Source organism: Microbacterium gallinarum, from assembly GCF_014837165.1.
In the GTDB taxonomy this organism is placed as follows: Bacteria; Actinomycetota; Actinomycetes; order Actinomycetales; family Microbacteriaceae; genus Microbacterium; species Microbacterium gallinarum.
Genome location: NZ_JACSPM010000001.1, coordinates 1 through 91517, shown reverse-complemented (window position 1 = coordinate 91517; position 91517 = coordinate 1). Strand labels below are relative to the sequence as shown.

The window sequence follows — 91517 nt, the reverse complement described above, 5'->3', positions numbered from 1 at the left end:
GGTTGTCGGCGCGGGTGCGGGTGTGGTCGCGGGTGGGGTCGCCGGGGCGTTGGTGAGGTAGGAGCGTTGCACCCAGCCGGTCTTGCCGCCGTGGGTGACCTTGGCCCAGGAGCCGGAGGTGGCTTGGATGCTGCCGACGTTGGCGCCCTGCGGGATGACGCCGAGCGAGGTGCCGCTGGCGGACGCGGTGGCCTTGAACGCGAGGGCCGCGGTGGCCGTGTAGGTCGTGACGGGTACCGCGGCCGGGAGCGGTGCCGGCTTCGTCGGCGACACGAGCGTGGCGGAGACCCAGCCGGACTGACCGCCGACCGTGACGGGGATGAACCCCGTTGCGATGCGACCGGGGACGTGCACGACAGTTGTCGCTCTGGGGAGCAGACGGAGAGCGGAATAGCTCGTCGATGGGCCGGTGCGGAGGTTGACGTCGCCGGTGGTGTAGTACGTGCAGGTCGCCGGAGCGGCCTTGGCGGTCACCGTCGTGGCGGACGCGAAGACGTCGACGCCACGCGCCTTCAGGAAAGTGGCGGCGTTCTCCGCTGTGGCGCTCGTCAGCCCGGCGCGCCACAGTTCGAGGTGCAGGTGGTTTCCCGACGACACACCGCTGCTGCCGACCTCACTGATGCGCTGGCCGGCGGTCACGGTCTGGCCGACCTTGACATGTGTCGTCGCCGACCAGATGTGCATGTAGATCGAGGTGTAGGTGGTGCCCGAAATCGTGTGGCGAATCGAGATGTGGCCCACCCGGGAAGACGTTCCGTTCACCGTCGCCGTGACCACGCCAGGCGCGATGGCGTAGATCGGCGCACCGCCCTTCGCGGCCAGATCCACGCCGTAGTGGAAGGTCGAGGCTCCCTGCACAGGGATGCAGCGTGAGCCGTAGTACGACGAGACGGTGTAGGTCTTCGCGGCGAGCGGAAGGCGGAAGGACTCTGTGGCCGCAGGTGTGGGTGTCGCAGCCCCCTGGGCTGCCATCGAGGCGCCCGCCCGGGTCTCGGAAGCGGCCATCGCAGCGGTCGGTGCGAGCCCGCCGAGGATCACCGCCGCGGCTGTGGCCGCTGCCAGAAGGAAAGGACGGGGCGAACGCATGGTGGGCTCTTCAGGTCGACGTACGGGGACAGATTCGCGGTTCGGGTTCCGTGCTGTGAATATTGTCACTTCTCGGTGTGTCTGTCCACTCACGTGGCACATGAGGCGTATGTGACCAACGGGAAGAGCGCCTCACTCGAGCGCAACTAGGATTGAGGCGACATGACCTCCCCTGCCCGTCCCCGCCGCCGCATGACCGGTATCGGCCGCGTCCTCGTCATCGTGTACGCGATCATGGCGCTCGCCGCCACAGGACGATCGTTCGTCCAGATCGTCCAGAGCTTCGACGAGGCTCCACTCGCGTACACGCTCTCCGCGATCTCGGCAGTCGTCTACATCGTCGCGACGCTGGCGCTCGTGTTCGCCGGATCGCGCGGCTGGTACCTCGTCGCGTGGATCGCGATCGTCTTCGAGCTCGCCGGCGTCCTCATCGTCGGCGCCCTGTCCTTCCTCCTTCCCGACCTCTTCGCCCACCCCACCGTGTGGTCGTGGTTCGGGCTCGGATACCTGTTCGTACCGCTCGTGCTGCCGTTCTTCGGGCTGTGGTGGCTCATCACCCATCGCCCGGTGGCGACCGGCGTCGCACCCGAGCCGGCGACGGTCGGAGCATGATCGTCTTCCACGACCCGGCCGAGGTTCCCGTGGGGTTCGGCCCGTCGGTCGTCGCGATCGGCAAGTTCGACGGCGTCCACACCGGGCACCGTGCCGTGATCGATCGAGCCCGCGTCGACGCGGCCACCGGCGGCGCGCGGGTCGTGGCCGTGACATTCGACCGCAATCCGCTCGCGCTCCTGCGACCGGAGATCTGCCCCGACAACCTGATCGGCGTGCACCAGAAGCTGCAGCTGCTGGCCGAGACGGGAATCGACGCGACGCTGCTGCTGCGGTTCGACCGGGAGCTCGCCGACCTTCCTGCGCGGGAGTTCGTCGAGCACGTCCTCGTCGGTGCGCTGGGCGTGCGCACCGTCCTCGTCGGCCGCGACTTCCGGTTCGGACGCGGCGGAGCGGGCAACCCCGAGCTCCTCGCCGACCTCGGTCGCGAGTTCGGCTTCACGGTCGACGTGGTCGACGACGTCCGCGCGATCGACGCCGGCCGCCGCGTGTCGTCGACCTGGATCCGCGAGCTCCTCGCCGAAGGCGACGTCGAGACCGCCGCCAAGCTGCTCGGGCGCGTGCCGTCGGTGTGGGGCGAGGTCGTCCACGGACTCAAGCGGGGCCGCGAGCTCGGCTTCCCGACGGCCAACCTCTCCTCGGAGTGCGAGGGATTCGTTCCGGCCGACGGCGTCTATGCGGGCTGGCTGATCGACGAGGGCTCACCCGATGGCCTGCGCCGCGGCATCCGCTACCCGGCCGCCATCAGCATCGGGACCAACCCCACCTTCGACGACGTGCCGGTGCGGCAGGTCGAGGCCTACGTGCTCGACGAGACCGATCTCGATCTGTATGGGCACCGCGTCGAGATCCAGTTCGCGAGCCGCATCCGCGGAATGGTCGCGTTCGACGGCATCGACGCACTCGTCCGCCAGATGACCGACGACGTCGCACAGGTGCGCTCGGCGCTCAGCTGAGCGGCGGCCATAGACCTCGCCGCGCGCGCGGGCCTACGATCGAGGCGTGCCAGGCCTCGACATCCTTGCCGCTGCAGATGCCGCCGCGAACCCCGTGAACCTCTGGGGTGCGCTGGGGTGCGCGGTGGCCTATTCCGCCTCCCTGCTCGCCACGCTCGACGCGTTCGCCGATCTCATCCTCGCGAGGGGCGACGCCCCCGCCGGACGCCTCACACCCGGGGTAGGCTTGAAGTTCGCGTCCAAGCTGGCGGCCGCGGCGATCGCCGTCATCGCGGCAGGGATCGTCCTGGCCCTCGACGACAACTGGTTCGCTTTCACGAGCCTGACCATCGCGTTCGCGGTGGTCGTCGGAATCGGGGTGATCGTCCTGCTGAGGCACTCGAGGATGATTGCGGATGAGCGGACAGCGACGCGCGCGAGCGGGTGAGGCAGCCTCGCCCTCGCCCACGCCACACGACAGAGGGAGCACCATGAGCCGGACCGACCTGCAGACATTGCCCGAGCGGGCTGTCGCGCTGCTCGGCGGAGAGCCAGACGACACGACGCTGCGGCGCTACCTCCACGGCCTGCCCGGCGTCGACGCCGTCGGCCTCGAACAGCGCGCGGCGGGGCTCGGCACCCGCTCCATCAAGACCACGTCCAAGGCGTGGGCGCTCGACAAGATCATCGAGCTCATCGACCTCACGACGCTCGAAGGCGCCGACACTCCCGGCAAGGTGCGCTCGCTGGTCGCGAAGGCACTGAATCCGGATGCCTCCGACCCGACCTGCCCGCGCGTCGCAGCGGTGTGCGTCTACGGCGACATGGTGCCCCACGCGGTCGAAGCGCTCGGCGCTGCCCACGGCGACCCCGACGAGGGCGGCGTGAGCGTGGCGGCGGTCGCGACCGCGTTCCCGAGCGGCCGGTCGTCGCTCGAGATCAAGCTCGCCGACACGGCCGATGCGGTCGCCGCGGGTGCCGATGAGATCGACATGGTCATCGACCGCGGTGCTTTCCTCGCCGGGCGCTATGGCCTGGTGTTCGACCAGATCGCACGCGTGAAGGAAGCCTGCCGTCGGGAGGACGGCACCTACGCCTCGCTGAAGGTCATCCTCGAGACCGGCGAGCTCAACACCTACGACAACGTCAAGCGCGCGTCGTGGCTGTCGATCCTCGCCGGCGGCGACTTCATCAAGACGTCCACCGGAAAGGTGCAGCCCGCGGCCACCCTGCCGGTGACCCTTCTCATGCTCGAGGTCGTGCGCGACTGGCACCGCGCGACCGGCGAGAAGGTCGGTGTGAAGCCGGCCGGCGGCATCCGCACCTCGAAGGACGCCATCAAGTACCTCGTGACCGTTGCCGAGACCGTGGGCGAAGAGTGGCTGCAGCCGCACCTCTTCCGCTACGGCGCCTCCAGCCTGCTCAACGACGTGCTGCTGCAGCGTCAGAAGCTCGCGAGCGGGCACTACTCCGGCACTGACTACGTGACGATCGACTGACGCTCCCACGAGCTCGGCAACCAGGAGAATCATGAGTTTCCTCGAATACGCACCCGCCCCCGAGTCGCGGGCGATCCTCAATCTGCGCGACGAGTACGGGCTGTTCATCGATGGCGAGTTCCGGCCCGGCGGCGGCGAGTCGTTCGCCTCGATCTCGCCCGCCGACGAGAAGCACATCGCCACGATCGCCACGGCGACCGAGGCCGATGTCGAGGCCGCCGTCGCGGCCGCGCGCCGCGCCTACGACAAGACGTGGTCCAAGCTGAGCGGCCGTGACCGCGGCAAGTACCTCTTCCGCATCGCCCGCCTCGTGCAGGAGCGCGCGAGGGAGCTCGCCGTGGCCGAGAGCCTCGACAACGGCAAGCCCATCAAGGAGAGCCGCGACGTCGATGTTCCGCTCGTCGCCGCCTGGTTCTTCTACTACGCCGGCTGGGCCGACAAGCTCGACTACGCGGGTCTCGGTGCGAACCCGCGCTCGCTCGGCGTGGCCGGTCAGGTCATCCCGTGGAACTTCCCGCTGCTCATGCTCGCGTGGAAGATCGCCCCGGCGCTCGCCGCCGGCAACACGGTCGTGATCAAGCCCGCCGAGACCACGCCGCTGTCGGCGCTCATCTTCGCCGAGATCCTGCAGCAGGCCGACCTACCGCCGGGTGTCGTGAACATCGTGACCGGTGCGGGCGCGACCGGCGCAGCGCTGGTTCGGCATCCCGATGTCAACAAGGTCGCCTTCACCGGCTCGACCCCCGTCGGGCGCGAGATCGCGAAGGCCGTGGCCGGCACCGACAAGAAGCTCACGCTCGAACTGGGTGGCAAGGCAGCGAACATCGTGTTCGAAGACGCCCCCATCGATCAGGCGATCGAGGGCATCGTCAACGGCATCTTCTTCAACCAGGGGCACGTGTGCTGCGCGGGCAGCCGCCTGCTGGTGCAGGAGTCGGTGCACGACGAGGTCGTCGATCGGCTGAAGCAGCGTCTGTCGACGCTGCGCCTGGGCGACCCGCTCGACAAGAACACCGACATCGGTGCGATCAACTCGCGTGAGCAGCTCGATCGCATCCGCGAGCTCAGCCGCATCGGCGAGGAGGAGGGCGCAGTTCGCTGGAGCGCCGACTGCGTGATCCCCGAGAACGGGTTCTGGTTCGCACCGACGATCTTCACCAACGTGCAGGCGAGCCACCGCATCGCCCGCGACGAGATCTTCGGCCCGGTGCTCTCGGTGCTGACGTTCCGCACACCGGCCGAGGCCATCGAGAAGGCGAACAACACTCCCTACGGCCTTTCGGCGGGCATCTGGACCGACAAGGGCTCGCGGATCCTCGCTGTCGCCGACCGCCTGCGCGCCGGTGTCATCTGGGCGAACACGTTCAACCGCTTCGACCCGTCCTCGCCGTTCGGCGGCTACAAGGAGTCGGGTTACGGCCGAGAGGGCGGCAGGCACGGCCTGCTGGCTTACCTGAAGGGAGCGGCGGCGTGAGCAAGCGACTGACCGTGCCGAAGACGTACAAGCTCTACATCGGCGGAGCCTTCCCGCGCAGCGAGTCCGGGCGCACGTACGAGGTCGTCTCGACCAAGGGCGACTTCCTCGCGAACGCGGCGCTCGCGTCGCGCAAGGACGCCCGCGATGCCGTCACCGCCGCCCGCGGGGCCGTGAAGGGCTGGTCGGGAGCGACCGCCTACAACCGCGGCCAGGTGCTGTACCGCGTGGCCGAGATCCTCGAGGGCCGCAAGGCGCAGTTCGTCGACGAGATCGTGCAGCAGACCGGCGTCTCATCGTCTGCCGCCACCGCCGAGGTGGACGAGGCGATCGATCGCTGGGTCTGGTACGCCGGCTGGTGCGACAAGTTCGGCCAGGTCGCCGGCAACGGCAACCCGGTCGCCGGCCCGTACTTCAACATCTCGGTGCCCGAGCCCACCGGCGTCGTCGCGGTCGTCGCGCCGCAGGACACCGCGCTCGTCGGACTCGTGTCGGCCATCGCCCCCGCGCTCGTATCGGGCAACTCCGTCGTCGTCATCGCGTCGCAGCGTTTCCCGCTGTCGGCGATCAGCCTCGCCGAGGTCCTCGCGACGAGCGATGTGCCCGGAGGAGTCGTCAACGTCCTCACCGGCTCGCCCGCCGAGATCGCGCCGTGGCTCGCGTCGCATCCCGACGTGCACGGCCTCGACCTGGTCGGCGCGGGCGACCTCGACTGGATCGACCTGCAGATCGCGGCTGCCGAGACGCTCACGCGGGTGCTCCCGCCCGAGCAGGGGAAGGATGCCGCGTCCCCGAGCCTCGAGCGCATCGCCGCGTTCACCGAGACGAAGACGGTCTGGCACACCAAGAGCCTGATCTGACCTCGCGTCGCCGGGCGCTTCCCGAACGGTGAGCGCCCGATGCGCGGTGTGCGCGAAGCCCCCCCGCCGCCCCGCGCGTGCGGGTTTCGGCAGAGCGAACGCCCCGCCGCGCGCCCGCCAGCTCAGGCCAGGTCGAGCTCGTCCCAGTGGCCGGGCTCGGCCAGCTCGCCGTAGGCGACCTCGAGCCCGTCCGGCGACACCAACGCCACGCACGCCAGGAGCGAGAGCGTCGGATAGCCCAGCGGCCGGTTGTCGCGGATGATCGCGCGATCATCCGTCGGCTCGAGCTCGGCCGAACGCCGCAGCACATCGAGCCAGGCATCCCACCACCGGTCTCCGTCGCCGACGGGCGCGGCCTGGAAGTCGCCGAGCCAGCGGGCGATGCGCGGGGTCGCGGGGTCGTCGACGTCGTCGTGGGCGATCATGTGCGTGCCGGGTGCGAGGTCGGTCGTGCGAAGGACCTCGCCGTCCCAGGTCAGCACGCGCGAGCCATCCGCTCGCACCTCGACGAGGTTGAAGCCGTGGGTCGGCGGCCGGCCCTCGGGTGAGCGACCGAGCACCGAATCCAGCACGATGCCGCCACGCGAGATGAGCTCCGATTCCGGCCGTGTCGCGACATCCGCTCGGTTCAGCAGCACCGACAGCCGGCGCGTCTCGGGATCCGCCGCCAGCCATGCACCGCCGGCGCGCGCATCGCGCACACCCACGACGCCCTCATTCTCGGGCCACCAGGGTCCGAGGGCGTTCCAGGGGCGCTCGGGATCCTCGTCGCGGATCGCCAGCACGCGCGTCGGCTCGTCGGCCGACTCGGGAACGCGGATGACCACGGTGCACATCGAGCGGGCTTCTCCTGTCTGCAGGGATCGAGGTCGTGCCAAGATCGGATGGTGTTCGTCGTCGTCGGAGTCACGGGCGGGATCGCCGCCTACAAGACGGTGCACCTCGTGCGCCTCCTCGTGAAGGAGGGCCATGAGGTGCACGTCGTGCCGACCGACGATGCCGTGCGCTTCGTCGGACTGCCGACGTGGGAGGCGATCAGCCGTCACCCCGTGACGACCTCCGTCCACGATGACGTCGCGCGCGTCCGCCACGTCGCGCTCGGCCAGTCGGCCGATCTCGTGATCGTGGCGCCTGCCACAGCGAACACCCTGGCGAAGATGGCCACCGGCCTGGCGGACGACCTCCTCGGAACGACCCTACTCGCGACCACGGCACCGGTCGTCGTGGCACCGGCGATGCACACCGAGATGTGGCGGCACCCCGCGACGGTCGCGAACATCGCCACGCTGCGGTCCCGGGGTGTGATCATGGTCGGACCCGCCGACGGCGAGCTCACCGGCGGCGACAGCGGGCCGGGGCGCATGTCGGAGCCCGAGCAGATCTTCGAGGAGGCGCTCGCCTCCGTCGCGATCCCCACGGGCGATCTCACCGGCGTGCGTGCGGTCGTCACCGCGGGGGGCACGCGCGAGCCCATCGATCCGGTGCGCTTCATCGGCAATCGCTCGAGCGGGAAGCAGGGGGTCGCCGTCGCGCTCTCGGCCGCCGTCCGCGGGGCTGACGTCGTGCTCATCGCCGCCCATGTCGACGACGGCGTGCTGGCCGAGGCATCCGCTCATCCCCGTCTGACGGTGCTGCGCGCCGGAACCGCGATCGAACTCCGGGATGCGGTGACGGATGCCGCACCCGACGCCGACGTGATCGTCATGGCCGCGGCGGTCGCCGACTACCGCGTGGCGGAGGTGTCCGACGCGAAGCTGGCGAAGGAAGCCGCTGCGGGGCCGGGGATCACGCTGCACCTGATCGAGAACGACGACATCCTGGCGGGTCTCGTGCGCGCGCGCCGCGACGGCCAGACGGTGGTCGGCTTCGCTGCCGAGACGCCGGGCGACGGCGAGACTCTGCTCGATCGCGGGCGCCGCAAGGCGGCACGCAAGGGCGCCGATCTGCTCGCTGTGAACCACGTCGGCTGGTCGAGGGGATTCGAGTCCGACGACAACGAAGTGGTGCTGCTCGACGCGGGCGGCGAGGTCGTCGCCGATGCACGCGGCTCGAAGCGCGAGGTCGCCGACGCCCTCTGGGACGCGGTGCGGAAAACTCGCGCGAAAACTAAGTAACGAAAAGGTAACGGCGCATGTAGAGTGGTCCGCACCCACGTCGACGGAGACGTGGTGAAAGACCCGGAGGACATGCCCGATGCCCTACTCCGCGGCTTCCGATCGCCCACGCGACCGGATCCACGCCCTGCTCGTCGTGTGCGTGCTCGCTGTCGTGAGCCTCATCATTGCCTTCCTCGGCGCGAGCCCCGCCAGAGTCAGCGCGACCGAACTGCTCGGCGATCCGCGCACGCCGGGCGATGCCGCCTTCATCGCCAGCCACCGCGGCGGCGGCGCGACGGCGCCCGAGAACACGTTGGCGGCCGTCTCCGGCGCGCTCGCGGGCGGCTTCGATTACGTCGAGGTCGACGTCGCGCTCACCGCGGACGGGCATCCCGTGCTGATGCACGACGCCAAAGTCGACCGCACGACGAACGGCAGCGGACGCCTCGACTCCCTCACCCTCGCCGAGGTGCGCGCGCTCGACGCGGGGTCGTGGTTCGACCCGAGCTTCGCCGGCACGCGCGTGCCGACGCTGGTCGAGTTCCTCGACCTCCTCGCGCAGTCCGGGGGTCGCGCCATCATCGAACTGAAGGGGGAGTGGGATGCCGCGGCCGCCGACCGCGCACTGGCCGAGGTCACGTCGCGCGACCTCGCCTCGCGCGTCGCGATCGCGAGCTTCGACGCCCGCAGCCTGGCGCTGTCGGCCGCGGCGTCCGACGTCGTGCCGCTGCTGCTCATCCTCAAGCACCTCCCGAAGGATGTCGTGACCGCGACCCAGCAGGCCGGTGCCCGGGGAATCATCGTCGACCGCAAGGCGGTGCTCGCCCGGCCCGAGGTCGTCGATGCGCTGCACGCCGAGGGCACCCGGGTGGTCGTGTACACGCTGAACAAGGACGCCCAGTGGGACGCCGTCACGGCGCTCGGCGTCGACGGCATCGTGACCGACGACCCGCACACGCTGTCGGAGTGGCAGAGCGCGTCGGCGGAGGAGCGCTGAGGCCGGACCGTCGTGCGCCGGGAGCGGTTGCGGTGGTGCGCTCGCGGCGTGCGCGGGCACGCTGACGTGTCGTCACGGCGTAGGGTCGAAGGGGCACCACACAGGATCCGGGGGGATGTCATGTCGCAGGACCGTCGCCGAGACGCGAGCCGCACGCTGGTCGGAGCCGTCGCGCTGATCGCGATCGCGGCATCGCTCGCAGCCTGCCGGCCCGAGCCCGAGCCGTCGGCCACGCCGACCCGATCGACGACGCCGACCACGACAGCGACGGCGACCCCGACGGTCACGCCCACGCCGACTCCCACCGCTGCCGCGTTCGTCGTTCCCGCCACGTGCGAGGAGATCTACTCGGCGGGCATGCTCGCGACCCTCGAGGACGAGAACCCGCCGCTGAACGACCCCGGCGTCACGATGCTCTCGACCCAGGACGTCGACCTGCTCGAGGTCATCGACAGCGGGCTCCCCACGCTGCGCTGCTCGTGGGGCCAGCCGAGCGAGTTCGGACTCGCCACCAACGTGACCGCCGTCGACGCCGACCAGACGGCGTTCGTCGACGAGCAGCTCCGCTCCGGCGGGTTCGACTGCACGACGCTCGGCGACGGCACGATCTGCTCGATGGAGCAGAAGGGTGTCACTCTCGATGACGAGGAGTACAGCAGCGGCGAGACGCACTACATCGGCGGTGGTGGCTGGGTGTCGACGGCCTGGATCAACTTCAACCCCGATGGATACACGGAAGACATCGTCGACACACTCTGGGGCTGAGACCCCCGATTCCGCTAGACTGGACCGCAGGGAATCCGCTGGGGACGCCACAGCTCGCTGAAGCGAGTGCCCGTGGCCGCCGGCGAGAACCACCCGTCCCGCGTTCGCGACGGCGCTTGCGCCGCCCGCGGGAGCATCGCAGAAACTTCGGTCTCGCACCGATCATCGCCGGTCTCCCCGGCACTCACGCTCAGGAGGAGCATGCCGCCCACGGCACCCGCCCAGACGTCTCAGCGACGCCGGAAGTCGTCTTCCTCGCGTCGCGACGACGAGGCGCCCATCATCCCGATCCTCGCCCGCAAGGTGCGCGAGGTCGAGGCCAAGGCCCAGCGAGGCAAGCTCGGGCCTACCAATCGCGTCAAGTTCCAGGTCATCGCGTTCCTGGTGCGCGAGGAGCGCGCCCGCGTGAAGTCGGACACCTCAGTGACCGACGCCGCCCGCGCCGAGCTGCTCAAGCGGCTCGACGGTGTGGCGACGATCCTCGCCAAGACCGCCGCGCGTGACACGTCGCTCATCCAGCTGCTGGAGGTCGACCAGGCCACGTCGCCCGTCGCGCGCCGCATGCGTCGTGACTGGCTGCTCGAGTCGGGGGCCGAGCTGCCGCCCGACGAGCTCATCATCACCGACGTCGCCCCGGTCGCCGTGACGGTGGTGCCCGCCGCGCTCGCCGAGCGCCAGGTCATCCCGCCGCAGGTCGAGGCACGCCGCGAGGCGAACCCGTTCCTCGCGCCCGACCTCACCGCCCGTCCGCCGAAGGAGACCCCGCGCCGCCGTCTGGACGGCTGGGAGCTCATGGGCCCGCTCTACAAGGCCTTCGAGACCGGCGCCGGCGGCGGAAGCGCGACGATGGACCTTCCGCCCGTCCCCGAGTTCGACCGCCTCTCACCGAAGAACCTCGAGGTCATGCCGCACCAGTCGAGGTTCCTCGAGGCCGTGCGCCACGGACACCGCAGCTTCCTGCTGGCCGACGAGCCGGGCCTGGGAAAGACGGCGGAGTCGGTGCTCGCAGCATCCGTCGCCGATGCCTACCCGCTGCTCGCCGTCGTCCCCAACGTCGTCAAGATGAACTGGGCACGCGAGGTCGAGCGCTGGACCCCGCAGCGTCGCGCGACCGTGATCCACGGCGACGGCGAGAACATCGACGCATTCGCCGACGTGTTCATCGTCAACTACGAGATCCTCGACCGTCACCTGTCGTGGCTCGGCGACCTCGGGCTCAAGGGCATGGTCGTCGACGAGGCGCACTTCATCAAGAACCTCACGTCGCAGCGCTCGCAGAATGTGCTCGCCCTCGCTTCGCGCATCCGCGAGCAGGTGCGCAACCCGCTGCTGCTGGCGCTCACGGGAACGCCGCTGATCAACGACGTCGAGGACTTCGATGCGATCTGGCGCTTCCTCGGCTGGACGACGGGTGAGAAGCCCGGTCCGGTGCTGATGGAAAAGCTCGACGAGACCGGGCTGACCCCGGCCGACAAGGCGTTCTACCCCGAGGCCCGCGACGCCGTGATCTCGATGGGAATCGTGCGGCGGAAGAAGAAGGATGTCGCGGCAGACCTGCCCGACAAGCTCATCGCCGACCTCCCCGTCGAACTCGACGACGAATACGGCCGGTCGATCCGGCAGGCCGAGCGTGAGCTCGGCGAGCGGCTCGCCGCCCGCTACCGCCGCATCATCGAGGCGCGCGGCGACCGCGGCCTCGCCCCGGGCGAGGTCGACGGCGACATCGTGCGCCTCGTCGCGCAGAACGAGCTCGAGGAGTCCAAGGCCGCCGGCACGGGTTCCGAGAACGTGTTCACGATGGTGCGCAAGATCGGTCAGGCCAAGGCGCTCCTCGCGGCCGACTACGCCGTGCAGCTGCAGCGCTCGGTGGGCAAGGTCGTCTTCTTCGCGAAGCACATCGATGTGATGGACGCCGCCGAGGCGCACTTCGCCGCAGCCGGTCTCAAGACCGTGTCACTGCGCGGCGACCAGACCACGACCGCCCGTCAGCAGGCGATCGACGCCTTCAATGGCGACCCCGACGTCGGCATCGCCGTCTGCTCGCTCACCGCGGCGGGCGTCGGCGTCAACATGCAGGCGTCGTCGAACGTGGTGCTCGCCGAGCTGTCATGGACGGCCGCCGAGCAGACCCAGGCGATCGATCGCGTGCACCGCATCGGTCAGGACGAGCCCGTGACCGCGTGGCGGATCATCGCCGCGCACACGATCGACACGAAGATCGCCGAGCTCATCGACTCGAAGCAGGGCCTCGCCGCCCGCGCGCTCGACGGCGAGGCCGTCGACCCGCAGTCGAGCGACTCCGTGCAGCTGTCGGCGCTCATGCACCTGACGCGTCAGGCGCTCGGCGCGGACTGAGGTTCGCGGTCGGACTCGGCGCCCCTCTCGCATGCGCGAGGGGGGGCGCCTTTCGTGTGGCGGCCCGTCGCGCTTCGCGTGGGGCGGGCGCTGTGCCTCGCGCCCGATACGGTGACGGCATGATCCTCGATGTCGACACCCTGCTCGCGGGGCCGCGGGGGCGCCGAGTGTGCCTGGAGTACGCGCGAGGGCGCGCCGACCGTGCGCGGGGCGCTGAGCCGGCGCCCGAGAGACTGCAGGATCCCTCGGATGCTGCGACGGCCCTGTGGTGGGCAGCCCTCCGGCTCGACCCGGCGTTCGGTACGAGCACGGTGCTCACCCTCGGCACCTACGAACCGGGCCCCGACGAGGGTCCGACCGTGACGGCGGCGGAGGCAGCCTCGGCCGTCGATGCGCTGGAGCTCGGCGCGCCGACGGCCGCTGACCTGCGGAACGCGCTCGCGATCTCCGTCGATGTCGCGCGGTACTGGCAGGAGCCCGACGGCGACGACATCCTGGCCGCGACAGACGAGATGGTCCGAGCGCTGCGCCGCGTCGCCGAGGTCATCGTGGCTTCGCCGCACGCCGGCTGGTGGGCGACGCCCGTTGCTCGCGATGATCAGTGGACCGTGGGGTGGGAGGGCACGCGGCCCGATCCACCCGAGCGGGTAGCCGCGATGCTCGACGAGTGGCGCGAGGATGCCCGGGTGGAGGAGCAGCGCGCAGCGATCGAGCGGCCCGCCGACCCGACGGCCAACTGGGGCGGAACGTGGTGGTCGATCCCTCCCGCCCCGCTCGTGTCGTCGACGCGCAGGCTCGGCGCGGACGGCCCGGCCGGACTGTGGTTCGTCGAGGACACCCTGGGCTGGCAGACGGCCGCCGCGACGCCGCTAGACGTGCACGCCGGACGCGTGATCGAAATCGACGGGCCCGACGCCTGGATCGACCTGTGCCGGCGGCATCCGCTCGTCGTCACAGCGTCGAGACGACACGAGTGGTACCGCACCACCGGCCGGGTCGGCGACTGGGTGCAGCCGGACTGGTCGAAGGTCGTGAAGGAGGCCGAGGGGGTGCACCTCTCCGTCGCCGGGTATCTCTCCTCCGCCGGGCTCGCGCTCGACGTCGGCGACGGGCGGGCGAGCATGATCGCGGGCTGGAACCCCGACGCGACGTACTGGTTCGCAGGTGTCAGCCCGCGGCCGGCTGAACAGCAGCAGTGGCGAACGGTCGATGACGGGTGGGAACGCGTGAGCGACTGACCGCTCGTGTGGCAGGCCGAGGCATCCGGCACTAATGTCGGGGGAGGCAGCGTCGCCGACCCTCTTCTCCCGACAGCGAGGAACACAGCTATGAAGATCGGCATCCTGACCAGCGGCGGTGACTGCCCCGGACTCAACGCGGTCATCCGCGGCGTCGTGCTCAAGGGGACGACGACGTACGACCTCGAGTTCGTCGGGATCCGCGACGGCTGGCGCGGGGTCGTCGACGGCGACTTCTTCCCGCTGACGCGTCACGAGGTCAAGGGCCTCTCGAAGGTCGGCGGCACGATCCTCGGCACCTCGCGCACGAATCCGTACGAAGGGCCGCGCGGGGGCGCCGAGAACATCGCGAAGACGATGTACGGCCACCGCCTCGACGGCATCATCGCGATCGGCGGCGAGGGCACCCTCGCGGCGGCGAACCGCCTCGCGAACGACGGCATCAACGTGCTCGGCGTCCCCAAGACGATCGACAACGACCTGCGCGCGACCGACTACTCCTTCGGATTCGACACCGCGGTGAACATCGCCACCGACGCGATGGACCGCCTGCGCACCACCGGAGACTCGCACCAGCGCTGCATGGTCGCCGAGGTCATGGGCCGCCACGTCGGCTGGATCGCTCTGCACGCCGGCATGGCGGCCGGCGCCCACGCGATCTGCATCCCCGAGGTGCCGATGTCGATCGACGAGATCGCGGCCCTCGTCTCGCGCGCGCACGACCGCGGCCGTGCGCCGCTGATCGTCGTGTCGGAGGGCTTCACCCTCAAGGGCATGGACGAGGCGTACAGCGACAAGGGCCTCGACGCCTTCAACCGTCCGCGCCTCGGCGGCATCAGCGAGATCATCGCGCCCGAGATCGAGCGCATCACCGGCATCGAGACGCGTTCGACCGTGCTGGGCCACATCCAGCGAGGCGGCTCGCCCTCGGGCTTCGACCGGGTGCTCGCGACCCGCCTCGGCCTCCACGCCGCCGACGCGGTCGTCGACGGCGCCTGGGGCCAGATGGTCGCGATGCGCGGCACCGACATCGTGCGCGTGCCGTTCGCCGAGGCCCTCGGCGAGCTCAACACCGTTCCGCTGTACCGCTACGAAGAGGCCGCCGCGCTCTTCGGCTGAGCCCGGCGTGCGTGGGTTCCGCGGATCGCCGCCCCGCGGCGTCCGCTCTCCCGTCCTTCGTTCTTCGCCGAAACAGGGGATCCGTGGCGAGACCGGGGGTCATGCCCCTCGGCTCGCCGGGAATCCCTTGGTTCGGTGCGCGAACGCGCGCGGGTTCGACGCGAGCGAGGCGAGCAGGAGGGACTGGCGGGGCGAGATGGGCGTCAAACCAGCCGCGCGCAGTTTCCGGTCCAGTGGCTCGACCTGCACGACGTCGGCCCAGTCCCAGCGCACGAAGCCGCCCTCGTGGCGTCGGAGGCGGTCCTCGCGGCGCTTCTCGCGTACGAAATGGTCCTTCATCGCCATCGAGTCGCTCGCGTTGTACTTGCCGTAGCCGTCCGATTCGCCGACGATCCGCAGGCGCCGCCAGTAGAAGTCGGAGCGGTCCGTCTCCCCTTCGTAGGTGAAGACCTGCTGCAGTTCTGGTTTCTCGAATCCGAGCCACTCGATGGCGGCGCGGCTGACGGATTCCCCTGGTGATTCCGCCTGCGCGCTCGCACGTGCTTCCACCCAATCGAGTTGGCGCACTCCTCGTCGATTCGCCTGTGCGCGGCCGCGGACACTCAACTCGAAGGATGGTCCTCCGGCGGGGAGCAGGCGCAGCGCGGCATCCGCCACAGCGAGGGCGAACGCCGGAGGGAGGACGCGACAGAGGTCGAGAGTGGTGTCGGCCAGCCCGGTCGTCATGAGCGCACCGGCATGGAGCGCGCGTTCATCCGTCCAGCCGTGGACGATGACGTCGCCCTCCCGCCACGATCTGCCGTCCGGGCTCAGGAGGTGGATGTTCCGTGCCTCGCCTAGCAACGGCAATCCCAGTTCGGATGCCGCCGACTCGAGGCAGAACACCGGCGCCGACCAGGTGCGTGCGACGGCGTGGACGCGCAGACGATATCGCTCCCAAGGCATCAGCGCCGCCCACTCGCTGCGACGGACGTACACACCGGCTCTGACGCGTTGCAACGCGCCGTCGCGGTCGAGACGTGCGATGTCGCCGGGTCGTTCGCGCGTCAGATAAAGGGCGGGGAGTGCAGCCGACACACCACGAGCATGTGCGCGGCAGTTTCGCGCTCAAGGGGCTTCCCACCTATGCGTGCACACCGCCCAGCGCCGACCTCCTGGGGAGGAGGCACGCGGCTTCAGACGTCGAAGCAGGGGATCCGCGGCGAGACAGAGGGTGACGTCCCCTGTCTCGACGAAAAGCCCCGGTCTCGACGGATGCCGGGGTTACCGCGCGTCAGGCGTCGGCTACGCCGAGCGTGTCGAGCAGCCAGGCCAGCTCGAACGCCCGCTCGCGCCACGAGTTGTAGCGCCCCGAGACGCCGCCGTGGCCGGCGACCATCTCGCACTTGAGGAGCGCATCGGCGCCGACCTCGCGCAGGCGCGCGACCCACTTCGCAGGCTCCACGTAGAGCACGCGCGTGTCGTTGAGCGAGGTCACGGCGAGGATCCTCGGGTACGAGGCATCCGTCCGCACGTTCTCGTAGGGCGAGTACGACTTCATGTACGCGTACACGTCGGGGTTGTGCAGCGGGTCGCCCCACTCGTCCCACTCGATCACCGTCAGCGGCAGCGACGGGTCGAGCACCGTGGTGAGGGCGTCGACGAACGGTACGACGGCGAGGATCCCGGCGAACAGCTCGGGCGCGAGGTTCGCGACGGCGCCCATCAGCAGGCCGCCGGCCGATCCGCCCTCGGCGACCAGCTGCGTCGGCGTCGTGTAGCCGTTGTCGATCAGGTGTCGGGCGCAGTCGACGAAGTCCGTGAAGGTGTTGCGCTTGCTGAGGAGCTTGCCGTCCTCGTACCACTGGCGGCCCATCTCGCCGCCGCCGCGCACGTGCGCCACGGCGAACAGCACGCCCCGGTCGAGCTCGGACAGCCGCGCGATCGACAGGCCGGGCTCGATCGAGTGCTCGTACGAGCCGTAGCCGTAGAGGTGCACGGGGCGGGGCGCGGCGCCGGCGTCGCCGAACGAGCGCTTCCAGACGAGCGATATCGGGATCTGCGTACCGTCCTGGGCGGTCGCCCACACACGCGCCTGCGCGTAGTCGTCGGGGTCGTACCCGCCGAGCACCGGCTGGCGCTTGCGCTGCAGCCGCTCGCCCGTGGCGACGTCGTAGTCGAAGACGGTGCCGGGTGTGACGAACGAGCCGTAGCCGAGGCGCAGCAGCGGCGGTGCCCACTCGGGGTTGCCACCGGTGCCGACGGAGTACAGCGGCTCGTCGAACTCGATCTCGCTCACCGCGCCGCTCGCGTAGTCGAGCATGCCGAGTCGGGGGAGCCCGCCGCGGCGATAGCCGACCACGCCCCAGTCGCGGAACGTCGAGACGCCCAGCAGGCGATGGCCGGGCTGGTGGGGGATCACGACGGAGCGATCGCCGGTCGGATCGGATGCCGCGACCCGCACCAGCTCGAAGTCCAGTGCCCCCTCGTTGTGGAGGATGAACAGCATGTCCTCGCCGTCGATCACGGCATGAGCGGACTCGTACTCGACGCCCTCCGCGCGTGGCCACACGACGCGGGGCTCGCCGCGCAGGTCGTCGGCGTCGAGCAGCCACTCCTCGGACGTGATGGACGAGCCGATCTCGATCACGAGGTAGCGGTCGCTGCGCGTGAAGCCCGCGCCGACCCAGTACCGCTCGTCGGGCTCGTGGTAGAGCTTCTCGTCGCTGTCGACCGGGGTGCCGAGCTCGTGCAGCCACACCGTGTCGGGGCGCCACGCATCGTCGACCGTCGTGTACACGATGAAGCGGCCGTCGGGGGAGAACGTCGCCCCGGCGAAGGTGCCCTCGATCACGTCGGGCAGCTGCGCGCCCGTCGTGAGGTCGCGCACGCGCAGCGTGTAGCGCTCGTCACCGGCGACGTCGACGCCGTAGAGCATCAGGCGGCCGTCGGTCGAGACCTCGAAGCTTCCGAGGGAGAAGAACTCGTGACCCTCGGCCTCGAGGTTGCTGTCGAGCAGCACCTGCTCGCCCGGCACGTCGACGTCGGGGGAGAGCTCCGGCGGCGTCCAGTCGTCGGGCGAGGCGAGCGGAGCGCGGCACTGGATGCCGTACTGCTCGCCCTCGACGGTGCGGCCGTAGTACCACCAGTCCCCGCGCCGCGTCGGCACGGACAGGTCGGTCTCGAGGGTGCGGCCCTTGATCTCCTCGAAGATCCGCTCGCGCAATCCGGCCAGGTGCGCGGTGCGCGAGTCGGTGTAGGCGTTCTCGGCCTCGAGGTGCGCGATGACCGCCGCGTCCTCCTTGGCCCGGAACCATTCGTAGCGGTCTTCGACGTCGTCGCCGTGGTGGGTGCGCACGATCGGGCGCGAGTCGGCGATGGGGGCGGATGCTGCGGCAGGGGTGTCGTGGACGGTCACGGCATCCACGCTAAACCCCGCCGGCCTGCGCTGTACCTGTGAGAGGCCCTGTCAAGTTGACCGGAGGCGAGGGCGGTGTAAGGATTCTCCTGGCCGGTTGCCGGTACCTGAACTCACGGTGAACTGTTCGTTCGTCACGCCGATCCCGTCGGCACTCTTCTCCACACCCCCTCTTCGGAAAGCGAACGGTGGAAACCGCAACCCTCATCATCGTCGTGCTGACGATCGCGTTGGCGCTGTTCTTCGACTTCACGAACGGATTCCACGACACCGCGAATGCGATGGCGACCCCGATCGCCACGGGAGCACTCAAGCCGAAGGTCGCCGTGCTGCTCGCCGCAGTGCTCAACCTCGTGGGCGCGTTCCTGTCGACGGAGGTGGCGAAGACGATCTCGGGCGGGATCATCCACGAGGAGGACATATCGTCGTCGATCCTGCCGGCGGTGATCTTCGCGGGCCTGATAGGCGCGATCACGTGGAACATGATCACGTGGCTGCTCGGTCTGCCGTCCAGCTCGTCCCACGCCCTCTTCGGCGGCCTCATCGGCGCGACGATCGTGGGCGTCGGGGCGACGGCCGTGAACTTCAGCGTGGTGGTGTCGAAGGTCGTGCTGCCGGCCGTCATCGCTCCGCTCACAGCCGGGATCATCGCCTTCACGGCGACGAAGCTCGCCTACGCAATCACGCGCCGCTACGACAGCAAGCCCGACGGTCGCGACGGCTTCCGGGTGGGCCAGATCTTCACGTCGTCGCTGGTGGCGCTCGCGCACGGCACGAACGACGCGCAGAAGACGATGGGCGTCATCACGCTCCTCCTCATCACGGTCGGCTGGCAGACCAGCGACGAGCCCGAGCTGTGGGTCATCGTCGCCTGCGCCGTGACGATCGCGCTCGGCACCTACATGGGTGGCTGGCGCATCATCCGCACCCTCGGCAAGGGACTGACCGACGTCAAGCCCGCACAGGGCTTCTCGGCGGAGAGCTCCACCGCCGCCACGATCCTCGCGTCGAGCGCCCTCGGCTTCGCGCTGTCGACCACGCAGGTCGCCTCGGGCTCCGTCATCGGGTCGGGCCTCGGACGCCGCGGCTCGAAGGTGCGGTGGCGCACCGCCGGCCGCATCATGATCGGCTGGATCCTCACGCTCCCCGCTGCCGGCGCCGTCGGCGCGCTCGCCGCGCTCCTGGTCGTCTGGTTCGGGATGTGGGGCATCGCGATCGACGCCGTGCTCGCCGTCGCGATCATCTTCGGCCTGTTCATGCGCTCCCGCCGCGACGAGGTCAACGCGGGCAACGCGATGAGCGAGGTCGCCGACTCCGGCAAGGCCGTCAAGGTCAAGCGCAACCCCCCGCCCACGCGGCGCCAGCGCGCGATCGCGCGCGAGGAGGCGCGCCTGCGGGCCGCGCAGGCCGCCGAAGCCAAGAAGGCCGCCAAGGCCGCGAAGGCCGCTGAGCGATCTTCCCGCGGGCCGAGGAACGGAGCCGGGGCATGATCGTCATCAACTGGATCGCCTTCGTCCAGGTGTTCATCGCGGCATCCGTCGCGGCCACGATCGTCGTCAGCGCGTACGCCGTCGGCCTCCGCCTGCTCGTGCGTGCCGGTCGCGCCCCGGTGGTCGCACCGGCGGAGTTCACCGACGCGATCACCGTGATCACCGAGAAGGAGGCGCGTCGCGCAGAGAAGGCCGCCGCCAAGGCCGCGAAGAAGAGCCCTCTCACCGACGGCCAGAAGCGCGTCGCGCTCGTCGGCGCGTACCTCTCCTTCGGCGTCGCGGGCGCCGTCGTGCTCGGCGGCCTGCTGCTGATCGTCTTCAACCACTGAGGCCACGTCGACCGGGTCACGTCGAGGGCGCGGCCTAGGCTGAGTGGCATGCCAGCCGCCTCCGTCCCGTTCGGTCAGTACCCTCCCGCGCGGCGGACCCTGCTGCACATCAGCGACACGCACCTGCTCGCCGGCAATCGGGCGCTCGGCGGGCGCTTCGACACCGGGGCGAATCTCACGCGCACACTCGAGGCGGCCGAGGCCACCGGCATCCGCCCCGATGCCATCGTCTTCACGGGTGACCTGACCGACCTGGGCGAGCCCGAGGCCTACGCGGCCCTGCGCGAGGCCGTCGAACCCGTGGCGGCGCGCCTGGGCGCCCCCGTCGTGTGGGTGGCGGGAAACCACGACGAGCGCCCCGCGCTGCGGCGCACGCTGCTCGACCTCGAGCCCACCGAGGAGCCGGTCACCGGCGTCTGGGACCTCGGCGGACTGCGCCTCGTCGCCCTCGACTCCACCGTGCCCGGCTGGCATCACGGCGACCTCGACACGGCGCAGCTCGCCTGGCTGCGCGAGGTGCTGTCCACGCCGGCGCCGCTCGGCACGATCCTCGCCCTGCACCATCCGCCGCTGCCGTCGCATGTTCCGCTGTTCGACATCCTCGAGCTTCGCGATCAGGGACGGCTCGCCGAGGTCATCGCCGGCACCGACGTCCGCGCGATCCTCGCGGGGCACCTCCACTACTCGACGAGCGGCACTTTCGCCGGCATACCCGTGAGCGTTGCCGCGGCGACCTGCTACACGATGAACCTGGCCCGCCCGGCCGTCGATGTGAACGGCATGGACGCCGGTCAGTCGTTCCACCTCGTCCACGTCTACGACGACACGATCACGCACGCCGTCGTGCCCGTCGTCGATGCGCCCACGGGCGACTACTTCTCGGCGGAGTGGGTCGAGCGGATGTCGCAGCTCACGCCCGAAGAGCGGCTCGAGGCCTTCTCGCGCAAGCCCCGCTGAGCTCGCCACGCGATAGACGCGGTGTACACCAGTCGGCGACCGATATACCCCGGGTACACACGCGCCTCACGCCTGGCGAGCGTAGGGTGAAGGCATCCCTCACACACCGCCGTGACCGACCCACAAGGATTCACATCACCATGGCTCTGGACGCAATGACGCGCACTCGCACCGAGACCGACTCCCTGGGATCCCTCGAGATCCCCGCCGACGCCTACTGGGGCATCCACACCGCCCGTGCGCTCGAGAACTTCCCGATCTCGAAGCGGCCGATCTCGGTCTACCGTGACCTCGTCAAGGCGCTCGCGATGGTCAAGCAGGCCTCGGCCCGCGCGAACCGCGACATCGGCGTGCTGTCGCCGGAGAAGGCCGACCTGATCGACCGCGCCGCGCAGCTCGTGATCGACGGCCAGTACCACGACCAGTTCGTCGTCGGCGTGATCCAGGGCGGCGCGGGCACGTCGACCAACATGAACGCGAACGAGGTCATCACCAACATCGCGCTCGAGCTCGCCGGCCGGGAGAAGGGCGACTACGCCTTCCTGTCGCCGATCGACGACACCAACCGCAGCCAGTCCACGAACGACGTCTACCCGACGGCGATCAAGGTCGGCCTCGGGCTCGACCTGCAGACGCTGCTGGAAGAGCTCGACCTGCTGCGCCGTGCCTTCCTCGCCAAGGCCGTCGAGTTCCACGACGTGCTCAAGGTCGGCCGCACGCAGCTGCAGGATGCCGTGCCGATGACCCTGGGCCAGGAGTTCCACGGGTTCGCCACGACGCTCGGCGAGGACTACAGCCGCCTCAAGGAGAACGCCTACCTCCTCTACGAGATCAACATGGGCGCCACGGCGATCGGCACGGGCATCACGACGCACCCCGACTACGGCAACGCCGTGCTCGGCCACCTACGCGAGATCAGCGGGCTCGACCTCGATCTCGCCACCGACCTCGTCGAGTCCACGAGCGACACCGGCGCCTTCATGTCGTTCTCGTCGTCGCTCAAGCGCAACGCAATCAAGCTCTCGAAGATCTGCAACGACCTGCGTCTGCTGTCGTCGGGCCCGCAGGCGGGTCTGGGCGAGATCAACCTGCCGGCACGGCAGGCGGGCTCGAGCATCATGCCCGGGAAGGTCAACCCGGTCATCCCCGAGGTCGTCAACCAGATCGCTTTCGCGGTGGCCGGCGCCGACCTCACGGTGACGATGGCCGTCGAGGGCGGTCAGCTGCAGCTCAACGCGTTCGAGCCGGTCATCGCGCACTCGATCTTCCAGTCGATCACGTGGATGCGCCGCGGCATGCACACGCTGCGGGTGAACTGCGTGGACGGGATCACGGTCAACCACGAGCGTCTCGGCGCGATGGTCGGCGCGTCCGTCGGCGTCATCACCGCGCTCACGCCGTTCATCGGCTATGCGGCGGCCGCGGCGCTCGCGAAGACCGCCCTCCTCACGGGGCGCAACGTCGCCGACCTCGTCGTCGAGGCCGGGCTGATGTCGCGCGAAGAGGTGACGAAGCAGCTGTCGCCCGCGCGCCTGTCGGGACTCGAGACGATCACCGCGGCGATCCCCGTCGTGGACAAGCGCCCCGAGGTCGTCGTCGACGACCCGCAGATCTGATTGCCGGAGCGGGTCACCGACCGGTACCGTCATCCCGAGTCCCCACGAGAGGAATGACATGACCGATCCGCAGAGCCCCGCACCGGGCGACGGCAGCGTCCCGCCCCCGCCCCCGGGCTACTCGACCAATCCTCCGCCCGCCCCCGCCTACGGGCAGCCGCCGTCCTACGGACAGCCGCCGCAGGAGGCGTACGGGCAGCCGCAGTACGCACCGGCGCCGCAGGCGCCCTACGGAGCCCCCGCTTCCGCCACGATCCCGGGCCGCACGATGGGCATCGTCGCGTTCATCCTGTCGTTCTTCGTGCAGCTGATCGCGCTGATCCTGGGCATCGTCGCGCTCGTCCAGAGCCGCAAGGCCGGCCACAAGAACGGCTGGGCACTTGCCGCGATCATCATCAGCGCGGTGCTGATGGTGGTCGGCGTGATCCTGTTCTTCGCGATCTTCATCCCGTTGATCACGTTCGGCACCGAGGCGTTCCAAGCGTGCCAGGCAGTCGGCTTCGAGGGCACCGTGACCGTTCGCGGCCTCCCCGTCGAGTGCTCGGACATCAACCGCTAGACCTGTTCTACGACGGTGCCCCCTCCCGCGCACGGGAGGGGGCACCGTCGGTTGCGGCATGCGCGTCGGTTGCGGGATGCGGGTCAGTCGAGGATGCGGCAGTGCGTGGTGAGCGCGCCGATTCCGTCGATGCCGACCGTGACGGTTGAACGGTCGCGGAGGAACACCTGCGGGTCGCGCGAGTAGCCCGCGCCGCCGGGCGAGCCCGTCGAGATCAGCGTCCCGGGCAGCAGGGTCACCGACTTCGACAGATGCGCGATGAGTGTCGCGACGGTCCGCACCATCTGCCCCGTGGAGGCGTCCTGCATCGTATGGCCATCGAGCACGGTCCAGATGTGGAGGTCCTGCGGGTCGGGGATCTCATCGGCCGTCACGACGAACGGGCCGGTGGGCGTGAAGCCGTCGAACGACTTGCAGCGCGACCATTGCGCCTCGGAGTACTGGATGTCGCGCGCGGTGATGTCGTTGACGACGGTGTAGCCCCACACGTGGTCGAGGGCCTCATCGGCCGAGACGTCCTTCGCCGGCGTACCGATGATGACGCCGAGCTCGGCCTCGTAGTCGATGGATTCGCTGAGCGACCGGGGCCAGGTGGTGGTGCCGTCGTGACCGGTCAGGGAGTTGGGCCACAGCACGAAGACGGTCGGGTTCGAGTCGGTCTTGAGCCCCAGCTCGCTCGAGTGGGCGGCGTAGTTGAGGCCGATCGCGAGGATGACCGGGGGAGTGAGCAGCGCCGAAGCGTACCGCTGCCCGGCGAGAGGAACGCGGGTGGCGCCGGGAGCCGCGTCCCGCACGCGCGCGAGGAGGTCGCCGCCGCCGGCGATCAGCTCTTCCAGATAGCGCGGCGCGCCGTCGAAGAGGTCCTCGACGAGCACGGCGTCTTCGCCGTCCACGAGTACGAGCCGGGGGTCGTCCGACCCAGGCGGGAGCACATGGGCGAAACGCATCCCTCCAACCTACCCCGCCGGGCGGCGCCGCTCCCCGGCCCGAGCGCACCCTAGGCTGTGCGCATGACGCACGACCACGGCCATGCGCCCGAGCGACCCGGCCTGACGCCGCCGGACTTCCCGTCCGCCCTCGCCCAGCCGCGGCACGCGGCGCCGGCGCTGATCCCCGCGGCGACGAGCTCGCCCGCCGCGCTGCCGGTGTCGCCGCGGCGAGGCCGCACGGCGCCGATCTGGATCGGCGGCCTGCTCGTGGTCCTGCTCGTGGCGCTGATCGCCTACTTCCTCAATGCGCTCGGGCCTGCGGCATCCCTCATCGGAATGATCCTCGCCCTCGTCCCCCTCGCCGGCGTGCTCCTCGCGGTGCGGATCGTCGACCGGTGGGAGCCCGAGCCGGCCGGCCTCGTCGTCTTCGCCGTCGCCTGGGGCGCGATCGCGGCGGTGGCCATCGCCCTCGGCGTGGACCTGGTGCTTTCGATGGTGTTCGGTCCCGCCTCGACGCCTGCGGCCGATGCGCTGTCGGCCATCGTGCAGGCGCCGATCGTCGAGGAGTTCGGCAAGGGTCTCGGCGTCTACATCATCTTCGTGACCGCCCGGCGGGCGTTCGACGGGCCCGTCGACGGAATCGTCTACGGCGCGCTCATCGGCGCGGGGTTCGCCTTCACCGAGAACATCCAGTACTTCGCCGTGAGCTTCCTCGAGGGCGGGGCCGCCGACACGACCGTGACGTTCTTCATGCGCGGCATCCTCTCGCCGTTCGCGCACGTGATGTTCACGAGCGTCACGGGCTTCGCGCTCGGCCTGGCCGCCCGCCGCGGCGCGAGCGCCGGACGCGCGATCGGGCCGTGGATCGTCGGCATGATCGGCGCCACGGTGCTGCACGCGCTGTGGAACGGATCGGCGGTGCTGGGCGACTTCTGGGCGCTCTACGTGACCCTGCAGGTGCCGCTGTTCGTCGGCTTCATCCTCGGGATCATCGCCCTCCGCCGCGAGGAGTCGCGGCTCACCCGGCGTCGGCTGGGCGAGTACGCCGAGGCCGGCTGGTTCACCGCGCAGGAGGCCGACATGCTCGCGACCGGAGCCGGTCGCAGGGCCGGCCTCGCCTGGGCGGGGACGCTGCGCGGCGACCGCACCCGCCTCATGAAGGAGTTCATCGCCGACGCGACCGCGCTCGCCGCGGCCCGCCAGCGCGCCATCAGCGGCCGCGATCCTCACGCCGCGGAAGACGAGCGGATGCTGCTGCACAGGGCGACGTCGGCGCGCGCCGCCCTGTTCGCGCCGTAGAACCGGCGTGTCCGGGAGCGGGGTCTTGACATGTTCGCGGGGCCCCCTGCATCCTGGGGGCAGATCAACTCAGCGCTCGGTCGTTACGCAGGCATCGCCGCGACACCGAGCGCTGAGTCTTGTGCGGGCGCCTCCGGCTCCTCCCACGCCGCGCGCTCGCGTTGACCCGGCGGACCCGCTCGGGTTGGATGGACACATGACTGACGACCGCACCAAGCCCGAGTTCGACGCCCCCGAAGGCCCCGCCCCCACCGAGCTCGTCATCCGCGACCTCATCGTGGGCGATGGAGCCGAGGCCAAGCCCGGCGACACCGTCACCGTCCACTACGCCGGTGTCGAGTACGAGTCCGGCGAGGAGTTCGACTCGTCGTGGAACCGCGGCGAGAGCATCCAGTTCCCGCTCCGCGGACTCATCCAGGGCTGGCAGGACGGCATCCCCGGCATGAAGGAGGGCGGTCGCCGCGAGCTCGTGATCCCGCCGCACCTCGCCTACGGCCCTGCGGGCGGCCACTTCCTCGGTGGGAAGACGCTCGTCTTCATCATCGATCTCATCTCGGTCGGCTGAGTCGCTCGACGACAGCCGAAGAGGGGCGGATGCTGCGGCATCCGCCCCTCGTGTTTCCACGCGCCCGCCCCGGTCCCTGAAGAAATCTGTATTCATTGGAATAGATCGACATGACGGTGGCGTTGGACCTCGTATGCCCGTCGCAGACCGCGACCCATCGACACGAAGGATCACCATGACCGACACCGCCACCACGCTCGACGTCCCCGGCTACAAGACCGGCACCTGGGTGCTCGACCCTTCGCACAGCGAGGTCACCTTCAGCGTGCGCCACATGATGATCTCGAAGGTGCGCGGCACGTTCGGCATGAAGAGCGCCACGCTCATCGCCCCTGAGAACCCCCTCGACGCCAAGGTCGAGGCCAGCGTCGACGTGACCTCGGTCGACACCAAGGACGAGGGACGCGACAACCACCTCCGCTCGGCCGACTTCTTCGACGTCGAGAACCACCCGACCATGGAGTTCCGCTCGACCGGCGCCCGCGTCGAGAACGGCGACTTTCTCGTCGACGGCGACCTGACCATCCGCGGCATCACCAAGCCCGTCACGTTCGACTTCGAGTTCGGCGGCTTCGGCACCGACCCGTGGGGCAACTACAAGGCCGGCGCCACCGCCAAGACCGTCGTCAACCGGGAGGAGTTCGGCCTGACCTGGAACGCCGCGCTCGAGACCGGCGGCGTGCTCGTAGGCAAGGACATCACGATCACGCTCGACCTGCAGGGCGCACTCCAGCAGGACTGAACTCGTCGTCCGGCCACCCGGGGCCGGAGCGTTCAGCGTGAGATCGAAGGGGCGGGGGCTGCGGCCGTCGCCCCTTCGGCGTGTCCGCGTCGCCCGACACGCAGCCGATCCTGGGCGAGCAGGATGCCGAGGAACACGACGAGCGCGCCGAGCGGTTCGTTCCACGAGATGGTCTCGCCGAGGATCAGGATGCCGAGGATCACGCCGACCACGGGAGTGATATACGTCACGGTCGACGCCCGCGTCGGACCCCACGCGCGGACGGTGTTCTGGTTCCAGACGTAGGCGATGCCCGTGCCCAGGCATCCGAGCAGCACGAGACTGACGATGATCGGCAGATCGAGCTGGACGGGCGTGAGGACGAGGAACGGTGTGAGCAGGGTCATCACGACGCCTGCCATGGCGATGTAGCCGAATGTGAAGGCCAGCGCCGACATCCCCGTGTTCGAGACGAACCGGCGCATGTAGGCGAAGCTGAAGCCGTAGCTCGCCGTCGCGCCGAGGATCGCGAGCTCCGCCACCAGGCTTCCGTCGAGCGAGATTCCCTGCCACGGCGCGATGATGACGATCACGCCCAGGATGCCGACGCCGATGCCGAGCACCTGCAGCAGCTTGAGCTTCTCGACGCGGAAGACGAGCCACGCCATGATCGCCGTCATGATCGGGGTCGTCGCGTTGAAGATGCTCGCGACGCCCGAGCTCACGTGCTGCTGCGCCCACGAGAAGAGCAGGAACGGCACGACGCAGAACGTCAGCCCTAGGACGGTCAGATGACCCCACACGCGCAGGCTGCGCGAGAGCGCCTCACGCCGCAGCAGCACGAGCGCGCCCAGCGTGAGCGCACCGAGGAGGATGCGCGTCCAGGCGACCTGCGCGGGTGAGATGCCCGTGAGCGCCACCTTCATGAACAGGAAGCTCGCGCCCCACACGATGCCCGCGAGCACGAATTGGACGGTGATCCAGCGCGCCGAGGGCGGGCCGCTCTCGCGCGCCATGGGCATCGTCCGTGTCGTGGTCACGGCTTCACGGTACGCTCGCGCGTCGACGTCGAACCCGCTGTACCGGTGCGACGTCCGAAATCCGCCGGTGTGCGGCCGTTCGGCTACGGCACCGGGTTCTCGGCGTCGTAGGCCCGGAACCGCGGGCTGAGCCGCACCAGGCTCGCGACCAGACCGACGATGACGAAGCCTCCGAGGAGTGGCGGGAACCACAGCGCCGTGAGCGTGGCGAGAGTGCCGGCGTACAGGGCCCCCAGGCGCGGTCCTCCCGCGACGACGACGATGAAGACGCCCTGCAGACGCCCGCGGATGGCGTCGGGCACGGCCGCCTGCACCATCGTGTTGCGGAAGATCGAGCTGACGTTGTCGGAGGCGCCCGACACGGCGAGCACGAGGCACGCCAGCACGATGAGCACGAGGTTGGGTGTCTGTGCGTCGACGCCGGCGGGGGCGAACCAGCCCAGCGCTGCCGCGCCGAGCACGAGGCCAAGGGCGACGATGGACGCGCCGTACACCAGGATCGCCCGCTCGATGCCGAGCCCCTGATGCCGCACCGCGCCGACGCGGCCCGAGAACAGGCTCGAGCCGAACGCACCGACGGCGACGGACGCCGTGAGCACGCCGGTCGTGATCGGACCACCGCCCAGCAGCACGGCGCCGATGGCGGGGAAGAGCGCCAGCGGCTGCCCGAACGTCATCGCGATGATGTCGAGGATGAACTGCAGGCGGATGTTCGACGCCCGCCGAAGGAACCGCCAGCCGTCACGCAGCGACTCGATGCCCGGGCGCACCGTCTCGCCTTCCGGGCGCAGCTTCGGGAGCGTCCAGAGTCCGAGGAACAGCGACAGCATGAGCACCACGTCGAGGGTGTACGTCCAGGCGTATCCGGTCAGTGCCACGAGGACGCCCGCCAGCGCGGGGCCGGCCATGACCATGATCCCGACCGTGATGCCGCCGAGAGCCGACGCCGCGGGCAGGAGCCGCCGGGGGAGGAGGCGCGGCACGATCGCCTGGCGCGTCGCCATGACGATCGAGTTGGCCGAGGAATTGACGACGCTCAGGGCGTAGAGCCACCAGACCGTCTCGAGCTGCGCCCACGTGAGCCCTGCCAGCAGCGCGGTGGAGCCGAACGTGATGGTCGCCGCGATCAGCGCGACCGCGCGGCGGTCGAACGCGTCGGCGAGCATGCCGCCGTAGATGCCCGCGACGACCATGGGCACCAGTCCGGCGACGGCGATCATCGCCACCGCGAAGGTCGATCCGGTGAGGTGGTACATCTGCAGCATGATCGCCACGATCGTGAGCTGGCCGCCGAGGCCCGCGAGCGTGGAGCCGATCCACATCCGCGTGAACGCCGGGCTCTCGCGGAACGGGCTCAGATCGATGAAGTGGCTGCGGCGCTCCGTGTCGCTCACTCGTCGACCTCGACGCGCTTGATGCGCGCGGTGTGGCCGCGGAGGATCGTCACGCCGCTGCGCGGCACACCGAAGTGCTCGGCGAGCGCCCGCACGACACCGTCGTTGGCGGCGCCGTCCACGGCGCGCTCGCGCACGTAGACGATGAGAGCGTCGTCGGATGCCTCGACCAGCGGTCCGCGTCGGCTGCCGGGTTTGACGCGGACGGTGTACTGCATCCTTCGAGGCTAACCCGGCGGACGGAGTGCGCGTCCGTCCCCGTACCGTCCTGGTCTTTGCGGCTGGTAGACTCGTGAGGTTGCCGTTTGATCGGCCGCGGATAAAGAGAGCTCACGCATCAGGCGTCGGGCACCGCGCAACGACGAGAAAGGGGATCACTTTATGGCACTGGAAGCAGACGTCAAGAAGGCGATCATCGAAGAGTACGCGACGCACCCCGGTGACACCGGATCCCCCGAGGTGCAGGTCGCGATGCTGACGCAGCGCATCAAGGACCTCACCGAGCACCTCAAGGAGCACAAGCACGACCACCACTCGCGTCGTGGGCTGTTCCTGCTCGTCGGTCAGCGCCGCCGTCTCCTGGGTTACCTCCAGGACATCGACATCAACCGTTACCGCTCGCTCATCGAGCGCCTCGGTCTGCGTCGATAAGGCAGAGCGAACCAGCGTTCAATCGCGCAAAACATTCTTGGAAGGCCTCCCCACGGTGTGGGGAGGCCTTCGTCATTCCCGGAGGGTGCTCTCCTCACCTGTCACGATGCGCTCGACGGGGTGGCACATCGTGACAGGTGAGCGGATGCTGTCACGCTGAGGCGGCGCGGGCTGCCAGAAGATCGGCGTGGTGGATCTCGGCCACGTCGGGGTGCGCGCGCAGCCGCGACTTGAGCGCGTTCTCGCCGTAGAGCGCGTGGATGGGGTTCGCCGGATCCTGGGTGACTCCGCGCGCCTCCGCCGCGAGCTCGGGCGGCAGGTCGATCAGCGGCAGGCGCTTGTCGAGGGCCGGGTTGAAGAAGAACGGCACCGAGATGCGGTCGTCCGGGTAGGCCGGCGAGATCACCCGGTGGTTCGTCGCGACGAGGTAGCCCTGCGTCGCGTACTCGAGCAGCTCGCCGATGTTGACGACGAACGCACCCGGCACCGGCGGCGCGTCGACCCACTTGCCATCGCGCTGCACCTGCAGGCCGCCCTTGCCCGGTTCGACCCACAGCAGCGTGAGCACACCGGAGTCCTTGTGAGCGCCGACACCCTGCTGGGGAGTCGGGTCCTCCTTGCCGGGGTAGCGCACGATCTTGATCAGCGTCGAAGGTTCGCCGAAGTGCTCGTCGAAGTAGCTCTCGGGCGCGCCCAGTGACAGTGCCCAGGCACGGAGCAGCTTGCGGGCGACACCGGACAGGTGGTCGTGCCACTCCGACGCGACCTCGCGCAGTTCGGGCTGAGCCTCGGGCCAGAGGTTCGGCCCGACGAGACGGAAGAAGTCGGCCGCGCTCGGGTTGGCGACCGTCTCGCGCTCGGGGCCGATGTCGATCTGCTCGCGCCAGTCGACCTTGCCCTGCGTGCGCTCGCCGCCGATGCGCGTGTATCCGCGGAAGTGCGGGCTCTTGACGTTCTCGATGGCGAGCTTGTCGGCTTCGGGGAGTGCGAAGAAATCGCGCGCCGCCTGGTGCAGGCGTCCCTCGAGCTCCGGCGTGATTCCCGTGCCCGTGAGATAGAAGAACCCGACCTCGTGCGTCGCCGCCCGCAGGTCGTCGCGGAATCGGGCGGCCGCCTCGGGGCCCTCGTCGAGCTGGGACAGATCGAGGATCGGCAGGGTGAGGTCGCTCATGTGCCGAGAGTAAGCGGATGCCGCGGCATCCGCTTCTTTGTTGCAGTCGATGACCACGCCCTCCCTCGACGACCGGACCTCACGCCGTCGAGCGGCGCGTGTGGCGATGCCTGTGTCGGCGCACGCCGGCGGCAGCGCGTCAGGCGCGCGCGGCCAGCACGAACGGCAGCACCGGCCCGGCACCCGCCTGGTGCAGCAGGCGACCGGCGACAGTGAGCGACCAGCGGCTGTCGACGAGATCGTCGACGAGGAGGATCGGGGCGCCCTCGAGGCCGGCGACCGCAGACCTCAGCGCCGGACCGACGACGAAGCTCTCCGCGACACCGGCGAGACGGTAGGCGCTGTTCCCGCCGTTGCCGCCCGGACCCGACCCGGTGAGTTCCAGCGAGCCGAGCAGCGGCAGCCTGCCCACCTCGGCGATCGTGCGGGCGAGCGACCCCACCAGGCGCGGGTGCGTGCGCGACGGCATCGCGACGACTGCGGCCGGCCGGGCCGCCCAGTCCCACTCCGCGAGAACGCGCACGCAGGCGGCCGCCATCGCCGGTGAGACCTCGGTGTCGGGAGCGCCGGGGGCGAAGAGCGCGCGCAGCGGCCCACCCCAGCCGAGGTCGGTCAGGCGCGCGAGCGCCCGGCCCGGCTCGAGACGCTCGTCACGGGCGATGTTGCCGCGCAGCTCGAGCCCGAGCCTGGCCATGCCGCTCGGCCACTGCGCGCGCGGCTCGACCAGCACGCCCACGCGGTCCATGGCGGCGCCGGCGGTGGCCGTGGTGGCCGGGTCGACATCGATCGGGTACCAGGGCGACGTGCAGTTGTCGCAACGTCCGCACGGCGCGGCGGCGGGGTCGTCGAGGGAGCGCTGGAGGAACTCCATGCGGCACTCCGACGTCGTCTCGTACTCGATCATGGACTGCTGCTCGCGCGTGCGCGCGTCGGCGATCCGTCCGTAGCGCTCCGCGTCGTAGGTCCACGAGGCGCCGGACGACACCCAGCCGCCCTGCACGCGATCGACCGCCCCGTCCACGTCGAGCACCTTGAGCAGCAGCTCGAGCCGGCTGCGGCGGATGTCGACGCGCGCCTCGAGCGCGACCGTCGAGAGCGGGCCACCCTCGTGGGCGAGCTCGTCGAGCACGGCGGCCGCTTTCACTTCATCGGGCATCGAGGCGGTCGCGAAGTACTGCCAGATCGCGGCATCCTCGGGCCCGGGGAGGAGCAGCACGTCGGCTCGTTCCGTGGCGCGGCCGGCGCGGCCGACCTGCTGGTAGTACGCCACGGGCGTCGACGGCGCACCGACGTGGATGACGAAGCCGAGGTCGGGCTTGTCGAAGCCCATGCCGAGGGCGCTCGTGGCGACCAGCGCCTTGAGGCGGTTCTCCTTCAGCAGACGCTCCGACTCTTCGCGTTCCGCGGGATCGGTCTGGCCCGTGTATGCGCGCACCTCGTGGCCGGCCTCGCGCAGCAGTCGGGCGGTGTCTTCGGCGGCCGACACCGTGAGCGTGTAGATGATGCCGCTGCCGGGCAGGTCGCCGAGGTGGCTGAGCAGCCAGGCGAGGCGGGCCGCGGCATCCGGCAGTCTCAGCACACCCAGCCGCAGCGACGCGCGCGCCAGCGGACCGCGGATCGTGAGCACGCCCGCGCCCCCGGCGCCGAGCTGCTCCTCGACGTCGTGCACGACGCGCTCGTTGGCCGTGGCGGTGGTGGCCAGCACGGGCACGTCGCCGGGCATGCCGGCGATGAGGTCACGGAGCCGACGGTAGTCGGGACGGAAGTCGTGGCCCCAGTCCGAGATGCAGTGCGCCTCGTCGACGACGAGCAGCCCGACGCGCGCGATGAGGGCCGGGAGCTGCTCGTCCCGGAAGCGCGGATTGTTGAGGCGCTCGGGGCTGACCAGCAGCACGTCGAGCTCGTCGGCGTGCAGCCGCGACAGCACGTCGTCCCACTCCAGCGGGTTGGCGGAGTTGATGCTCGCGGCGCGCACCCCCGCGCGCTCGGCCGCGGAGACCTGGTCGCGCATGAGGGCGAGCAGCGGCGAGACGAGGATCGTGGGGCCGGCGCCTCGGCGGCGCAGCAGCAGCGTCGCGACGAAGTACACCGCCGACTTCCCCCACCCGGTGCGCTGCACGACGAGCGCGCGCGAACGACCGCGCACGAGCGCGTCGATCGCCTCGAACTGGCCGTCGTGGAAGGTTGCGTCGTCGCGATCGACGAGCCGGCGGAGGGCCGCCAGAGCCTCGGTGTGCAGGTCGTCGGTCGTGTCGTCGCTCACTCCGCGACCGTACCCGGCGGGACCGACGTCGCGCGCATCGGCGGCCTCCGCCTGCGGACGCGCGTCACCCGTTCTGCCGGGGATCGGGACGCGGGCGCACGGGCTTCGGCTCCTCCCGCGGGCGGCGAGATCCGGTCGGGTCGCTGCGGCGCCCCTCGAGTCCGGCGAGGGCGCGATCGGCGAACAGCCACGCGGGCCGTGGCTCGACGAGCGGCCGGAACACGCGCCGCACGGGCCGGGTCGCCAGGCCGAGTGCGATGAGCACCGAGGCGACGATGACGATCGGCAGCCACAGCCACGTCGGCTCGAGGTCGCGCAGCACGCCTGACTCGCGGAACGGGTAGAGCACGAACGAATGCAGGAGGTAGACGTACATCGTGTACTGCCCGAAGTGCGTCCACCAGTGGGTCCCGCGCGGGAGCAGCGCGAAGAACGCGGCGCTGAGCACGATCGCGACCGCCATGAGCGCGAGCCGCACGCCGCCCGCCCACCACTCGGTGCCGCCGAGCGCCGCGTAGTTGTCGTCGTAGAAGAGCCACTCGCGCAGGTTCATCGCCCGCCAGCCGTCGACGAAGAACCAGGCCGACCACCCCGCCATCGCGAACACCGCCACCGCCGCGACCGTTACGCCCCAGCGGCGTCGCGCGAGCAGCCCGAAGCGCTCCACGACGTCGTGCTCGCGGAGCCACCAGCCGAGGGTGAAGAACGGCAGAAGGCCGAGCGTGCGCGAGAGCGAGAACGTCGAGTCGATGTTCGGCAGATAGCCGGCGCCGATCGAGATCGCCACGGTCCACAGCAGCGGCCACCGCAGCAGCGCGAGGTACGGCAGCACGAGGCGGAAGATGCCGAGGGCCAGGAGGAACCACAGCGTCCACGACGGCTGGGTGAGGTTCGGGTTGGCGCTGCCTTCGACGATCCACTTCGTGAGCGTCCACAGACCCTCGAAGATGAAGTAGGGCAGGAGGATGTCGGTGACGACGCGCGCCATCTGGCGGCGGTTGGGCGGATCCGACTTCGAGAAGTAGCCCGAGATGATCGCGAAGGCCGGCATGTGGAACGCGTAGATCAGCAGATACAGGCCGAGTGCGATGTCGGAGTCGTAGGTCAGCCGCTGCACGGCGTGACCGAGCACGACCAGCACGATGCAGGCGAAGCGGGCGTTGTCCCAGAAGGGCGTCCGCCGCTTGGCGCGCACGATGGCGGTGCTCCCGGTCAGCGGGGGAGCGGTGGAGGCCGCGTCGGAGGCGTTCGCGTGATCGGTCATGGCGCGTTGCCACCCTATCCTGGGGGTCTCGCCCTGCGCCGGTGCGCGGCCGGGAGAGCGAGCGATGACGCCGAGGAGCGTGGAATGCCCGATTCCCCTGTCCTGTCCATCTCGAGCGGACGCCTGCGCGGCGTGCGGCAGAACGGCATCGATCGGTTCCTCGGCATCCCGTACGCGGCGCCTCCGGCCGGACGGCTCCGCTTCCGCGAACCGGCTCCTCCCGCCGCGTGGGAGGGGGAACGGGATGCCTCGGCCTTCGGCCCCACAGCGCCGCAGACGGTCTATCCGCCGGCGCTCGCCCCCTACCTCCCGTCCGTCGAGATCCCGGGTGCCGACGCGCTGACCGTCAACGTGTGGACGCCGTCCGATCACGCCGAGCGCGAACCGCTGCCGGTCGTCGTCTACGTCCACGGCGGCGCGCTGACCCGCGGATCGGCGGCGCTGCCGATCTACGACGGCGCGTCGTTCGCGCGCCACGGCATCGTGTACGTGTCCGTGCAGTACCGGCTCGGACAGGAGGGCTTCGCGGTGCTCGACGGCGTGCCGCAGAACCTCGGCGTGCTCGACCAGCAGGCCGCGCTGCGCTGGGTGCGCCGGGAGATCGCCGTGTTCGGCGGCGACCCCGGCCGCGTGACGGCGATGGGCCAGTCCGCCGGCGCGAACACCCTCACCGCACTGCTCGCCCTGCCGCGCGCGGCGGAGCTGTTCGATCAGGCCGTCCTGCAGAGCGGCCCGCTGTCGGCTCAGCCGCCCAAGAGAGCCGGCCGCATGTCGCGTGCGATCGCGAAGCGCCTCGGCGTACCAGCCACACGCGAAGGATTCGCCGGTGTCGCGCCGGACGACCTCGCCGCCGCCCAGACCGCCGTCTCGGCGGGCGCGTCGCCGCTCGGCCGTGGTCCGTCGGTCGCGCTCGCGATCGGTGGTGCGGCCGTGCCGTCGGATCCGCTCGCCGCACTGCGGAGCGGCGCGGGACGCGGAATCCCGGTCCTGATCGGCTCGACCAGTGAGGAGTACCGCCTGTGGTTCGTCCCCGGTGGAACCGTCGACCGGATCACCACGGCCACCCTCACGCTCGCCCGGCTCGCCGCTCGCGTGCCGAAGAGGATCATCGACGCGCACCGCCGTCGTCGTCCCGGCGCCACTCCCGGCGAGCTGCTGGGCGAGGTCATGACCGACATGCTGCTGCGTGGACCGACCACGCGCTTCGCCGACGGCCGGATCGAGGGCGCCGCTCCCACGTGGGTGTACGAGTTCCGCTGGCAGAGCCCCGTCGACGGACTCGGCGCCGCCCACGCGATGGAGCTCGGGTTCGTGTTCGACCGGCTCGACACCCCCGACGCCATCGCCCTCGGCGGAACCGACGGACCGCGCGCGCTCGCCGACGCCATGCACGGCGCGTGGGTGTCGTTCATCCGCGACGGCGACCCCGGCTGGGAGCGCTGGTCGGCGCGCAGGCCGGTGCAGGCGTTCGACGCCGATGGCGGGCACATCGACTACGCGCCGCGTCAGGACGAGCTCGCGGGCCTCCCGGAGCGGTAGTCTGCCGCGCGATGACCACGACCGACGAGGCACGCGCCCAGGACCGCGACATCCCCGACATCGACTGGCGGGTGTTCCCCGACGGCACGGAGCGCGACACCTTCGCCGCGCCCAGCGGCGGGCTCGCGCGTGTGCGCCTCGGCTCCGCCGAAGCGCCGCGCGTGCTGCTCGTCTCGGGCGTCGCGGGGTCGAAGGAGGATTTCGTCCGGCTCTTCCCGCTCTTCGCGGCCGCCGGGTACCGCGTCGAGTCCTACGATCTCGCCGGACATTATCAGTCGGCCGGCGCGGGTCCGCAGAACCTCGATCCGCCCCGCGACCACTACGACTACCGGCTGTTCCTCGACGACCTCATCGCCGTGCTCGAGGACGGACCCGGCCCGGTGCATGTGCTCGGCTACAGCTTCGCGGGCCTGCTCGCCGAGCTCGCGCTCGCCGAGCGCCCCGAGCTGTTCGCCAGTCTCACGCTCATGGCGGCGCCGCCCGCTACCGGGCAGGTCTTCCGCGGTGTGAAGCACATCGGACCCATCTCCGACATGCCGCCCCACCGCGCCGCCGGGCTCATCCTGTGGGGCATCCGCTACAACCTCAATCGCACGCCGCCGCTGCGCATCCAGTTCGTGCGGGAGCGGATGACCGTGACCGGCCGGCCGGTGATCGACGACGTCGTCGCGCTCATGATGACGATGCCCGACATCGCCGACGACGTGGCCCGCGTCGGCATCCCGAAGCTGATCGCGGTGGGCGAGCAGGACCTCTGGCCGACCGAGCAGCACGCCGCCTACGCCGACCGCATCGGAGCGCGGATGACGGTGTACCCGACCGGTCACGCGCCGTGCGAGACCGCCCCGCATCAGCTCGTGCGCGACATGATCGCGTTGTTCACGGGCTCCTGAGCAGCGACCGGCCGAGCCGCGGCATCCGCTCGGGAATAACCTGGAGGCGCACACGTTGCACGAGATACATTCATTTGCATAGAACCGTCCGGCGCCGGAGATCCCGGCAGGGCGCAGAAGCGGAGAGATCGTGAGCGAGAGCACCACGTGGCCGGGGATGCAGTTCGGCATCTTCACGGTGAGCGACATCACCGAGGACCCGACGAACGGGACCACCCCGAGCGAGGCGGAGAAGATCCGCAACACCATCACCGTGGCCAAGCACGCGGAGGAGGTCGGTCTCGACGTCTTCGCGCTGGGTGAGCACCACAACCCGCCGTTCTGGTCCTCGTCGCCCACGACGACGCTCGCGTACATCGCCGCGCAGACCGAGCGCCTGGTGCTCTCGACCGCGACCACCCTCATCACCACGAACGACCCGGTGAAGATCGCCGAGGACTTCGCGATGCTGCAGCACGTCTCGGGCGGACGTGTCGACCTCATGCTCGGCCGCGGCAACACCGGCCCGGTCTACCCGTGGTTCGGCAAGGACATCCGCCAGGGACTGCCGCTCGCGATCGAGAACTACAACCTGCTCCACCGCCTGTGGCGCGAGGACGTCGTGGACTGGGAGGGCCAGTTCCGCACGCCGCTGCAGGGCTTCACCTCGACGCCCCGTCCGCTGGACGGCGTCGCGCCGTTCGTGTGGCACGGCTCGATCCGCACCCCTGAGATCGCCGAGCAGGCCGCCTACTACGGCGACGGCTTCTTCGCGAACAACATCTTCTGGCCCAAGGAGCACTACCAGCGCCTCATCGCGCTGTACCGCCAGCGCTACGCCCACTACGGGCACGGCACGCCGGAGCAGGCGATCGTCGGCCTGGGCGGCCAGGTGTACATGTCGGCGAAGTCGCAGGACGCCGTGTCGCAGTTCCGCCCGTACTTCGACAACGCACCGGTGTACGGCCACGGGCCGTCGCTGGAGGACTTCAGCGAGATGACCCCGCTGACCGTCGGCTCGCCGCAGCAGGTCATCGACCGCTACGCGGCGATGCGCGACTACTACGGCGATTACCAGCGCCAGCTGTTCCTCATCGACCACGCGGGACTGCCGCTCAAGGCGGTGCTCGAGCAGCTCGACATCCTCGGCGGCGAGGTCGTGCCGGTGCTCCGCAAGGAGCTCGCGCAGAATCGCCCGGCGCAGGTTCCGGATGCCCCGACCCACGCCGGTCTGGTCATGGCGGCCTACGGCGACGCGGCGCCGCGCCAGGCGGTGCCCGGCGCGAACCGCGGCGACAACCTGGTCGGCGACAGCCCCTACCAGGACACCCCGGCGCCCGCGGGCGCCGCGTTCGGCCTCGGCCGGAAGGAGGCGTGACATGACCTCAGGTGCTGGAGCAGCCGCGTCGCGCGCAGCCCGCCGCGTCGCCGTCGTCTCGGCCGGCCTGTCCAACCCCTCGTCGACCCGGCTGCTGGCCGATCGCCTGGCGTCCGCGACCGTGAAGGAGCTCGCCGCGCGCGACATCGCGGCGGAGGTCGACGTGTTCGAGCTGCGCGACTACGCGCACGACATCACCAACAACCTGCTCACCGGCTTCGCGCCGCCGGCCCTCGAGTCGATGGTGAACGCGGTCGTCTCCGCTGATGCGGTCATCGCCGTGACGCCGATCTTCTCGACGAGCTACTCGGGCCTGTTCAAGTCGTTCATCGACGTGCTCGACCCCGACGCGCTCACGGGCAAGCCGGTGCTCATCGGCGCGAACGCCGGAACCGCCCGGCACTCGCTCGCGATCGACTACGCCATCCGGCCGCTGTTCACCTACCTCCACGCCGAGCCGGTCTCGACGGGCGTGTTCGCCGCGTCGAGCGACTGGGGCGCCGCAGGCGACCAGGTCGCGCCGCTGGGCGAGCGGGTCGATCGTGGCGCGCGCGAGCTGGCAGACGCCATCGCGCGCCGCGAGCCGGCCAGGAACGAGGACCCGTTCGACCCCGCGAACTACCTCGGCGAGGGCCGATCCTTCGGGCATCTCCTCGGCGGCCTGGCCGGGGAGTAGCCTCAGCCGAGCACGACGTCGTCGGCTGTGCGGAGGGGGCGCCACGCGCTCTCTCCGCGCACCGCGACCGGCTGCAGCACGTCCGCGTCGACGAGCGGCCCGAAGTCGACGTCGGTCAGGGCCTCGATGTCGGCGATCGGCACCTGGAAGGTGCGGAAGCCGCCGAGTCTCGACACGGCGAGGGCTCCCTGCGACGTGTCGATCAGGTCGGACTGGTCGAGCACGAAACCCGCAGCCTCGAGGCGGAGCAGTCGGGGGTCGGCGTCACCCGACGCCGCCCAGGCCGCGACCTTGAAGAACCGACGGGGGATCTGCACTCCGCGGTACTCGGGATCCTCGGGCGCCAGCACCGGCGCAGTGAACACGCTGACCCGGTGATCGGCGGTGTCGGCGTAGGCCAGAACGTGGTCTTCGAGCCCGAGCCACAGCTCTTTCGACTGATTGAACGCACCCGCCTGAGGGGCGGCGTTCGTGTACACGAAGGTCGCCTCGGTGGCTGCGCGGGCCTCGGCGGCCGTGCCCCACCCCGGGTCGCGCCGACGCACGAGGTGGCCGCGGTCGAGGTCGTTGTCGGCGTACACCGACGGCCCCGCCTGCTCCGCGGCGGGGACTCGCGCGTCGAGGTGCCACTCTCCGGTGCGCGCGACATCGCGCAGCGTCGCGCCGTCGATGTTGACGCCGGTGACCGCGGCGAGGCGGCGCTGCGGCGCGAGCAGCACGGTGAATCTCGGGTAGGTCAGCGCCCGCACGGCTGTGTCGCCGACAGGGCGGGGGAGCGGGAGCGGGATGCCGAGGAAGTCGTCGTCGTAGCCGGTCGGGGTCGCGTTCGCCACGGGTCCATCCTGACGTGCGCCGCCGACATCGGGGGCTACCCCCCGCTCCACGCGTACTCCGATTCGGGCCGCCCCGGTGTCCCGTAGCGCGGCGAGCGCGCCACGCGTCCCACCGCTGCGAGGTGCTCGAGGTAGCGTCGCGCCGACACGCGGGAGATCCCGAGCCGCTGCGCCGCCTCTCCCGCCGACACCGGTCCGTTCTCCCGTACGTCCTGGGTCACACGCTCGAGCGTCGCCGACGAGAGGCCCTTGGGAAGCGCGACCGAGGTCGCAGGGCGCAGGGCGCCGAGCAGGGCATCGATCTCGCTCTGGGTCGCGGTGCCGGCGGCCTGCTCCGCACGACGGCGGAACTCGCGGTACTGCTCCATGCGCTCCCGGAACGTCGCGAAGGTGAATGGCTTCACCAGGTACTGGGCGACCCCCAGCCCGACCATCGTGCGCACGACCTCGGCGTCGCGCACGCCGGTGATCGCCACGACGTCGACCCGTGCGCCGCGCGCGCGGACCCGGCGCAGCACGTCGACCCCGGTGCCGTCCGGCATCGTGATGTCGAGCAGCACGAGGTCGAAGTCGTCACCGCGGTCGACGAGCGCGGTGATCGCGGCGCGCGCGCCTGTGCACTCTCCGGTCACCCCGAAGCCGTCGAGCCGCTCGATGTAGGACCGATGCAGCTCGAGCGTCAGCGCGTCATCGTCGACGAGGAGAACGCGGATCACGGCGACCCCGCCGGAAGCGTGACGGTGAATGCGGTCGGGTCGGCGGAGATCCGGACCGTCCCACCCGCGCCGTCGACGATGGAGCGCACCAGGGCCAACCCCACGCCGCGCCCCTCCGTCCCCGCCGGCTTGGTCGAGAACCCGTGCTCGAACACGCGCTCGGCGAGCTCGTCCCGCACCCCCTCTCCGCTGTCGGACACGGCGATCCGCAGACGGCCGTCGTCCGCCGCCGTGAACTCCACGCGGACCCAGCGGGGTGGGTCACCGGCCGCCGCGGCGTCGAGGGCGTTGTCGATGAGGTTGCCCACGACCGACACGGCGTCGACGGGCGACAGCGGGCTGCGCGGCGCCTCAGGATCGATGTCGGCGCTCCACTCGACGCCGCGCTCGCGTGCCTGTGCGGACTTGCCGAGGAGCAGCGCGCCCACCGTCGGATCGCCGAGCCGGCCCGCGGCGACCTGGTCCACGAGCACCTGGCTCTGTCGCGAGGTCTCGGTGAGCAGGTCGATCGCCTCCTGCGTGCGCCCGAGCTCGAGCAGGGACACGGCCGTGTGCATGCGGTTCCCGTGCTCGTGGGTCTGCGCTCGAAGCGCCTCGCCGAGCGTCCGCATCGACTCGTACGAGGCGACGGCGTCGCGGATGGTGCCCGCGGGGAGGTCGCCGGCCACGCGGCGTGTGGTCTGGCGGGCGAGGACCGCGCCCAGCAGGCCGGCCGCGAGCACCGCGAGGGTGATCGACACGACGAACGGCAGGCGGGGCACGATGTCCGACGCGATACTGCCGATCGTCACACCCACCGCGACCCAGCCCACCACGTCGCCGTCACGCAGGATGGGCGCGATCGTGCGCACCGACGGGCCGAGCGTGCCGGTGTACTCCTCGGTCGCCGTCACGGCGGATCCGGGGATGGTGCCGATGTACGCGCGTCCGATCTCGGCCGGATCCCGGTGCGTCACGCGCACGCCGTCCGACGTCATGATCGTCACGAAGTCGACGTGCGCGTGCTCCATGACATCGACGGCGACCGGTTGAAGACGAGCGGATGCCTCGGCCCCGGTCACGTCCGACATGACCTGCGGCATCACGGCGAGAGACTCTGCCACGGCGCGCGTGACCTCCTCCGCCTCGGTGCGGGCGGCGCGCTGGGCGTCGAGGATCAGCACCACGGCGAGCACCGCCACCAGCGCCGCCACCGACACCACGACCACGAGGAAGACGCGCGAAGCGGCGCTGCCCTGCGGGGTCGCCTCGCCCAAGAGTCCTCCTCATGCGGATGGCGCGGCATCCGCTGCGACCAATACGACCACAACTCGTCGCAACCCGCGACGCGCCGCACCCTGGTGTCACCGGCAGGACCGATGCCCGCCGGATCTGGACAACGACGTTTCACCAGGAGGCGATGATGGCTCTTTCCACACGGACAACTTCGTTCACACTGCCCGGCTTCAACTGGAGGCGCGGCAAGCGGTCGTGGGACAAGCACACGTGGCTCTATGTCTCCGTGATCATCGCGGTCGTGCTGGGCGCGATCGTGGGCCTCGTCTGGCCCGAGGTCGGCGTGGCGCTGAAGCCCCTGGGCGAGGCGTTCGTCGGACTGATCAAGATGATGATCGCCCCGATCATCTTCTGCACGATCGTGGTCGGGGTCGGGTCGATCGCGAAGGCGGCCACAGTCGGCAAGATCGGCGGGCTGGCGCTGCTGTACTTCATGGTCATGTCGACCTTCGCGCTCGCGATCGGGCTCGTGGTCGGCAACCTCCTGCACCCCGGCGAGGGCCTGAACATGGCCGATTCGACCTACGAGGCGGTCGCCGAAGCCAAGACGACGCAGGAGTTCATCCTCGGCATCATCCCCACCACGTTCTTCTCGGCGTTCATCGGCGAGAGCGTTCTGCAGGTGCTCTTCATCGCGCTCCTCGTCGGCTTCGCGCTGCAGCAGATGGGCGCGAAGGGCGAGCCGATCATGAACGCCGTCAAGCACCTGCAGGCGCTCGTCTTCCGCATCCTGGGCATGATCCTGTGGCTCGCGCCGATCGGCGCGTTCGGCGCGATCGCCGCGGTCGTCGGCAACACCGGCGTCGCCGCGATCTGGGCGCTGGGCACCCTCATGATCGCGTTCTACATCACCTGCGTCGTCTTCATCGTCGGCGTGCTGGGCACCCTGCTCTACGCAGTCACGCGAGTGAACATCTTCAGCCTGGTGAAGTACCTGGCCCGCGAGTACCTGCTGATCGTCGGCACGTCGTCCTCGGAGTCGGCGCTGCCCCGCCTCATCGCGAAGATGGAGCACCTCGGCGTCTCCAAGCCGGTCGTGGGCATCACCGTTCCCACCGGCTACTCGTTCAACCTGGACGGAACGGCGATCTACCTGACCATGGCATCGCTGTTCATCGCGAGCGGCATGGGCGCTCCGATGTCGATCGGCGAGCAGATCGGGCTGCTGGTCTTCATGATCATCGCGTCGAAGGGTGCGGCCGGAGTGACCGGAGCGGGTCTGGCGACGCTCGCGGGCGGACTGCAGGCGTACCGTCCCGATCTGGTCAACGGCGTCGGCGTCATCGTGGGCATCGACCGCTTCATGTCGGAGGGCCGCGCGCTCACCAACTTCACCGGCAACGCCGTCGCCACGGTCCTCATCGGCACGTGGACGAAGGAGTTCGACGCGTCGCGCGCCCGCCGAGTGCTCGCCGGCGAGCTGCCCTTCGACGAGACCACGCTCTCGGGCGACGACCACGACGGCATGTCCGAGGATGCGGGCGCGGTCGGCCTGCAAGGCCTGGAGGAGGCCGCCGTCGCCGAGGCGGGGGCGAAGGAGGAGCGGTCTCGGCAGCGCGAGCTGCTCAGCCGCTGAGTTGACCCGCCGGGGCCCGTCTGCGCGCGTGCGCAGGCGGGCTCACGGCCGTCCGGGCGGCCTAGCGCTGACCGGGGACTCGGAGTGCGGAGTCCGTCGCAGGGATCTCGCGGCGCGAGAGCACCGCTGCGGTGAAGAAGCAGATCGCCCCGATCGCCGTGCCGAGGTTCGTCCACCGCTCGCTGACGAGGTCGCCGGTGGAAGGCACCACGTACGCCGCCACTGCCGACACGCCGAACGCGATGGAGCCGAGCATGTTGAGGCCCGTGCCGTGCCACGTTCGCGCATCGCGGTCCCACAGCCGCTCGCGCTCCCGCGTGGCCGCCACCCCGAGCGCGCTCGAGATCAGGAACGCCGCCGAGCCCCATGCATCGGGCCGCCACCCCACCCCGACGGCGTCGGGTCGGGCGATCGCCGCCAGCAGAGCGCCCAGCGTGGAGACGTTGAACAGCAGGGTGCCGGCGAACTGGATCGCCGCGGCCCACCAGTCGGCTCGGTCGGCGCGATTCGTGTCGCCCCGCGGTGGGCGGCGACCGCTCAGCACCAGCTGGATGAGCGCGGCGAGCGTGAAGAAGATCGATCCGACGAAGAAGGTGACGTTGGTCCAGACGGTCCCCGCCCAGTCCGCGTAGAACGGCAGCGAGCCGGCAAGGAAGCACAGCGAGCCGATCGCGAAGCCCCAGGCCTCACGCCGCAGGCGCGTGACCCGGTCGGGGCCGCCGCTCACGCCCCGGGATCGAGCTCGCCCGACTCGATCGCTGATTCGCGCTCCTCGAGGTCGAGTTCGTCCATCTGGTCCTCGACGGACTCCATCGGATCGAGCGTGGCCGGCGGCAGCTCGAACTCCGTGTCGTCGTCGAGCGGCACGTCGCGCTCGTCGTCGGGGATGCGCTCCCGGAAATCACTCATGCCGACCTCCCGGTCACCCGCTCTTGCGGCGGAACTCCCGCTTCGTCACGGCGCCATGGGTGCCGTGAACGGCGGAATCGCCGTCGAGGTGCTGCTCGCCCTCTCGATGCTGCGAGTTCTTCTTGTCGAGTGCTTCCTTGAACTTGCGCTTCATCTCATCGGATGCCGCGCCCGCCGGCTTCTCGTCGGTGCTCATGACCCCACCCTAGGCACCGGGGCCGGTCCGGCGCCAGGCATTTCCGCCGGAACGGGCAGCCACTGGTAGGATCGGGAAGGTTGCCCTCGCGGCATCCGCTCAATTCAACATGAGCTCACGGAGCAGGCCGGCAGCTAGCTGGTCCCCTGTGGTGGTCTCCTCGTCGCTTCGCGCCGGGTGGATTTCTACTGGTGGCCAGTGCTGGCGACATCCGCGGCGATCGCCGCGCGCCGAGATCTGCCTGTTCCTGCTCCTTCGATTGATCCTCGCCCGGCACACGGCCGGACGAGGCTAAACAAAGAAGGAGAGACCTCTTGGAAGGTCCTGAAATCACCGCCGCCGAAGCCGTCCTCGACAACGGCCGCTTCGGCACCCGCACCGTCCGGTTCGAGACCGGACGCCTCGCGCAGCAGGCACAGGGTGCCGTCGCCGCGTACCTCGACGAGGAGACGATGCTCCTCTCGGCCACCAGCGCCGGCAAGCACCCGCGCGAAGGCTTCGACTTCTTCCCGCTGACCGTCGACGTCGAAGAGCGCTCGTACGCCGCGGGCAAGATCCCCGGCTCGTTCTTCCGCCGTGAGGGCCGCCCCTCCACCGAGGCGATCCTCGTCTGCCGTCTCATCGACCGCCCGCTGCGTCCCTCGTTCGTCGACGGCCTCCGCAACGAGGTGCAGATCGTCGTGACGGTGCTCTCGATCGCACCCGGCGAGTACTACGACGCGCTCGCGATCAACGCCGCGTCGGCGTCGACGCAGATCTCGGGCCTGCCGTTCTCGGGCCCGATCGCCGGTGTGCGCCTCGCGCTCGTCCCCGGCCACGGTGAGCACGCCGACCAGTGGGTCGCGTTCCCGAACCAGGCCCAGGTCGAGGAGGCCGTCTTCGACCTCATGGTCGCCGGTCGCGTCCTGCCCGACGGCGACGTCGCGATCATGATGGTCGAGGCCGAGGCCACCGAGAACAGCTGGAACCTCATCAAGGGTGGCGCCGTCAAGCCGAACGAGGAGATCGTGGCGCAGGGCCTCGAGGCCGCCAAGCCGTTCCTCAAGCAGCTCGTCGAGGCCCAGGCCCAGATGGCTGCGAGCTCGTCGCGCGAGCCCGGCGTGTACCCCGTCTTCCCGCCCTACACCGATGAGACGTTCGAATTCGTGAACTCGCGCGCCTACGGTGAGCTCGTCGGCGTCTACCAGATCGCCGACAAGCAGGAGCGCCAGAGCGCCGACGACGCGATCAAGGACCGTGTCAAGGCGGAGCTCACCGCGGCGATCGACGCCGGCGAGCTGCCGGCATCGGCCGCAGCCGAGTTCGGCGGTGCATACAAGTCCGTCACCAAGAAGATCGTGCGCGGTCGCATCCTCTCCGAGGGCGTCCGCATCGACGGGCGCGGCCTGGCCGACATCCGTCCGCTCGACGCAGAGGTGCAGGTCATCCCGCGCGTGCACGGCTCGGCGATCTTCCAGCGCGGTGAGACCCAGATCCTGGGTGTCACGACGCTGAACATGCTCAAGATGGAGCAGCAGATCGACTCGCTGTCGCCCACGACGAGCAAGCGCTACATGCACCACTACAACTTCCCGCCGTACTCGACCGGTGAGACCGGCCGGGTCGGCAGCCCCAAGCGTCGTGAGATCGGGCACGGCTTCCTCGCCGAGCGCGCCCTCATGCCGGTGCTGCCCAGCCGCGAGGAGTTCCCGTACGCCATCCGCCAGGTCTCGGAGGCGCTGAGCTCGAACGGCTCGACGTCGATGGGCTCGGTCTGCGCCTCGACGCTGTCGCTGCTGAACGCCGGTGTGCCGCTGCGCGCTCCGGTCGCCGGCATCGCGATGGGGCTCGTGTCCGACGAGGTCGACGGTCAGACCCGCTATGCGGCACTGACCGACATCCTCGGCGCCGAGGACGCCCTCGGTGACATGGACTTCAAGGTCGCCGGCACGAGCGAGTTCGTCACGGCGATCCAGCTCGACACGAAGCTCGACGGCATCCCGTCGTCGGTCCTCGCCGCCGCGCTCACCCAGGCCAAGGAGGCTCGCCTCACGATCCTCAACGTCCTCAACGCCGCGATCGACGGGCCGGACGAGATGGCTCCGACCGCCCCGCGCGTGATCAGCGTGCAGATCCCGGTCGACAAGATCGGCGAGCTCATCGGCCCGAAGGGCAAGACGATCAACGCGATCCAGGATGAGACCGGCGCTCAGATCTCCATCGAGGAGGACGGCACCGTCTACATCGGCGCGACCGACGGCCCGTCGGCCGAGGCCGCCCGTGCCCAGGTCAATGCGATCGCCAACCCCACCAACCCGGAGGTCGGCGAGCAGTTCCTCGGCACCGTCGTGAAGATCGCGACGTTCGGCGCGTTCATCTCGCTCCTGCCCGGCAAGGACGGCCTGCTGCACGTCAGCGAGGTCCGCAAGCTCGCCGGCGGAAAGCGCGTCGAGAACGTCGAAGACGTGCTCGGTGTCGGACAGAAGCTGCTCGTCCGGATCACCAAGATCGACGACCGCGGCAAGCTCTCCCTCGAGCCCGTTCTCGAGGAGGCCGCCGACCAGGAGGGTCGCGACGCTGCGAGCGAGGGCCCCGAGGCTCCCGCCGAAGGCTGAGCCAGACAGCATTGTCCGGATGCCCGTCCCTTCCCGAGCGGAGGGGGCGGGCATCCCTCGTCTGCGCGCGGGATGCGCGAGTGTGTCCGCCGAATGGGGGACAGGCGGGGGTGGAGCTCTCGGGACGTGACCAAAGCGTTATGTAATGTTTACCCGCGACACACCGCAACGGTCAGGGGATTGTCCGGACTGCCCTACCCTCTTAGGTAACGCGCCGGGGGGTGCGGGACAGGCGATCACGAAGTCTCCATCGGGAGTCGACGTGAGGGGGTGTCACATGGCTTTCTTCGGCGTTGACTCGAAGCTCTCGTCATCGAGCCCCGAGACACTCTCCACCATCGTGCCCGGCGTGCACCCGTCCGCACCGATCCCGGTTCAGGGGCCGCCCGTCGGCCGCAACGTGCGCACTCCGCTCGGCGAGAGCGGCATCGACATCTTCCCGCTGATCCTCGGCGGCGCGGAGTTCGGCTGGAACGTCGACCTCGAGTCCAGCCACGACATCCTCGACACCTACGTCGAACTCGGCGGCAACGCGGTGCACACGTCCGACAGCTTCGCCGCCGGGCGCAGCGAGCACATCATCGGTCAGTGGCTGCACTCCCGCGGGCTCCGCGACGACGTCGCCCTCATGGTGCGCATCGGCGGCCATGCCGACAACCCCGGGCTCGGTCCGGTGAACCTGGTGCGCGCGGTCGAGGCATCCCTCACCCGTCTGCGGACGGATCGCATCGACGTGCTGTACCTCGACGCCACGAGCGACTCGACCACCGCCCTCGAAGACACGCTGGCCACGGCCGAGTGGCTGGTCGACAGCGGCAAGGTCCGTGCGCTGGGCGCCATCGGCTACACCGCAGCCCAGCTCGTCGAAGCGCGCATCTACTCGTCCGCGGGGTTCCCGCGCATCACCGTGCTCGACGTGCCGTTCAACGTGCTCCGGCGGCACGAGTTCGACGCCGACCTGCGGCTCGTCGCCGGAGCGCAGGGCATGGCGGTCACGCCGTCGCACGCGCTCGAGCACGGCTTCCTCGCCGGTCGTCAGCGCACGCGCCTGCGCGGCACGCTGTCCGTGCGCGGCGCCCAGCTCGCGGCGAACCTCAACCGCCGCGGCAGCCGCACACTGCGCGCGCTCGACGCGGTCGGAACGGAGCTCGGCGTGCCCGACGCTGCCGTCGCGGTGGCGTGGCTGCTCGCGCAGAAGCTCGTGACGGCGCCGATCATCAACGCGTTCGCCTCGGCACAGGTCGAGGAGCTCGTGCAGGGCGTCGGCGTCCGCCTGAGCCGCGCCCAGCTGTCCGACATCGCCCGGGCGTCCGAGTAGGTCGCTCCGTCACGGCGCGACCGGGGGCTGTCTGGTCCGTGTCGTAGGGTGGAGGAGGTGTCCCGTCGGGGCACGCGACCCCCGACGGAGTGAGCTGCGTGACGCACTACATCTACCTCGTGCGACATGGTGAGCACCAGGATGCCGAGCACGGCCTGGTCGACGGGCGCCTGTCGCCGCGGGGCCGGCGGCAGGCCGCTCTGCTGGCCGATCGGCTGTCCGGCGTGCCGTTCGATGCGGTGTGGCATTCGCCGCTCGAGCGTGCGAGCCAGACCGCGCAGGCCGTCAAGGAGCGCATGCCGTCGCTCGAGCCCGAGCCATCGGCACTGCTGTTCGACTGCGTGCCGACGGGCATGACCGAGGAGACGCCGACGGCGTTCGAGCCGTTCTTCGGTTCCGTCACCGAGGCCGAGATCGAAGCCGGCCGCGCGCAGATGGCCGACGCCGTGAGCGAGTACCTCGTGCGCAAGCGCGGCGAGGTGCACGAGCTGCTCATCACGCACAACTTCGTCATCGCGTGGTTCGTCCGCGAGGTGCTGCAGGCGCCCGACTGGCGCTGGATGACTCTGAACCAGGCCCACTGCGGCCTGACGGTGATCGCCCAGAAGCAGGGCCGCCCCTGGACTCTGCTCTCGCACAACGACATGGCGCACCTCCCGGTCGAGCTGCGCACGGGCCTGCCCGAGGTCTACCCGGTCTGATCCTCGGAGGTCGCCGGAGCTGCGAGCACCTTGCTGTACCAGCGGCTCGCGTTCGGGTTGTCGTTGTAGGGCTCGATCGTGGTGAAGCCGGTGCGGGCGTAGAGTGCGCCGGCGGCTTCCAGCGAGTGGTGCGTGTCTAGCACCAGTTCACGCGCGCCGAGCTCGCGGGCCCGTGACTCGAGGCCGTCCATGAGCAGGCGTCCCCAGCCGCGGCCGCGGGTCTCGGGCCGGAGGTAGAGGTGCTTGACCTCGTACCGGGTGCCGTGCGGCCCGTCGGGGATGAGGCGGATTCCGCCGCAGCCGACCGGCCGGCGCTCGTCGTCGTCGAGGATCACGAAGACGCCGGCCGGCCGCACGAACGCCTCGGGCTGCGGGAAGGTCGTGGTGTACACCACGGCCTGTTCGGCGAAGCCGGCTGTGCGGGCACGGAAGTACTCGGCGAGGAGCTCGTGGGCGTCAGGGGCGTCGACAGGGGATTCGCGAAGGGTCACCACCCTTCCAGCGTAGGCGTCCGGGGTGGGCCGGCACGCCCGCCGGCGGGGCTCCGGCGGGACGTCACACGGCCGGGGGCGGCATCCCTCCCGCCTAGGATGAAACGCATGACGACGCGCGTGGCCATCGTGGGCGGCACCGGCAAGCTCGGCGGGATCATCCGCGACGTGGTCGAGCAGGAAGACGGCTTCGACCTTCACGCGACCCTGTCGTCGCGCTCGCAGCTCGACGAGCTCGACGGCGCCGATCTCGTCGTCGACGCCTCCACTCCGGCGGTGTCGATCGACGTCGTCCGCGCCGCCGTCGAGCGCGGCATCAACGTGCTCGTGGGCACGTCAGGCTGGTCGGCCGAGCGCATCGCCCTCGTTCGCCCGCTCGTGGACGCCACCGATGTCGGCGTCGTGTTCATCCCGAACTTCTCGCTCGGCTCGGTCATCGGCTCGGCGATCGTCGCCGCGGCCGCGCCGTTCTTCCCCTCGATCGAGATCGTCGAGGCGCACCGCGAGACGAAGATCGACTCGCCCAGCGGCACGGCCGTGCGCACGGCCGAGCTCATCGCCGCCGCGCGCGTCGAGGTCGGCCCTGTCGAGTCGCCTCACGTCGATCAGCGCGCCCGCGGTCAGCAGGTCGCGAGCGTGCCGATCCATTCGCTGCGTCGTCCCGGCGTCATCGCTCGGCAGGAGACGATCCTCGCCGGCGCGGGGGAGTCGCTCACGATCGTCCACGACACCATCGAGCCGGCCAGCGCGTACGGGCCCGGCATCCGCCTCGCCCTCGCCGCCGCCCGCGACGCGAAGGGCGTCACGGTCGGCCTCGACAGCTTCCTCGACCTCCGTCTGCGCACCCCGGGTGCATCGACGACGGCAGGCCGTCCGCTCGACGAGGGCGGCGTGCCCGGCCAGGTCGCCCGGACGACGGGCGCATGAGCGCACGCATCGGCGTCGCCGTCATGGCGGTGCTCCTCGCCCTGTACATCGTGCTCGTGGGTCAGCGGGCGTGGCTGCTGCTCACGAGCGGTGACACGGTCGCTGTGATCATGGGCGCGGCGCTCATCGTGCTGCCGCTGCTCGCGGTGTGGGGCGTGGGGCGTGAGCTGTGGTTCGGCGTGCGCGCCGAGCAGCTCGGCCGGCGGCTGTCGTCCGAAGACGCCCTTCCCACCGAGGAGGTGGCGGTGCGCCCCAGCGGGCGCGCGATCCGGGAAGAGGCCGACGCCGTGTTCCCGGTGTACCGCGCCGCTGCCGAGCAGAACCCGGACGACTGGCGCGCCTGGTACCGTCTCGGCCTCGCGTACGACGCCTCCGGCGACCGCCGCCGCGCGCGCGAAGCCGTGCGCCGCGCCATCCGGCTCGAACGGGCCGAGCACCGCTCCTGAGGTTCAGTCCGCCGCAGGCACGGCGGAGGCGATCGCGTCTTCGACCGTGGGGTGGCGGAACGAGAATCCGGATGCCTCGAGCACAGCGGGCGCGACATCCAGGTCGGACGTCAGCACGGCCTCGGTGGCGTCGGTTCCGAGCACCATCCGCACGGCCCACACCGGCGCTCGGAGCAGGAACGGGCGGTTCATCCGCACCGCCAGCGCGAAGCCCAGGTCGTTCGCGGTGGCGCGCGTGGGACCCACGAGGTTGACGGGGCCGTCGAGGCCGGAGTCGATGACGTGGCGGATGGCGCGCACTTCGTCCTCGAGCGAGATCCATGGCCAGACCTGCGTGCCCCGGCCGATCGGACCGCCCACGCCGAGCTTGGTCAGCAGCATGAGCGGCTTGAGCACGCCGTCGGCATGGACGATCGGAGCCGTGCGCAGCAGGGCGACCCGCGTCTGATCGCCCGCCGAACGCGCAGCGGCCTCCCATTCGCCGCAGAGGTCCGCGAGGAACGTCTCACCGCGCGGTGACGTCTCGTCGAGACGGCGACGCGGCGCCGAGCCGTAGTAGCCCACGGCCGACGCGGACACGAAAGCCGGGGCATCCGCTCCCAGTTCGCGCAGCGCGCGGGCCATCGCCTGGGTCGGCGTCACGCGCGACCAGAGCAGCGTGTTCTTGTAACGGGCCGTCCACGGGAATCGGCCGATCGTCGCCCCGTTGAGCCCGACGACCGCCTCGGCGCCGTCGAGGACCGCGGGATCGAGCGCGGAGGAGCCGGTGAGCCACTCCACCTCGTCGGACGCCTCGGCGGGCCGGCGCACGAGGCGCGTGACCTCGACGCCGTCGGCGCGCAGGCTGTCCACCAGGGCCGACCCGATGAGTCCCGTCGACCCGTGCACCACGACCCGGCGTGGGCCGGGCCGCGGTGAAGCGGCATCAGGCAAGCGTGGCCTCGATGGTGATCTCGACGCCCGCGAGGGCTTGCGAGACCGGGCATCCCGCCTTCGCCGCCTGCGCCAGGCGCTCGAACTCCTCGGGGTCGAGGCCGGGCACGACGGCGTTCACGTTGAGGTGGCTGCCGGTGATACCGGTGCCGGGCTTGAAGGTCACCGACGCGGTCGTGTCGATCGACTCGGGCGGCGTGCCGTTCTCGGCCAGCGCGAGCGAGAAGGCCATGCTGAAGCACGACGAGTGGGCGGCGGCGATGAGCTCTTCGGGCGTCGTCGTGGAGGTCGAGCCCTCGCTGCGCGCCTTCCAGTTGACGTCGAAGGTGCCGAGCCCGGACGAGACGAACGTCACCTCGCCGGCTCCGTCGAACAGACCGCCCTTCCAGGCGGTGGTTGCTTCGCTCGTGACCGTCATGGGGGCCTCCCTCTCACGGCGCCCGCGGACCGAGCGCCTCGCGGTCAGCCTAACCGCGCGCGACGCAGCGGCGCGACGGTGCGCGACGCGTGTCAGGCGGACGCCGGGCCTGCGCGGCCGATCAGACCGAGCCGCTGCAGCAGGAGGTACATCATGCAGCCGAGGCACACGCCGAAGACCGCGTTGAGGAAGGCGGCCACGAATGCGAACGCCGCGGCGACCGGCAGGGCCAGCGGCACGCCGAAGAGGTGGAGGACGAGGCCCAGGCCGACGACGACCAGGCCGACGCCCTGCGCGAACCGCGGCGGACGCGGGTCTTCGAGCTCGGTCGGCGGCGCGAGGCGCGGCGCGACGACGGAGCGGTAGAGCACGCCCCACGGTGCGGTGCGCGGAGAGACGACGCCCCACAGGAACAGCAGCGCGATGACGAGCAGCAGCAGGAAGCCCGGGTCGAGGATGCGGGCGTCGACCGTCGTCGTCGAAACGACCCAGCCGAGCGGGATGAAGCTCTCCTGGGCCAGCGGCTGATAGGCGAACCATCCGAACGCCGCCGATCCGTACGCCGCAGACAGCCCCGTGAGGCTGAGGAACAGCGCGATCAGCAGCAGGACCGAGGTGATCCCGGCCGCGAAGCGGGGACCCCGGGGGTCGATGCCGCGCCGGGCCGAGGCATCCGCCCCGTCAGACATGCGCGTCCTCCGCCGTGAGCCGGTTCAGTTCGAGCTCGAGCACGTCACGGCTCGGCGTACCGCCGAAGCGGGTCCGGATCACTCCGCCGCGGTCGAGCACGAGCGTGGTGGGCGTCTGGAGGACGTGGAAGTGCTTGGCGATGTCGGGCCGATGCGTCAGGTCGACGTCGAGGTGGCGGACGCCCTCGTGCGCGTCGGCGATGCTCGACAGCGTGCGGTGCACGCCGGGGCAGCGGGCGCAGAGCTCGGTGCTGAACTGCAGCAGCGTCGCCACCTCGCCGAGGCCGTCGGCGCCGAGCCGCTGTGGCTCGACGACCTCGTGGAGGATGTGACGCTGCGGACGCGACTGGCGCCAGCGCAGATAGACGCCGATGGCCACCGTCAGCGCGAGGAGCGCGGCGATGATGACGAAGGCGGTCACGAGGTTCACAACTGATCAGGGTATTCCCGTTCACCTGAATGGAGACCGGATGCCGCGATTATGACGCTCCCGGCGTAACAGAGGCCGGTGGGGGAGGGCGCGGGTATCGTGGCAGCCGTGACGACGGCGATCCCCACCCCCTACGAGGACCTCCTGCGCGATGTGCTCGAGCACGGCACCCACAAGGACGACCGCACCGGAACGGGGACGACCAGCGCGTTCGGGCGCCAGATCCGCTTCGACCTGTCGCAGGGCTTCCCCCTGATCACGACCAAGCGGGTGCACTTCAAGTCCATCGCCTACGAGCTGCTGTGGTTCCTTCGCGGCGAGTCCAACGTGCGATGGCTGCAGGACAACGGCGTGACCATCTGGGACGAGTGGGCCGACGCCGACGGCGAGCTCGGTCCTGTGTACGGCGTGCAGTGGCGCTCGTGGCCCACGCCCGACGGCGCGCACATCGACCAGATCTCCCAGGTGATCGAGCAGATCCGCTCGACCCCCGACTCCCGTCGGCTGCTGGTGTCGGCGTGGAATCCCGCCGACATCCCCGACATGGCCCTCGCGCCCTGCCACGCGATGTTCCAGTTCTATGTCGCCGACGGTCGCCTGTCGTGCCAGCTGTACCAGCGGAGTGCCGACCTCTTCCTCGGCGTGCCGTTCAACATCGCCTCGTACGCCCTGCTCACGCTCATGGTCGCGCAGCAGACCGGTCTCGAGCCGGGCGACTTCGTCTGGACCGGCGGCGACTGCCACATCTACGACAACCATGTCGAGCAGGTGCGCGAGCAGCTCACGCGCGAGCCGTACCCTTACCCGACCTTCCGCTTCGCTCGGAAGCCCGAGACGATCTTCGACTACACGTACGACGACTTCGTCGTCGAGGACTACCAGCACCACCCGGCGATCCGCGGGGCGGTCGCGGTATGACGCCACGCATCGGCCTCGTCTGGGCCGAAGCGCACGGCGGGGTGATCGGGGCCGACGGCGGCATGCCGTGGCACGTGCCCGAAGACCTCGCGCACTTCAAGGCGGTGACGTCGGGCGGACCGGTCGTGATGGGCCGCCGCACGTGGGAGTCGCTCCCCGAGCGGTTCCGGCCGCTCCCGGGCCGACGCAACATCGTCGTCACCCGCAACGGGGCGTGGAGTGCCGAGGGCGCGGAGCGGGCGGGATCGCTCGACGCTGCGATGACCGCCGCGACGGCAGACGCACCCGACTGGATCTGGATCATCGGCGGTGGCGAGCTCTTCCGCGAGAGCATCGCGATGGCCGACCGGCTCGAGGTCACCGAGCTCGACGCCGAGGTCGACGGCGACACTCTCGCCCCCGGCCGAGCCGGGTGGGCGGTCGAGTCGATCGACCCCGTCGAGGGCTGGCACACGTCGAGCAGCGGCATCCGCTATCGATTCCTCGGTCTCACGCGCGCGTCCTAGGCTGTCGCGCATGGCGAAGACGGCGATGATCACGGGCGCGAGCTCGGGCCTCGGCGCGGAGTACGCGCGGCAGCTCTCGGCGATGGGCGCCGACCTCGTGATGGTCGCGCGCGACCGCGAGGCGCTCGACGACCTGGCGGCCGCCCTGCGCACGCGTCACGGCGTCGGCGTCGAGGTGCTCGCGGCCGACCTGCTCGAGCCGCGGCAGCGCGAGAAGGTGGAGCGGCGCCTCACCGACCCCGGCCGGCCGATCGAGATGCTCGTCAACAACGCGGGCTTCGGGCTTCCGCTGGCGTTCGAGCGCAACGACATCGAAGACGAGGTGCGTCACCTGGACCTCCACGTCGAGGTGCCCATGCGGCTGAGCCACGCCGCCCTCGGACCCATGCTGGCGCGCGGGCACGGCCGCATCCTCAACGTCGCGTCCGTGGCGGGATTCACGCCCCGCTCGACCTACGGAGCCTGCAAAGGCTGGCTCATCAGCTTCAGCCGCTGGGCCAATGCGGCGTACGCCGGCCGCGGCGTGACGATGACCGCCGTCTGCCCCGGCTTCACGCACACCAACTTCCACGAGCGGGCTGGACTCCCGCCGGGGAAGGAGGGCGTTCCCGACTGGATGTGGCTGGACGCGCGCACGGTCGTCGCCGCATCGCTGCGCGATGCCGCGCGGGGCAAGGCGGTCTCGGTGCCGTCGGCGAAGTACAAGCTGCTCGTGACGGCGAGCCGCCTCGCACCTGCCCGGCTCGTCGCTCGGGCGGCTGCCACAGGGCGCTGACGACACGGCGCAGCAGGCGGCATCCCGATAGCCTGGGTGCATGACGCACACGGGCAACCCATTCGGACAGGTTCTCGTCGCGCTCGTCACCCCGATGACGGCGGACGGCGAAGTCGATTGGCCCGCTGTCGAGAAGCACATCGACGACGTCATCACCGCTGGAGCCGACGGCATCGTCGTCACGGGCACCACCGGTGAGACCTCGACCCTCACCGACGCCGAGAAGATCCGTCTGGTGGAGGTCGGGAAGGACGTCGCAGCCGGCCGCGCCAAGATCATCACGGGCGGCGGCTCCAATGAGACAGCGCACGCCATCGAGCTCTACAAGGCCAGCGAGAAGGCCGGCGCCGACGGCATCATGATCGTCACGCCGTACTACAACAAGCCGACGCAGGCGGGCATCCTCACCCACTTCCGGCTCGTCGCCGATGCCACCGACCTCCCCGTCATCCTCTACGACATCCCCGGCCGCACCGGCGTGCCCATCAAGTACGAGACGATCCTGCGCCTGGCCAAGCATCCGAACATCCTCGCGATCAAAGACGCCAAGGGCGACTTCAGCGAGGTCAGCCGCGTTCTGAACCAGACCGACCTGCTGTACTTCTCGGGCGACGACGCCAACGTGCTGCCGCACCTCTCGATCGGGGCGACCGGGCTCATCGGCGTCACTGCCAACATCGCCCCCGCGCCGTACCGCGCGATCGTCGACGCCGTCAACGCCGGCGATCTCACCGCCGCCACCGCCGAGCACAAGCGGCTCGAGCCGCTCGTGCGCGCGGTGATGACCCACGTGCCGGGCACCGTCTCGGCGAAGTACATCCTGCACGGCCTCGGCCGCATCGGCAGCCCGCGCGTGCGGCTGCCCCTTGTCGGTCCCGAGGAGTGGGAAGCCGCGAAGATCGAGGACGAGCTGGCGCTCGTCGTCGGTGTGCCCGGCGCCGACTTCTCCAACTTCCGGCCCGACCGCAACGCCGCCGCCGGCGGCGCGCTGCCGAAGGTGTCGGGCACCACGAGATGACCACGCGCGCCGACCAGCCCCCATCGGGGCGACGGCGACACAAGCGAAGGGACGCCCCGGCGTCCCGAGGAGGCTGACCATGCCCACTACCCCATTCGACCCGCCCGCACTCGAGCAGGGCACCCTCCGGATCACCCCACTCGGCGGTCTCGGCGAGGTCGGCCGCAACATGACCGTGTTCGAGTACGGCGGCAAGCTGCTCGTCGTCGACTGCGGTGTGCTGTTCCCCGAGGAGCACCAGCCCGGCGTCGACCTGATCCTGCCCGACTTCGAGCCGATCAAGAGCCGCCTCGACGACATCGTCGGAGTGGTGCTCACCCACGGTCACGAAGACCACATCGGCGCCGTGCCGTACCTCCTCAAGCTGAAGTCCGACATCCCCATCGTCGGCTCGGGCCTGACGCTCGCCCTCACGGAGGCGAAGCTCAAGGAGCACCGGATCAAGCCGTACAGCCTCACCGTGGCGGAGGGGCAGCGCGAGAACCTGGGACCATTCGAGCTCGAGTTCATCGCGGTCAACCACTCGATCCCCGATGCGCTGGCCGTCGCCATCCGCACTCCCGCGGGTCTCGTGCTCGCGACCGGCGACTTCAAGATGGACCAGCTGCCGCTCGACGGCCGCCTCACTGACCTCCGCGCGTTCGCTCGCCTCGGCGAGGAGGGCGTCGATCTGTTCCTCGTCGACTCGACCAACGCCGATGTGCCGGGCTTCACCCCGCTCGAGCGCTCCATCGGTCCGGTGCTCGACCAGGTCATCGGCAATTCGCCGCGCCGCGTCATCGTCGCGAGCTTCTCGAGCCACGTCCACCGCGTGCAGCAGGTGCTGGATGCCGCGGCCGCCCACGGCCGGCGGGTCGCGCTCCTCGGCCGCAGCATGCTGCGCAACATGACGATCGCGGAAGACCTGGGCTACCTCAACGTGCCCGAGAACGTGCTCATCGACTACAAGAAGGCGCGCGACCTGCCCGACGACCGCATCGTCTACATGTCGACGGGCTCGCAGGGCGAGCCGATGGCCGTCCTCAGCCGCATGGCCAACCTCGACCACGCGATCGAGCCGGGCCCCGGCGACACCGTGATCCTCGCCTCGAGCCTCATCCCCGGCAACGAGAACGCCGTCTACCGTGTGATCGACGGGCTGACGAAGCTGGGCGCGAACGTCGTGCACAAGGGCAACGCGAAGGTGCACGTGTCGGGCCATGCCGCCGCCGGCGAGCTGCTGTACTGCTACAACATCCTCAAGCCGAGGAACGTGCTCCCGATCCACGGCGAGTACCGCCACCTCATGGCCAACGCGCGGCTCGCCCAGGACACCGGCATCGACCCCGAGCGCACGATCCTGGGCGAGAACGGCACCGTGATCGACCTCAAGGACGGCGACGCGTCGGTCGTCGGCCAGCTCGACCTGGGCTTCGTCTACGTCGACGGGTCGACGGTGGGCGAGATCACCGACGCCGACCTCAAGGATCGCCGCATCCTCGGCGAGGAGGGCTTCATCTCGGTCATCGTCGTCGTCGACGCGTCGACCGGCAAGATCATCTCGGGGCCGGAGATCCACGCACGCGGCTTCGCCGAGGACGACGCCGTGTTCGACGCGGTCAAGCCGAAGATCGCCGCGGCGCTCTCCGAGGCGGCCAAGTCGGGGGTGCGCGACTCGCACGCGCTCTCGCAGGTCGTCCGCCGCACGATCGGCCGCTGGGTGAACCAGTCGCTGCGTCGCCGGCCGATGATCGTGCCGCTCGTCATCGAGGCGTGAGGGGCGAGCGGATGCCGCGTCCCGTGCCGCAGGGACGGGACGAGGCATCCGCACACCATCGCTAAACTCGCGTCATGCCACCCGCAGCCTTCCGCGTTCGCGAAGCCACGCAGGCGGACGGCACGTTTCTGGGTGACATGGTCGTCGAGGCGGCGAATTGGCGGCCTGGCGCGGCGCGGCCGAAGCATCAGCTGATCACCGACTCCGATCACAGCCGGTACGTCACGGGGTGGAAGCAGCCGGGCGATGCCGGTTTCGTCGCGGTCGACGCGAACGAAGAGCCCATCGGCGCCGCCTGGTACCGGATGCTGCCGCGCACGGATCCCGGATTCGGATACGTCGGCACCGGCGTGCCGGAACTCATCATCGGAGTGCGACCGATCTGGCGCGCCCACGGCGTCGGCCGAGCCCTCCTGCAGAGGCTGTGCGACCACGCGCGGACGCAGGGCTTCGCCCGGATCAGCCTGAGCGTGGAGCGCGGCAACTTCGCGACGACGCTGTACCGCAGCGAGGGCTTCGCGGTCACCTCAGCCGGCCACGGCCGCGACACGATGGTCAAGCGCCTGCGCTGATCGACCGGCCCGCTCCGCCGCGTGGTTCCGCGGAAAAGTCCGCGAGTCCGCTTACCGTGGGGGGATGGCCAGGAGCACCACCCCGACCAAGAACGGCCGCACGCCTGCGCGCGGATCGTCCTCGTCGCGCGCCAAGAAGCCCGAACCGGCGCCGAAGCGGTACGTCGGCGACGCCGAGGCGCCCCCCGTCATCGTGCGCGCGTGGCTGGGGCTCGCTCACGCCACGGGTGCGCTGTTCCGGGCGTTCGGCCCCGAGACCCTCGAGAAGGACCAGCGCCGGGACGGCTTCCCGTTCCTGCTGGTGCTTCTCGCCATCGCCGGCGCGGTCAACGAGTGGTTCTTCATCGGCAGCGACGTCGCGGCGACGATCAGCGCCTACTCCGTCGGCGGGCTCATCGGCCGTGAGGCGTTCATCCTGCCGGTGCTGCTGCTGTTCCTCGCGGGGTGGATGTTCCGGCACCCCTCGTCGGTTCACGACAACGGCCGCATCGGGATCGGCTTCGGCCTGCTGATCGTCACGATCGCGGGCTTCTGCCACGTCGCCGGCGGGCGCCCCCAGCCGAAGCAGGGACTGCCGGCGCTCAGCGAGGCCGGCGGACTGTTCGGCTGGATGGTGGGGGAGCCCCTCGCATTCGTCCTCACCGATGTCGGCGCCTATGTCGCCCTGTCGCTGCTGGCCGTGCTCAGCGTCCTGATCATCACCAAGACACCGCCGAACCGCATCGGGCGCCGGCTCGGCGAGCTCTACGCGTGGATGTTCGACGCCGAGCCGCGCAGCCGTGAGAGCGCAGCGGATGCCGCGGCATCCGTCTCCGACGACGACACCGATCCCGCCCTGCCCTGGTGGCGGCGCAACAAGACCGGACGCGAGCAGGATCCCGAAGACACCCTCGGCTCGGACGACCTCACGGCGCTCCTGACGCCAGGGGCCGTGCAGGGCGGCTTCGACCAGGTGCTCGAGCCGCCGGCTCCGCCGGTTCCCGAAGTATCGGCCGAGGCGCTCACCGAGGTCATCGACCCGTCCGTCATCGCCGCGGCGTCGAAGGGGTCGAGCACCTCGCTGCGCGACGACAGCGTCGATCCGCTCGAAGACGGCGTGCTGCCCGGACTGACGGGGATCGGCTCGGATGCCTCGCCCGCGGCGCCCACTGCGCCCTATCGCCTGCCGTCGGTCAACGCGCTCGCCCAGGGGACGCCCCATGTGGCGCGGTCGCAGGCCAACGACGACACCGTCAAGGCGATCACGAGCGTGCTCGACCAGTTCTCCGTCGACGCGCGCGTCACGGGCTTCTCGCGCGGGCCCACCGTCACGCAGTACGAGATCGCGCTCGGCCCCGGCGTCAAGGTCGAGCGCATCACGGCGCTCACCAACAACATCGCGTACGCGGTCGCCTCGAACGAGGTGCGCATACTCGCCCCCATCCCCGGCAAGAGTGCGATCGGCGTCGAGATCCCCAACGCCGACCGCGAGATCGTCACCCTCGGCGACGTGCTCCGCTCCCAGAACGCGCAGCAGTCGACGCACCCCATGACGATCGGCGTCGGGAAGGACGTCGGCGGCGGCTACGTCGTGGCGAACCTCGCCAAGATGCCGCACCTCCTGGTCGCCGGCTCCACCGGCTCGGGAAAGTCGAGCTTCGTGAACTCCATGATCACGAGCCTGCTGATGCGCGCGAAGCCCGCCGACGTGCGCATGGTCCTCATCGACCCCAAGCGCGTGGAGCTCACCTCGTACGCCGGCGTGCCGCACCTCATCACGCCCATCATCACGAACCCGAAGAAGGCGGCTGAGGCGCTGCAGTGGGTCGTGAAGGAGATGGACATGCGGTACGACGACCTCGCGTCGTTCGGCTTCCGTCACATCGACGACTTCAACAAGGCGGTTGTGGCGGGCGAGATCACGCTTCCCGCGGGCAGCGAGCGGGTGCTCAAGCCCTACCCGTACCTGCTGGTCGTGGTCGATGAGCTCGCCGACCTCATGATGGTCGCTCCCCGCGACGTCGAGGACTCGATCGTGCGCATCACGCAGCTGGCCCGTGCCAGCGGCATCCATCTCGTGCTGGCCACGCAGCGACCGTCGGTCGACGTCGTGACCGGCCTCATCAAGGCCAACGTCCCCTCGCGTCTCGCGTTCGCGGTGACGAGCGTCACCGACTCCCGCGTCATCCTCGACCAGCCGGGCGCCGACCGCCTGATCGGGCAGGGCGACGGTCTGTTCCTGCCGATGGGGGCGTCGAAGGCCCTGCGCGTCCAGGGAGCGTGGGTCAGCGAGCAGGAGATCGAGAAGGTCGTCAAGCACGTCACGGCTCAGGCGCGCCCTGAGTACCGCAACGACGTGCAGGTCGCGGCCGAGAAGAAGGAGATCGACGCGGACATCGGCGACGACCTCGAACTCCTGCTGGCGGCGGCCGAGCAGATCGTGTCGACGCAGTTCGGCTCGACGTCGATGCTGCAGCGCAAGCTCCGCGTCGGGTTCGCCAAGGCAGGACGCCTCATGGACCTGCTCGAATCGCGCGAGATCGTCGGCCCGTCCGAGGGCTCGAAAGCCCGCGACGTGCTCGTCACGCCCGACCAGCTGCCCGCCGTCCTCGCCCGCCTGCGCGGCGACGACGTGCCCGAGACGGCCACTCCGCAGGCCGACCCCTACGGCGCCGACGCGGTGGACGCCCAGTTCGACGGCTACCCGGTCGTCGAGAGCGGGGGCGATGAGGATGCGTGGGGCCTGACCGGCCGCGAGTGAGCGGCACCAACCAGCGCACGGGCCCCGCCGTCCGGCGGCGATAGGCTCGGCGCATGACGATCCCGAGGCAGCTTCCCAACACGATCACGATCGTGCGCATCTTGTGCGCGCCGGTGTTCCTGTGGATGCTGCTGGCCGACGGCGGGACGGACGGCCCGCTGCGCTGGTGGGCTGCGGTGCTCTTCATCGTCGCGATCGCCACTGACGGGATCGACGGGTATCTCGCGCGCAAGCACCACATCGTCACCGACCTGGGCAAGCTCCTCGATCCGATCGCCGACAAGGTCCTCACCGGGTTCGCGTTCATCGGGCTGTCGATCCTCGCTGAGCTGCCGTGGTGGATCACGATCATCGTGCTCATCCGCGAGGTCGGCATCACGGTGCACCGACTCATCGTCGCGAGCGATCACGTCGTCGCGGCGGCGTGGATGGGCAAGCTGAAGACGCTCGCGCAGGGGATCGCCCTGTCGCTCGCGCTGCTGCCGCTGTGGACGGTCGTCGGAGAGTGGATCTTCTGGGTCAACGGCATCACCATGACCATCGCCGTGCTGCTGACGATCGCCAGCGGGATCGACTACGTGATCACCGAGGCCCGCGGCGCACGCAAGGCCAAGGGATCGGCGTGACGCTCGCCTCCGATGTGCTCGACGCACTCGGTCGCCGGGGCTGGACGATCGGCACGGCGGAGTCCCTCACCGGCGGGCTGGTCGTCGCCTCCCTCGTCGACGTGCCCGGTGCTTCCCTGTACGTGCGCGGTGGCGTGGTGGCGTACTCCACCGATGTGAAGGCGAGTGCGCTCGGCGTAGATGAGGCGCTTCTCGCCGGCACCGGACCGGTCGATGCGACCGTTGCGCAGCAGCTCGCCGCCGGCGCGCGGCGGGTGCTCGGCGCCGACGTGGGAGTGGCGACGACGGGCGTCGCGGGGCCCGATCCACAGGGTGACCACCCTGTGGGCACGGTGTTCGTCGCCGTCGAGACGCCGGAGGGGAGCGCAGTCTCGGGGTTCCGTCTGGAAGGATCGCGGGCCGACATCCGGACCGAGTCGGTCCGCCGGGCGCTCGAACTCGTGCTCGCGGAGCTGCGCGCAACCGGTCGGTGACGTCGGAAATACACCGGGTTTCTTCTCGGTTACATTCGGTGATTCCCACCCATTCCCCAGTTCGCGGGATTAGATTGGCATCATCCGGTGCGGTACTGTTATCCACCCCGGACAGCGGAATCAGAAGTGAGGAGGGGGCCCACAATGATCCTGGTACGTCAAGAAATCGGCGAAGTGCTTCGTGATTTCCGCCAGCAGAAGGGTCGCACCCTCCGTCAGGTCGCGAGCCGCGCGAGTGTCGCCCTCGGCTATCTGAGCGAGGTGGAGCGCGGCCAGAAGGAAGCCTCCAGCGAGATCCTCGCGTCCGTGGCCGAGGCGCTGGATGTTCCCATCTCGACCATCATGCGCGAGGTCGGTGACCGCATCTCCGTGCTCGAGGGCCTGCAGACCTTCCCCGACGTCGTGCCCGACGACCTGGTCGCCGCGGTCGACGCCGAGCTGTCGCTTCGCTGAGCGCTGCGGGTTCTCCGACGCATGAGGCGCAGTGAGTTCGAACGCGCCGTGCGCGACGAGTTCGGCAGTCGCGGAAGCGCGTTGATCGCGGACCTGGTGCTCTCCCGCGTCGGCTCCCGCACGGCCGCGGAGGCTCTCGCCGCCGGCGTGCCGCCACGCGAGGTCTGGCTCGCCCTGTGCGAGGAGACAGACGTGCCGGCCGACCGCCGCTATGGCGTCGGACGCCTCGAGCCCAAGCGCCGCTGACCTCCTCGGGCACCCCGCTTCGCGGCGTGTCATCGCCCTTCGATACGCCGTGCTTCGCTCGGCTACTCAGGAACCGGCAGGTGCCGCGTCGCGGCGTGTCATCGAAGAAGTGTTCGATACCGGCGTAGGCTCCTGCACAGCAGGTGTCGAAGGATGTCTGTCCACGTCGGCGGATGAGCGAAGACGGATGTCGGAGCCCAGCCCTAGCGTGAACAGCGTCGAACGACACCTCACGCCTTGTCGCAGCATCCGTCCCACCGGGGCCGGAACGCGACAGCCTACAGGCGACGGAACGCGAGCAGAAAGAGCACGTCATGCCCTCAGCAGTTGACCGCGAGAAGGCCCTCGAGTCGGCCCTCGCCCAGATCGACCGGCAGTTCGGAAAGGGCTCGGTCATGCGGCTGGGCAGCGACGAGCGCGCACCCGTCGAGGTCGTCCCCACCGGGTCGATCGCCCTCGACGTCGCCCTCGGCATCGGCGGGCTTCCCCGCGGCCGCATCATCGAGATCTACGGCCCGGAGTCGTCGGGTAAGACGACGCTCACGCTTCACGCCATCGCGAACGTGCAGCGTGCCGGCGGCATCGCCGCCTTCATCGACGCCGAGCACGCGCTCGACCCCGACTACGCGCAGAAGCTGGGCGTCGACATCGACTCGCTGCTCGTGTCGCAGCCCGACACGGGTGAGCAGGCGCTCGAGATCGCCGACATGCTCGTGCGCTCGGGTGCGATCGACCTCGTCGTGATCGACTCCGTCGCGGCACTGGTGCCGAAGGCCGAGATCGAGGGTGAGATGGGCGACTCCCACGTCGGTCTGCAGGCGCGCCTCATGTCGCAGGCGCTTCGCAAGCTCACCGGTGGCCTCAACCAGACCAACACCACCATGATCTTCATCAACCAGCTGCGTGAGAAGATCGGCGTCTTCTTCGGCTCGCCCGAGACCACCGCCGGTGGAAAGGCGCTGAAGTTCTACGCTTCGGTACGCCTCGACATCCGCCGCATCGAGACCCTGAAAGACGGCACCGACGCGGTCGGAAACCGCACGCGCGTCAAGGTCGTCAAGAACAAGATGGCCCCGCCGTTCAAGCAGGCCGAGTTCGACATCCTCTACGGCGTCGGCATCTCGCGGGAAGGCAGCCTCATCGACTTCGGTGTCGAGCACGGCATCGTGAAGAAGTCTGGCGCCTGGTACACCTACGACGGCGAGCAGCTCGGCCAGGGCAAGGAGAACGCCCGCAACTTCCTGATCAAGAACGCCGACACCGCGGCCGAGATCGAGTCGAAGATCAAGGCGAAGCTCGGCATCGGTCAGCCGAAGGCCGTCGAGGCGCCGGCCGACGATCTGGCCGCGCGCCGCCCGGCCTGACATGCGTCACGATGACGGGGGCGAGCGCGACACGCTCGCCCCCGTGATCCCTCTCTTCGGCGGACCGGTTCCGACCGCCCCGCGGCCGACCCGAACCCGACCGGCGTCCGGTGACGTGGACGTCGCGTCCGGTGACGTGGACCGCGCGCTATCGGACGCCGGCGCGCACGGAGAGGGCGACGTCGCGGCCGAGCTCGACGACGTGGTCAGCGTCGATTCGTCGAGCGACGACTCGCTCACCGACGTCGCGGCGGGTGGCGTCGCGGAGGCATGGCACCCGACGTGGGCCGACGACCGCCCGCAGCTCGGTCCGTCCGTCGACAGCGAGCATGCCGAGAACCTCGAGCTCGCCGAGAAGGTGCTGCTCAAGAAGCTGCGCACCCGGTCGCTGTCGGTCTCGGAGGCTCGAGGCGTTCTTCGCGAGTACTCGCTCGACGCCGCAGAAGTCGACCATCTCATCGCGCAGATGGACGAGTACGGCTATCTCGACGACGCAGCGCTCGCCGACCAGCTCATCCATGCGGGCGCCGACCGCAAGTGTCAGGGTCGTCAGGCGATCGCGCAGACGCTCGCCAAGCGAGGCATCCCGCGCGAGGTGGCAGACGTGGCTCTGGCGGAGCTGCCTGACGACGATCTCGAGCGGGCACTCGAGTTCGCGCGCAGCAAGGCTCGCTCGCTCCAGAGCCTCGACCGCGACACGGCACTCCGTCGGCTCACAGGTCAGCTGGCGCGGAGAGGGTACGGCTCTCTCGCGATGACCGCCGCGCGCATCGCCCTCGACGAGGGGTCTCGTGGCTCGGGCGGCGGAGTGCGGTTCGTCTGATCGCCCGGTCCGCCCGGGGGAGCGGCGCCACAGAACCTGGGAACACTCTTCGCGCGCTGCGGGCGGCAGCCGGGCGCGGCTTAGGCTGGCCGCGATGACCACCGACCCTGCCCTCCCGCTCTCGCGGCGGCTCATCCCCGTGCTGGTGGGCCTGACGGCCGCGGTGGTGCTCGCCGGCTGCGCGTCCTCGCCGACCACCACCTATCGCGGCGCCGACGGCGATGTGGTCACGGTCGACTGGCGCGACTATCCCGCCGACGCCTACACCGATGCGGATGATGTCCTGGCGCTGCCCTCGGTGGAGGAGATCGACGATCACTGGCCCGAGGTGCGCGAAGCCGTGGCGGAGGGGATCGAGGCGGCGCTCGGCCGGACAGGGGATTTCGACTGGCACTCCACCGGCCCGGAGGGCTGGTACCCCTACGGCGGGAACGGCTACGGCGGCACGTCGATGCTGCAGGTGTACAACTCCGCGAACTGGGAAGCCGAAGCGGAACTGCCGCCGGAGGTGTGGCAGGGCATCCTCGACGCCGCCGAGCGAGAGCTTGCCGAGTGGGGCATCCGCCGCTCCGACGTCCCCGCCGTCGACGACGACCCGGTCGAAACCTCGCACTGGATGCGGTCGATCGACTTCTTCGCGAACGGCGAGTTCATGACCGTCACCGTGCAGGACGCGCGCCGAGACGACCAAGCCCTCGCCGAGGCTGAGCAGAACGGCTGGCTCGTCAGCGGAATCTCGCTGTTCTATGGCATACAGACGATCGCGGCCGCGGATCGCGCGGAGTTCGAACGCCTGGCTGACCCGTTTCGCGGACTCGCGCGCCCTGAGGCGAGCCACTCCGACTGAACTCGACTCACACGAGCGGCTCGTAGAATGGCACGCATCATGACCATGCCGTCCCCACTCCCGACACTCATCGCGCCCTCCGACGCGGCGCGCGACGCCGACGGCAAGGCCCGCACCTACGAGGTGCGCACCTTCGGCTGCCAGATGAACGTGCACGACTCGGAGCGGCTGTCCGGCTCGCTCGAGAGCGCTGGCTACGTGCGCGCCGAGGTCGGCGAGGAAGCCGACGTCGTCGTCATCAACACCTGCGCGGTGCGTGACAACGCGGCCGGCAAGCTCTACGGGACGCTCGGCCATCTGAAGTCGCGCAAAGACAAGCGTGAGGGCATGCAGATCGCCGTGGGCGGCTGCCTCGCCCAGATGGACAAGGACACCGTCCAGGAGAAGGCGCCCTGGGTGGATGTCGTCTTCGGCACGCACAACATGGGGTCGCTCCCGAGCCTGCTCGAGCGCGCCCGTCACAACGGCGAGGCCGAGCTCGAGATCCTCGAGTCGCTCGAGGTCTTCCCCTCGACGCTGCCCACCAAGCGCGACAGCGTGTACAGCGGCTGGGTGTCGATCTCGGTCGGGTGCAACAACACCTGCACGTTCTGCATCGTCCCGAGCCTGCGCGGCAAAGAGAAGGACCGCCGACCGGGCGACATCCTGAACGAGATCCGGCTCCTCGTCGAGGACGGCGCGATGGAGGTCACCCTCCTCGGCCAGAACGTCAACTCCTACGGAGTGGAGTTCGGCGACCGGCAGGCGTTCGGCAAGCTGCTCCGCGCGGCCGGCGAGATCCCCGGACTCGAGCGCATCCGCTTCACCAGTCCGCACCCGGCGGCATTCACGGACGACGTCATCGAGGCGATGGTCGAGACGCCCGCCGTCATGCCGCAGCTGCACATGCCGCTCCAGTCGGGCAGCGACCGCATCCTCAAGGCGATGCGCCGCTCGTACCGCAGCGCGAAGTTCCTCGGCATCCTCGACCGCGTGCGCGCGCGCATCCCGAACGCGGCCATCTCGACCGACATCATCGTCGGCTTCCCGGGCGAGACCGACGAGGACTTCGAAGACACGATGCGGGTCGTCGAGCAGGCGCGGTTCGCAAGTGCCTTCACCTTCCAGTACTCGATCCGCGAGGGCACCCCGGCGGCCACGATGCCCGACCAGGTGCCGAAGGCCGTCGTGCAGGAGCGCTACGAGCGCCTCGTCGCGCTTCAGGAGCGCATCTCGCTCGAGGAGAACCAGAAGCAGGTCGGGCGCGAGCTGCAGGTGCTCGTCTCGACCGGCGAGGGCAAGAAGGATGCCGCGACCCACCGCCTCACCGGCCGCGCCGAAGACAACCGGCTCGTGCACTTCGAGGTGCCCGAGGGCTCCGACCTCCCGCGTCCGGGTGACGTCGTGTCGGTGACCGTGACGCACGGCGCGCCGTTCCACCTGCTGGCCGACAGCCCCGACGGGGCGCCGCTGCGCATCCGCCGCACGCGGTCCGGTGACGCGTGGGATCGCACGCAGGCCGAGTCGTGCGGTGTTCCGGCTCCCGCCGGCGAGGCCGGTGCGCCGCGCGCCGTCTCGCTGGGGCTCCCGACGCTGCGCATCGGGGTGTGACCGCCGCCGCGCACCCGCGCCCGCCGCGCCTGTGGGCGGTCGTCGGCGCGACCGGAACCGGCAAGACTGCCCTGTCGCTCGACCTCGCCGAGGCGATCGTCGCGCGCGGCGGTCGAGCCGAGATCGTCAATGCCGACGCGATGCAGCTGTACCGCGGCATGGACATCGGCACCGCCAAGCTGCCGGAATCGGAGCGGCGCGGCATCCCTCATCACCTCTTCGACGTCCTCGACCCGACCGAGGACGCCGCGGTCGCCTGGTATCAGACGACCGCACGCGCCGTGATCGACGAGATCCACGGCCGCGGCGCCGACGCCATCCTCGTCGGAGGCTCGGGCCTGTACGTCTCGAGCGTGCTGTTCGACTTCCGGTTCCCGCCGCGGGATCGCGCCGTGCGGGAGCGTCTGGAAGCGGAGCTCGAGGCGTCGGGGCCGGGCGCGCTGTTCGCCCGCCTGCGCGAGCTCGACCCCGCCACGGCGGAGCGCGTCGACCCCCGCAACGGCCGCAGGGTCGTCCGCGCGCTGGAGGTGCTCGAGATGGGGGAGCGCACCCACGGCGCCGCGCTGCCCGACGAGCCCGTGCTCTGGCGCGAGGACACCGCGATCGTCGGCGTCGCCGTTCCGCGCGACGAACTCGTCGCGCGCCTCGACGCGCGGGTGGAGGGGATGTGGCGCAATGGCCTCCTCGCCGAGGTCGAGTCGCTGCGCGATGCCGGGCTCGAGCGCGGCGTCACGGCACGGCGGGCCATCGGCTACGCGCAAGCCCTGGCCCAGCTGCACGGCGAGATGACCGAGGCCGAGGCGATCGCCGAGACGCAGGCGCTCACGCGCCGCTACGCGCGCCGGCAGGTGTCGTGGTTCAAGCGCTACGGCGGCGTCTTGTGGACGACTCCGGGAGCGGATGCCGCCGACCTGGCAGACTCGACGGCATGACTGTCGCGATCCGGGCCTTCCAACTTCCCGACACCGAAGCAGTCGTCTCGCTGTGGCAGGCGACGAAACTCACCCGGCCGTGGAACAACCCGTACCAGGACATCAGCCGCAAGCTGAAGGTCCAGCCCGAGCTGTTCCTCGTCGCGGTCGACGGCGCCGACATGGTCGGCACGGTGATGGCCGGCTACGACGGTCATCGCGGCTGGCTCTACTACCTCGCGAGCGATCCGGCCCGCCGCGGGCAGGGCATCGCGCGTTCGCTCGTGGAACGGGCGGAGGCGCTGCTGCTCGACATGGGATGCCCGAAAGTGCAGCTCATGGTGCGGCCCGACAACGACATTGCGCAGGGGTTCTACGAGGCGCTCGGCTTCGAGACGTTCGAGACCTGGGCGACGGGCAAGCGCCTCATCGCCGACTGACCCAGGGCTGCGCCCATAGACTGGGACGATGCCGCAGACGATCGCGTTCACCAAAGGTCACGGCACCGGCAACGACTTCGTGATCGTCCCCGACCGCGACGGTGACCTCGATCTCTCCGACGACCAGGTCGCCGTCCTGTGCGATCGACGGTTCGGCATCGGCGGTGACGGGATCCTGCGCGTCGTGCGCGCTGCCGCCATCGATGAGGGCGCCGAGGCCGCGGCATCCGGTGTCGAGTGGTTCATGGACTACCGCAACGCCGACGGCTCCCGCGCCGAGATGTGCGGCAACGGCATCCGCGTGTTCGCCCGCTATCTGGCCGAGGTCGGCTGGGCGACGCTGGACGAGGGTCCGCTTCGGATCGCCACACGCGCCGGCGTGAAGACGCTCACCCGCAGCGAGCTCGGCTTCGAGGTCGACCTCGGACCGTGGCGCATCGAACAGGACGATGTGCTCGTCCGCGCGCGGGGCATCGGGGCTCCCCGTCCGGGCCTCGGCATCGACGTCGGCAACCCCCACATCGTGGTGGCCCTGCCCGACCATCGCGAACTCGAAGCCCTCGACCTCGGAGTGCTGCCGCAGCTGCACCCCGAGCCGCCGCACGGCGCGAACGTCGAGTTCGTCGTGCCGAGCGACCCGCTCGTGCGCGATGGCGTCGGCTCCATCCGCATGCGCGTCTTCGAGCGCGGCGTGGGCGAGACGCTCAGCTGCGGCACCGGCGTGGCGGCCGCGGCGCTGGCGGTGCGGCACTGGGCAGGACCCGCGGCTCCCGACCACTGGAGCGTCGAGGTGCCCGGGGGCACGCTCGGGGTGCGCGTGCCCGAGATCGACGGCGAGCGGCACGTGCTGCTCTCCGGACCGGCGACGCTCGTGTACTCGGGCGAGGTCACCCTCGCCTGAAGCGGTTCAGGGCAGGTCGATCGGCTCGCTCGGTGGCGAGCCGTGGCGGCGCACCTTGATCACGCGGAAGCCGCGGCCGGTCGCCGCGCGCTGCACGCTGTAGCCCCGCTCGAAGGTCGCGGCGAGCCAGCGCTGCAGCGAGTCCGACCCCAGGTTGCGCTGCACGACGAGCCACGCGTCGGCGCGCTCGTCGAGCCGCGGGATCCAGCGTTCGAGCAGGCCGTGCAGCTCGTGCTTGCCGACGCGGATCGGGGGGTTCGAGCGGATCGTGCGGAAGACGACGTCGTCGGGAACATCATCGGGCAGGACGGCGTTGATGTTCGAGAGGCCCAGCGCCTCGGCGTTGCGCCGTACCAGGTCCAGGGCGCGTTCGTTCACATCGACCGCCCAGACGGTCGCGTGGGGCGACTCCAGGGCGAGGCTCAACGCGATCGGACCCCAACCGGCCCCGAGATCGAGCAGGTTCCCGCCGGGTGGCGGCGGGGGAGTGTTCGAGAGCAGCACGCCGGTGCCCGAATCCACGTGATCGGGGCTGAACACCCCGCCCGCCGTCGTCACCTCGACCTCCCGGCCGGCGAGCACGACGCGGACGCGACGGAGATTCTCGGGACTGGCGGGCGTAGCACTGAAGTAGTGGTCGCTGCCCATGGCTGACGAGCCTAGCGGAGGACCAGACTAGAATTCACGGATGCCTCGAACTGGCCGATGAGCGCTGGAAACGGCATCCCGGAAGGAACACATGACGGATACGACAACACCTCGCAGCACGGACGAGACGCCGGTGGACCCGGTGGATCGCGTGCTCGCGCGCGCTGAAGCGCGCTCGGGGGTGCGTGTGTTCGGCGCCGCGCAGGCGCTCCAGGACGAAGCCACGGTCGCCAGCGCCGACACCGACGGCGAGCAGTGGGACCGCGAGGAGCGCGCCGCGCTGCGACGTGTGCCCGGACTGTCCACCGAGCTCGAAGACGTCACCGAGGTCGAGTACCGGCAGTTGCGACTCGAGAACGTCGTGCTGGTCGGCGTGCACGCGCAGGGTGAGCAGGAGGACGCCGAGAACTCGCTGCGCGAGCTCGCGGCGCTCGCCGAGACCGCCGGCGCCGTGGTGCTCGACGGCGTGCTGCAGCGGCGTCCGCACCCCGATCCCGCGACCTATGTGGGCCGGGGCAAGGCGCAGGAGCTGCGTGACATCGTCGCCGCCGTGGGTGCCGACACGGTCATCGCCGACACCGAACTCGCGCCGAGCCAGAGGCGCGCGCTGGAAGACGTGGTGAAGGTCAAGGTCATCGATCGCACCACGGTCATCCTCGACATCTTCAGCCAGCATGCCAAGAGCCGCGAGGGCAAGGCGCAGGTCGAGCTCGCGCAGCTCGAGTACCTGCTGCCGCGTCTGCGCGGTTGGGGTGACTCGATGAGCCGCCAGGCGGGCGGCCAGGTCGGCGCCGGCGGCGCGGGCATGGGCTCGCGCGGTCCCGGTGAGACGAAGATCGAGCTCGACCGCCGTCGCATCCGCACCAAGATGGCGCAGCTGCGCCGCCAGATCCGCGAGTTCGCGCCCGCCCGCGACGCCAAGCGGGCCGAGCGCAAGCGCCACACCATCCCCTCCGTCGCGATCGCCGGCTACACCAACGCCGGCAAGTCGAGCCTGCTCAATCGGCTCACGAGCGCCGGCGTGCTGGTCGAGAATGCGCTGTTCGCGACGCTCGATGCCACGGTCCGCCGCTCCGAGACGACCGACGGTCGCGTCTACACGCTCACCGACACGGTCGGGTTCGTGCGCAACCTGCCGCACCAGCTCGTCGAGGCGTTCCGCTCGACGCTCGAGGAGGTCGGCGAGGCCGACGTCATCGTGCACGTCGTCGACGGCTCGCACCCCGACCCGGCCGCTCAGCTGGCGACGGTGCGCGATGTCATCGGCGATGTGGGCGGACGCGACATCCCGGAACTCGTCGTCTTCAACAAGGCCGACCTGATCGACGACGACGAGCGCCTGCTGCTGCGCGGCCTCGAGCCGAAGGCGCTCTTCGCGTCCTCGCGCACCGGCGAGGGGATCGACGAGCTGCGCGCGGCGATCGAGGCGGCGCTGCCGCTTCCCGCCGTCGAGATCGACGTGCTCGTGCCGTACGACCGGGGCGACCTGGTGTCGGCCATCCACGAGCAGGGCATGATCCTCGACCAGCAGCATGAAGAGGGCGGCACCGCGGTGCGCGCCCGGGTCGGCGAGCACCTCGCCGCACGGCTCGCGCCGTTCGTGCGCTGACGCGTCCCGTCGCGCCGCCTCGCTCCTCGCTCGACGACCGGGGCGCGGCGACGCGGGACGCGCTCAGTCGAGCTCGAGCGGGGGCAGGCCGTCGGGGGCGAACCCGAACACCCGGCCGAGGAACGCCACCTCGGCCTGCAGCTGACGCACGACCGTCTCGGCGCGGCGGAAGCCGTGCCCCTCGCCCTCGAACGCGAGGTATGCGTGCGGCACGCCGTTCTGACGGAGGGCGTCGCGCACGGCTTCGGACTGCGAGGGGGGCACGACGCGGTCGTCGAGCCCCTGTTCGATCAGCAGGGGCGTGCGCAGCCGGTCGAGCCGTGACAGCGGCGAGCGGGCGACGTACAGCGCCTCGGCCTCGGGCAACGGCCCGACCATGCTGTCGAGGTAGCGCGCCTCGAAGTCGTGGGTGTCTTCGGCCAGCCGTCGCAGATCGGCGACGCCGTAGCGGCTGATCCCCGCGGCGAAGGCGTCCGACAGGGTCAGTGCGCACAGCACCGTCCAGCCCCCGGCGGATCCGCCCGCGATCGCGAGACGATCCGCGTCGGCGGCGCCCTCGGCGGCGAGGCCCCGGGCGGCGGCGATCACGTCGTCGACGTCGACGACGCCCCACTGTCCGAGCAGGCGCTCGCGGTACGGGCGCCCGTAGCCGCTCGAACCGCCGTAGTTGACGTCGAGCACGCCGATCCCGCGGCTCGTGAAGTACGCGATCTTGGTGGATGCCGCGCCCCCCACGTGCGATGTCGGCCCGCCGTGCACGAACACCACATAAGGGGGGCGCTCGTCGGCGCGTGCAGTGACGTCGGGATTCGTCGGCGGGTAGTCGAAGGCGTGGACCGGCCCGCGCGGGCCGTCGACCGTGACGACACGGGGGCGCGGCATCCATTCCTCGCCCCACGCCGTGCGGCCGCCGACGAGCAGGCGGGCGGCGCCGGGGTCGTCGACGTCGAGGTCCCACAGGCCGGTGCCCGCCGCTCCCGCGCCGCTCAGGAGGATCCGGCTGCCTCGGACGTCTTCGATCGACATGCCGGCGACGGCGTCGACGGGAAGGGGGTGCACCTCGCCGTCGGTCCCGATCAGGACCAGCTCATCCGAGCCGTTCGTGCGCACCGCGACGATGCGGCCGTCGTCGAGGACGGCGAACCACCTCTGGCCGAGCACCCACAGCGGACCGCCCGTATCGGCGTCTGCGGGGGCGACGTCCTCGCAGTGCAGGTCAGCGGTCAGCCGCAGCCGCGTCAGGTTCCAGCGGCCGGTCGGATCGTCGCTGAACACGATGTCGTCGTCACTCACCCAGATGGGCTGGAGCGGCGCGGTGGCGCCCGAGGTGACGGTCGTCCACTCGGCGACGAGACCGCCTTCGAGGCGTCCGACGCGCAGCTCCGCGCGGTCCCATGGCATGTCGGGATGGTTCCACGCCACCCAGGCGAGACGCGTGCCGTCGGGTGACAGGGCGGGATGCGCGAGGAAGTCGCTGTCCTCGACGAGCGAGCGGAGTCGCGCAGCATCCTCCACTGCGCTTCCGTCGACGGGGATCTCGACGATGTCACGGTGCGGAGCCGCCTCGTCGCGATGCGTCTCGCGCACGGCGAGCAGGCGTCCGCCCTCCCAGGTGAGGCCGCCGAAGCGCATGTCGCCGGCCAGGGGCGTGAGAGCTCTCGGGCGCTCGCCGGGGGTGGCCCTCCACACGCGCTGGTCCGCCTTCTCGACGAAGACGAGGGCGTCGCCGACGACGGTGGTCCAGGCGCCGCCGCCGTACTCGTGCACGCGCGAACGTGCGCTCCACGGCGCGTCGATCACATCGGAGACCTCGCCGGATGGCGCCAGTCTGCGCACGGCGGTGCGGCCTGCCTCCTCGGGCACGGATTCGCCCCACCACACCTCGTCGCCCACGAACCGCGCACCCTCGATGCGGGGCGATGCGGCCGACACCGCCTCGGCCGACAGCGGGGAGGGCCAGGATCCGTAGGGCAGTTCCGTCGTCACGAGTCCACGCTACGGCGAAACAGAAGGTCACAGGGAGGGGGTTGCGTGCGGCGCTCGGCTAGCTTGGACCCCATCGTCGCCCGGTCGTCCGAATCGGACGGTCCCCGAGAGAGATCGAGGGGCCGGGCAGGGAGCGACAGCCGAGCCCGGCACCCGCCCGCGATGACACCGCGCCGCCGGACACCCCGAGCGTGCGCGCGTCCGCGGCCGCCCGCCCATCCCGTCCGTCCCGATCCGAGAAGCACGATATGTCGATCGACCTCAGCACACCTCCGGTGCCGTTCTCGTTCGAGGTCTACCCGCCCAGGTCCGAGGCGGGCATCCTCGCCCTCCACGAGACCATCCGGCAGCTGGCGGCCGCGTGCCCGCGATTCATCTCCGTCACCTACGGCGCGGGCGGATCCACCGGCGGGCGCTCCCTCGACCTGCTGCGGTTCATCCTCGCCGAGACCGCGGCGTCCCCGCTCGCCCACCTCACCTGCGTCGGCAACACGTACGCGGGCGCCAATGCGCTGATCCGGGAGTTCCTGGATGCCGGGGTCACGAGCTTCCTGGCGCTGCGCGGCGACCCGCCCGCCGGCGTCCGCGAGGATGAGACGTTCCTCGGCGATCTCGAGAGCTCGGCGCAGCTCGTCCAGCTCATCGACCGCGTGCAGGCGGAGCGCGCGCCGTACACCGAGCGCGAGATCCCGGGCGTCCCCGGCGCCGTGCAGGTCGAGCCGCGCACCAAGGTGGACATCGCCGTCGCGGCCTTCCCCAACGGGCACCCCCGGTCGCGGCATCCGCGCGAGCACATCGACGCGCTGCTCGCCAAGCAGGCGGCCGGTGCGACGCTCGCGATCACGCAGCTCTTCTTCCACGCCGACGACTACCTCGCGTTCGTCCAGCGTTCGCGCGACGCCGGCGTGACGATCCCGATTCTGCCGGGCATCATGCCGATCACCTCGCCGTCGCGGCTGCGCCGCGTGCTCGAGCTCAGCGACGAGGAGCTGCCCGCCGAGCTCGCCATCGCGCTCGAGGTCGAGCCCACCGCCGAGGGCCAGCGCGCGCTCGGGATCGAGTACGCCGCCGGACTCGCCCGCGACGTCGTCGCCGGGGGCGCTCCCGGCGTTCACCTGTACGCCTTCAACAGCCACGAAACGGTGCTCGCGGTGCTGCGCGACGCCGGGATCCTCACCCACCCCCTCGAAAAGGAAGTCGCACGATGACCGACACCACCCCCGCCTTCCCCCGCGGCACGATCCTCGGCTACCCCCGGATCGGTCGCCGTCGCGAGCTCAAGCGCGCCGTCGAGGCCCACTGGGCCGGCACGACCGATGCAGCCGCGCTCGAGCAGACCGCCGCCGACCTGCGTCGCGCGACGCGCGAGCGCCTCGCCGAGCTCGGCCTCGGCCGCGACGACTCGTCGATCCCCGAGTCGTTCTCGTACTACGACCAGGTCCTCGACGCCGCTGTCGCCGTCGGTGCGCTGCCGGAGCGGTTCGCCGACCTACGCGAGGCCGACGGCACGATCGGCCTCGGCGCGTACTTCACCGCCGCGCGCGGCGCCGGTGAGAACGCCCCTCTCGAGATGACGAAGTGGTTCGACACCAACTACCACTACCTCGTTCCCGAGATCGGACCCGAGACGGCGTTCGCCCTGTCGAGCGAGCGGTTCTCAAGCCAGGTCGCCGAGGCGAAGTCGGATGGCTTCACCGTTCGCCCGGTCGTCGTCGGGCCGGTCACCCTGCTCGCGCTGGCGAAGGCGACGGATGCCGCGCCCGAGGGCTTCTACCCGCTCAGCCGTCTCGACGACCTCCTGCCCGTGTACGCCGAACTCCTGGGCGCGCTGCGCGCCGCGGGAGCCGAGTGGGTGCAGCTCGACGAGCCCGCCCTCGTCAGCGAGAGCCTGCCGGCGTCGCCGGCGGCGCTCGCCGATGCGGCTGCACGCGCGTACGCCGTGCTCGGCGGCGCGTCGGACCGCCCTTCGATCCTCGTGACGGCCGGCTACGCCCAGCTCTCACCCGAGGCGTGGACGGCGCTCGCCGCTGCGCCCGTCGAGGCGCTCGCGATCGATCTGACGCGCGGCTCGGCGCCGGCCGCAGCCCACGGTCTGGCGGGCAAGACGCTCGTCGGCGGGGTGATCGACGGCCGCAACATCTGGCGCGGGGACCTCGCCGCCGCGTGGACGAAGCTCACGGCCCTCGAGGCGCTCGGCGCGGCTCAGGTGTCGGCCGGCACGTCGACGTCGCTGCAGCACGTCCCGCACGACGTCGAGGACGAGACGGCGCTCGACCCGCGTCTGGTGTCGTGGCTGGCCTTCGCCGACCAGAAGACCGGACAGGTCGTGACCCTCGCACGGGGTCTCGCCGAGGGCGCCGACTCGATCGCGGACGAGGTGGCCGCGGCATCCGCTGCCCTCGCCGACCGGCGGAGCGCGCCCGGCGTGCGCGACGGCGCCGTGCGCCAGCGCGCCGCCGCACTGACCCCGGCGGACTTCGACCGCGGCGACTACGAGGCACGGGTCGCCGCCCAGGAGGCCGCGCTCGACCTTCCCGTGCTGCCGACGACCACGATCGGCTCGTTCCCGCAGACCGGCGACATCCGCCGCGCACGTGCGCGCCACGGCAAGGGCGAGATCACCACGGAGGAGTACGAGCAGTTCCTCCGCGACGAGATCGCCCGCGTCGTGACGCTGCAGGAGGACCTCGGGCTCGACGTGCTGGTGCACGGCGAGGCCGAGCGCAACGACATGGTGCAGTACTTCGCCGAGAACCTCGACGGGTTCGACGTCACGCAGCACGGCTGGGTTCAGTCGTACGGTTCGCGTGCGACGCGTCCCTCGATCCTGTGGGGTGACGTGTCACGGCCGGCGCCGATCACGGTGGCGTGGTCGACGTTCGCGCAGTCGCTCACCGCCAAGCCGATGAAGGGCATGCTGACGGGCCCGGTGACGATCCTGGCGTGGTCGTTCGTGCGCGACGACCAGCCGCTCGCCGACACCGCCAACCAGGTGGCCCTGGCACTGCGTGACGAGATCGCCGACCTCGAGGCCGCCGGCATCGGCGTGATCCAGGTCGACGAGCCGGCGCTGCGCGAGCTCCTGCCGCTGAAGAAAGCCGATCAGCCGGCGTACCTCGAGTGGTCGGTCGGGTCGTTCCGGCTGTCGACGGCGGGCGCGGCCGAGGCGACCCAGGTGCACACCCACCTCTGCTACTCGGAGTTCGACGTCGTCATCGACGCGATCGCAGCGCTCGACGCCGACGTGACGTCGATCGAGGCCGCGCGCAGTCGCGGCGAGGTGATCGGCGACATCGCCGAGTCGGGCTTCACGCACGGCGTGGGTCCGGGCGTCTACGACATCCACTCGCCGCGCGTCCCGTCGGCCGGTGAGGTCGCCGAGCTGCTCGACCGCGCCGCGACCGAGCTGCCGCTGCGGCAGGTGTGGGTGAACCCGGACTGCGGTCTCAAGACCCGCGGCTACGACGAGACCGTCGAGTCGCTGCGCAACATCATCGAGGCGACGCGCACGATCCGCGCGAAGGTGGGTGCCGCGGTCTAGTTCTTCACGTCTTGCGAGAGCGGATCGGATGCCGCGGCCACGTCGGCCGCGGCATCCGTGGTCACCGGCTCGGGCTCGATGATGTCGCTCTCGACCACGATGTCGCCCTCGACGGGGTGCTCCTCCTCGCGGCGCTGCAGCAGCTCGAGGAGCCACGCGACGGCGAAGGCCACCACGATCACCAGCACGACGTCGCCGAACGACAGCGGTCGCAGGGCGAAGAGCCACAGCACCGCGAGGACGGCGATGATCGTGCGCACGAGCACACGCGAGCGTGCGAGCCAGGCGCCGAAGCCGCGGGTGTCGAGGCCGCGGGCGGCGAGCTGGCGGCGGGCGGACGAGTTGACGGAGCGGACCGCGCTGCGGGTGCCCTGCGCGGCGGCGGAGCGGCCCATCGCCCAGCCCAGCAGCGCGACGAACACGCCGAGCACGCTCAGCACGATCGCCGTCTGCGTCATCGCGCCGACGACCTGCTCGTAGATCACGCCGAGGCCGGCGGGGGAGAGGCCGAGATCGGAGGCCACCGTACCCATCACGGTATCCCCGACGGAGAGGCCGATCGCGAGCGCGCCGGCGCCGATCGCGATGGCGAGGCCCGTGCCGAGCACGGCGAGGCTGCGCCGACGGGCCACGGCGATGCCGAGCCCGAACAGGACGAGAGTGAGGACCGGGAGCCACCAGCCGAGTGACGTCGCGAGGGCGTATCCGGTGCGGACGGCGGCGAGGTTGTCGCCCTTGCCCACGATGACGACCCTGTCGATCTCGGGGATGAGCTGTGCGGCGCTCACGCCCCGGTCGACCAGACGCTGCTTGACGGCGTCGACGACGGCGCCGAGCTGGATGCCGACGCCCTCATCGGTGCGCACCACCAGGCCCCCGCCGTCCGACGTCGCCGCCGTGGTGAGGGCGCGATGGGCGGCGCGCGTCGCGGTGGCCCACACGTCGGAGAACGCATCGGATTCCACGACGCGGGTGACCGCCTCGTTGACCAGGTTCTCGAGCCCGCTCGCCGCCGGGGCCTCCAGCAGGCCGAGCGCCTGGGCGGCCCGGGGCGGGAGCCCGAGGTCGGCGATGCCGTCGAACACGTTGGCCGTCAGAGTCTGGAAGTCGACCTGGTCGTTGATCGCCTCCATCGCCTCGTCGATGACCATCGCCTGCACGGCGCGGTCGTCGACGAGCGGAGCAAGGGTCGCGACGAACGCGTCTTCCTCGACGAGCTGGACGCGGGCCCACGCCGTGACGATCGACACCGGCACGAGGATGGCGGCGATGACGATGCACAGCGCGGAGACCCACGCCCGCCATCGTCCGCCGGACGGGGCAGGCGTTGCGGCGGCGGTCTCGGCCGCGAGCCGTGCGTTCTCCCGTTCGAGCTCGCGGATGCGTGCTTCGAGCGTTTGCGCGTCAGCGGTGTCGATGTCGCTCATGCCGCCATTGTGGCGGACGGTGGCCCATCGCGCCGGAGTTTCACCCGCCGGGGGTGATCAGACGGCGCGGAGGACCGCGACGACCTTTCCGAGCACGACGGCCTCGTCGCCGAGGATCGGCTCGAACGCCGAGTTGCGGGGAAGGAGCCACGTGTGCCCGTCGCGCTGGCGGAACGTCTTCACCGTCGCCTCGCCGTCCAGCATCGCGGCGACGATCTCGCCGTTGTCGGCCGTGGCCTGCGAGCGCACGACCACCCAGTCGCCGTCGCAGATGGCGGCGTCGATCATCGACTCGCCCGACACCTTCAGCATGAACAGGTCGCCCTTGCCCACCAACTGGCGGGGGAGCGGGAAGATCTCCTCGACCTGCTGCTCGGCGGTGATGGGGACGCCGGCGGCGATCCGGCCGACGAGGGGCACGAGGGCGGCGTCGCCCACCGAGGGGGCTGCGTCGTCGGGGTTCTCGGTGGAGGCGCCCGGCAGGTCGATCAGCACCTCCATCGCGCGGGTCTTGCCCGCGTCGCGCCTCAGGTAGCCGCTCAGCTCGAGCTGGTTGAGCTGGTGCGTCACGCTCGAGAGCGACTTCAGCCCGACGGCGTCGCCGATCTCGCGCATGCTCGGCGGATAGCCGTGGCGCGCGATCGAGCGCTGAATGACCTCGAGGATCGCGAGCTGCTTGTCGCTGAGGCTCTTGCGCCGTCGCGTCTGCGGCCTCTCGCGCCCGGTGGCGTCGCTCATGTCCGGCTCCTGTCTCGCCGCCTCGGAGAGGGCTCCGGGAGTGCAGCGGTCTTCGAATGTCGGAGGCCCGTGGTGGGGTTCTCGTATCGAAACCGTATCCGGCTCCGACGCTCGAAGGGAACACCGCGACCGCGTGTCGCGTTCGAGAGATCGAACCCGGATCGGCCCCTTGACATCGTAGAACATCGAAGATAACTTCGGTACAGAGATTCGCATCCTCTGCTCCCGGCCGAGCGGCGGGTGCGAATCTCTCCCCAGCAGGAGGAGCAGAACATGAGCACCATCGGCATCACGTCGCCCGCTTTCGCGGGTTCCGCCTTCGCCCGGCCCGCACGTTCGACGCGCCTGCGCCTCACGCTCCGCGGTCGTCGTGTGCTCGCGACGCTCGCTGCGATCCCCGCCGTCGTCGCGATCAGCCTTGCGATGGTCTCGGGCGGCACGGCGCTCGCCAGCCGCGACGCGGGTACCGCTCCGGAGTCGTTCTCCACCGTCACCGTCTCGTTCGGCGACACGCTGTGGTCCATCGCCGAGACCGTGGCCCCACAGGCAGACCCGCGCGACGTCATCGATGCCATCGTCCGCCTCAACGCGCTCGAGGGCGTGTCGCTCGAAGCCGGGCAGAGCCTGGCGATCCCGGCCGAGTACGACTCGAGCCGCTGACGTCGATTCGGTGCCGCTGCTCGTCACAGGGCGCGGCGCGGACCCCGGCATCCGGAGCCGTCTCCCGCCGACACACGCGGCAGGTGAGCGGTACCGCCCCCGTACCATGTGAGGGGTGAGTCCACGTCTCGAAGACCTTCCCCTACGCGACGACCTCCGCGGAATGACGCCTTACGGCGCTCCGCAGGCGCCGCTGCCCATCGCGCTGAACGTCAACGAGAACACGCATCCCGTCCCGCAGGACGTGGCCGACGACATCATGGACTCGATCGCACTCGCGCTGCGGGACGTCAATCGCTATCCCGACCGCGAGTTCACGGCACTGCGCGAGGGGTTCGCCGACTATCTCGGCCACGGTCTGACGCGCGAGCAGATCTGGGCCGCGAACGGCTCCAATGAGGTGCTGCAGCACGTCCTGCAGGCCTTCGCCGGACCGGGCCGCACCGCGTTCGGGTTCGCGCCGACGTACTCGATGTACCCGCTGCTCACTCGTGCGACCGGCGCGTCCTGGCTCGCCGGAACCCGTGCTTCCGACTACAGCGTCGACGCCTCGGACGCGGCGGCTCAGGTGGCGGATGCCGCTCCCGACGTCGTCTTCCTGTGCGCGCCGAACAACCCGACCGGCACGCCGCTCGGCCTCGACGTGATCGAGGCGGTCTACGACGCGACCGACGGCGTGGTCGTCGTCGACGAGGCGTACTTCGAGTTCGCGCCGCGTGACGAGCGGTCCGCCCTCACGCTCCTTCCCAACCGGGAGCGGCTCGTCGTCTCGCGCACGATGAGCAAGGCCTTCGCCTTCGCCGGCGCGCGGGTCGGGTACCTCGCCGCCGACCCGACCCTCATCGACGCCCTGCGCCTGGTGCGACTGCCGTATCACCTGAGCGCGCTGACGCAGGCCGCGGCATCCGCTGCTCTTCGGCACGCCCCCACGATGCTGCGGATGGTCGACGAGATCGTCGCGCAGCGCGACCGCATCAGCGCCACCGTCGAAGCGCTCGGCTACACGCCGCACGAGACGTGGACGAACTTCGTGCTGTTCGGAGGGGTGGCCGACCCCGCGACGACGTGGCAGGCGCTCTACGACCGCGGAGTGCTGATCCGCGACGTCGGGATCCCGAACCACCTGCGCGTCACCGCGGGAACCGAAGAGGAGACCACCGCGTTCCTCGACGCACTGGCCTCGGTAGGATCGACATCATGAGCGCCGCTCCGCGTACCGCGTCCCTGCGACGCTCCACCAGCGAATCGACCGTCGAGCTCGAGCTCGACCTCGATGGCACCGGCCGCAGCCGGATCGACACGACGGTCCCGTTCTTCGATCACCTGCTGACGGCGTTCGCGAAGCACTCGCTGACCGACCTCACCGTCCGCGCATCGGGCGACACCGAGATCGACGCGCACCACACGGTCGAAGACATCTCGATCGTGCTCGGGCAGGCGATCCGCGAGGCCCTCGGCGACAAGTCGGGCATCTCGCGCTACGGCGACGCGCTGGTGCCGCTCGACGAGGCCCTCGCGCAGGCGGTGGTCGACATCAGCGGCCGCCCGTACCTGGTGCACGAAGGTGAGCCTGCTGGTTTCGAGCACCACCTCATCGGCGGCCACTTCACGGGGTCGCTCGTGCGTCACACCTTCGAGGCGATCTCGTTCCAGGCTGCCCTCACGGTGCACGTGCGCGTGATCTCGGGCCGCGACCCGCACCACATCGCCGAAGCGGAGTACAAGGCGTTCGCCCGCGCGTTCCGCCAGGCCAAGGCCCTCGACCCTCTGGTCGAGGGCATCCCCAGCACCAAGGGCGCTCTGTGAGCTCGCAGCCCCTCGTCGCGGTCCTCGACTACGGATCGGGCAACGTGCACTCGGCCGTCAAGGCGCTGGCTGCCGCCGGTGCCGACGCGCGCCTGACGTCCGACCGCGCCCTCGTCCTCGAAGCCGACGGGCTCGTGGTTCCCGGCGTCGGCGCCTTCCGTGCGGTCATGGAGTCGCTCAAGGCGAGCCGCGGCGACGAACTGATCGGCCGCCGGTTGTCGGGCGGGCGCCCGGTGCTCGGCATCTGCGTCGGCATGCAGGTGCTGTTCGAGCACGGTGTCGAGCGCGGCGTCGACACCGAGGGCATGGGCGAGTGGCCGGGGGCCGTCACCGAGCTCGATGCGCCGGTGCTGCCGCACATGGGGTGGAACACCGTCGACGCGGGGGAGGGGTCGCGCCTCTTCCGCGGCATCGAGGACGAGCGGTTCTACTTCGTCCACTCGTACGGAGCGCAGAAGTGGCTGCTCGACGTGCAGCCGCCCTTCCCCGAGCCCACGCTCACGTGGTGCACCTACGGCCAGCCGTTCCTCGCGGCGGTCGAGAACGGCCCGCTGTCGGCGACCCAGTTCCACCCCGAGAAGTCGGGGGATGCCGGCATCCGGCTGCTCGCGAATTGGATCGACGGCCTCGGCGGGGCTACCCTCTGAAACCGTGCCGTCTGCGGGAGCGAACTCCTTCCGAGACCTTCCCGCACGAGGAGCCATGAACGATTTCGCCTCAATGCCCGAACTGATCCTGCTGCCCGCGGTCGACGTCGCCGGTGGCAAGGCCGTGCGCCTGACCCAGGGGGAGGCGGGCACCGAGACGAGCTACGGCGACCCCGTCGACGCGGCCCTCGACTTCGCGCGCCAGGGCGCGCAGTGGATCCACCTCGTCGATCTCGACGCCGCCTTCGGACGCGGCAGCAACGCCGGCGTCATGCGCAAGGTCATCAAGCAGGTCAAGGGCGTGCAGGTCGAGCTCTCGGGCGGCATCCGCGATGACCGCACCCTCGAGGCCGCCCTCGAGAGCGGCGCGGCGCGCATCAACCTCGGCACCGCGGCGCTGGAGAACCCCGAATGGGCCGCCGACGTGATCGGCCGATACGGCGATGTCATCGCCGTCGGTCTCGACGTGCGCGGCACGACGCTCGCGGCGCGCGGCTGGACGCGCGACGGCGGCGACCTGTGGACCGTGCTCGACCGCCTCGAGGCGGCCGGGTGCAGCCGCTACGTCGTGACGGACGTCACCAAGGACGGCACGCTGCAGGGCCCCAACGTCGACCTCCTCCGTGAGATGACCACACGCACCCCGAAGCCGATCGTCGCCTCGGGCGGCGTTTCGAGCCTCGACGACATCGCGGCGCTGCGCGAGCTCGTGCCGCTAGGCGTCGAAGGCGCCATCGTCGGCAAGGCCCTCTATGCCGGCGCGTTCACGCTGGCAGAGGCGCTGGATGTCGCCGGACACTGACCCGCACGGTCACGCGCACCCGCACGCGGGTGACGCCGCGCATGCCGACTCCGCCGGCGTGCCGTGGGAGGGGCGGAGCTTTCACTCGAATCCCCACTCCGGCGACGACGGCTCGGCCGATCCGGCGCTCCTCGGCGCGCTGCTCGCCTTCCGGGACGGCACGGGCAGTCAGGCTGAGGTCGTCGACGCCTACCGCTCTGCCCGCCTGCTGATCCCGCTGCTCGCCGAGAAGGGCGACGAGGGCATCGGCGCCCATGGTCTCGCCGTCGACAAGACCCAGGAGCTGTCGATCGTCACGGTCGCGGCTCCCGACGGCCGCCGGGTGCTGCCGGTGTTCACGTCGGTGCAGGCGATGGGACGGTGGGATGCCTCGGCCCGGCCGGTGCCCGCCGACGGTCCGCGGACTGCGGCCGCGGCATCCGCCGACGACACCGACCTCATCGTGATCGACCCCGGCTCGCCCACGGAGTTCGTGATCCGGCGCCCCGCGGTCTGGGCGATCGCGCAGGGACACGCCTGGGAGCCGAGCTTCGCCTCGCCGGAGGTCTTCTCGGGGCTGCAGCAGAGCATCGGCGGCGAGCTGGCCGTGATCGACCTCGCCATCGAGCCCGGCGACCCCGACGCGCGCCTGCGGGGCCCGGAACTGGTGGTTCGCCTGCAGCTCATCCACGGCCTCGACCAGGCCGAGCTCGACGCCGTGCTGTCGCGCCTCGCGTCGCGCTGGGCGGCCGACGACCGCATCGCGGTGCTGGTCGATTCGCTCACGGTCAAGCTCGTCCGTGCCTGAGGGTCGGGACCGGTGCAGTGACTCCGCCTGCACTTGCGGGTCGCGCCGGGGCGGCGGAGGATCGGCTCCGGAGGTGCCCATGGACGGGACGGCGGATGAGTACCGCGAGGCGCTCGACGCCGCGCACCGGCACGCGCTCGCGTGGCTCGAGTCGACGGCGGAGCGGCCCATCCGCCCCGATCTCGATGCCGAGGGGATGCTCGGGCGTCTGCGTCGCGAGCTTCCCGAGGAGGGAGCGGATGCCGCGGCAGTAGTCGACGAACTCGCCGAGGCGGCCGAGCCGGGCCTCATGGCCATGGGCTCGCCGCGGTTCTACGGGTTCGTGATCGGCGGTGCCTATCCCGCGGCGCTGGCCGCGGACTGGCTCGTCTCGGCGTGGGACCAGAACACCGGCTCGCGCCAGCCGACGCCGGCGACCGCCGCGGTCGAGGAAGTCGCCGCGGCCTGGCTGCTCGATCTCCTCGGACTGCCCGGCGACAGCGGCGTCGGCTTCGCCACCGGCGCCACGAGCGCAAACCTCTCCTGCCTCGTCACCGGTCGTGACGCGGTGCTGCGCGCCCGAGGCTTCGACCCGGTGTCGGACGTGCGCAAGGCGCCGCGCGTTCGCTTCCTCGCCGGCGCCGCCGTGCATACGTCGGTCGTGCTCGGCGGACGACTGTCGGGCATGGGCGCGCCCCGGACCGTCGGAGCCGACGCCGAGGGGCGCATCGACGTCGACGGGCTGCGCCGCTCCCTCGCCGAGGACGACGCGCCGACCGTCGTGGCCCTCCAGGCCGGCGACGTGCACTCAGGCGCGTTCGACGACTTCACATCGGCGATCGCCGTCGCGCGTGAGGCGGGCGCCTGGGTGCACGTCGACGGCGCGTTCGGACTGTGGGCGGCGGCGAGCCCGCGCTTCGCCGCGCTCACCGCCGGTCTCTCCGACGCCGACTCGTGGGCGACCGACGCGCACAAGACCTTGAACGTGCCGTACGACTGCGGGGTGGCGATCGTGCGCGATGAGGCGGCGATGACGGCATCCCTCGGCGCTCACGCGTCCTACCTGCCCGCCGTGGCCAGCGTCTCCGACCCCTACGACCGCGTTGCCGAGCTCTCGCGCCGCGCGCGGGGCGTGCCGGTGTGGGCGGTGCTGCGCTCGCTCGGACGGCGAGGGGTCGTCGCGCTCGTGGACGGGCTGGCGGATGCTGCGTCCGGCCTTGCGGAGGGATTCCGGGGGATCGACGGGCTCGACGTGCTGAATGACGTCGTCTTCACGCAGGTGTGCCTCGCCGCACGCGACGACGCGTCGACCGCCGCGCTGGGGGAGTGGCTGCGCGCCGAAGGGACCGTGTGGGCGTCATCCTCGTCCTGGCACGGCCGCACCGTGGTGCGTTTCGCGGTGAGCAACCGCGGCACCGACGCAGAGGCGGTGCACCGCACCGTCGAGACGGTGGCGCGCGGGGCCGCCGCGCTCGGGATCAGCCGCTGAGGAGCGCGCGCACCGTCAGTTGACCGGGCCGGTCCACTTCTCGCCGGGCCCCTTGCCGATCGGGTCGGGGATGGTCGATGCCTCGCGGAACGCGAGCTGAAGCGAGCGCAGACCGTCACGCAGGGAGCGGGCGTGCATGTCGCTGATCTCGGGCGCACCGGCCGTGATGAGCCCGGCGAGGGCGTTGATGAGCTTGCGCGCCTCGTCGAGGTCGGTCTGCGTCGAGGGATCGTCGGCGAGTCCGACCTTCACGGCCGCGGCGCTCATGAGGTGCACGGCGGCGGTGGTGATGACCTCGACCGCGGGGACGTCGGCGATGTCGCGGGTGGCGGCTGAGGCGGCTCGCTCCTGCTCCTCCCAGCGGGCGTGGCGGTCGTCGTCGGAGGGCGGAATCGTGGTCACGCGTTTCTCTCTGCTAAACTCGTGCGGGCTCCGGTGCGTTCTGCACCGGATTGAAAGAGGATCACATCCCACCCGCGCTTGCCGTTCAAGGCTACCGGGTCACGCACTCCGCCCCGACCGTTCTGCGGCCGGGGTAGCCGCTCGAGGCGGGAACAGGGTGCAGAAGGCCGGCGTTCGAGCGTCGTGCCGGGTGGAATGAGTGACTCTTCCACCCGCGGCGCACCCTGTGTCGTGGTGGCCATCACCCGCACGAAGGAGCTCCGCATCAGCGATCCCCGCACCAACGACCGCATCCGCGTGCCCGAGGTTCGCCTCGTCGGCCCGAACGGAGAGCAGGTCGGCGTCGTCCGCATCGAGGTGGCGCTGCGCCTGGCTCAGGAAGCCGACCTCGATCTCGTCGAGGTGGCCCCGAACTCGAAGCCCCCCGTGGTCAAGATCATGGACTACGGCAAGTTCAAGTACGAGGCTGCGCAGAAGGCCAAGGAAGCGCGTCGCAATCAGGCCAACACCGTCCTCAAAGAGGTCCGGTTCCGTTTGAAGATCGAGGCCCACGACTACACGACCAAGCTCAAGCGCGCCGAGGGCTTCCTCCAGGCGGGTGACAAGGTCAAGGCCATGATCCTGTTCCGCGGCCGCGAGCAGTCGCGTCCCGAGCAGGGTGTGCGTCTCCTCCGCAAGTTCGCAGAGGATGTGGCCGAGTTCGGCACGGTCGAGTCGAATCCCACGATCGACGGCCGCAACATGGTGATGGTCGTCGCGCCCCACAAGAACAAGTCCGAGGTCAAGACGGAGCAGAACGCCCAGCGCGCTGCGAACAAGGAAGCCGCGCGGTCCGCCCGCGGCGGCGCCGCCGTCGACGAGGGCGAGACCGAAGCTCCGTCCGAGCCCGCTTCCGCCGAGTAGGACCCCACAGACTCCCGCACCGCGGGACACCGACTCCCGCTTCGCGGGATGGAAACGAAGGAAGAAGAGATGCCGAAGCAGAAGACCCACTCGGGTGCCAAGAAGCGCTTCAAGCTCACCGGTAAGGGAAAGCTGATGAAGCAGCAGGCGAACATGCGCCACAACCTCGAGGGCAAGTCGTCGCGCCGCACGCGTCGCCTCAACCAGGAGCAGGTCCTGGCCCCGGGTGACGCCAAGGTCGCCAAGAAGCTCCTCGGCCTCTGAGCGCCGACGCACGATAGGAAACAGTAGAAATGGCTAGAGTCAAGCGGGCAGTAAACGCCCACAAGAAGCGTCGCGTCATCCTCGAGCGCGCGTCCGGTTACCGCGGACAGCGTTCGCGCCTGTACCGCAAGGCGAAGGAGCAGGTCACCCACTCGCTCGTCTACGCGTACCGCGACCGTCGCAAGCGCAAGGGCGACTTCCGCCGCCTGTGGATCCAGCGCATCAACGCTGCGAGCCGCCAGAACGGCATCACGTACAACCGCTTCATGCAGGGCCTCGGCCTTGCCGGCGTGCAGGTCGACCGCCGCATGCTCGCCGAGCTCGCGGTCAACGAGCCCGCCGTGTTCGCCTCGCTCGTCGAGACGGCCAAGAAGGCGCTCCCCGAGAACGTCAACGCTCCGAAGAGCGCCTGACACCTCGCACGTTTCACGAAAGGGGCGTCCTCCTCCGGGAGGGCGCCCCTTTCGCGTCCGTGGGGGTGGGAGAGCGAGCGAGCGGATGCCGCGACCTAGACTGAAACCGTGCTCGAGAACCCTCGCTCTCCGCGCGTCCGCGCCGTCGCGAAGCTGACGAAGCGCAGCGCGCGCCAGGAGACCGGACTCTTCCTGCTGGAAGGCCCCCAGGCGGCCCGCGAAGCGCTGGCGTACCGGCCCGACACGCTGGTCGAGATCTTCGCGACCCCGACGGCCATGGAGCGTCACACCGACGTCCGCGACGCGGCGCGCGACGCCGGCCTCGAGGTCGTCTTCACGACGGAAGACGTGCTCGACGCGATGGCCGACACCGTCACGCCGCAGGGCATCGTGGCAGTCGCCCGCCAGTCGCCCACGTCGGTCCGCGAGGTCTTCGCGGCCTCGCCTCGCCTGGTCGCGATCTGCGAGGAGGTGCGCGACCCCGGCAACCTCGGCACGATCATCCGGGCAGCGGACGCCGCGGGCGCCGACGCCGTCGTGCTCACCGGCCGCACGGTCGACCCGTACAACCCCAAGGTCGTGCGCGCGACGACCGGCTCGCTGTTCCACCTGCCGGTCGCCGTGGGCGTCGATCTGGCGTCGGCGGTCGAGAAGGCGCATGCCGCAGGCGTGCGCGTCATCGCGGCCGACGTCGGCGGCGGCGACTTCCTGGCTTCGCGCGAGCTGCTCGCCGAGCCGACGGCGTGGCTGTTCGGAAACGAGGCTCGGGGTCTCGACGAGACGGCGCTGGCGCTCGCCGACATGTCGCTGCGTCTGCCGATCTATGGCGCAGCCGAATCGCTGAATCTGGCCACGGCAGCCAGCGTGTGCCTGTACGAGACGGCGTTCGCGCAGCGCGCGGCGGGCTGACGGCCGTTTGTTCTCGCGCTGTTACAAGACGGTAAAGACGCGGCGCGCTGGTGGCAGCGGGGAGTCCCCGGTCCTAGGGTTGCAGCTATGACGATGCCGGAAGACAGCGCGCCGAAGACGTCGAACATCAACGTCCGTCGCGGCGATCCCCTCGTGCAGATCACCGACGTGCAGAAGCACTACGGCGAGTTCCAAGCGCTGAAGGACATCGATCTCACGGTCAACCGTGGCGAGGTGGTCGTGGTCATCGGTCCGTCGGGATCGGGCAAGTCGACTCTTTGCCGCACGATCAACCGCCTCGAGACGATCACGAGCGGGACCATCATGATCGACGGCAAGGAGCTGCCGAAGGAGGGCAAGGACCTCGCGGCGCTCCGTGCCGACGTGGGCATGGTGTTCCAGTCCTTCAACCTCTTCGCGCATCTGTCGATCCTCGACAATGTCACGCTCGGCCCGATCAAGGTCAAGGGCATGAAGAAGGCCGAGGCCGAGAAGCTGGGCACGCAGCTGCTCGACCGCGTCGGCGTCGGCCACCAGGCCGCCAAGCTGCCGGCCCAGCTCTCCGGTGGCCAGCAGCAGCGCGTCGCCATCGCGCGGGCGCTCGCGATGCAGCCCAAGGTCATGCTGTTCGACGAGCCGACGAGCGCGCTCGACCCCGAGATGATCAACGAGGTCCTCGACGTCATGGTCGGCCTCGCACAGGACGGGATGACGATGATCGTCGTCACGCACGAGATGGGCTTCGCCCGCAAGGCGGCCGACCGCGTCGTGTTCATGGCCGACGGGCAGATCGTCGAGGAAGCCACGCCCGAGGAGTTCTTCACCCATCCGAAGAGCGACCGCGCGAAGGACTTCCTCTCGAAGCTCCTGACCCACTGATCCGGGTCAGGTCACGGCACCCAGGGAGGGAACCGAAGCACCACCAGCGCACGATCACTCCGCACGGACCCGAAACGTCGGACATACGGAACCAGTTCGCACACACACAGCAACCAGGAGGAACCATGCGTAAGTCACGGATCATCACCGGCATCGGCATTTCTGCCATCGCCATCCTCGCCCTCACCGCGTGCAACAGCGGCACGCCCGGCGCGGACCCCTCGGAACCCGGCGACGGCGGCGACGGAGAGACGACCGCGCTCTGGGAGGTCGCCTCGGACGTCTCGCTCGAGGGCAGCCCGACCTTCGACGCCATGACCGAGCGCGGCGGCGTCGTCGTCGGCGTGAAGAACGACCAGCCCGGACTCGGCTACGAGGACGCCACGACCGGTGAGCGCACCGGCTTCGACGTCGACATCGCACGCTGGGTCGCGGCATCCCTCGGCTTCGACGAGGACCAGATCGAGTACGTCACCATCCCGTCGGCCAACCGCGAGCAGGCGCTCGTGAACGGCGACGTCGACTACTACGTCGGCACCTACTCGATCACCGACACCCGCAAGGAGCTGATCGACTTCGCCGGCCCGTACTTCATCACGGGCCAGGGCCTGCTCGTCGCAGCCGACAACGAGGACATCAACGGCCCCGACGACCTCGAGGGCAAGATCGTCTGCTCGGTGACCGGTTCGACGCCGCTGCAGCGGATCCGCGACGAGTACAACCCCGGCGACACCGTCGAGTACGACACGTACTCGCAGTGCGTCGAGCAGCTCAAGGCGGGCTCCGTCGACGCGATCACGACCGACGAGGCGATCCTCGCCGGCTACGTGGCGCAGGACCCCGACAACCTGAAGATCGCCGGTGAGCCCTTCAGCGAGGAGCGCTACGGCATCGGCGTCGCCAAGGGCGACACCGCCATGGTCGAGCACATCAACACCCTGCTGACCGACGGCGGCGACGTGTGGACCGCGCTCTTCGAGGAGCACCTCGCACCGGCCGGCATCACGGGCGAGCAGCCCGAGGTCGACGCGGCCATGTGACACACGGTGGTGGGGGGGGGGGGGGGGGGGG

The 91517-nt window shown here is 70.4% G+C and carries 92 protein-coding genes; 65 read left to right on the top strand and 27 right to left on the bottom strand.

From position 1 onward, the window contains the following. Positions 1–1086: peptidoglycan DD-metalloendopeptidase family protein (locus tag H9622_RS00460; RefSeq protein ID WP_191763195.1), on the bottom strand; the 1086-nt coding region annotated here is incomplete at its 3' end. Positions 1087–1248: 162 nt separating this feature from the next. Here H9622_RS00460 and H9622_RS00455 point away from each other — a divergent pair. From H9622_RS00455 to H9622_RS00430, 6 genes are read left to right on the top strand one after another with little or no spacing between them, the layout of a single operon-like run. Continuing rightward, positions 1249–1698 carry a hypothetical protein gene (locus H9622_RS00455; RefSeq protein ID WP_225221507.1) on the top strand — a complete coding sequence of 150 codons (450 nt, stop codon included), beginning with the start codon at positions 1249–1251 and terminating at the stop codon, positions 1696–1698. Beyond that, positions 1695–2654, top strand: coding sequence for a bifunctional riboflavin kinase/FAD synthetase (locus tag H9622_RS00450; RefSeq protein ID WP_191763193.1), 960 nt, complete (start codon positions 1695–1697; stop codon positions 2652–2654). The genes H9622_RS00455 and H9622_RS00450 overlap by 4 nt, the downstream gene beginning before the upstream one ends. 46 nt (positions 2655–2700) lie before the next feature. Next, the gene (locus H9622_RS00445; protein ID WP_191763191.1) at positions 2701–3081 is read left to right on the top strand and encodes a hypothetical protein; all 381 of its coding nucleotides are present in this window, start codon (positions 2701–2703) and stop codon (positions 3079–3081) included. Positions 3082–3124: 43 nt separating this feature from the next. After that, positions 3125–4132, top strand: coding sequence for a deoxyribose-phosphate aldolase (gene deoC / locus H9622_RS00440; RefSeq protein WP_191763189.1), 1008 nt, complete (start codon positions 3125–3127; stop codon positions 4130–4132). Positions 4133–4163: 31 nt separating this feature from the next. After that, positions 4164–5606, top strand: coding sequence for an aldehyde dehydrogenase family protein (locus tag H9622_RS00435; protein ID WP_191763186.1), 1443 nt, complete (start codon positions 4164–4166; stop codon positions 5604–5606). Continuing rightward, positions 5603–6466, top strand: coding sequence for an aldehyde dehydrogenase family protein (locus H9622_RS00430; protein ID WP_191763184.1), 864 nt, complete (start codon positions 5603–5605; stop codon positions 6464–6466). The genes H9622_RS00435 and H9622_RS00430 overlap by 4 nt, the downstream gene beginning before the upstream one ends. A 122-nt stretch (positions 6467–6588) precedes the next feature. On the opposite strand, the gene H9622_RS00425 is transcribed toward H9622_RS00430, so the two are convergent. After that, positions 6589–7302: an NRDE family protein gene (locus H9622_RS00425; RefSeq protein ID WP_191763182.1), complete on the bottom strand. Its 714-nt coding sequence runs from the start codon at positions 7300–7302 to the stop codon at positions 6589–6591. A gap of 51 nt (positions 7303–7353) precedes the next feature. Here H9622_RS00425 and coaBC point away from each other — a divergent pair, with 51 nt between their 5' ends. The 6 genes from coaBC (at position 7354) to H9622_RS00395 (ending at position 15036) form a co-directional block, all read left to right on the top strand. Next, entirely contained in the window at positions 7354–8580 is a 1227-nt protein-coding gene (gene coaBC / locus H9622_RS00420) for a bifunctional phosphopantothenoylcysteine decarboxylase/phosphopantothenate--cysteine ligase CoaBC (protein WP_191763180.1), read from the top strand. 79 nt (positions 8581–8659) lie between these two features. Further along, entirely contained in the window at positions 8660–9559 is a 900-nt protein-coding gene (locus H9622_RS00415; RefSeq protein ID WP_191763178.1) for a glycerophosphodiester phosphodiesterase, read from the top strand. Between the two features lie 120 nt (positions 9560–9679). Continuing rightward, on the top strand, positions 9680–10324 hold the full coding sequence (locus H9622_RS00410; RefSeq protein ID WP_191763176.1) for a hypothetical protein: 645 nt from the start codon (positions 9680–9682) through the stop codon (positions 10322–10324). Positions 10325–10525: 201 nt separating this feature from the next. Beyond that, the gene (locus tag H9622_RS00405) at positions 10526–12679 is read left to right on the top strand and encodes a DEAD/DEAH box helicase (RefSeq protein WP_191763173.1); all 2154 of its coding nucleotides are present in this window, start codon (positions 10526–10528) and stop codon (positions 12677–12679) included. A gap of 119 nt (positions 12680–12798) precedes the next feature. Next, the gene (locus H9622_RS00400) at positions 12799–13917 is read left to right on the top strand and encodes a hypothetical protein (RefSeq protein ID WP_191763171.1); all 1119 of its coding nucleotides are present in this window, start codon (positions 12799–12801) and stop codon (positions 13915–13917) included. A gap of 90 nt (positions 13918–14007) precedes the next feature. Then, positions 14008–15036 carry an ATP-dependent 6-phosphofructokinase gene (locus H9622_RS00395; RefSeq protein WP_191763169.1) on the top strand — a complete coding sequence of 343 codons (1029 nt, stop codon included), beginning with the start codon at positions 14008–14010 and terminating at the stop codon, positions 15034–15036. Between the two features lie 99 nt (positions 15037–15135). Here the strand turns inward: H9622_RS00395 and H9622_RS00390 are convergent, their stop codons facing one another. Beyond that, on the bottom strand, positions 15136–15981 hold the full coding sequence (locus H9622_RS00390) for a hypothetical protein (RefSeq protein WP_191763167.1): 846 nt from the start codon (positions 15979–15981) through the stop codon (positions 15136–15138). Between the two features lie 328 nt (positions 15982–16309). After that, positions 16310–18433, bottom strand: coding sequence for a S9 family peptidase (locus tag H9622_RS00385; protein WP_191763165.1), 2124 nt, complete (start codon positions 18431–18433; stop codon positions 16310–16312). Positions 18434–18621: 188 nt separating this feature from the next. On the opposite strand from H9622_RS00385, the gene H9622_RS00380 reads away from it, so the two are divergent. The 5 genes from H9622_RS00380 (at position 18622) to H9622_RS00360 (ending at position 23384) form a co-directional block, all read left to right on the top strand. Further along, complete coding sequence (locus H9622_RS00380) at positions 18622–19923, top strand: inorganic phosphate transporter (RefSeq protein ID WP_191763163.1); 1302 nt, start codon at positions 18622–18624, stop codon at positions 19921–19923. Continuing rightward, complete coding sequence (locus H9622_RS00375; RefSeq protein WP_191763161.1) at positions 19920–20252, top strand: peptidase; 333 nt, start codon at positions 19920–19922, stop codon at positions 20250–20252. The genes H9622_RS00380 and H9622_RS00375 overlap by 4 nt, the downstream gene beginning before the upstream one ends. A 48-nt stretch (positions 20253–20300) precedes the next feature. After that, positions 20301–21209 (top strand): phosphodiesterase, encoded by a 909-nt coding sequence (locus H9622_RS00370; RefSeq protein WP_191763158.1) that lies wholly within the window; start codon positions 20301–20303, stop codon positions 21207–21209. 140 nt (positions 21210–21349) lie between these two features. After that, the gene (locus tag H9622_RS00365) at positions 21350–22825 is read left to right on the top strand and encodes an aspartate ammonia-lyase (RefSeq protein ID WP_191763156.1); all 1476 of its coding nucleotides are present in this window, start codon (positions 21350–21352) and stop codon (positions 22823–22825) included. Positions 22826–22883: 58 nt separating this feature from the next. Next, complete coding sequence (locus tag H9622_RS00360; protein WP_191763154.1) at positions 22884–23384, top strand: DUF4190 domain-containing protein; 501 nt, start codon at positions 22884–22886, stop codon at positions 23382–23384. A gap of 83 nt (positions 23385–23467) precedes the next feature. On the opposite strand, the gene H9622_RS00355 is transcribed toward H9622_RS00360, so the two are convergent. Next, a complete protein-coding gene (locus tag H9622_RS00355) occupies positions 23468–24331 on the bottom strand; it encodes a fumarylacetoacetate hydrolase family protein (RefSeq protein ID WP_191763152.1) in 864 nt (287 codons plus the stop codon). A 63-nt stretch (positions 24332–24394) separates the two neighbouring features. On the opposite strand from H9622_RS00355, the gene H9622_RS00350 reads away from it, so the two are divergent. The 3 genes from H9622_RS00350 to H9622_RS00340 all read left to right on the top strand — a co-directional run bounded on the left by H9622_RS00350 (position 24395) and on the right by H9622_RS00340 (position 26919). Beyond that, a complete protein-coding gene (locus tag H9622_RS00350; protein ID WP_191763150.1) occupies positions 24395–25612 on the top strand; it encodes a PrsW family intramembrane metalloprotease in 1218 nt (405 codons plus the stop codon). Positions 25613–25808: 196 nt separating this feature from the next. After that, positions 25809–26177 carry an FKBP-type peptidyl-prolyl cis-trans isomerase gene (locus H9622_RS00345; RefSeq protein ID WP_191763148.1) on the top strand — a complete coding sequence of 123 codons (369 nt, stop codon included), beginning with the start codon at positions 25809–25811 and terminating at the stop codon, positions 26175–26177. 175 nt (positions 26178–26352) lie between these two features. Further along, positions 26353–26919: a YceI family protein gene (locus tag H9622_RS00340; protein ID WP_191763139.1), complete on the top strand. Its 567-nt coding sequence runs from the start codon at positions 26353–26355 to the stop codon at positions 26917–26919. 32 nt (positions 26920–26951) lie between these two features. Here the strand turns inward: H9622_RS00340 and H9622_RS00335 are convergent, their stop codons facing one another. From H9622_RS00335 to H9622_RS00325, 3 genes are all read right to left on the bottom strand, one after another. Then, positions 26952–27938 carry a DMT family transporter gene (locus tag H9622_RS00335; RefSeq protein ID WP_404802835.1) on the bottom strand — a complete coding sequence of 329 codons (987 nt, stop codon included), beginning with the start codon at positions 27936–27938 and terminating at the stop codon, positions 26952–26954. 83 nt (positions 27939–28021) lie between these two features. Beyond that, positions 28022–29332, bottom strand: coding sequence for an MFS transporter (locus tag H9622_RS00330; protein WP_191763137.1), 1311 nt, complete (start codon positions 29330–29332; stop codon positions 28022–28024). Continuing rightward, a complete protein-coding gene (locus H9622_RS00325; protein WP_191763136.1) occupies positions 29329–29550 on the bottom strand; it encodes a DUF167 domain-containing protein in 222 nt (73 codons plus the stop codon). The genes H9622_RS00330 and H9622_RS00325 overlap by 4 nt, the downstream gene beginning before the upstream one ends. A 163-nt stretch (positions 29551–29713) precedes the next feature. On the opposite strand from H9622_RS00325, the gene rpsO reads away from it, so the two are divergent. Next, positions 29714–29983 carry a 30S ribosomal protein S15 gene (gene rpsO, locus H9622_RS00320; protein WP_005048780.1) on the top strand — a complete coding sequence of 90 codons (270 nt, stop codon included), beginning with the start codon at positions 29714–29716 and terminating at the stop codon, positions 29981–29983. Between the two features lie 151 nt (positions 29984–30134). Here the strand turns inward: rpsO and H9622_RS00315 are convergent, their stop codons facing one another. From H9622_RS00315 to H9622_RS00305, 3 genes are all read right to left on the bottom strand, one after another. Beyond that, complete coding sequence (locus H9622_RS00315) at positions 30135–31154, bottom strand: isopenicillin N synthase family dioxygenase (RefSeq protein ID WP_191763134.1); 1020 nt, start codon at positions 31152–31154, stop codon at positions 30135–30137. A 139-nt stretch (positions 31155–31293) separates the two neighbouring features. Further along, positions 31294–33417, bottom strand: a complete 2124-nt coding sequence (locus tag H9622_RS00310) for a RecQ family ATP-dependent DNA helicase (protein ID WP_191763132.1) — start codon at positions 33415–33417, stop codon at positions 31294–31296. Positions 33418–33481: 64 nt separating this feature from the next. Continuing rightward, on the bottom strand, positions 33482–34681 hold the full coding sequence (locus H9622_RS00305) for an acyltransferase family protein (RefSeq protein WP_191763129.1): 1200 nt from the start codon (positions 34679–34681) through the stop codon (positions 33482–33484). 84 nt (positions 34682–34765) lie between these two features. Here H9622_RS00305 and H9622_RS00300 point away from each other — a divergent pair, with 84 nt between their 5' ends. The 4 genes from H9622_RS00300 (at position 34766) to H9622_RS00285 (ending at position 39146) form a co-directional block, all read left to right on the top strand. Continuing rightward, positions 34766–36220 (top strand): carboxylesterase/lipase family protein, encoded by a 1455-nt coding sequence (locus tag H9622_RS00300; RefSeq protein WP_191763127.1) that lies wholly within the window; start codon positions 34766–34768, stop codon positions 36218–36220. A gap of 11 nt (positions 36221–36231) precedes the next feature. Continuing rightward, positions 36232–37113, top strand: coding sequence for an alpha/beta fold hydrolase (locus H9622_RS00295; RefSeq protein WP_191763125.1), 882 nt, complete (start codon positions 36232–36234; stop codon positions 37111–37113). A 157-nt stretch (positions 37114–37270) separates the two neighbouring features. Beyond that, a complete protein-coding gene (locus H9622_RS00290; protein WP_191765470.1) occupies positions 37271–38470 on the top strand; it encodes an LLM class flavin-dependent oxidoreductase in 1200 nt (399 codons plus the stop codon). Position 38471: 1 nt separating this feature from the next. Continuing rightward, positions 38472–39146, top strand: a complete 675-nt coding sequence (locus H9622_RS00285; protein ID WP_191763123.1) for an FMN reductase — start codon at positions 38472–38474, stop codon at positions 39144–39146. Between the two features lie 2 nt (positions 39147–39148). On the opposite strand, the gene H9622_RS00280 is transcribed toward H9622_RS00285, so the two are convergent. The 3 genes from H9622_RS00280 to H9622_RS00270 are packed head-to-tail and all read right to left on the bottom strand — an operon-like array spanning position 39149 to position 41951. After that, positions 39149–39979: a DNA/RNA non-specific endonuclease gene (locus H9622_RS00280; protein WP_191763122.1), complete on the bottom strand. Its 831-nt coding sequence runs from the start codon at positions 39977–39979 to the stop codon at positions 39149–39151. 35 nt (positions 39980–40014) lie between these two features. Continuing rightward, positions 40015–40695 carry a response regulator gene (locus H9622_RS00275; protein ID WP_191763120.1) on the bottom strand — a complete coding sequence of 227 codons (681 nt, stop codon included), beginning with the start codon at positions 40693–40695 and terminating at the stop codon, positions 40015–40017. Beyond that, positions 40692–41951 carry a sensor histidine kinase gene (locus H9622_RS00270; RefSeq protein WP_191763118.1) on the bottom strand — a complete coding sequence of 420 codons (1260 nt, stop codon included), beginning with the start codon at positions 41949–41951 and terminating at the stop codon, positions 40692–40694. The genes H9622_RS00275 and H9622_RS00270 overlap by 4 nt, the downstream gene beginning before the upstream one ends. Positions 41952–42097: 146 nt before the next feature. Here H9622_RS00270 and H9622_RS00265 point away from each other — a divergent pair, with 146 nt between their 5' ends. After that, positions 42098–43546, top strand: a complete 1449-nt coding sequence (locus H9622_RS00265; RefSeq protein ID WP_191763116.1) for a cation:dicarboxylate symporter family transporter — start codon at positions 42098–42100, stop codon at positions 43544–43546. Between the two features lie 61 nt (positions 43547–43607). Here H9622_RS00265 and H9622_RS00260 read toward each other — a convergent pair whose 3' ends face one another. From H9622_RS00260 to H9622_RS00250, 3 genes are read right to left on the bottom strand one after another with little or no spacing between them, the layout of a single operon-like run. Next, a complete protein-coding gene (locus H9622_RS00260) occupies positions 43608–44273 on the bottom strand; it encodes a YrhK family protein (RefSeq protein WP_318246982.1) in 666 nt (221 codons plus the stop codon). Then, positions 44270–44455 (bottom strand): hypothetical protein, encoded by a 186-nt coding sequence (locus H9622_RS00255; protein ID WP_191763114.1) that lies wholly within the window; start codon positions 44453–44455, stop codon positions 44270–44272. Before H9622_RS00255 ends, H9622_RS00260 begins: the two co-directional genes overlap by 4 nt. Positions 44456–44468: 13 nt before the next feature. Further along, positions 44469–44651 carry a DUF5302 domain-containing protein gene (locus H9622_RS00250; RefSeq protein WP_191763112.1) on the bottom strand — a complete coding sequence of 61 codons (183 nt, stop codon included), beginning with the start codon at positions 44649–44651 and terminating at the stop codon, positions 44469–44471. 314 nt (positions 44652–44965) lie between these two features. Here H9622_RS00250 and H9622_RS00245 point away from each other — a divergent pair, with 314 nt between their 5' ends. The 3 genes from H9622_RS00245 (at position 44966) to H9622_RS00235 (ending at position 49264) form a co-directional block, all read left to right on the top strand. Then, positions 44966–47245 (top strand): polyribonucleotide nucleotidyltransferase, encoded by a 2280-nt coding sequence (locus H9622_RS00245; protein ID WP_191763110.1) that lies wholly within the window; start codon positions 44966–44968, stop codon positions 47243–47245. 277 nt (positions 47246–47522) lie between these two features. Continuing rightward, positions 47523–48563: an aldo/keto reductase gene (locus tag H9622_RS00240; RefSeq protein WP_191763108.1), complete on the top strand. Its 1041-nt coding sequence runs from the start codon at positions 47523–47525 to the stop codon at positions 48561–48563. A gap of 98 nt (positions 48564–48661) precedes the next feature. Continuing rightward, positions 48662–49264, top strand: coding sequence for a histidine phosphatase family protein (locus H9622_RS00235; protein ID WP_191763106.1), 603 nt, complete (start codon positions 48662–48664; stop codon positions 49262–49264). Here H9622_RS00235 and H9622_RS00230 read toward each other — a convergent pair. Next, a complete protein-coding gene (locus H9622_RS00230; RefSeq protein WP_191763104.1) occupies positions 49252–49758 on the bottom strand; it encodes a GNAT family N-acetyltransferase in 507 nt (168 codons plus the stop codon). The genes H9622_RS00235 and H9622_RS00230 overlap by 13 nt on opposite strands. A 105-nt stretch (positions 49759–49863) precedes the next feature. Here H9622_RS00230 and H9622_RS00225 point away from each other — a divergent pair, with 105 nt between their 5' ends. Together H9622_RS00225 and H9622_RS00220 are read left to right on the top strand one after the other, a co-directional pair. Next, a complete protein-coding gene (locus H9622_RS00225; protein ID WP_191763102.1) occupies positions 49864–50682 on the top strand; it encodes a 4-hydroxy-tetrahydrodipicolinate reductase in 819 nt (272 codons plus the stop codon). Continuing rightward, positions 50679–51128 carry a tetratricopeptide repeat protein gene (locus H9622_RS00220; protein ID WP_191763100.1) on the top strand — a complete coding sequence of 150 codons (450 nt, stop codon included), beginning with the start codon at positions 50679–50681 and terminating at the stop codon, positions 51126–51128. Before H9622_RS00225 ends, H9622_RS00220 begins: the two co-directional genes overlap by 4 nt. A 3-nt stretch (positions 51129–51131) precedes the next feature. Here the strand turns inward: H9622_RS00220 and H9622_RS00215 are convergent, their stop codons facing one another. The 4 genes from H9622_RS00215 to H9622_RS00200 form a co-directional block, all read right to left on the bottom strand. Further along, positions 51132–52061 carry a TIGR01777 family oxidoreductase gene (locus tag H9622_RS00215; protein WP_191763098.1) on the bottom strand — a complete coding sequence of 310 codons (930 nt, stop codon included), beginning with the start codon at positions 52059–52061 and terminating at the stop codon, positions 51132–51134. Next, complete coding sequence (locus H9622_RS00210) at positions 52054–52479, bottom strand: OsmC family peroxiredoxin (RefSeq protein WP_191763096.1); 426 nt, start codon at positions 52477–52479, stop codon at positions 52054–52056. Before H9622_RS00210 ends, H9622_RS00215 begins: the two co-directional genes overlap by 8 nt. A gap of 92 nt (positions 52480–52571) precedes the next feature. After that, entirely contained in the window at positions 52572–53168 is a 597-nt protein-coding gene (locus tag H9622_RS00205) for a DUF4395 domain-containing protein (protein WP_191763094.1), read from the bottom strand. Next, a complete protein-coding gene (locus tag H9622_RS00200) occupies positions 53161–53598 on the bottom strand; it encodes a TlpA family protein disulfide reductase (RefSeq protein WP_191763092.1) in 438 nt (145 codons plus the stop codon). The genes H9622_RS00205 and H9622_RS00200 overlap by 8 nt, the downstream gene beginning before the upstream one ends. Before the next feature lie 108 nt (positions 53599–53706). Between H9622_RS00200 and H9622_RS00195 the strand changes: the two genes are divergently transcribed. The 18 genes from H9622_RS00195 (at position 53707) to dapF (ending at position 70557) form a co-directional block, all read left to right on the top strand. Further along, positions 53707–54516 carry a thymidylate synthase gene (locus tag H9622_RS00195; protein ID WP_191763090.1) on the top strand — a complete coding sequence of 270 codons (810 nt, stop codon included), beginning with the start codon at positions 53707–53709 and terminating at the stop codon, positions 54514–54516. After that, positions 54513–55022: a dihydrofolate reductase gene (locus tag H9622_RS00190; RefSeq protein ID WP_191763088.1), complete on the top strand. Its 510-nt coding sequence runs from the start codon at positions 54513–54515 to the stop codon at positions 55020–55022. The genes H9622_RS00195 and H9622_RS00190 overlap by 4 nt, the downstream gene beginning before the upstream one ends. Before the next feature lie 10 nt (positions 55023–55032). Further along, complete coding sequence (locus H9622_RS00185) at positions 55033–55797, top strand: SDR family NAD(P)-dependent oxidoreductase (protein ID WP_191763086.1); 765 nt, start codon at positions 55033–55035, stop codon at positions 55795–55797. Positions 55798–55837: 40 nt separating this feature from the next. Continuing rightward, positions 55838–56815 carry a 4-hydroxy-tetrahydrodipicolinate synthase gene (gene dapA / locus H9622_RS00180; protein WP_191763084.1) on the top strand — a complete coding sequence of 326 codons (978 nt, stop codon included), beginning with the start codon at positions 55838–55840 and terminating at the stop codon, positions 56813–56815. A 79-nt stretch (positions 56816–56894) separates the two neighbouring features. Continuing rightward, positions 56895–58571 carry a ribonuclease J gene (locus H9622_RS00175; protein WP_191763082.1) on the top strand — a complete coding sequence of 559 codons (1677 nt, stop codon included), beginning with the start codon at positions 56895–56897 and terminating at the stop codon, positions 58569–58571. A gap of 74 nt (positions 58572–58645) precedes the next feature. Further along, complete coding sequence (locus tag H9622_RS00170) at positions 58646–59143, top strand: GNAT family N-acetyltransferase (protein ID WP_191763080.1); 498 nt, start codon at positions 58646–58648, stop codon at positions 59141–59143. 64 nt (positions 59144–59207) lie between these two features. Then, positions 59208–61883, top strand: coding sequence for an FtsK/SpoIIIE family DNA translocase (locus H9622_RS00165; RefSeq protein ID WP_191763077.1), 2676 nt, complete (start codon positions 59208–59210; stop codon positions 61881–61883). A gap of 53 nt (positions 61884–61936) precedes the next feature. After that, positions 61937–62509: a CDP-diacylglycerol--glycerol-3-phosphate 3-phosphatidyltransferase gene (gene pgsA / locus H9622_RS00160; RefSeq protein ID WP_191763075.1), complete on the top strand. Its 573-nt coding sequence runs from the start codon at positions 61937–61939 to the stop codon at positions 62507–62509. Continuing rightward, positions 62506–62982: a CinA family protein gene (locus tag H9622_RS00155; RefSeq protein ID WP_191763073.1), complete on the top strand. Its 477-nt coding sequence runs from the start codon at positions 62506–62508 to the stop codon at positions 62980–62982. Before pgsA ends, H9622_RS00155 begins: the two co-directional genes overlap by 4 nt. 144 nt (positions 62983–63126) lie before the next feature. Then, positions 63127–63435, top strand: coding sequence for a helix-turn-helix domain-containing protein (locus H9622_RS00150; RefSeq protein ID WP_191763071.1), 309 nt, complete (start codon positions 63127–63129; stop codon positions 63433–63435). Between the two features lie 21 nt (positions 63436–63456). Then, a complete protein-coding gene (locus H9622_RS00145; RefSeq protein WP_191763069.1) occupies positions 63457–63681 on the top strand; it encodes a DUF3046 domain-containing protein in 225 nt (74 codons plus the stop codon). Positions 63682–63995: 314 nt separating this feature from the next. Continuing rightward, positions 63996–65045 (top strand): recombinase RecA, encoded by a 1050-nt coding sequence (gene recA, locus H9622_RS00140; protein ID WP_191763067.1) that lies wholly within the window; start codon positions 63996–63998, stop codon positions 65043–65045. A gap of 136 nt (positions 65046–65181) precedes the next feature. Beyond that, positions 65182–65868, top strand: coding sequence for a regulatory protein RecX (locus tag H9622_RS00135; protein ID WP_318246981.1), 687 nt, complete (start codon positions 65182–65184; stop codon positions 65866–65868). 94 nt (positions 65869–65962) lie between these two features. Next, a complete protein-coding gene (locus H9622_RS00130) occupies positions 65963–66715 on the top strand; it encodes a hypothetical protein (RefSeq protein WP_191763063.1) in 753 nt (250 codons plus the stop codon). A 39-nt stretch (positions 66716–66754) separates the two neighbouring features. Next, on the top strand, positions 66755–68305 hold the full coding sequence (gene miaB, locus H9622_RS00125) for a tRNA (N6-isopentenyl adenosine(37)-C2)-methylthiotransferase MiaB (RefSeq protein WP_191763061.1): 1551 nt from the start codon (positions 66755–66757) through the stop codon (positions 68303–68305). Further along, positions 68302–69237, top strand: a complete 936-nt coding sequence (gene miaA / locus H9622_RS00120) for a tRNA (adenosine(37)-N6)-dimethylallyltransferase MiaA (protein WP_191763059.1) — start codon at positions 68302–68304, stop codon at positions 69235–69237. The genes miaB and miaA overlap by 4 nt, the downstream gene beginning before the upstream one ends. After that, positions 69234–69656, top strand: a complete 423-nt coding sequence (locus tag H9622_RS00115) for a GNAT family acetyltransferase (RefSeq protein ID WP_191763057.1) — start codon at positions 69234–69236, stop codon at positions 69654–69656. Before miaA ends, H9622_RS00115 begins: the two co-directional genes overlap by 4 nt. A gap of 28 nt (positions 69657–69684) precedes the next feature. Beyond that, positions 69685–70557, top strand: coding sequence for a diaminopimelate epimerase (gene dapF, locus H9622_RS00110; protein ID WP_191763055.1), 873 nt, complete (start codon positions 69685–69687; stop codon positions 70555–70557). 6 nt (positions 70558–70563) lie between these two features. Here the strand turns inward: dapF and H9622_RS00105 are convergent, their stop codons facing one another. Further along, on the bottom strand, positions 70564–71205 hold the full coding sequence (locus tag H9622_RS00105) for a class I SAM-dependent methyltransferase (RefSeq protein WP_191763053.1): 642 nt from the start codon (positions 71203–71205) through the stop codon (positions 70564–70566). A 91-nt stretch (positions 71206–71296) separates the two neighbouring features. On the opposite strand from H9622_RS00105, the gene hflX reads away from it, so the two are divergent. Further along, a complete protein-coding gene (gene hflX, locus H9622_RS00100) occupies positions 71297–72814 on the top strand; it encodes a GTPase HflX (RefSeq protein ID WP_191763051.1) in 1518 nt (505 codons plus the stop codon). A 63-nt stretch (positions 72815–72877) separates the two neighbouring features. On the opposite strand, the gene H9622_RS00095 is transcribed toward hflX, so the two are convergent. Further along, positions 72878–74800 (bottom strand): S9 family peptidase, encoded by a 1923-nt coding sequence (locus H9622_RS00095; protein ID WP_191763049.1) that lies wholly within the window; start codon positions 74798–74800, stop codon positions 72878–72880. Between the two features lie 248 nt (positions 74801–75048). Here H9622_RS00095 and H9622_RS00090 point away from each other — a divergent pair, with 248 nt between their 5' ends. Beyond that, positions 75049–76008: a methylenetetrahydrofolate reductase gene (locus H9622_RS00090; RefSeq protein ID WP_191763047.1), complete on the top strand. Its 960-nt coding sequence runs from the start codon at positions 75049–75051 to the stop codon at positions 76006–76008. Next, the gene (gene metE / locus H9622_RS00085; protein ID WP_191763045.1) at positions 76005–78341 is read left to right on the top strand and encodes a 5-methyltetrahydropteroyltriglutamate--homocysteine S-methyltransferase; all 2337 of its coding nucleotides are present in this window, start codon (positions 76005–76007) and stop codon (positions 78339–78341) included. Before H9622_RS00090 ends, metE begins: the two co-directional genes overlap by 4 nt. Here the strand turns inward: metE and H9622_RS00080 are convergent. Together H9622_RS00080 and lexA are read right to left on the bottom strand one after the other, a co-directional pair. Continuing rightward, positions 78338–79768: a hypothetical protein gene (locus H9622_RS00080; protein WP_191763043.1), complete on the bottom strand. Its 1431-nt coding sequence runs from the start codon at positions 79766–79768 to the stop codon at positions 78338–78340. The two genes, metE and H9622_RS00080, sit on opposite strands and share 4 nt — an antisense overlap. Positions 79769–79825: 57 nt before the next feature. Then, positions 79826–80506, bottom strand: coding sequence for a transcriptional repressor LexA (gene lexA / locus H9622_RS00075; RefSeq protein ID WP_191763041.1), 681 nt, complete (start codon positions 80504–80506; stop codon positions 79826–79828). A gap of 273 nt (positions 80507–80779) precedes the next feature. Here lexA and H9622_RS00070 point away from each other — a divergent pair, with 273 nt between their 5' ends. The 7 genes from H9622_RS00070 to H9622_RS00040 all read left to right on the top strand — a co-directional run bounded on the left by H9622_RS00070 (position 80780) and on the right by H9622_RS00040 (position 86676). After that, positions 80780–81166, top strand: a complete 387-nt coding sequence (locus H9622_RS00070) for a LysM peptidoglycan-binding domain-containing protein (RefSeq protein ID WP_191763039.1) — start codon at positions 80780–80782, stop codon at positions 81164–81166. A gap of 163 nt (positions 81167–81329) precedes the next feature. After that, the gene (locus H9622_RS00065; RefSeq protein WP_225221568.1) at positions 81330–82367 is read left to right on the top strand and encodes a histidinol-phosphate transaminase; all 1038 of its coding nucleotides are present in this window, start codon (positions 81330–81332) and stop codon (positions 82365–82367) included. Next, positions 82364–82972 carry an imidazoleglycerol-phosphate dehydratase HisB gene (gene hisB, locus H9622_RS00060; protein WP_191763035.1) on the top strand — a complete coding sequence of 203 codons (609 nt, stop codon included), beginning with the start codon at positions 82364–82366 and terminating at the stop codon, positions 82970–82972. Before H9622_RS00065 ends, hisB begins: the two co-directional genes overlap by 4 nt. After that, a complete protein-coding gene (gene hisH, locus H9622_RS00055; protein ID WP_191763032.1) occupies positions 82969–83619 on the top strand; it encodes an imidazole glycerol phosphate synthase subunit HisH in 651 nt (216 codons plus the stop codon). The genes hisB and hisH overlap by 4 nt, the downstream gene beginning before the upstream one ends. Before the next feature lie 55 nt (positions 83620–83674). Further along, positions 83675–84421, top strand: a complete 747-nt coding sequence (gene priA, locus H9622_RS00050; protein WP_191763031.1) for a bifunctional 1-(5-phosphoribosyl)-5-((5-phosphoribosylamino)methylideneamino)imidazole-4-carboxamide isomerase/phosphoribosylanthranilate isomerase PriA — start codon at positions 83675–83677, stop codon at positions 84419–84421. Then, positions 84405–85208 carry an SseB family protein gene (locus H9622_RS00045; RefSeq protein WP_191763029.1) on the top strand — a complete coding sequence of 268 codons (804 nt, stop codon included), beginning with the start codon at positions 84405–84407 and terminating at the stop codon, positions 85206–85208. Before priA ends, H9622_RS00045 begins: the two co-directional genes overlap by 17 nt. Before the next feature lie 79 nt (positions 85209–85287). Beyond that, the gene (locus tag H9622_RS00040; protein WP_191763026.1) at positions 85288–86676 is read left to right on the top strand and encodes a pyridoxal phosphate-dependent decarboxylase family protein; all 1389 of its coding nucleotides are present in this window, start codon (positions 85288–85290) and stop codon (positions 86674–86676) included. Positions 86677–86691: 15 nt separating this feature from the next. Here H9622_RS00040 and H9622_RS00035 read toward each other — a convergent pair whose 3' ends face one another. After that, a complete protein-coding gene (locus tag H9622_RS00035; protein WP_404802853.1) occupies positions 86692–87069 on the bottom strand; it encodes a DUF1844 domain-containing protein in 378 nt (125 codons plus the stop codon). A 243-nt stretch (positions 87070–87312) separates the two neighbouring features. Between H9622_RS00035 and infC the strand changes: the two genes are divergently transcribed. The 6 genes from infC to H9622_RS00005 all read left to right on the top strand — a co-directional run bounded on the left by infC (position 87313) and on the right by H9622_RS00005 (position 91486). After that, entirely contained in the window at positions 87313–87981 is a 669-nt protein-coding gene (gene infC, locus H9622_RS00030) for a translation initiation factor IF-3 (RefSeq protein WP_404802852.1), read from the top strand. A gap of 69 nt (positions 87982–88050) precedes the next feature. Further along, positions 88051–88245, top strand: a complete 195-nt coding sequence (gene rpmI, locus H9622_RS00025) for a 50S ribosomal protein L35 (protein ID WP_191763019.1) — start codon at positions 88051–88053, stop codon at positions 88243–88245. A 29-nt stretch (positions 88246–88274) separates the two neighbouring features. After that, positions 88275–88658, top strand: a complete 384-nt coding sequence (gene rplT / locus H9622_RS00020; protein WP_191763017.1) for a 50S ribosomal protein L20 — start codon at positions 88275–88277, stop codon at positions 88656–88658. A 108-nt stretch (positions 88659–88766) separates the two neighbouring features. Further along, on the top strand, positions 88767–89567 hold the full coding sequence (locus H9622_RS00015) for a TrmH family RNA methyltransferase (RefSeq protein WP_191763015.1): 801 nt from the start codon (positions 88767–88769) through the stop codon (positions 89565–89567). Between the two features lie 87 nt (positions 89568–89654). Further along, entirely contained in the window at positions 89655–90446 is a 792-nt protein-coding gene (locus H9622_RS00010; RefSeq protein WP_375992958.1) for an amino acid ABC transporter ATP-binding protein, read from the top strand. A gap of 125 nt (positions 90447–90571) precedes the next feature. After that, entirely contained in the window at positions 90572–91486 is a 915-nt protein-coding gene (locus H9622_RS00005; protein WP_191763013.1) for a glutamate ABC transporter substrate-binding protein, read from the top strand. Positions 91487–91517: the final 31 nt, after the last annotated feature.

Coding starts and splice junctions, on each gene's coding strand:
- H9622_RS00400 (WP_191763171.1), top strand. CDS start 12,799: ATGATCCTCGATGTCGACACCCTGCTCGCGGGGCCGCGGGGGCGCCGA.
- H9622_RS00370 (WP_191763158.1), top strand. CDS start 20,301: ATGCCAGCCGCCTCCGTCCCGTTCGGTCAGTACCCTCCCGCGCGGCGG.
- H9622_RS00305 (WP_191763129.1), bottom strand. CDS start 34,681: ATGACCGATCACGCGAACGCCTCCGACGCGGCCTCCACCGCTCCCCCG.
- pgsA (WP_191763075.1), top strand. CDS start 61,937: ATGACGATCCCGAGGCAGCTTCCCAACACGATCACGATCGTGCGCATC.
- metE (WP_191763045.1), top strand. CDS start 76,005: ATGACCGACACCACCCCCGCCTTCCCCCGCGGCACGATCCTCGGCTAC.
- rpsO (WP_005048780.1), top strand. CDS start 29,714: ATGGCACTGGAAGCAGACGTCAAGAAGGCGATCATCGAAGAGTACGCG.
- H9622_RS00410 (WP_191763176.1), top strand. CDS start 9,680: ATGTCGCAGGACCGTCGCCGAGACGCGAGCCGCACGCTGGTCGGAGCC.
- lexA (WP_191763041.1), bottom strand. CDS start 80,506: ATGAGCGACGCCACCGGGCGCGAGAGGCCGCAGACGCGACGGCGCAAG.
- rpmI (WP_191763019.1), top strand. CDS start 88,051: ATGCCGAAGCAGAAGACCCACTCGGGTGCCAAGAAGCGCTTCAAGCTC.
- H9622_RS00415 (WP_191763178.1), top strand. CDS start 8,660: ATGCCCTACTCCGCGGCTTCCGATCGCCCACGCGACCGGATCCACGCC.
- H9622_RS00165 (WP_191763077.1), top strand. CDS start 59,208: ATGGCCAGGAGCACCACCCCGACCAAGAACGGCCGCACGCCTGCGCGC.
- H9622_RS00295 (WP_191763125.1), top strand. CDS start 36,232: ATGACCACGACCGACGAGGCACGCGCCCAGGACCGCGACATCCCCGAC.
- H9622_RS00405 (WP_191763173.1), top strand. CDS start 10,526: ATGCCGCCCACGGCACCCGCCCAGACGTCTCAGCGACGCCGGAAGTCG.
- H9622_RS00115 (WP_191763057.1), top strand. CDS start 69,234: ATGACTGTCGCGATCCGGGCCTTCCAACTTCCCGACACCGAAGCAGTC.
- H9622_RS00005 (WP_191763013.1), top strand. CDS start 90,572: ATGCGTAAGTCACGGATCATCACCGGCATCGGCATTTCTGCCATCGCC.
- H9622_RS00365 (WP_191763156.1), top strand. CDS start 21,350: ATGGCTCTGGACGCAATGACGCGCACTCGCACCGAGACCGACTCCCTG.
- dapF (WP_191763055.1), top strand. CDS start 69,685: ATGCCGCAGACGATCGCGTTCACCAAAGGTCACGGCACCGGCAACGAC.
- H9622_RS00395 (WP_191763169.1), top strand. CDS start 14,008: ATGAAGATCGGCATCCTGACCAGCGGCGGTGACTGCCCCGGACTCAAC.
- H9622_RS00090 (WP_191763047.1), top strand. CDS start 75,049: ATGTCGATCGACCTCAGCACACCTCCGGTGCCGTTCTCGTTCGAGGTC.
- H9622_RS00340 (WP_191763139.1), top strand. CDS start 26,353: ATGACCGACACCGCCACCACGCTCGACGTCCCCGGCTACAAGACCGGC.
- H9622_RS00220 (WP_191763100.1), top strand. CDS start 50,679: ATGAGCGCACGCATCGGCGTCGCCGTCATGGCGGTGCTCCTCGCCCTG.
- H9622_RS00145 (WP_191763069.1), top strand. CDS start 63,457: ATGAGGCGCAGTGAGTTCGAACGCGCCGTGCGCGACGAGTTCGGCAGT.
- H9622_RS00285 (WP_191763123.1), top strand. CDS start 38,472: ATGACCTCAGGTGCTGGAGCAGCCGCGTCGCGCGCAGCCCGCCGCGTC.
- H9622_RS00425 (WP_191763182.1), bottom strand. CDS start 7,302: ATGTGCACCGTGGTCATCCGCGTTCCCGAGTCGGCCGACGAGCCGACG.
- H9622_RS00070 (WP_191763039.1), top strand. CDS start 80,780: ATGAGCACCATCGGCATCACGTCGCCCGCTTTCGCGGGTTCCGCCTTC.
- H9622_RS00150 (WP_191763071.1), top strand. CDS start 63,127: ATGATCCTGGTACGTCAAGAAATCGGCGAAGTGCTTCGTGATTTCCGC.
- H9622_RS00185 (WP_191763086.1), top strand. CDS start 55,033: ATGGCGAAGACGGCGATGATCACGGGCGCGAGCTCGGGCCTCGGCGCG.
- H9622_RS00080 (WP_191763043.1), bottom strand. CDS start 79,768: ATGAGCGACATCGACACCGCTGACGCGCAAACGCTCGAAGCACGCATC.
- H9622_RS00300 (WP_191763127.1), top strand. CDS start 34,766: ATGCCCGATTCCCCTGTCCTGTCCATCTCGAGCGGACGCCTGCGCGGC.
- H9622_RS00210 (WP_191763096.1), bottom strand. CDS start 52,479: ATGACGGTCACGAGCGAAGCAACCACCGCCTGGAAGGGCGGTCTGTTC.
- H9622_RS00250 (WP_191763112.1), bottom strand. CDS start 44,651: ATGAGCACCGACGAGAAGCCGGCGGGCGCGGCATCCGATGAGATGAAG.
- H9622_RS00290 (WP_191765470.1), top strand. CDS start 37,271: ATGCAGTTCGGCATCTTCACGGTGAGCGACATCACCGAGGACCCGACG.
- H9622_RS00350 (WP_191763150.1), top strand. CDS start 24,395: ATGACGCACGACCACGGCCATGCGCCCGAGCGACCCGGCCTGACGCCG.
- priA (WP_191763031.1), top strand. CDS start 83,675: ATGAACGATTTCGCCTCAATGCCCGAACTGATCCTGCTGCCCGCGGTC.
- H9622_RS00065 (WP_225221568.1), top strand. CDS start 81,330: ATGACGCCTTACGGCGCTCCGCAGGCGCCGCTGCCCATCGCGCTGAAC.
- H9622_RS00105 (WP_191763053.1), bottom strand. CDS start 71,205: ATGGGCAGCGACCACTACTTCAGTGCTACGCCCGCCAGTCCCGAGAAT.
- H9622_RS00325 (WP_191763136.1), bottom strand. CDS start 29,550: ATGCAGTACACCGTCCGCGTCAAACCCGGCAGCCGACGCGGACCGCTG.
- rplT (WP_191763017.1), top strand. CDS start 88,275: ATGGCTAGAGTCAAGCGGGCAGTAAACGCCCACAAGAAGCGTCGCGTC.
- H9622_RS00375 (WP_191763161.1), top strand. CDS start 19,920: ATGATCGTCATCAACTGGATCGCCTTCGTCCAGGTGTTCATCGCGGCA.
- miaB (WP_191763061.1), top strand. CDS start 66,755: ATGACCATGCCGTCCCCACTCCCGACACTCATCGCGCCCTCCGACGCG.
- H9622_RS00205 (WP_191763094.1), bottom strand. CDS start 53,168: ATGTCTGACGGGGCGGATGCCTCGGCCCGGCGCGGCATCGACCCCCGG.
- H9622_RS00040 (WP_191763026.1), top strand. CDS start 85,288: ATGGACGGGACGGCGGATGAGTACCGCGAGGCGCTCGACGCCGCGCAC.
- H9622_RS00390 (WP_191763167.1), bottom strand. CDS start 15,981: ATGCCTTGGGAGCGATATCGTCTGCGCGTCCACGCCGTCGCACGCACC.
- H9622_RS00190 (WP_191763088.1), top strand. CDS start 54,513: ATGACGCCACGCATCGGCCTCGTCTGGGCCGAAGCGCACGGCGGGGTG.
- H9622_RS00130 (WP_191763063.1), top strand. CDS start 65,963: ATGACCACCGACCCTGCCCTCCCGCTCTCGCGGCGGCTCATCCCCGTG.
- H9622_RS00360 (WP_191763154.1), top strand. CDS start 22,884: ATGACCGATCCGCAGAGCCCCGCACCGGGCGACGGCAGCGTCCCGCCC.
- hflX (WP_191763051.1), top strand. CDS start 71,297: ATGACGGATACGACAACACCTCGCAGCACGGACGAGACGCCGGTGGAC.
- dapA (WP_191763084.1), top strand. CDS start 55,838: ATGACGCACACGGGCAACCCATTCGGACAGGTTCTCGTCGCGCTCGTC.
- H9622_RS00255 (WP_191763114.1), bottom strand. CDS start 44,455: ATGAGTGATTTCCGGGAGCGCATCCCCGACGACGAGCGCGACGTGCCG.
- H9622_RS00355 (WP_191763152.1), bottom strand. CDS start 24,331: ATGCGTTTCGCCCATGTGCTCCCGCCTGGGTCGGACGACCCCCGGCTC.
- H9622_RS00240 (WP_191763108.1), top strand. CDS start 47,523: ATGGCTTTCTTCGGCGTTGACTCGAAGCTCTCGTCATCGAGCCCCGAG.
- H9622_RS00175 (WP_191763082.1), top strand. CDS start 56,895: ATGCCCACTACCCCATTCGACCCGCCCGCACTCGAGCAGGGCACCCTC.
- H9622_RS00345 (WP_191763148.1), top strand. CDS start 25,809: ATGACTGACGACCGCACCAAGCCCGAGTTCGACGCCCCCGAAGGCCCC.
- hisB (WP_191763035.1), top strand. CDS start 82,364: ATGAGCGCCGCTCCGCGTACCGCGTCCCTGCGACGCTCCACCAGCGAA.
- H9622_RS00170 (WP_191763080.1), top strand. CDS start 58,646: ATGCCACCCGCAGCCTTCCGCGTTCGCGAAGCCACGCAGGCGGACGGC.
- H9622_RS00045 (WP_191763029.1), top strand. CDS start 84,405: ATGTCGCCGGACACTGACCCGCACGGTCACGCGCACCCGCACGCGGGT.
- H9622_RS00010 (WP_375992958.1), top strand. CDS start 89,655: ATGACGATGCCGGAAGACAGCGCGCCGAAGACGTCGAACATCAACGTC.
- deoC (WP_191763189.1), top strand. CDS start 3,125: ATGAGCCGGACCGACCTGCAGACATTGCCCGAGCGGGCTGTCGCGCTG.
- H9622_RS00450 (WP_191763193.1), top strand. CDS start 1,695: ATGATCGTCTTCCACGACCCGGCCGAGGTTCCCGTGGGGTTCGGCCCG.
- recA (WP_191763067.1), top strand. CDS start 63,996: ATGCCCTCAGCAGTTGACCGCGAGAAGGCCCTCGAGTCGGCCCTCGCC.
- H9622_RS00315 (WP_191763134.1), bottom strand. CDS start 31,154: ATGAGCGACCTCACCCTGCCGATCCTCGATCTGTCCCAGCTCGACGAG.
- H9622_RS00265 (WP_191763116.1), top strand. CDS start 42,098: ATGGCTCTTTCCACACGGACAACTTCGTTCACACTGCCCGGCTTCAAC.
- H9622_RS00225 (WP_191763102.1), top strand. CDS start 49,864: ATGACGACGCGCGTGGCCATCGTGGGCGGCACCGGCAAGCTCGGCGGG.
- H9622_RS00455 (WP_225221507.1), top strand. CDS start 1,249: ATGACCTCCCCTGCCCGTCCCCGCCGCCGCATGACCGGTATCGGCCGC.
- H9622_RS00435 (WP_191763186.1), top strand. CDS start 4,164: ATGAGTTTCCTCGAATACGCACCCGCCCCCGAGTCGCGGGCGATCCTC.